112 protein-coding genes (2 of these 112 cut by a window edge) are annotated in these 110,810 nt (G+C 65.1%); 55 read left to right on the forward strand and 57 right to left on the reverse strand.

Annotation, left to right across the window (positions count from 1 at the left end; all coding sequences use genetic code 11):
* The 11 genes from ACSX1C_RS00780 to ACSX1C_RS00830 form a co-directional block, all read right to left on the reverse strand.
* Window positions 1-297: the 5' portion of a hypothetical protein gene (locus ACSX1C_RS00780; RefSeq protein WP_439887818.1), read on the reverse strand. Its footprint begins 63 nt before the window's first position; 297 of the gene's 360 nt are visible here — the first part of the coding sequence; its start codon is at window positions 295-297; the stop codon falls past the left edge of the window.
* Between the two features lie 98 nt (window positions 298-395).
* Window positions 396-824, reverse strand: a complete 429-nt coding sequence (locus tag ACSX1C_RS00785; RefSeq protein ID WP_439887819.1) for a ribonuclease E inhibitor RraB — start codon at window positions 822-824, stop codon at window positions 396-398.
* A 454-nt stretch (window positions 825-1,278) separates the two neighbouring features.
* Entirely contained in the window at window positions 1,279-1,584 is a 306-nt protein-coding gene (locus ACSX1C_RS00790; protein WP_439887820.1) for a hypothetical protein, read from the reverse strand.
* A gap of 339 nt (window positions 1,585-1,923) precedes the next feature.
* A complete protein-coding gene (locus ACSX1C_RS00795; protein WP_439887821.1) occupies window positions 1,924-2,289 on the reverse strand; it encodes a hypothetical protein in 366 nt (121 codons plus the stop codon).
* Window positions 2,290-2,390: 101 nt separating this feature from the next.
* Window positions 2,391-3,008 (reverse strand): hypothetical protein, encoded by a 618-nt coding sequence (locus ACSX1C_RS00800; protein ID WP_439887822.1) that lies wholly within the window; start codon window positions 3,006-3,008, stop codon window positions 2,391-2,393.
* Between the two features lie 86 nt (window positions 3,009-3,094).
* Window positions 3,095-3,508, reverse strand: a complete 414-nt coding sequence (locus tag ACSX1C_RS00805; RefSeq protein ID WP_439887823.1) for a hypothetical protein — start codon at window positions 3,506-3,508, stop codon at window positions 3,095-3,097.
* Window positions 3,509-4,226: 718 nt separating this feature from the next.
* A complete protein-coding gene (locus tag ACSX1C_RS00810; RefSeq protein WP_439887824.1) occupies window positions 4,227-4,772 on the reverse strand; it encodes a hypothetical protein in 546 nt (181 codons plus the stop codon).
* A gap of 456 nt (window positions 4,773-5,228) precedes the next feature.
* A complete protein-coding gene (locus tag ACSX1C_RS00815; RefSeq protein WP_439887825.1) occupies window positions 5,229-5,603 on the reverse strand; it encodes a hypothetical protein in 375 nt (124 codons plus the stop codon).
* 77 nt (window positions 5,604-5,680) lie between these two features.
* Window positions 5,681-6,130: a hypothetical protein gene (locus ACSX1C_RS00820; RefSeq protein ID WP_439887826.1), complete on the reverse strand. Its 450-nt coding sequence runs from the start codon at window positions 6,128-6,130 to the stop codon at window positions 5,681-5,683.
* Between the two features lie 101 nt (window positions 6,131-6,231).
* Window positions 6,232-6,708, reverse strand: a complete 477-nt coding sequence (locus ACSX1C_RS00825; protein ID WP_439887827.1) for a hypothetical protein — start codon at window positions 6,706-6,708, stop codon at window positions 6,232-6,234.
* 966 nt (window positions 6,709-7,674) lie between these two features.
* On the reverse strand, window positions 7,675-8,229 hold the full coding sequence (locus tag ACSX1C_RS00830) for a hypothetical protein (protein WP_439887828.1): 555 nt from the start codon (window positions 8,227-8,229) through the stop codon (window positions 7,675-7,677).
* 610 nt (window positions 8,230-8,839) lie between these two features.
* Here ACSX1C_RS00830 and ACSX1C_RS00835 point away from each other — a divergent pair.
* From ACSX1C_RS00835 to ACSX1C_RS00855, 5 genes are all read left to right on the forward strand, one after another.
* Window positions 8,840-9,802, forward strand: coding sequence for an integron integrase (locus ACSX1C_RS00835; RefSeq protein WP_439887829.1), 963 nt, complete (start codon window positions 8,840-8,842; stop codon window positions 9,800-9,802).
* A 158-nt stretch (window positions 9,803-9,960) separates the two neighbouring features.
* Window positions 9,961-10,884 carry an ABC transporter ATP-binding protein gene (locus tag ACSX1C_RS00840; protein WP_439887830.1) on the forward strand — a complete coding sequence of 308 codons (924 nt, stop codon included), beginning with the start codon at window positions 9,961-9,963 and terminating at the stop codon, window positions 10,882-10,884.
* Entirely contained in the window at window positions 10,881-11,615 is a 735-nt protein-coding gene (locus ACSX1C_RS00845) for an ABC transporter permease subunit (RefSeq protein WP_318642907.1), read from the forward strand. Before ACSX1C_RS00840 ends, ACSX1C_RS00845 begins: the two co-directional genes overlap by 4 nt.
* Before the next feature lie 12 nt (window positions 11,616-11,627).
* Entirely contained in the window at window positions 11,628-13,463 is a 1,836-nt protein-coding gene (locus ACSX1C_RS00850; protein ID WP_439887831.1) for a GldG family protein, read from the forward strand.
* A gap of 283 nt (window positions 13,464-13,746) precedes the next feature.
* Window positions 13,747-13,956, forward strand: a complete 210-nt coding sequence (locus ACSX1C_RS00855; RefSeq protein WP_318642905.1) for a cold-shock protein — start codon at window positions 13,747-13,749, stop codon at window positions 13,954-13,956.
* A 65-nt stretch (window positions 13,957-14,021) separates the two neighbouring features.
* On the opposite strand, the gene ACSX1C_RS00860 is transcribed toward ACSX1C_RS00855, so the two are convergent.
* The 3 genes from ACSX1C_RS00860 to dapE are packed head-to-tail and all read right to left on the reverse strand — an operon-like array spanning window position 14,022 to window position 16,374.
* Window positions 14,022-14,393 carry a hypothetical protein gene (locus tag ACSX1C_RS00860; protein WP_318642904.1) on the reverse strand — a complete coding sequence of 124 codons (372 nt, stop codon included), beginning with the start codon at window positions 14,391-14,393 and terminating at the stop codon, window positions 14,022-14,024.
* Between the two features lie 23 nt (window positions 14,394-14,416).
* On the reverse strand, window positions 14,417-15,220 hold the full coding sequence (locus tag ACSX1C_RS00865) for a putative RNA methyltransferase (RefSeq protein ID WP_439887832.1): 804 nt from the start codon (window positions 15,218-15,220) through the stop codon (window positions 14,417-14,419).
* Window positions 15,220-16,374 carry a succinyl-diaminopimelate desuccinylase gene (gene dapE / locus ACSX1C_RS00870; RefSeq protein WP_439887833.1) on the reverse strand — a complete coding sequence of 385 codons (1,155 nt, stop codon included), beginning with the start codon at window positions 16,372-16,374 and terminating at the stop codon, window positions 15,220-15,222. Before dapE ends, ACSX1C_RS00865 begins: the two co-directional genes overlap by 1 nt.
* A 186-nt stretch (window positions 16,375-16,560) precedes the next feature.
* Here dapE and tcdA point away from each other — a divergent pair, with 186 nt between their 5' ends.
* Window positions 16,561-17,373, forward strand: coding sequence for a tRNA cyclic N6-threonylcarbamoyladenosine(37) synthase TcdA (tcdA, locus tag ACSX1C_RS00875; protein WP_439887834.1), 813 nt, complete (start codon window positions 16,561-16,563; stop codon window positions 17,371-17,373).
* On the opposite strand, the gene ACSX1C_RS00880 is transcribed toward tcdA, so the two are convergent.
* From ACSX1C_RS00880 to map, 8 genes are all read right to left on the reverse strand, one after another.
* A complete protein-coding gene (locus ACSX1C_RS00880) occupies window positions 17,370-17,789 on the reverse strand; it encodes a SufE family protein (RefSeq protein WP_439887835.1) in 420 nt (139 codons plus the stop codon). The two genes, tcdA and ACSX1C_RS00880, sit on opposite strands and share 4 nt — an antisense overlap.
* Window positions 17,786-18,991, reverse strand: coding sequence for an aminotransferase class V-fold PLP-dependent enzyme (locus ACSX1C_RS00885; protein ID WP_439887836.1), 1,206 nt, complete (start codon window positions 18,989-18,991; stop codon window positions 17,786-17,788). Before ACSX1C_RS00885 ends, ACSX1C_RS00880 begins: the two co-directional genes overlap by 4 nt.
* Window positions 18,992-19,121: 130 nt before the next feature.
* Window positions 19,122-20,156, reverse strand: a complete 1,035-nt coding sequence (gene dapD / locus ACSX1C_RS00890; RefSeq protein ID WP_439887837.1) for a 2,3,4,5-tetrahydropyridine-2,6-dicarboxylate N-succinyltransferase — start codon at window positions 20,154-20,156, stop codon at window positions 19,122-19,124.
* Window positions 20,157-20,185: 29 nt separating this feature from the next.
* Window positions 20,186-20,809, reverse strand: a complete 624-nt coding sequence (locus ACSX1C_RS00895; RefSeq protein ID WP_439887838.1) for a LysE family translocator — start codon at window positions 20,807-20,809, stop codon at window positions 20,186-20,188.
* A gap of 16 nt (window positions 20,810-20,825) precedes the next feature.
* Entirely contained in the window at window positions 20,826-21,173 is a 348-nt protein-coding gene (locus tag ACSX1C_RS00900; protein WP_439887839.1) for an ArsC family reductase, read from the reverse strand.
* A gap of 2 nt (window positions 21,174-21,175) precedes the next feature.
* Window positions 21,176-22,372 (reverse strand): succinyldiaminopimelate transaminase, encoded by a 1,197-nt coding sequence (dapC, locus tag ACSX1C_RS00905; protein ID WP_439887840.1) that lies wholly within the window; start codon window positions 22,370-22,372, stop codon window positions 21,176-21,178.
* Between the two features lie 70 nt (window positions 22,373-22,442).
* Entirely contained in the window at window positions 22,443-25,145 is a 2,703-nt protein-coding gene (locus tag ACSX1C_RS00910; protein ID WP_439887841.1) for a [protein-PII] uridylyltransferase, read from the reverse strand.
* A gap of 25 nt (window positions 25,146-25,170) precedes the next feature.
* Window positions 25,171-25,953 carry a type I methionyl aminopeptidase gene (map, locus tag ACSX1C_RS00915; protein ID WP_439887842.1) on the reverse strand — a complete coding sequence of 261 codons (783 nt, stop codon included), beginning with the start codon at window positions 25,951-25,953 and terminating at the stop codon, window positions 25,171-25,173.
* 310 nt (window positions 25,954-26,263) lie between these two features.
* On the opposite strand from map, the gene rpsB reads away from it, so the two are divergent.
* From rpsB to ispD, 23 genes are all read left to right on the forward strand, one after another.
* Window positions 26,264-27,007, forward strand: a complete 744-nt coding sequence (rpsB, locus tag ACSX1C_RS00920; RefSeq protein ID WP_318642892.1) for a 30S ribosomal protein S2 — start codon at window positions 26,264-26,266, stop codon at window positions 27,005-27,007.
* Window positions 27,008-27,132: 125 nt separating this feature from the next.
* Entirely contained in the window at window positions 27,133-27,996 is an 864-nt protein-coding gene (tsf, locus tag ACSX1C_RS00925; RefSeq protein ID WP_439887843.1) for a translation elongation factor Ts, read from the forward strand.
* Between the two features lie 205 nt (window positions 27,997-28,201).
* Entirely contained in the window at window positions 28,202-28,945 is a 744-nt protein-coding gene (gene pyrH, locus ACSX1C_RS00930; RefSeq protein WP_318642890.1) for a UMP kinase, read from the forward strand.
* Window positions 28,942-29,499 carry a ribosome recycling factor gene (gene frr, locus ACSX1C_RS00935; RefSeq protein WP_318642889.1) on the forward strand — a complete coding sequence of 186 codons (558 nt, stop codon included), beginning with the start codon at window positions 28,942-28,944 and terminating at the stop codon, window positions 29,497-29,499. Before pyrH ends, frr begins: the two co-directional genes overlap by 4 nt.
* Before the next feature lie 16 nt (window positions 29,500-29,515).
* The gene (gene uppS / locus ACSX1C_RS00940) at window positions 29,516-30,271 is read left to right on the forward strand and encodes a polyprenyl diphosphate synthase (RefSeq protein WP_439887844.1); all 756 of its coding nucleotides are present in this window, start codon (window positions 29,516-29,518) and stop codon (window positions 30,269-30,271) included.
* On the forward strand, window positions 30,271-31,086 hold the full coding sequence (locus ACSX1C_RS00945) for a phosphatidate cytidylyltransferase (RefSeq protein WP_439887845.1): 816 nt from the start codon (window positions 30,271-30,273) through the stop codon (window positions 31,084-31,086). Before uppS ends, ACSX1C_RS00945 begins: the two co-directional genes overlap by 1 nt.
* Window positions 31,083-32,270, forward strand: coding sequence for a 1-deoxy-D-xylulose-5-phosphate reductoisomerase (gene ispC, locus ACSX1C_RS00950; protein ID WP_439887846.1), 1,188 nt, complete (start codon window positions 31,083-31,085; stop codon window positions 32,268-32,270). Before ACSX1C_RS00945 ends, ispC begins: the two co-directional genes overlap by 4 nt.
* Window positions 32,271-32,288: 18 nt before the next feature.
* On the forward strand, window positions 32,289-33,641 hold the full coding sequence (gene rseP / locus ACSX1C_RS00955; protein ID WP_439887847.1) for a sigma E protease regulator RseP: 1,353 nt from the start codon (window positions 32,289-32,291) through the stop codon (window positions 33,639-33,641).
* A gap of 73 nt (window positions 33,642-33,714) precedes the next feature.
* Window positions 33,715-36,066, forward strand: a complete 2,352-nt coding sequence (gene bamA / locus ACSX1C_RS00960; RefSeq protein ID WP_439887848.1) for an outer membrane protein assembly factor BamA — start codon at window positions 33,715-33,717, stop codon at window positions 36,064-36,066.
* Between the two features lie 44 nt (window positions 36,067-36,110).
* Window positions 36,111-36,614, forward strand: a complete 504-nt coding sequence (locus tag ACSX1C_RS00965; RefSeq protein ID WP_318642883.1) for an OmpH family outer membrane protein — start codon at window positions 36,111-36,113, stop codon at window positions 36,612-36,614.
* A 2-nt stretch (window positions 36,615-36,616) separates the two neighbouring features.
* Window positions 36,617-37,675 carry a UDP-3-O-(3-hydroxymyristoyl)glucosamine N-acyltransferase gene (lpxD, locus tag ACSX1C_RS00970; RefSeq protein WP_439887849.1) on the forward strand — a complete coding sequence of 353 codons (1,059 nt, stop codon included), beginning with the start codon at window positions 36,617-36,619 and terminating at the stop codon, window positions 37,673-37,675.
* Between the two features lie 48 nt (window positions 37,676-37,723).
* Entirely contained in the window at window positions 37,724-38,164 is a 441-nt protein-coding gene (gene fabZ, locus ACSX1C_RS00975; protein ID WP_318642881.1) for a 3-hydroxyacyl-ACP dehydratase FabZ, read from the forward strand.
* Entirely contained in the window at window positions 38,161-38,937 is a 777-nt protein-coding gene (lpxA, locus tag ACSX1C_RS00980) for an acyl-ACP--UDP-N-acetylglucosamine O-acyltransferase (RefSeq protein ID WP_369958928.1), read from the forward strand. Before fabZ ends, lpxA begins: the two co-directional genes overlap by 4 nt.
* A gap of 3 nt (window positions 38,938-38,940) precedes the next feature.
* Window positions 38,941-40,074 (forward strand): lipid-A-disaccharide synthase, encoded by a 1,134-nt coding sequence (gene lpxB, locus ACSX1C_RS00985; RefSeq protein WP_439887850.1) that lies wholly within the window; start codon window positions 38,941-38,943, stop codon window positions 40,072-40,074.
* Window positions 40,074-40,670, forward strand: coding sequence for a ribonuclease HII (rnhB, locus tag ACSX1C_RS00990; protein ID WP_439887851.1), 597 nt, complete (start codon window positions 40,074-40,076; stop codon window positions 40,668-40,670). The genes lpxB and rnhB overlap by 1 nt, the downstream gene beginning before the upstream one ends.
* Before the next feature lie 89 nt (window positions 40,671-40,759).
* Entirely contained in the window at window positions 40,760-44,278 is a 3,519-nt protein-coding gene (gene dnaE / locus ACSX1C_RS00995; protein WP_439887852.1) for a DNA polymerase III subunit alpha, read from the forward strand.
* A gap of 135 nt (window positions 44,279-44,413) precedes the next feature.
* A complete protein-coding gene (accA, locus tag ACSX1C_RS01000) occupies window positions 44,414-45,364 on the forward strand; it encodes an acetyl-CoA carboxylase carboxyl transferase subunit alpha (RefSeq protein WP_439887853.1) in 951 nt (316 codons plus the stop codon).
* On the forward strand, window positions 45,365-46,681 hold the full coding sequence (gene tilS, locus ACSX1C_RS01005) for a tRNA lysidine(34) synthetase TilS (RefSeq protein ID WP_439887854.1): 1,317 nt from the start codon (window positions 45,365-45,367) through the stop codon (window positions 46,679-46,681).
* Between the two features lie 182 nt (window positions 46,682-46,863).
* Complete coding sequence (locus ACSX1C_RS01010; RefSeq protein ID WP_439887855.1) at window positions 46,864-48,495, forward strand: CTP synthase; 1,632 nt, start codon at window positions 46,864-46,866, stop codon at window positions 48,493-48,495.
* Between the two features lie 3 nt (window positions 48,496-48,498).
* Window positions 48,499-49,344: a 3-deoxy-8-phosphooctulonate synthase gene (kdsA, locus tag ACSX1C_RS01015; protein WP_439887856.1), complete on the forward strand. Its 846-nt coding sequence runs from the start codon at window positions 48,499-48,501 to the stop codon at window positions 49,342-49,344.
* A 143-nt stretch (window positions 49,345-49,487) separates the two neighbouring features.
* Window positions 49,488-50,777: a phosphopyruvate hydratase gene (eno, locus tag ACSX1C_RS01020; protein WP_439887857.1), complete on the forward strand. Its 1,290-nt coding sequence runs from the start codon at window positions 49,488-49,490 to the stop codon at window positions 50,775-50,777.
* A gap of 65 nt (window positions 50,778-50,842) precedes the next feature.
* The gene (gene ftsB / locus ACSX1C_RS01025; protein ID WP_439887858.1) at window positions 50,843-51,121 is read left to right on the forward strand and encodes a cell division protein FtsB; all 279 of its coding nucleotides are present in this window, start codon (window positions 50,843-50,845) and stop codon (window positions 51,119-51,121) included.
* Window positions 51,118-51,828, forward strand: a complete 711-nt coding sequence (gene ispD, locus ACSX1C_RS01030) for a 2-C-methyl-D-erythritol 4-phosphate cytidylyltransferase (protein ID WP_439887859.1) — start codon at window positions 51,118-51,120, stop codon at window positions 51,826-51,828. The genes ftsB and ispD overlap by 4 nt, the downstream gene beginning before the upstream one ends.
* A gap of 97 nt (window positions 51,829-51,925) precedes the next feature.
* Here the strand turns inward: ispD and ACSX1C_RS01035 are convergent, their stop codons facing one another.
* Window positions 51,926-52,825, reverse strand: coding sequence for a LysR substrate-binding domain-containing protein (locus tag ACSX1C_RS01035; protein ID WP_439887860.1), 900 nt, complete (start codon window positions 52,823-52,825; stop codon window positions 51,926-51,928).
* A 157-nt stretch (window positions 52,826-52,982) separates the two neighbouring features.
* Between ACSX1C_RS01035 and ACSX1C_RS01040 the strand changes: the two genes are divergently transcribed.
* From ACSX1C_RS01040 to rpoS, 9 genes are all read left to right on the forward strand, one after another.
* Window positions 52,983-54,095: an S-(hydroxymethyl)glutathione dehydrogenase/class III alcohol dehydrogenase gene (locus tag ACSX1C_RS01040; protein WP_439887861.1), complete on the forward strand. Its 1,113-nt coding sequence runs from the start codon at window positions 52,983-52,985 to the stop codon at window positions 54,093-54,095.
* An 84-nt stretch (window positions 54,096-54,179) separates the two neighbouring features.
* Entirely contained in the window at window positions 54,180-55,025 is an 846-nt protein-coding gene (gene fghA, locus ACSX1C_RS01045) for an S-formylglutathione hydrolase (RefSeq protein WP_439887862.1), read from the forward strand.
* Window positions 55,026-55,088: 63 nt separating this feature from the next.
* Window positions 55,089-55,562 (forward strand): 2-C-methyl-D-erythritol 2,4-cyclodiphosphate synthase, encoded by a 474-nt coding sequence (gene ispF, locus ACSX1C_RS01050; RefSeq protein WP_439887863.1) that lies wholly within the window; start codon window positions 55,089-55,091, stop codon window positions 55,560-55,562.
* Window positions 55,559-56,617 (forward strand): tRNA pseudouridine(13) synthase TruD, encoded by a 1,059-nt coding sequence (gene truD, locus ACSX1C_RS01055; RefSeq protein ID WP_439887864.1) that lies wholly within the window; start codon window positions 55,559-55,561, stop codon window positions 56,615-56,617. Before ispF ends, truD begins: the two co-directional genes overlap by 4 nt.
* Window positions 56,605-57,354 (forward strand): 5'/3'-nucleotidase SurE, encoded by a 750-nt coding sequence (gene surE / locus ACSX1C_RS01060; RefSeq protein WP_318642864.1) that lies wholly within the window; start codon window positions 56,605-56,607, stop codon window positions 57,352-57,354. Before truD ends, surE begins: the two co-directional genes overlap by 13 nt.
* 41 nt (window positions 57,355-57,395) lie before the next feature.
* Window positions 57,396-58,031: a protein-L-isoaspartate(D-aspartate) O-methyltransferase gene (locus ACSX1C_RS01065; RefSeq protein ID WP_318646349.1), complete on the forward strand. Its 636-nt coding sequence runs from the start codon at window positions 57,396-57,398 to the stop codon at window positions 58,029-58,031.
* 24 nt (window positions 58,032-58,055) lie between these two features.
* On the forward strand, window positions 58,056-58,994 hold the full coding sequence (locus tag ACSX1C_RS01070; RefSeq protein ID WP_439887865.1) for a DUF368 domain-containing protein: 939 nt from the start codon (window positions 58,056-58,058) through the stop codon (window positions 58,992-58,994).
* A 71-nt stretch (window positions 58,995-59,065) separates the two neighbouring features.
* Window positions 59,066-59,920 (forward strand): peptidoglycan DD-metalloendopeptidase family protein, encoded by an 855-nt coding sequence (locus ACSX1C_RS01075; RefSeq protein ID WP_439889460.1) that lies wholly within the window; start codon window positions 59,066-59,068, stop codon window positions 59,918-59,920.
* A gap of 105 nt (window positions 59,921-60,025) precedes the next feature.
* Complete coding sequence (gene rpoS / locus ACSX1C_RS01080) at window positions 60,026-61,033, forward strand: RNA polymerase sigma factor RpoS (protein WP_318642862.1); 1,008 nt, start codon at window positions 60,026-60,028, stop codon at window positions 61,031-61,033.
* A 439-nt stretch (window positions 61,034-61,472) separates the two neighbouring features.
* Here the strand turns inward: rpoS and fdxA are convergent, their stop codons facing one another.
* On the reverse strand, window positions 61,473-61,796 hold the full coding sequence (gene fdxA / locus ACSX1C_RS01085) for a ferredoxin FdxA (RefSeq protein WP_021441853.1): 324 nt from the start codon (window positions 61,794-61,796) through the stop codon (window positions 61,473-61,475).
* 138 nt (window positions 61,797-61,934) lie between these two features.
* Entirely contained in the window at window positions 61,935-64,508 is a 2,574-nt protein-coding gene (mutS, locus tag ACSX1C_RS01090) for a DNA mismatch repair protein MutS (protein WP_439887866.1), read from the reverse strand.
* A 78-nt stretch (window positions 64,509-64,586) separates the two neighbouring features.
* Here mutS and ACSX1C_RS01095 point away from each other — a divergent pair, with 78 nt between their 5' ends.
* The 3 genes from ACSX1C_RS01095 to recX all read left to right on the forward strand — a co-directional run bounded on the left by ACSX1C_RS01095 (window position 64,587) and on the right by recX (window position 66,720).
* Window positions 64,587-65,099: a CinA family protein gene (locus tag ACSX1C_RS01095; protein WP_439887867.1), complete on the forward strand. Its 513-nt coding sequence runs from the start codon at window positions 64,587-64,589 to the stop codon at window positions 65,097-65,099.
* A gap of 83 nt (window positions 65,100-65,182) precedes the next feature.
* The gene (gene recA, locus ACSX1C_RS01100) at window positions 65,183-66,220 is read left to right on the forward strand and encodes a recombinase RecA (RefSeq protein WP_439887868.1); all 1,038 of its coding nucleotides are present in this window, start codon (window positions 65,183-65,185) and stop codon (window positions 66,218-66,220) included.
* Window positions 66,221-66,258: 38 nt separating this feature from the next.
* Window positions 66,259-66,720 carry a recombination regulator RecX gene (gene recX, locus ACSX1C_RS01105; RefSeq protein ID WP_439887869.1) on the forward strand — a complete coding sequence of 154 codons (462 nt, stop codon included), beginning with the start codon at window positions 66,259-66,261 and terminating at the stop codon, window positions 66,718-66,720.
* Window positions 66,721-66,883: 163 nt separating this feature from the next.
* On the opposite strand, the gene ACSX1C_RS01110 is transcribed toward recX, so the two are convergent.
* The 3 genes from ACSX1C_RS01110 to ACSX1C_RS01120 all read right to left on the reverse strand — a co-directional run bounded on the left by ACSX1C_RS01110 (window position 66,884) and on the right by ACSX1C_RS01120 (window position 70,038).
* Entirely contained in the window at window positions 66,884-67,963 is a 1,080-nt protein-coding gene (locus ACSX1C_RS01110) for an LOG family protein (RefSeq protein WP_318642854.1), read from the reverse strand.
* A gap of 155 nt (window positions 67,964-68,118) precedes the next feature.
* The gene (locus ACSX1C_RS01115; RefSeq protein WP_439887870.1) at window positions 68,119-69,522 is read right to left on the reverse strand and encodes an MBL fold metallo-hydrolase RNA specificity domain-containing protein; all 1,404 of its coding nucleotides are present in this window, start codon (window positions 69,520-69,522) and stop codon (window positions 68,119-68,121) included.
* Between the two features lie 114 nt (window positions 69,523-69,636).
* Complete coding sequence (locus ACSX1C_RS01120) at window positions 69,637-70,038, reverse strand: quorum-sensing-regulated virulence factor family protein (protein WP_439887871.1); 402 nt, start codon at window positions 70,036-70,038, stop codon at window positions 69,637-69,639.
* Between the two features lie 174 nt (window positions 70,039-70,212).
* Between ACSX1C_RS01120 and ACSX1C_RS01125 the strand changes: the two genes are divergently transcribed.
* Window positions 70,213-70,923 (forward strand): tRNA-uridine aminocarboxypropyltransferase, encoded by a 711-nt coding sequence (locus ACSX1C_RS01125; protein ID WP_439887872.1) that lies wholly within the window; start codon window positions 70,213-70,215, stop codon window positions 70,921-70,923.
* Here the strand turns inward: ACSX1C_RS01125 and ACSX1C_RS01130 are convergent.
* Window positions 70,859-71,809, reverse strand: coding sequence for a DMT family transporter (locus tag ACSX1C_RS01130; protein WP_439887873.1), 951 nt, complete (start codon window positions 71,807-71,809; stop codon window positions 70,859-70,861). The genes ACSX1C_RS01125 and ACSX1C_RS01130 overlap by 65 nt on opposite strands.
* 216 nt (window positions 71,810-72,025) lie before the next feature.
* Between ACSX1C_RS01130 and erdR the strand changes: the two genes are divergently transcribed.
* The gene (gene erdR / locus ACSX1C_RS01135; protein WP_439887874.1) at window positions 72,026-72,676 is read left to right on the forward strand and encodes a response regulator transcription factor ErdR; all 651 of its coding nucleotides are present in this window, start codon (window positions 72,026-72,028) and stop codon (window positions 72,674-72,676) included.
* A gap of 8 nt (window positions 72,677-72,684) precedes the next feature.
* On the opposite strand, the gene ACSX1C_RS01140 is transcribed toward erdR, so the two are convergent.
* Window positions 72,685-73,620 (reverse strand): LysR family transcriptional regulator, encoded by a 936-nt coding sequence (locus tag ACSX1C_RS01140; protein WP_439887875.1) that lies wholly within the window; start codon window positions 73,618-73,620, stop codon window positions 72,685-72,687.
* 114 nt (window positions 73,621-73,734) lie between these two features.
* On the opposite strand from ACSX1C_RS01140, the gene fpr reads away from it, so the two are divergent.
* On the forward strand, window positions 73,735-74,514 hold the full coding sequence (gene fpr, locus ACSX1C_RS01145) for a ferredoxin-NADP reductase (protein WP_439887876.1): 780 nt from the start codon (window positions 73,735-73,737) through the stop codon (window positions 74,512-74,514).
* Between the two features lie 70 nt (window positions 74,515-74,584).
* On the opposite strand, the gene ACSX1C_RS01150 is transcribed toward fpr, so the two are convergent.
* On the reverse strand, window positions 74,585-75,937 hold the full coding sequence (locus ACSX1C_RS01150) for a diguanylate cyclase domain-containing protein (RefSeq protein WP_439887877.1): 1,353 nt from the start codon (window positions 75,935-75,937) through the stop codon (window positions 74,585-74,587).
* Between the two features lie 226 nt (window positions 75,938-76,163).
* Window positions 76,164-76,571, reverse strand: a complete 408-nt coding sequence (locus ACSX1C_RS01155) for a VOC family protein (RefSeq protein WP_439887878.1) — start codon at window positions 76,569-76,571, stop codon at window positions 76,164-76,166.
* A 60-nt stretch (window positions 76,572-76,631) separates the two neighbouring features.
* Here ACSX1C_RS01155 and ACSX1C_RS01160 point away from each other — a divergent pair, with 60 nt between their 5' ends.
* Window positions 76,632-76,934, forward strand: a complete 303-nt coding sequence (locus tag ACSX1C_RS01160; protein WP_439887879.1) for a putative quinol monooxygenase — start codon at window positions 76,632-76,634, stop codon at window positions 76,932-76,934.
* Here the strand turns inward: ACSX1C_RS01160 and tsaA are convergent.
* The 10 genes from tsaA to ACSX1C_RS01210 all read right to left on the reverse strand — a co-directional run bounded on the left by tsaA (window position 76,931) and on the right by ACSX1C_RS01210 (window position 85,550).
* A complete protein-coding gene (gene tsaA / locus ACSX1C_RS01165; RefSeq protein ID WP_439889461.1) occupies window positions 76,931-77,635 on the reverse strand; it encodes a tRNA (N6-threonylcarbamoyladenosine(37)-N6)-methyltransferase TrmO in 705 nt (234 codons plus the stop codon). The genes ACSX1C_RS01160 and tsaA overlap by 4 nt on opposite strands.
* Window positions 77,636-77,699: 64 nt before the next feature.
* A complete protein-coding gene (locus ACSX1C_RS01170; protein ID WP_439887880.1) occupies window positions 77,700-78,461 on the reverse strand; it encodes a DUF2182 domain-containing protein in 762 nt (253 codons plus the stop codon).
* 47 nt (window positions 78,462-78,508) lie between these two features.
* Window positions 78,509-79,144, reverse strand: coding sequence for a DUF1326 domain-containing protein (locus tag ACSX1C_RS01175; protein WP_439887881.1), 636 nt, complete (start codon window positions 79,142-79,144; stop codon window positions 78,509-78,511).
* Window positions 79,145-79,312: 168 nt separating this feature from the next.
* A complete protein-coding gene (locus ACSX1C_RS01180; RefSeq protein ID WP_439887882.1) occupies window positions 79,313-79,774 on the reverse strand; it encodes a DUF1456 family protein in 462 nt (153 codons plus the stop codon).
* A 64-nt stretch (window positions 79,775-79,838) separates the two neighbouring features.
* The gene (locus ACSX1C_RS01185; protein WP_439887883.1) at window positions 79,839-80,549 is read right to left on the reverse strand and encodes an rRNA pseudouridine synthase; all 711 of its coding nucleotides are present in this window, start codon (window positions 80,547-80,549) and stop codon (window positions 79,839-79,841) included.
* A gap of 105 nt (window positions 80,550-80,654) precedes the next feature.
* On the reverse strand, window positions 80,655-81,356 hold the full coding sequence (locus ACSX1C_RS01190) for an ABC transporter ATP-binding protein (RefSeq protein WP_439887884.1): 702 nt from the start codon (window positions 81,354-81,356) through the stop codon (window positions 80,655-80,657).
* A 2-nt stretch (window positions 81,357-81,358) separates the two neighbouring features.
* Window positions 81,359-82,126: a high-affinity branched-chain amino acid ABC transporter ATP-binding protein LivG gene (gene livG, locus ACSX1C_RS01195; RefSeq protein WP_439887885.1), complete on the reverse strand. Its 768-nt coding sequence runs from the start codon at window positions 82,124-82,126 to the stop codon at window positions 81,359-81,361.
* A complete protein-coding gene (locus tag ACSX1C_RS01200; protein ID WP_369958941.1) occupies window positions 82,123-83,391 on the reverse strand; it encodes a high-affinity branched-chain amino acid ABC transporter permease LivM in 1,269 nt (422 codons plus the stop codon). The genes livG and ACSX1C_RS01200 overlap by 4 nt, the downstream gene beginning before the upstream one ends.
* Window positions 83,388-84,311, reverse strand: coding sequence for a high-affinity branched-chain amino acid ABC transporter permease LivH (gene livH / locus ACSX1C_RS01205; protein ID WP_213640805.1), 924 nt, complete (start codon window positions 84,309-84,311; stop codon window positions 83,388-83,390). The genes ACSX1C_RS01200 and livH overlap by 4 nt, the downstream gene beginning before the upstream one ends.
* Before the next feature lie 117 nt (window positions 84,312-84,428).
* Entirely contained in the window at window positions 84,429-85,550 is a 1,122-nt protein-coding gene (locus tag ACSX1C_RS01210; protein ID WP_439887886.1) for a branched-chain amino acid ABC transporter substrate-binding protein, read from the reverse strand.
* A 296-nt stretch (window positions 85,551-85,846) separates the two neighbouring features.
* On the opposite strand from ACSX1C_RS01210, the gene ACSX1C_RS01215 reads away from it, so the two are divergent.
* Both ACSX1C_RS01215 and ACSX1C_RS01220 read left to right on the forward strand, forming a co-directional pair.
* Entirely contained in the window at window positions 85,847-86,158 is a 312-nt protein-coding gene (locus ACSX1C_RS01215; RefSeq protein ID WP_439887887.1) for a DUF2288 domain-containing protein, read from the forward strand.
* Between the two features lie 81 nt (window positions 86,159-86,239).
* The gene (locus ACSX1C_RS01220; protein ID WP_439887888.1) at window positions 86,240-86,608 is read left to right on the forward strand and encodes a DUF5064 family protein; all 369 of its coding nucleotides are present in this window, start codon (window positions 86,240-86,242) and stop codon (window positions 86,606-86,608) included.
* On the opposite strand, the gene phnE is transcribed toward ACSX1C_RS01220, so the two are convergent.
* The 4 genes from phnE to ACSX1C_RS01240 are packed head-to-tail and all read right to left on the reverse strand — an operon-like array spanning window position 86,605 to window position 89,871.
* Window positions 86,605-87,363 (reverse strand): phosphonate ABC transporter, permease protein PhnE, encoded by a 759-nt coding sequence (gene phnE / locus ACSX1C_RS01225; protein ID WP_439889462.1) that lies wholly within the window; start codon window positions 87,361-87,363, stop codon window positions 86,605-86,607. The two genes, ACSX1C_RS01220 and phnE, sit on opposite strands and share 4 nt — an antisense overlap.
* 20 nt (window positions 87,364-87,383) lie before the next feature.
* Complete coding sequence (locus tag ACSX1C_RS01230; RefSeq protein WP_439887889.1) at window positions 87,384-88,211, reverse strand: PhnE/PtxC family ABC transporter permease; 828 nt, start codon at window positions 88,209-88,211, stop codon at window positions 87,384-87,386.
* On the reverse strand, window positions 88,205-89,008 hold the full coding sequence (locus tag ACSX1C_RS01235; RefSeq protein ID WP_439887890.1) for a phosphonate ABC transporter ATP-binding protein: 804 nt from the start codon (window positions 89,006-89,008) through the stop codon (window positions 88,205-88,207). The genes ACSX1C_RS01230 and ACSX1C_RS01235 overlap by 7 nt, the downstream gene beginning before the upstream one ends.
* Window positions 89,005-89,871: a putative selenate ABC transporter substrate-binding protein gene (locus ACSX1C_RS01240; protein WP_439887891.1), complete on the reverse strand. Its 867-nt coding sequence runs from the start codon at window positions 89,869-89,871 to the stop codon at window positions 89,005-89,007. Before ACSX1C_RS01240 ends, ACSX1C_RS01235 begins: the two co-directional genes overlap by 4 nt.
* Window positions 89,872-89,997: 126 nt before the next feature.
* Between ACSX1C_RS01240 and ACSX1C_RS01245 the strand changes: the two genes are divergently transcribed.
* On the forward strand, window positions 89,998-90,888 hold the full coding sequence (locus tag ACSX1C_RS01245; protein WP_439887892.1) for an NAD(P)-dependent oxidoreductase: 891 nt from the start codon (window positions 89,998-90,000) through the stop codon (window positions 90,886-90,888).
* Window positions 90,885-91,670 (forward strand): hydroxypyruvate isomerase family protein, encoded by a 786-nt coding sequence (locus tag ACSX1C_RS01250; RefSeq protein ID WP_439887893.1) that lies wholly within the window; start codon window positions 90,885-90,887, stop codon window positions 91,668-91,670. Before ACSX1C_RS01245 ends, ACSX1C_RS01250 begins: the two co-directional genes overlap by 4 nt.
* 17 nt (window positions 91,671-91,687) lie before the next feature.
* On the opposite strand, the gene ACSX1C_RS01255 is transcribed toward ACSX1C_RS01250, so the two are convergent.
* The 3 genes from ACSX1C_RS01255 to rapA all read right to left on the reverse strand — a co-directional run bounded on the left by ACSX1C_RS01255 (window position 91,688) and on the right by rapA (window position 98,721).
* Window positions 91,688-93,400: a diguanylate cyclase gene (locus ACSX1C_RS01255; RefSeq protein WP_439887894.1), complete on the reverse strand. Its 1,713-nt coding sequence runs from the start codon at window positions 93,398-93,400 to the stop codon at window positions 91,688-91,690.
* An 80-nt stretch (window positions 93,401-93,480) separates the two neighbouring features.
* Entirely contained in the window at window positions 93,481-95,658 is a 2,178-nt protein-coding gene (locus tag ACSX1C_RS01260) for a putative bifunctional diguanylate cyclase/phosphodiesterase (protein ID WP_439887895.1), read from the reverse strand.
* Between the two features lie 219 nt (window positions 95,659-95,877).
* Entirely contained in the window at window positions 95,878-98,721 is a 2,844-nt protein-coding gene (rapA, locus tag ACSX1C_RS01265) for an RNA polymerase-associated protein RapA (RefSeq protein WP_439887896.1), read from the reverse strand.
* A 175-nt stretch (window positions 98,722-98,896) separates the two neighbouring features.
* Between rapA and ACSX1C_RS01270 the strand changes: the two genes are divergently transcribed.
* The 4 genes from ACSX1C_RS01270 to ccoM all read left to right on the forward strand — a co-directional run bounded on the left by ACSX1C_RS01270 (window position 98,897) and on the right by ccoM (window position 100,266).
* Window positions 98,897-99,193: an aspartate-semialdehyde dehydrogenase gene (locus ACSX1C_RS01270; RefSeq protein WP_318642809.1), complete on the forward strand. Its 297-nt coding sequence runs from the start codon at window positions 98,897-98,899 to the stop codon at window positions 99,191-99,193.
* 42 nt (window positions 99,194-99,235) lie between these two features.
* Window positions 99,236-99,838 (forward strand): alpha-ketoglutarate-dependent dioxygenase AlkB family protein, encoded by a 603-nt coding sequence (locus tag ACSX1C_RS01275; RefSeq protein WP_439887897.1) that lies wholly within the window; start codon window positions 99,236-99,238, stop codon window positions 99,836-99,838.
* Window positions 99,835-99,996, forward strand: coding sequence for a hypothetical protein (locus tag ACSX1C_RS01280; RefSeq protein WP_439887898.1), 162 nt, complete (start codon window positions 99,835-99,837; stop codon window positions 99,994-99,996). Before ACSX1C_RS01275 ends, ACSX1C_RS01280 begins: the two co-directional genes overlap by 4 nt.
* Window positions 99,997-100,149: 153 nt before the next feature.
* A complete protein-coding gene (ccoM, locus tag ACSX1C_RS01285; RefSeq protein WP_318642805.1) occupies window positions 100,150-100,266 on the forward strand; it encodes a cytochrome c oxidase subunit CcoM in 117 nt (38 codons plus the stop codon).
* A gap of 90 nt (window positions 100,267-100,356) precedes the next feature.
* Here ccoM and ACSX1C_RS01290 read toward each other — a convergent pair whose 3' ends face one another.
* The 7 genes from ACSX1C_RS01290 to ACSX1C_RS01320 form a co-directional block, all read right to left on the reverse strand.
* Window positions 100,357-101,436, reverse strand: a complete 1,080-nt coding sequence (locus ACSX1C_RS01290) for an ABC transporter permease (protein WP_439887899.1) — start codon at window positions 101,434-101,436, stop codon at window positions 100,357-100,359.
* A complete protein-coding gene (locus ACSX1C_RS01295; protein ID WP_439887900.1) occupies window positions 101,433-102,371 on the reverse strand; it encodes an ABC transporter ATP-binding protein in 939 nt (312 codons plus the stop codon). The genes ACSX1C_RS01290 and ACSX1C_RS01295 overlap by 4 nt, the downstream gene beginning before the upstream one ends.
* Entirely contained in the window at window positions 102,364-103,317 is a 954-nt protein-coding gene (locus ACSX1C_RS01300; RefSeq protein WP_439887901.1) for an HlyD family secretion protein, read from the reverse strand. The genes ACSX1C_RS01295 and ACSX1C_RS01300 overlap by 8 nt, the downstream gene beginning before the upstream one ends.
* A gap of 1 nt (window position 103,318) precedes the next feature.
* A complete protein-coding gene (locus tag ACSX1C_RS01305) occupies window positions 103,319-103,951 on the reverse strand; it encodes a TetR/AcrR family transcriptional regulator (protein ID WP_439887902.1) in 633 nt (210 codons plus the stop codon).
* Between the two features lie 149 nt (window positions 103,952-104,100).
* Window positions 104,101-104,607, reverse strand: a complete 507-nt coding sequence (locus tag ACSX1C_RS01310; RefSeq protein ID WP_439887903.1) for a DUF1993 domain-containing protein — start codon at window positions 104,605-104,607, stop codon at window positions 104,101-104,103.
* 105 nt (window positions 104,608-104,712) lie between these two features.
* Window positions 104,713-105,183: a MaoC family dehydratase gene (locus ACSX1C_RS01315; protein WP_369958953.1), complete on the reverse strand. Its 471-nt coding sequence runs from the start codon at window positions 105,181-105,183 to the stop codon at window positions 104,713-104,715.
* Window positions 105,180-106,139 (reverse strand): alpha/beta hydrolase, encoded by a 960-nt coding sequence (locus ACSX1C_RS01320; RefSeq protein ID WP_439887904.1) that lies wholly within the window; start codon window positions 106,137-106,139, stop codon window positions 105,180-105,182. Before ACSX1C_RS01320 ends, ACSX1C_RS01315 begins: the two co-directional genes overlap by 4 nt.
* Before the next feature lie 223 nt (window positions 106,140-106,362).
* On the opposite strand from ACSX1C_RS01320, the gene fadD2 reads away from it, so the two are divergent.
* Together fadD2 and fadD1 are read left to right on the forward strand one after the other, a co-directional pair.
* Window positions 106,363-108,051: a long-chain-fatty-acid--CoA ligase FadD2 gene (fadD2, locus tag ACSX1C_RS01325; RefSeq protein WP_439887905.1), complete on the forward strand. Its 1,689-nt coding sequence runs from the start codon at window positions 106,363-106,365 to the stop codon at window positions 108,049-108,051.
* 348 nt (window positions 108,052-108,399) lie between these two features.
* Window positions 108,400-110,091 carry a long-chain-fatty-acid--CoA ligase FadD1 gene (gene fadD1, locus ACSX1C_RS01330; protein ID WP_439887906.1) on the forward strand — a complete coding sequence of 564 codons (1,692 nt, stop codon included), beginning with the start codon at window positions 108,400-108,402 and terminating at the stop codon, window positions 110,089-110,091.
* 46 nt (window positions 110,092-110,137) lie between these two features.
* Here fadD1 and ACSX1C_RS01335 read toward each other — a convergent pair whose 3' ends face one another.
* Window positions 110,138-110,810 carry the 3' portion of a LysR family transcriptional regulator gene (locus tag ACSX1C_RS01335; RefSeq protein ID WP_439887907.1) on the reverse strand. Its footprint extends 197 nt past the window's final position, so 673 of the gene's 870 nt are visible here — the last part of the coding sequence; the start codon falls outside the window, past its right edge — the gene reads right to left on this strand; the stop codon is at window positions 110,138-110,140.

Below are 110,810 nucleotides of genomic sequence, written 5' to 3' on the forward strand. Positions count from 1 at the left end.
AAGCTGGCCATTTAGTGCCGCGTGATTTGTTACTTCTGCCAAATACTCTCTAATTTCAACGTCAGCTTTTAAGGGCGAGCATATTTCTTCAGCTCTTTTTTTGACGAAGCCTACTACTTGAGGTGTCGTATTGTAGCCATTACCTTCGAATGTTACTAAGAAGGTGTTTTCAGCAATTTTCTTATCAGTGTACCCACCAGCATACATAGTTGTGCCTTTGGGCGCATAAGGCACGCCTGAGCATCCAATAAGCAAGGCTGTTACTAATGCGAGTGTGAGTTTTGAAGTGTTATTCATGTGTAGACCTAACGTTTGGTTAAGGGGCGGACAAAAGCGCAGCTTTTGGACGTCCCAGTGAGCGAAGCGAACGACTTGAACCAGTTGTTAGGCATTTGCTAATGCTTACCGCCAACAGGACCAACATCCATTCCATCATAAGAATCCAGATGGTGCTCGGAGGCAAACTGATACAGTTCTTTATTTCGGTCGAATAGCGAGTCAGGTGTGTGGGTTTCAATTTTTTCCACATGAAGCCACCACAGATCAGGCTCATCAGGGTTATCTTTACCTGAGAGGAATATCTTAACAAATCTATAACCATCGGCCTCTAAGTCAGAGGCAGATTTATGCAGGTTTTCTATTTTGGAGCTTGTAAAAAAATACCCCCATAACAATGGGCTTGATAAATCCCACTCGGTGTTATTTGAGATATTTTCAAACATTTCCACTAATGAGTCTTTTGTGATCATTTCGCTTCCTGCGCCGCTTGCAAAATATGGGGTGAGAAATATGGCGAGGATGGCTGCTTTAAAGGTTGGTCTCATGCGCATACCTCTTATAATGCCTAACGATTCGAGCTAAGCACCGCTCGCGCGCTTTTTGCGAGTGTGTGCTTCAGCGAGTTGTTATCCGACGATCTACACGAGCCCGCGCAGCGGGCAGGTAAATGCAGGTGAAACTCAGGGCGGCAAGAGAGCGAAAAAATCATGTTGTTAGCCAAGCTCTTCTGCGATGTTCGTTTTAACGCAGTTAAGCGACATCGCAGAAGAGCTTGGCTTATTAGCATGTTTTTCGTTTTATTGTCACCCTGATTCCATGTCATTTACGTATCCTTACGCCGATCTGTCTATCGTTGGGTAACGTTTGGTTAAGGGGCGGGCTTTAGCCCGTCCCGAGTGAGCGAAGCGAACGACTTGAACCACTAGTTAGGGGAGTTTAGCTTCATGCTACTGACCAGCTCTAAGTTATAATATTTCCCGATTTTTTGGATATAGGCGCTCATTTTTGGAGAAAAATAGCGACAATTGCAAAAATCGCTGTAATAACAATTGCTGCGATTGAGATTTTATTGGCGCGCTTGGCAATAGCTAAGGTTTCTAATTCCCTAGCGTCCCGTTTAGATGAGGCTTCAAGGACACGTTTGTCTTCTTGTGACTTTAGCCAGATATGCGTTAGTTCATATTTTTGGCCGACATCACCCCATTGCTTTGAGACAAACAATCGGACTCGGACTTCCTCTTCGCCAAGGTCGTTGAGCTCAGCCCAGAACTCTTCTTTGGTATATGTCGATTTCGGCTCGGACATGATGAGTTCCCTAACGATTAAGCTAACGGGCGGCCAAAAGCGCAGCTTTTGGACGTCCAGCGAACGGAGTGAGCGGCAGTTGAGCGCATTGTTAGCCGTTCTCGATGCTAAGTAGAACAATGTCTTTGCCTTTCTTCGTGAGAAAAACACGGAGATCGCCACCTATGCGCATTACATAAATTTCTTCGGTTGTACCTGCTACTCGCCGAACTGACGGGTTGCTTTCGAGATTAGATACGTTTAGAGATTCAAGTTTAGACACTAGCTGGTGTACCGAAACCTGCCCGCGGACTTCATTTTTCTGTAGTTTCTCTTGTGCTGGCTTAGAGAGGAGTATGCTCATTTTACCCCCAAATTCTTTAGGAACGTTTTGGCATCAACCAAAGATGCCTGTTCTGGGTTCTTCTGTATAAGAGCAGCAAGCCCTTCAAGTTTTGCTTTCCGAATGAGGGCAATGCAGTGCTGGTCATCTGCATATCTCATGACGTTTTCATCGTAATTTAGAAATCTTACATGAATGAAAACCCAGGCCCCGGAAAATAGTGCTAACAGCCAGAAAGAAGAGACTTTTGGTAGTAGCGACCAAGTTAATACGCCTTGCGGCATTATTTGACTTGCCATGATGCTTGATAAGACACCAATTACTACGGTCAGTATTAATGTCACTGATAACCGTAGTCGTGGCGATTTTGCTATGTATTCCACGTGGCCTCCATGCATAGCTCCTGCGGCTAACGTTTGGTTAAGGGGCGGGCTTTAGCCCGTCCCAGTGAGCGAAGCGAACGGTTTGAACCAGTTGTTAGAGGCTATTTGATAAGTGACACAATGCCAAAAATTATTGTGAAAACTAAGCCTATCACTGCCAGCGGAACCGACCATTTGTTTGAACTTTGTAGGCGATTCATAGAGTCTTGACGCACTTCAATTAGACCAGCTAGGTCTTGAAGTTTGGCGCTTGCAGACGCTTGGTCTGCGGCTTTTATGAACCGCTCAACATCCAGTAGTAAGTTGCGCTCAGCGGCTGGTAGCTCGGCAAATGGGGATTCAGATTCGATCTTTTTTATGACTATGGTTGCAAATTCTTTTAGGTCTTTTGCTTCTTGGGAGTCAATTGTTGCGTCAGAAACAATTTTTACAATGTACTCTCTAAGAACTTTTGCAAGCCCTGCTCTGTGAGAAATATCATCGGTGCCTAGCGTGTACACACCTTTGTAAACGTTAATTAAGTCCTCGACGGACTCCAGTGCACCATTTCTAATTCCTTGGGAGATTGTGTCGAATAGTTGTGTCTCCCTCGTTTTTCGGCGCTCGCGATTAGCGAGTAGAAATTTCTGTGCTGCAAAAACATAAATAACTGTAAAAATCGCTGTTACTACGCCTATAAGCGATTCTTTGGTCTGCAGTAAAAATGAGAAGGTTTCCATATTCCTCCGAGATAGCCTCTAACGTTTGGTTAAGGGGCGGGCTTTAGCCCGTCCCAGTGAGCGAAGCGAACGGTTTGAACCAATTGTTATATTTCGTTGTTGAACTTGCCAAGATACATAAGTGATGCGGTGCTTTCAGGCTCTCTAATGCGTTCTTCATTTGACGTGGTTCGTAGATCACCATATATGGAGTCTGCACCAACTATTATGTAGTGACTATAATTCGAACAAGGCAGGTTGTTAAAAATAGATTTTTCATCAGCGTTTTTTATAAGGCTACTGATATAGGCTGGGTCGGTTGCCAGCTCAACAAAGTCAGAATCCATATAAAACCCCAACTCCTGTTTTAGTCGCCAAGTAGGGTTTCTATCCTCCCAAGCTTCGTAGACACTATCGCTTGCTTCGGGTGAAGGCTCAGGCTCCCACTGCTCAAATGTAAATTCTTGAGCTTCTGATTCGTTCTTAAATGTTCCGGCAAATAGATGAAATGAATAGAACATAGAATCCAGCTTGGAAATATAACGTTTGGTTAAGGGGCGGGCTTTAGCCCGTCCCAGCGAGCGAAGCGAGCGGCTTGAACCGCTTGTTAGGCCACGCGATTGCGCGCCAGCCGCCGAGCGGTGATACGACTCATTGTTGGATGTGTGGCCTGGAGCATACGCGCACGGTTGTGCGGGAAAAAGCCCCCGGCGATGCTGAACAACGTGCGCTGATAAACCTGTTGCCGCGAAACGTATTTGAGTTTGCGAGTGCGAATGTTGCAGGCCGGAATCGTATGAGCACCGCAAACTTCCAGAACGCCAAAGCCAATTGTTATTTGAATGCATAACTTCTATGTTCTGATTTTTGCTCTTGGGCCTAACGATTCGAGCTAAGCACCGCTCGCGCGCTTTTTGCGAGTGTGTGCTTCAGCGAGTTGTTATCCGACGATCTACACGAGCCCGCGCAGCGGGCAGGTAAATGCAGGTGAAACTCAGGGCGGCAAGAGAGCGAAAAAATCATGTTGTTAGCCAAGCTCTTCTGCGATGTTCGTTTTAACGCAGTTAAGCGACATCGCAGAAGAGCTTGGCTTATTAGCATGTTTTTCGTTTTATTGTCACCCTGATTCCATGTCATTTACGTATCCTTACGCCGATCTGTCTATCGTTGGGTAACGTTTGGTTAAGGGGCGGGCTTTAGCCCGTCCCAGTGAGCGAAGCGAGCGATTTGAACCATTTGTTATGCATTGACAGAGAAGTGTTTCTCGAATTCTTCAAAGGCTTCTTTTGAAAAATAAACTTTGATATTCATATATTCGATGCCAAGAGAGTCGTGAATATTGGCGTCAATACCAAGAGCGTTATATAGCTCTTCAGCTTCTTTGCTTACGCCATTTTCGTATGCCTTTTTTCTGGATGGCATGTTGTGCATTTTTGTTAGAACACTTTCTATAAATAGCCGTGCCTCTTTTGAAAAAGCTGCCTCCGATATTGTTTTGAGCTTCTGAAGCCTTTTAAAAATTATGTCGGCAGCGGAGTCCAGTTCGCCGCTGTAGGTTTTTAGATAATACAGAATATCTAAAAGCTCTATGTGTATAGCTTGTTTCTCTGCTCTGGCTGATATGTTTCTCTGATGCTTTGCATAAGCGGCCGCTGCAAGGGCTATAAACGTTGAAAGAACTGCAAGTAATAATGTGGCGTAATCAATAATAGATGGCTGGCCTAGCTCTTGAACCGCCAGGACAAGGTCGTTCAGATTTCCAGCAGTGATCGTTGATGGCTGCAATGCGACCTCCCATAAATGCATAACGTTCAGGTTAAGGGGCAGGCTTTAGCCTGTCCCAGTGAGCGAAGCGAACGACTTGAACCGCTAGTTAGAGCTGTTCGCGGAAAATTTTTGTTTAGCAAGACGTATTAAAAACTTTAGCGTTCTTGTTGTGAATATGGCAATGATTGCCAATACCGATATATAGAATACTAGCGTGGAAACTGTTATTGGCCAAAATGCGGCGCTAGCACCTTCTTTATAGCAGTTCCCCAAGATTCTTGGGCAGCCTATATATAGGTAATACAGGCCAGCACAAAATCGCACTGACAGCGCTAGAAACGATGTAATAAGCCACGGTTTCAGATTTTTCGGATGCATGTATGGCTCTAACGTTTGGTTAAGGGGCGGGCTTTAGCCCGTCCCAGTGAGCGAAGCGAACGGTTTGAACCACTTGTTAGGCATGCGTTTTCCAATTCAAAACCGTTGCCCTTTATGTGGTTTGGCAATAACCTGCCATGAGTCGTCATGCAGGGTAGTACCTGGATCTTCCGTTCGAAGAATTTTTATATTAATTCCGTGTTGTTCAAGTATGTTTTTTAGGAGCCACATTTTCTTTATTGCTTCTTCGGCCTCTGGCTTGAACCAAGATATTGCTCTGCGGTGTTCAATGTCGTTTAAGGTTTCAGGTATCAGCAAATTCTCGTTAAACCATTTTAGAGCGATGCGCAATTCTCTGTGCTCCGAAACGGTAAGATCACCCTCATCTCTTAGTGTATGGGCTGCCACCAAGGCTCCAGCGCTGTGCCCCGAATCATTGTCAGTTTCAAACACCGCAAATCTGATGAGCACAATTGATGCCTAACGTTTGGTTAAGGGGCGGGCTTTAGCCCGTCCCAGTGAGCGAAGCGAACGATTTGAACCACTTGTTAGAGCTTCTCTGTAGCGTTGTCATTTTTCGAGATGCTTGTATGCAGTTTTGCGGCAAGACCAAAAAGATTAAGAACAGCTAGCATGCTGAAGATAAATGTTAGGGATGCAAGCTTATTAAAGCTAAAAAAGAATACAAACAATGCAACTGAATGCAGTGCGGTTTGCAATGTAAATAAAAATATAGCTACGACAAGAATATTTCCGTTTTTATTCTCTTGTTGCGCCATGGCGCCAAAAGCAGCGCCTAGAGCAATAAATATTGGGAATATAAACGTGAAGGCAGCCATAATGTGGCTTTGATTTGATGTGTCATTTATAAAAATAGCGAATGCAATCGCAGCTTGGCCGTAAGACATGCCCTTTAACGCCCCGTGAACGGACACTGGATCTTTATGCAAATGTGCAGTGAGGAATGGGGCTATAAATTTTAGTAGTTTACTGATCATGGTGCGGTCTCATATTTTGATGTGCTCTAACGTTTGGTTAAGGGGCGGGCTTTAGCCCGTCCCAGTGAGCGCAGCGAGCGATTTGAACCTATTGTTAGACGTCATGAATTTTCAGGTTCAAGCCAGTCTATTCCGATGTTAGGTGTGCGTGTACTAAATGGTTTATTAGGTAGACGCTTGCCACACCAGGGACAATGCAAGATATGACACCCTTTGGTTCCAATGCTCCATACCGGATCTTCCCCACGCCAAAGGCTAAAGCGAACCTTCTCCATGACGACGCCAGTGATTACCTCTTTTCCAGGAGCGGTTTCCTCAGCGGCCATATACATGCTCAAACAGCAATATTCGGCAGCTCTCTTCGCGCGAAGGAAAAAACGCTCCTCGACTTGTTGTCCGAGCCAGTTTAGACAAGATTTACAGGCGATTAGGTGCTCCTTCACTCCGCCGTTGTTTCTTCCTTCCTTACGGTCTCGGTAAGCCTCAAGAAGTAAAGCCTCTTTGAACCTCAGTGGGGCGATTTCTGTGCGTATATCCCTGCATTCAGGAGGTAGACCAGATATAAGGGTGAGATCCACTTAATACTCCTTGTGAAGAGTCTGATACTGGAAAAATTAATAACAATTCTGATCTTTGATCAATTATTGGGATATCGGTGTTGACGTCTAACGCCACGATGTGCGGCTGCCGTAATGGAGCGAAGCGCAATGTAGGCAGTCCGCACCATTGCCTTGTTAGGCGGCCGGCGGCACTGAACTCGAACAACGCTTTGCTCAACAGTAAACCTGACATGAGACATGACAGGAACCCTATAGAACCAGTGGCAATGCTAATGCTGCTGCAATGAACTTGCCAGTAGCACAGAACTTTGATAGCTCAACGCACTAGCCAAACCGGCAACATCAAACAGTGCGACACTTGCCCAACCGACGCACCAGCCGAGTGAAGTGATGAAATGACATGTGCATACCAGGATTTCCAGTTGGTCAGTAACTACCGGAAACTATCAAAGCCAAATGAACACGCTACTTCATGCGATTCACCTGACGCACCAATTACTGCACTAGATCGCTACTCGTGACCTGGCAACCTAACGATTAAGCTAAGGGGCGGCGGCACGCCGTCCCAGCGAACGGAGTGAGCGATTTGAGCGCCTTGTTAGCCGACCAACACAGCGCATGCTTCATTTTGTAAATACCCCCGACATCGCAGCCATCACTACGATAACTGCAATTAGGGGTGCAATGATGAGTGCTTGGCCAACACGGTTGCTTGTGCTGGATTTAAGAACGATAGCTTCCGAAGCTGGCAGTGACCTAGCGCGAATGTAAGTTCTCGAATATATAACGGCACCGCTAAGAATTAATACCAAGGCAGCAAATTGCGAAATTACAGTAGCGAAAGCACTGAGTATTACTGCAGAGGAAATAGAAATTACTTTTATCACTGAATCCAACGCTTCCCTTTAATTGGCGGCTAACGTTTGGTTAAGGGGCCGGCTTTAGCCGGTCCCAGTGAGCGCAGCGAACGATTTGAACCAATTGTTATGCATTGTAGTTACCATTTTTAATTTTTCGAGTGTCAGACATCCACCATTCACACATGTCCCAGTGGTCTAGTGACGTCGCTTCGTTCCCCATGCTTTTTCTTATTTCGAGCAAAAAAGTACCAAGAAGCTCCAGCATGTCTTTTAGAAAATTTTTGCTTGATGCTGACTGATTTTCTTCCATGCCATAGAAGTATTGCATCAAATTGTTGTACGATTTAACAACTGGATCAGAACCCATCAATGAAAGTTTGAAGCCAAGTCTTCGATATTCAAGGCTTAGCATTTTTCCGACAGCCAGATCGTTTTTGTTTATGTTCTTATTTCTCTTATCCTGCGTCCATGCTGCATCCGGCATTAGCAATATAATAAATGGTTCTAAAATTAAATTGTATATGTCAATGCGATCGTCACGGAGTTTGTTTTCAAGATCCGCTTTTCGCTCAATGCTAGATTTAAATCGCCACCCGATTGCAGATAGAGCAATAACCAATAATGGAGTCGCTACATTGCCAATGGCTGAGACGTAGTCAATGAATTCTTTTTCCGCCACAGTAATATAACTCCTCGAAGATGCATAACGTTTGGTTAAGGGGCCGGCTTTAGCCGGTCCCGAGTGAGCGTAGCGAACGGCTTGAACCAGTAGTTAGGTGTTTGTTGCATAGATTGCCAGAATACCAATTGTAAGAAACACAGGCCATGACAAGTGTTTGCCCTTGGAACCAGCGAGTGCTATTGCAAAGTGTACAAGAAAAGTAATACCTATAATTAAACCGATAATGCGTGGCTGAATAGGTGGGTGAGCAAGAAGAACTAGTACGCTGGCAAAACCAAGCCATGCAATAGAGGTTAAATGCCATGCAAAACGCAATGTGCGAGTGGTGAATTCTGCGCTTCCAAATATCTTGGGTAGGTCATTTCTGCGAAACAGGCGAACTAGTATGTAGCGCTCTCCGAGGTATGAGTGGGCCGCAGCAACACAAAGAACAAGGATGGCAGATATGTACAGTGTGATTTCCATAAACACCTAACTATAAATAGACACCAACTGGTGCATAACTTCCCGAACGGGACTGGTGGATAACCTTCCTTGTCATACCTCTGCTCCCTGTCTAGGCTGGTGCTTTCCCGGTCAGGACGACCGATTTGGGAGGTTATGCACCATGGACGGCAAGCCTCGTCTGCTCGATCAGATGCGTGAGCGAATTCGGCTCAAACACTACTCCATCCGTACCGAGCGAGTCTATTGCGAGTGGGTAAAGCGGTTTATCCGCTTTCACCAGTATCGTCACCCCCTGGATATGGGCGCTGCCGAGGTGGAGGCCTTTCTTACCGAGCTGGCGGTAAGGCGCAATGTTTCGGCATCCACGCAGAATCAAGCGTTGTCCGCTTTGCTGTTTCTTTATAAGGAGGTGCTGGCGCTCGACTTGCCCTGGCTGGCCGATGTCGTGCGGGCGAAGAAGCCGCAGCGGTTGCCCGTGGTCTTGTCGATTGAGGAGGTGCGTCGAATCCTGGCAGCGCTCGATGGCGAACTCTGGCTGGTTTGCAGCCTGCTCTACGGCACAGGCATGCGCCTAATGGAAGTGCTGCGCTTGCGGATTAAGGATGTGGATTTCTCGCGCCGTGAAATCCTCATACGCGATGGCAAGGGCATGAAGGATCGCGTCACTATGCTGCCGCAGCGTTTGCTGGAACCCCTGCGTCGGCACCTGGCTGTGGTGCGAGCAACCCATAAGGCCGAGCTGGAACAGGGTCGTGGTGATGTCTGGCTACCATTTGCACTGGCGCACAAATATCCACGAGCGCCGGTGGAGTGGGGGTGGCAGTATGTGTTCCCGGCATCCGGTCTGTCGGTCGATCCTCGCAGCGGGGCGGTGCGGCGTCATCATTTGGATGAGAAGCGCGTTCAGCGGAGCTTCAAACGCGCGGCCGGGGAAGCCGGCATCGTCAAGCAGGTCTCGCCGCATACTTTGCGCCACTGCTTTGCCACGCACCTGCTGGAAAGCGGCCAGGACATCCGCACCGTACAGGAGTTGCTGGGCCACTCGGATGTGAAGACCACCATGATCTACACCCATGTGCTCAATCGCGGCGGGTTGGCGGTGTTGAGCCCGTTGGATCGTTAAACGCCACTGTTGGCGGCGGTAACCTCCGGTAAATGTCCGAGGCCGCTGTTCGGTTGCAACCCCGGTATCTGTCTTTTTATAGTGCGGCGGCATTTTTGCAGGCCCGTCTCGCTGCCGTACGGGTAGCGGACAGGGTTTGACCGCGATGGTGAGAGACCATGATCGAGATAAACAATCTTACGAAGCGTTTTGCACAGCACACCGCGGTGGACGATCTGTCCTTCCGCGTCCAGCCGGGCGAGGTGCTGGGCTTCCTCGGCCCCAACGGTGCCGGCAAGTCCACGACCATGAAGATGCTCACCGGCTTCCTCGCGCCAACCTCCGGCAGCGCCAGCATCCTCGGCTGCGACATCCAGCAGGACTGCCGCAAGGCCCAGCGGCAGATCGGCTACCTGCCCGAGGGCGCGCCCTGCTACGGCGACATGTCGGTGCGCGGCTTCCTCGAATTTATCGCCGAGATCCGTGGCTATCGCGGACCTGAGAAGCAGCAGCGGGTGGCCAGGGCGGTGGCCCAGGTCGAGCTGGACAAGGTCCTGGAGCAGTCCATCGAGACCCTGTCCAAGGGCTTCAAGCGCCGCGTCGGCCTGGCCCAGGCGATCCTCCACGATCCCCGGGTGCTGATCCTCGACGAGCCCACCGACGGCCTCGACCCGAACCAGAAGCACCAGGTGCGCAAGCTGATCCAGAGCCTGGCTCAGGACAAGATCGTCATCATCTCCACCCACATCCTCGAGGAGGTCACGGCGGTGTGCACCCGCGCGCTGGTCATCGGCCAGGGCAAGCTGCTGGCCGACGGCACGCCGCTGGAACTGGAGAGCCGCTCGCGCTACCACCAGGCGGTGACCCTGGTCGCCGAGGAGCCGCTGGACCAGGCCGCACTGGCGGCCCTGCCGGGCGTCGCCGGGGTGGAGGAGAACGCCCGCGAGCATGGCCTGAGCGTGCTGGCCAAGCCGGGCGAAGTGATCTTCCCCCAGGTCAATGGGCTGATCGCCGAACGCGGCTGGAAGGTCAAGGAGTTGAATGTCGAGCGTGGGCGCCTGGACGAGGTGTTCCGCAGCCTGACCCGAGGGGAAATGCTATGACGCAGTTGCCGGTCATCTTCAAGCGCGAGCTGGCGAGCTATTTCGCCACGCCGCTGGCCTATGTCTTCATCCTGATCTTCCTGGTGCTGTCCGGGGTATTCACCTTCTACCTGGGCGGCTTCTTCGAGAGCGGCCAGGCCAGTCTGGCGCCGTTCTTCAACTTCCACCCCTGGCTGTACCTGTTCCTGGTGCCGGCCATCGCCATGCGTCTGTGGGCCGAGGAGCGCAAGTCCGGCTCCATCGAGCTGCTGATGACCCTGCCGATCAGCCGCTTCGAGGCGGTCGGCGGCAAGTTCCTCGCCGCCTGGGCCTTCACCGGCCTGGCCCTGCTGCTGACCTTCCCCATGGTGCTGACGGTCAACTACCTGGGCCAGCCGGACAACGGCGCCATCCTCACCGGCTATATCGGCAGCTGGCTGCTGGCCGGGGCCTACCTGGCGATCGGTTCGTGCATGTCGGCGTTGGCGAAGAACCAGGTGATCGCCTTCATCCTCGCCGTGGGCCTGTGCTTCCTGTTCATCGTCAGCGGCTTTCCCATGGTGCTCGACGCCTTCAGCGGCTGGGCGCCGCAGTGGCTGGTCGATGCCGTGGCCTCGCTGAGTTTCCTGACCCGCTTCGAGGCCATCAGCAAGGGCGTGATCGATCTGCGCGACCTGCTGTACTTCCTCACCCTGATCGCCGCCTGGCTGGCCGCGACCGCGGTGGTCATCGACCTGAAGAAAGCCGACTGAGGACCCGTGCCGATGAAAAAGCTGATGTATTCCAGCGCCGGGCTGGTGCTCATCGCCCTGGCGTTTCTCGCCTTCAACCTGGTTTCCGGCTTGAGCCTGAGCGGCGCGCGCCTGGACCTCACCGAGCAGAAGCTCTACACCCTGTCCGCCGGCACCGAGCAGATCCTCGGCGAGCTGGAGCAGCCGATCGAGCTGAGCTTCTTCTACTCCGACAGCATCGCCAAGGACCTGCCGGCGCTGCGCACCTATGCCAAGCGCGTCGAGGAGATGCTCAAGGCCTACCAGCGCGTGGCCGGCGACAAGCTGGTGCTCAGGATCATCGATCCGGCGCCCTTCTCCGAGGACGAGGACAAGGCCGCCGAGTTCGGCCTGCAGGGCATCCCGCTGCAGCAGGGCGGCGACGCCCTCTACTTCGGCCTGGCCGGCAAGAACGCCCGGGGCGACACCCAGGTCATCCCGTTCTTCGCCCTGGACCAGGAGGAGTTCCTCGAGTACGAACTCAGCCGCCTGGTGCAGAGCCTGGCCGAGCCCGAGCGGCCGGTGGTCGGCGTGCTCTCGGGGCTGCAGATCAACGGTGGCTTCGACATGCAGGCCCGGCAGCCGACGCCGCCCTGGATGGTGATGGAGGAGATCCGCCAGCTGTTCAAGATCGAGAGCCTCAGGCGCGACATCGACCAGATTCCGGAAAGCGTCTCGGTGCTGCTGCTGGTGCACCCGAAGCAGCTGCCCGAGCAGACCCTCTATGCCATCGACCAGTTCGTCCTGCGCGGCGGCAAGCTGCTGGCCTTCGTCGACCCGTTCAGCGAGGCCGACACCCAGGCCGAGCTGCCCGGGGAGATAGCCGTCGACAAGTCCTCCGACCTGGGCCCGCTGCTGCCGGCCTGGGGCCTGCGCCTGCGGCCGGACCAGGTGCTCGGCGATGGTGCCTACGCCATGTCGGTGAGCATGGGTCAGGGCCAGCGGCCGGTGCGCCATGCCGCCTGGCTGAGCCTGCCGAAGAACGCCCTGGACGCCGACGATATCGCCACCGCGGCGCTGGAGAACCTGACCCTGGCCACCGCCGGCCTGCTCGAGCCGCTGGAGGACGCCAAGACCCGCTTCGTGCCGCTGATCCAGAGCTCGCAGTACGCCATGCCCTTCGACGTCAAGCGCTTCGCCCTGCTGCGCAACCCGGAGGAGCTGATCCGCGAGCTGCAGCCGACCGGCGAGCGCTATGCCCTCGCCGCGCGCATCAGCGGCCCGGCGCAGTCGGCCTATCCGGACGGCATCGAGGGGCGCAAGGACGGCCTCAAGCAGGCGGACAACATCAACGTCATAGTGGTCGCCGACACCGATTTGCTGACAGACCGCATGTGGGTGCAGGTGCAGGACTTCTTCGGCCAGCGCATCCCCCAGCCCTGGGCCGACAACGCCGGCTTCGCGATCAACGCCCTGGACAACCTGGCCGGCTCGGATGCCTTGATCAGCGTGCGCTCGCGCGGCCGCTTCAGCCGGCCGTTCGAGGTGGTGGAGGACCTGCAGCGCGAGGCCGAGGCACGCTTCCGCGAGAAGGAGCAGGCCCTGCAGACGCGCCTGGCCGACACCGAACAGAAGCTCGCCGCCCTGCAGCGCAGCGACGACCCGAGCAAGGCCCTGGAGCTGACCCCGGAGCAGCAGGCCACGGTGCAGCAGTTCCTGGCGGAGAAGCTGAAGATCCGCAAGGAGCTGCGCGAGGTGCGTTACCAGCTCAATGCCGATATCGAGGCATTGGGGCGGACCCTGAAATTCGTCAACATCGCCCTGGTGCCGTTGCTGCTGACCCTCGGCGTGCTGGCGCTGTGGTTGTGGCGGCGTCGCCGGCAGGGGTGACGGCGCAGCGCGGCGGCACCGATTGGCTGCCGCCGCGGCCGTGTTCCCGGAGCGCAGAATAACGCTGCAAGCCTTGTCCGGTATGGCCTGCGGGCCTGGCAAAAAAGTGCTTTTCAGCTATCGGCCTTGCTTTATACTCCGGGAGCGGTCGTTGTCGGGATGCCGTCGCAAGCGCCGTTGCAGGCCAGGATCGGCCGGCGATGGCAATGCCTGGAGCAACGTTCGCGTCGAACCGTCGAAGCGCCTTTACGGGACAATAAAAACTGCGAGTTGGAGAGTGGTAATGGCTGATCGTGAGACAGGAACCGTCAAGTGGTTCAATGATTCCAAGGGATATGGCTTCATCCAGCGTGAGAGCGGCGCCGATGTGTTCGTGCACTTTCGCGCCATCCGCGGTGAAGGCCACCGCACGCTGGTCGAAGGCCAGAAGGTCGAGTTCGCGGTGACCCAGGGCCAGAAGGGCCTGCAGGCGGAAGACGTTTCCGCGCTCTGAGCCGCCTCCCCATGAAAAAGCCCGTCGTTGACGGGCTTTTTCGTTTCTGCGACCTGCTCCGGGGCTCAGCCGGTGCGCCAGGTGATCTCCTCGACACCCTCGGCGCTGATGCGCAGCCAGCGGTCGGCCTGCTCGTCGCTTTCCTCCTCCTGCCAGCCGCCGGGGGCGCAGCGCACCTCGACGCCGAGGGCGGCGCAGGCCGCCTGGGCGCAGGCCAGGTCGTCCGCCCAGGGCGTGGCGTCGCTCTCCAGGTACAGGCTGTGCCACTTGCCGACGGCCTTGGGCAGCCAGGTCACCGGTATGTCGCCGGCGCGGCACTTGAAGGTCTGGCCCTTCTGCTGCCAGGGCGTGCAGGGGCCCAGGGCCTGGCCCAGCCAGTCGGTGACGGCCTGTTGCTCGGCATCCTTCAGGTAAATCTCGATATCCGGTTGGCGCATGCTCGCTTCCATTTCGGGTCAGCCTAGAGTTTCTCGATCCAATCGTAGCGTATGGCGACCGTCACCTCGAAGGGCGCGGCGATCACCGCGGCCCGTCGCTCGGCGCTGGCGCGCCAGCCGTGGGGCGTCATGGCCAGCAGGTCGGCGCGGGCCTGCTCATCGGCCAGCTGCAACTTGAAGCTCAGGGTCTCGCTGTGGGCCAGACCCATGCCGTCCGGGATCAGTTCCAGGTGCTTCTGCTCGTCGTAGTCGCGCACCTGGTCGTAGAGTTTCTGGCGCAGCTCGATCAGGTGTTCGCGGCTGGGGCCCATGCGCAGCAGGCCGCCACCGGGGGCGAGCAGGCGCCTGGCCTCCTGCCAGTCCAGCGGGCTGAACACGCTGGCCAGCAGCTGGCAGCTGGCGTCGCCCAGGGGCACCCGGGCCATGCTCGCCACCAGCCACTCGAGTCGCGGCGCGCGCTTGCAGGCGCGCTTGACCGCCTCGCGGGAGATGTCCAGGGCATAGCCCCGGGCCTCGGGCAGGCGCTCGGCGACCTGTGCGCTGTAGTAGCCCTCGCCGCAGCCGATATCCAGCCAGGCGGCGGGGTTGCGCGCGGCGGCCAGTTCGGCCAGGCGTGCGGCCAGCGGCGCATAGTGGCCGCCGTCGAGGAAGCGTCGCCGGGCCTCGACCATGGCGGCGTTGTCGCCCGGGTCGCGGCTGTTCTTGTGCTGCACCGGCAGCAGGTTCAGGTAGCCCTGGCGGGCGCGGTCGAAGCGATGCCCGGCCGGGCAGGTCACGCCATGGTCGACCGCGCTCAGGGCGCCCTGGCAGAGGGGGCAGGTGAGCATCAGGCGAGCAGCTTGACCAGGGTCTGGTAGTAGATCTCGGTCAGCACATCCAGGTCGCTGGCCAGCACCCGCTCGTTGATCTGGTGGATGGTGGCGTTGACCGGGCCGAGTTCGACCACCTGGGTGCCCAGGGTGGCGATAAAGCGCCCGTCCGAGGTGCCGCCGGAGGTCGAGGGGGTAGTCTCGCGGCCGGTCACCGCCTTGATGCTGGCGGCCACGGCATCCAGCAGGGCGCCCGGCTCGGTGAGGAACGGCAGGCCGGACAGCGCCCACTCCACGTGGTAGTCCAGGCCGTGCTTGTCGAGGATCGCCTCGACGCGCTTCTGCAGGCCCTCGACCGTGGATTCGGTGGAGAAACGGAAGTTGAAGATCGCCCGCAGCTCGCCGGGAATCACGTTGGTGGCGCCGGTGCCGGCATTGAGGTTGGAGAGCTGGAAGCTGGTCGGCGGGAAGAAGGCATTGCCGTCGTCCCAGTGCTCGGCGGCCAGTTCCGCCAGGGCCGGCGCGGCCAGGTGGATGGGGTTCTTGGCCAGGTGCGGGTAGGCCACGTGGCCCTGCACGCCGCGCACTGTGAGGGTGGCGCCGAGGGAGCCGCGGCGGCCGTTCTTGACCACGTCGCCGACCAGCGAGGTGCTCGAGGGCTCGCCGACGATGCACCAGTCCAGACGCTCGTTGCGTGCCGCCAGGCGCTCGATCACCGCCTTGGTGCCGTGCTGGGCCGGGCCTTCCTCGTCGCTGGTGATCAGGAAGGCGATGCGCCCCTTGTGCCGCGGATGGTCGGCGACGAAGCGCTCCACCGCGATGATCATCGACGCCAGGCTGCCCTTCATGTCGGCGGCGCCGCGGCCGCAGAGCATGCCATGCTCGTCGATCAGCGCGTCGAACGGCTGGTGCTGCCAGGCCTGCAGCGGGCCGGTGGGCACCACGTCGGTATGCCCGGCGAAGCACAGCACCGGACCGTCCTGCTCGCCGTGGCTGGCCCAGAAGTTGTCCACCTCCTCGATGCGCATCGGCTCGACGGCGAAGCCGACGGCTTCGAGGCGGCGCATCATCAGTGCCTGGCAGCCTTCGTCGAGCGGGGTGACGGACGGGCGGCGGATCAGGTCGCAGGCGAGCTCCAGGGTGGCGGAGAGGGACGGGGCGGGGGCAGTCATTACGGCTCCAGGGCGGCGTCTAGCGGAAAGCCCGCCATCTTAAAGCAAAATCGCCGTCATGGGCCGCCGCTAGGCAGCAAAGGCCGGAGCGCCGCCGGATGGGGCAAGGACGTCTCGGGTGGCTGCAGGTCGGGCCCGGGTCGCTATAATGCGCGCCTGCTCGAATTCTGGCTGTTGAGGTGAGAAATGCCGTTCGACGAACAACGCTTTGCCGGAATCGCCCGTCTCTATGGGCGCGAGGGCGCCGAGCGCCTGCTGGCCGCCCATGTCGCGGTGGTCGGTATCGGCGGCGTCGGTTCCTGGGCCGCCGAGGCCCTGGCCCGCTCCGGGGTGGGCGAGATCTCCCTGTTCGACCTGGACGACGTCTGCATCACCAATACCAACCGCCAGGTGCACGCGCTGGACGGCGCGGTCGGCCAGGCCAAGGTCGAGGCCATGGCCGCGCGCATCCGCGCCATCAACCCGGCCTGCGTGGTGCACGCGGTGGCCGACTTCGTCACCCGCGAGACCATGGCCGAGTACATCACCGAGCAGCTGGATGCGGTGATCGACTGCATCGACAGCGTGGCCGCCAAGGCCGCGCTGATCGCCTGGTGCAAGCGGCGCAAGATCCAGATCGTCACCACCGGCGGTGCGGGCGGGCAGGTCGACCCGACGCAGATCCAGATCGCCGACCTCAACAAGACCTTCAACGACCCCCTGGCGGCCAAGGTGCGCTCGGTGCTGCGCCGCGAGTACAACTTCTCGCGCACCCCGGGGCGCACCTACAGCGTGCCCTGCGTGTTCTCCACCGAGCAGCTGCGCTATCCCAAGCCGGACGGCACCGTGTGCCAGGCCAAGGGCTTCGTCGGTGAGGGGGTGAAGCTCGACTGCGCCGGCGGCTTCGGCGCGGTGATGATGGTCACCGCCAGCTTCGGCATGGCCGCGGTGGCCAAGACGGTGGACAAGCTGGTGGCCGGTGCGCGGCGGCCGGCCGAGCGCGCGGCGAGAACGTCCTAGTCCTCCGAGTGCTCCGCCGCCAGCTGGCGCATGCGCTGCAGCACGGCGTTGAGGCCATTGCTGCGCGACGGCGACAGCTGGCGGGCCAGCCCCAGTCGTTCGAACCAGTCGGCCAGGTCGAGGGCGGACAGTTCCGCGGCGCCGAGGCCGTCGACCCGCGCCAGCAGCACCGCCAGCAGCCCCCTGAGCAGGCGGGCATCGCTGAAGGCGCGAAACTGCCAGCAACCGTCGCGGCATTCGGCGGTCAGCCACACCTGGCTCTCGCAGCCGTGCACGCGATTGGCCTCGCAGCGCTCAATTTCCGTCAGCGGCGCCAGGCGCTCGCCCCACTGCAGCAGCAGGCGTGCGCGCTGTTCCCAGCCGGGGCACTGCTGGAAGGCCTCGAGGGCTTGCCGGGCGCTGGGCGGCAGGCTCATCGCAGCAGTTCCAGGGAGGCGTCGAGGGCGGCGAAGAAGCGCTCCAGGTCCGCGCCGTCGTTGTACAGGCCAAGCGACACGCGCACGGCACCGGACAGGCCGAGCCGCTGCATCAGTGGCATGGCGCAGTGATGCCCGGCCCGCACGGCGATGCCCTGCTCGGTCAGCAGTTGGGCCAGATCGGCGTTATGCACGCCGTCGACGACGAAACTGGCCAGGGCCACGCGCGGGGCGCCGAGCAGCTGGATGCCGTCGCGTGCGGCCAGGCCGGCGAGCAGCTTGGCGTGCAGCGCCGCCTCATGGCCGGTCACGGCGGCGCCGTCCAACTCGGCCAGATAGTCGAGGGCGGCTCCCAGGGCGATGACCCCGGCGATCGGCGGGGTCCCGGCCTCGAAGCCCAGGGGCGCGGCGCGGAACTCGGCGCTCTGGTAGTCGGCCAGCTGCACCATCTCGCCGCCGAACTGCCAATGCCTGACACGGCGCAGGGCGTCGGCGCGGCCATAGAGCAGGCCGACGCCATCGGGGCCGTAGAGCTTGTGGCTGGAGCAGACGTAGAAGTCGCAGTCCAGCGCCTGCAGGTCGTGGCGGCCGTGGACCACACCCTGGGCGCCGTCGACCACGCAGAGCGCACCCTGGGCCTGGCCCAGGGCGATCAGTTCGCGTAGCGGCTGCCACACCCCGAGCACATTGGACAGCTGGCTGAGCGCCAGCAGGCGGGTGCGCGGGCCGATCAGCGTGGCGGCCTGCTCCAGGTCGATCAGGCCCCGGTCGTCCAGCGGCAGGACTACCAGCTCGAGGTCGCGGCGTCGGGCCAGCTGCTGCCAGGGCAGCAGATTGGCGTGGTGTTCCGCAGCGCTGACGACGATCTCGTCGCCGGCCTGGAACTCGGACTCCAGACCGTAGGCCAGCAGGTTGAAAGCCTCGGTGGCGCCGCGGGTGAAAATGACCTGGCTCGCCTCGGCGGCATTCAGCCAGTGCGCGACCTTGCCGCGGGTCGCCTCGAAGGCGCGGGTGGCGCGTTCGCCCGGCAGGTGCTGGGCACGGTGTACATTGGCCGCGCCGCCGGCGTAGTAGTCCAGCAGGGCATCCAGCACGGCCTGGGGCTTCTGGGCGGTGGCGGCGCTGTCCAGATAGGTCTGGCCCTCGGCTTCGAGGGCCAGGATGCCGGGGAAGTCGGCGCGCCAGGGGGAATTCAGGGACATGGGCGTGGGCACTGCTGGGAAATAGGCTGAGTGTAAATAGACAGGCCGGGCATAAGCCCGGCCTGTCTATTATCGCACGCGCTCGGTTCGCAGGGCGGATGACGGCGCGGCCGCATCCGTCAGGCTGAACTCAGTTGTGCGCGTGCAGGGCCTCGTTCAGCTCGATCGCCGACTTGTGGCTCTTGCACTCCACCGCGCCGCTCTGGGAGTTGCGGCGGAACAGCAGGTCCGGCTGGCCGGCCAGCTCGCGGGCCTTGAGCACCTTGACCAGCTGGCCCTGGTCGTCGAGCAGCGCGACCTTGGTGCCGGCGGTGATGTACAGGCCGGACTCCACGGTGTTGCGGTCGCCCAGGGGGATGCCGATGCCGGCGTTGGCGCCGATCAGGCAGCCCTCGCCCACGGAGATGACGATGTTGCCGCCGCCGGACAGGGTGCCCATGGTCGAGCAGCCGCCGCCCAAGTCAGAGCCCTTGCCGACGAACACCCCGGCCGAGACCCGGCCCTCGATCATGCCTGGGCCCGCGGTGCCGGCGTTGAAGTTGACGAAGCCCTCGTGCATCACCGTGGTGCCTTCGCCGATGTAGGCGCCCAGGCGTACGCGGGCGGTGTCGGCGATGCGCACGCCGGCCGGCACCACGTAGTCGGTCATCTTCGGGAACTTGTCCACCGAGAAGACCTCCAGCAGCTCGCCCTTCAGGCGTGCTTCCAGCTGGCGCTCGGCCAGTTCGCCGAGGTCCACGGCGCCCTGGTTGGTCCAGGCCACGTTGGGCAGCAGCGGAAAGATGCCGGAGAGGTTGACGCCGTGGGGCTTGACCAGGCGGTGCGAGAGCAGGTGCAGCTTGAGGTAGGCCTCGGGGGTGCTGACCGGCGCGGCATCCTCGGCGAGCAGGGTGGCGACCAGCGGCTGGTGGCTCTCGGCCAGGCGGGTCAGCAGCTTGGCCTGGACGGCGTCGACGCCTTTCAGGGCCTCGGCCAGTTCGCCGGCCTGGCTGGTGCTGAAGGCGATCGCCTGGTTGCCGCCGCTGTAGCCGAGCTTGTCGGCAACCTTGGCGACCAGCTCGGCGGCCGGGTTGAGCAGGGGCTGCGCGTAGAACACTTCCAGCCAGGCGCCCTGGCGATTCTGGGTGCCGACACCGAAGGCGACGCTGAAGACTTGGGTGGACATGGGGTTTCCTCTTGCTGAAATAGGGTGGGTCAGGCGGGCCGGCGGCTGAGCAGCAGGCCCAGGCCGGCGCCGCCCAGCAGGGCGGCGCAGCCACGGTTGAACAGGCGCCGCGCCCGGGGCGTGGCGAACAGGCGGCCGAGGTGCAGGCCGGCCAGCGCATAGAGCAGCACGGCCAGCCATTCCAGCAGCAGGAAGGCCAGGCCGAGGACGGCGAACTGCTGCGCCACCGCTTGTTGCGAATCGACGAACTGCGGCAGGAACGCGGTGAAGATCAGGATGGCCTTGGGGTTGCCGGCGGCGACCCAGAATTCCTGGCGACACAGGGACCACAGCGCCTGGCGCGGCGCGCCGGCCCGGCCGTCGAGCGCCGCCGAGGGTGCCCGCCACAGCTGCAAGGCCAGCCAGAACAGGTAGGCCGCGCCGAGCAGCTTGAGGATCAGGAACAGGCCGGCCGAGGCCTGCAGCACCAGGGCCAGGCCGGACGCCGCCAGGGCGATCATGCCGGCGAACGCCAGCAGCCGCCCGCAGGCGGCCAGACAGGCGACGCGCAGGCCCTGGCGCGCCGCGTTGTTCAGCGACAGCAGGTTGTTCGGTCCCGGCGCCAGGTTCAGGGCGAAGCAGGCGGGGATGAACAGCAGCCAGGCGATATCCATGATGCGCTTCCGGGGGTCAGGCCAGCGCCGCAGCGTAGCGCTCGGGCTTGAAGCCGACCAGGGTGCGGTCGCCCAGGTCCAGCACCGGGCGTTTGATCATCGACGGCTGGGCGAGCATCAGCTCGATGGCCTTGGCCTGGTCGAGCTCGGCTTTCAGCGCCTCGTCCAGCTTGCGGAAGGTGGTGCCGGCGCGGTTGAGAACGGTCTCCCAGCCGTGCTCGGCGCACCACTTCTCCAGGTTGCCGCGGTCGATGCCGACGGCCTTGTAGTCGTGAAAGGCATAGTCCACGCCGTGCTCGTCGAGCCAGGTGCGGGCCTTCTTCATGGTGTCGCAGGCTTTGATGCCGTACAGGGTCTTGCTCATGGTCACAGGCTCCTGACGAAATCACGGATGCGTTCGGCGGCCTCGACGCACTCGGCCAGCGGCGCCACCAGGGCCATGCGCACGCGATTGGCGCCGGGGTTGACGCCCTCAACGCTGCGCGACAGGTAGGAGCCCGGCACCACGGTGACGTGCTCGCGGGCATAGAGCTCGCGGGTGAAGCGCTCGTCGTCCACCGGGGTCTTGGCCCAGAGGTAGAAGCCGCCGTCGGGACGCTGCACCTCCAGCACGCCGTCGAGAAGCGCCAGCACCGCGTCGAACTTCTCGCGGTACAGGGCGCGGTTGGCGCGCACATGCACCTCGTCGTTCCAGGCGGCGACGCTGGCCAGCTGGGTCTGCACCGGCATGGCGCAGCCGTGGTAGGTGCGGTACAGCAGGAAGGCCTTGAGGATATCCGCATCGCCGGCGACGAAGCCGGAGCGCAGGCCCGGCAGGTTGGAGCGCTTGGACAGGCTGTGGAACACCACGCAGCGCTTGAAATCGCTGCGGCCCAGCTCGGCGCAGGCGGTCAGCAGGCCGGCCGGCGGGTGCTGCTCGTCGAAGTACAGCTCGCTGTAGCACTCGTCGGCGGCGATGACGAAGTCGTGTTCGTCGGCCAGGGCGATCAGCTTCTTCAGGGTGTCCAGCGGAATCAAGGCGCCGGTGGGGTTGCCCGGCGAGCAGAGGAAGAGGATCTGGCAGCGCCGCCAGACCTCCGCCGGTACGGCGTCGAAGTCCGGGTTGAAGCCCTGCTCTTCCAGGCAGGGCAGGTAGTGGGGCTGGGCACCGGCGAGCAGGGCCGCGCCCTCGTAGATCTGGTAGAAGGGGTTGGGGCTGACCACCAGGGCCTGCTCGTCGCGCCGGACTACGGCCTGGGTGAAGGCGAACAGCGCCTCGCGGGTGCCGTTGACCGGCAGCACGTGGCGCGCCGGGTCGAGCCAGCCCTCCGGCAGGTCGAAGCGGCGGGCGCACCAGGCGGCAATGGCTTCGCGTAGCGCCGGCAGGCCCAGGGTGGTCGGATAGACCGCCAGCTGGTCGAGGTTGGCGCTCAGCGCCTCGGCGACGAAGCTCGGCGAGCGGTGCTTGGGCTCGCCGATGGACAGGGCGATGGCCGTCTTCGCGCCGCTCGGCCGGGCGCCGGCGAGCAGGGCGCGGAGCTTCTCGAAGGGGTAGGGCTGCAACTGGTTCAACGCATCATTCATGGCTATTTCCTGGAACTGCTAACGCTCGCTGACCGGCCTGGGCGGCACCGCAGCGTGGGGCGGTGGTCGGTCAGATACTGATTCGGTTCGGCTCGCTCAACTGCAGGTTGGCCTCGGTGAGCTGGGCGACGATGGTTTCCTGCAGGCGCACGCACAGCGCCGGGTCGGACAGCGGCTGGTTGTGCGCGTCGGTGACGAAGAACACGTCTTCCACCCGCTCGCCCAGGGTGGCGATCTTGGCATTCTGCAGCGACAGGTCGAAGTCGAGGAAGATCCGTCCCAGTCGCGCCAGCAGGCCGGGGCGGTCGGGGGCGGTCAGCTCGAGCACGGTCACCGGGCGCTGGGCGTCGTTGTAGATGGTCACCCGCGGGGCGAAGGCGAAGTGCTTGAGCTGGCGCGGCACGCGGCGCTGGATGATGCTGGGGTACTCGTCCGGGTTCTTCAGGGCGTCGATCAGGCCCTGGCGGATCTGCTTGATCCGCGCCGGGTTGTCGCCGATCGAGCCGCCTTCGCCCTCCAGCACTATGTAGGTGTCGAGGGTGAACTGGCTGGTCGAGGTGAGAATCCGCGCGTCGTGGATGTTCAGGTTGAGCTGGGCCATGGCCGCCACGGTCACGGCGAAGAAGTCGTGCTGGTCCTGGGCGTAGATGAAGATCTGGGTGCCGCCCTCGAACTCGCGCTGGGTGGTCTCCTTGATCAGCACCAGGGGGTTGCCGTCGTTGGGGTGCTGGAGGATCGCCTCGGTGTGCCAGGCCACGTCGCCCGCCGTATGGCGCAGGAAGTAGTCGTCGCCGAGCTGCGACCACAGCTGCTCGGCGTCGTCCTGGTCGGTGCCGCCGCGCACCAGGATGTCGAGGGCGGCGCTCTGGGTCAGGCGGATCTGCTCCTCGCGCTCCAGGCGATTCTCCAGGCCGCGGCGCAGGGCGCGCTTGGTCTCGGTATAGAGCTGGCGCAGCAGGCTGGCGCGCCAGGAGTTCCACAGGCTCGGGTTGGTGGCATTGATGTCGGCCACGGTGAGCACGTAGAGGTAGTCCAGGCGGGTCTGGTCGCCGACGAACTGGGCGAAGTCGTGGATCACCTGGGGGTCGGAGAGGTCCTTGCGCTGGGCGGTGGTGGACATCGCCAGGTGCTGCTGCACCAGCCAGACCACCAGCTTGGCGTCCCAGTCGGGCAGGTGATGGCGGGCGCAGAAGGCCTCGGCATCCACCGCGCCGAGTTCCGAGTGATCGCCGCCGCGGCCCTTGCCGATGTCGTGGTAGAGCCCGGCCAGGTAGATCAGCTCGGGCTTGGGCAGCTTGGCGATCAGCTTGCTGGCCAGGGGGAACTTCTCCGCCAGCTCGGGCCACTTGAACTTGCGCAGGTGCTTGATCAGGTTGAGCGTGTGGGCGTCGACCGTATAGATGTGGAACAGGTCGTGCTGCATCTGCCCGACTATGTGGCCGAACTCCGGCAGGTAGCGGCCGAGGATGCCGTAGCGGTTCATTCGCCGCAGGTTGCGGTGGATGCCCTGGCCGCTCTTGAACAATTCGATGAACAGGCTGGTGTTGCGGATGTCGCTGCGGAACTCGTCGTCGATCAGGTGGCGGTGGTCGCGCAGCAGGCGGATGCTGTCGGCACGCACGCCCTTGATCTCGGTGTGCTGGGCCATCAGCACGAAGACTTCCATGATGGCGAACGGTGTGCGCTTGAACACGTTCGGGTGGGTCACCTCGATATAGCCGTCGCGCAGCTGGAAGCGGCTGTTCAATGGCGTGGCCGCGGCGTTCTCGCCGGCGCGCAGGATGACTTCCTCGAAGTGCTGGTTGATCAGCTCGCCGAGCTCGGCGATGGCCATGACCACGCGATAGTACTTCTGCATGAAGCGCTCGATGGCGCCCTTGTTGTCGCCGCCCTCGAAGCCGAGCAGGCTGGCGATCTGGCGCTGGTGGTCGAACAGCAGGCGGTCCTCGGCGCGCCCGGCGAGCATGTGCAGGGCGTAGCGCACCTTCCAGAGGAACTCCTGGCTGGAGGCGAGCAGGGCGTATTCGCTCTCCAGCAGGAAGCCCTGGCCGACCATGGCATGCAGGTTGAGGGTGCCGAAGTGGCGGCGGGCGACCCAGAGGATGGTCTGGATGTCGCGCAGGCCGCCGGGCGAGCCCTTGACGTTGGGCTCCAGGTTGTACTCGGTGTCGTTGTACTTGCGGTGGCGGCTGCGCTGTTCCTCGCGCTTGGCCAGGAAGAAGTGTTTGCTCGGCCACATCCGCTCGCTGCTGGTGACCTCCAGCATGCGCTGGCGCAGGGCCTCCGGCCCGGCGATGGTGCGGCTCTCCATCAGGTTGGTGATCACCGTCAGGTCGGCGCGGGCCTCCTCGGCGCACTCGTCGATCGAGCGCACGCTCTGGCCGACCTCCAGGCCGATGTCCCAGAGCAGGGTGAGGAAGTGCTCGATCGGCTCGCGGAAGGCTTCGTGATCGGCGCCGCCGAGCAGGATCAGCAGGTCGATGTCGGAGAAGGGGTGCAGTTCGCCGCGGCCGTAGCCGCCGACCGCCAGCAGGGCGATGTCGGCGTCCTCGGGCCAGGCCAGGCGTTTCCAGGCCTCGCCGAGGATCTGGTCGACGAACCAGGCGCGATCCTCGACCAGGCGGCGGACTTCGCGGCCGGCACGGAAGCGTGCGTCGAGCACGTCGTGGGCTCGACGAATCACCTTCTTGAAGGCGGCGATGGGGCTGGCCTTCAGGGCCAGTTCCGCTTGGAACTGGCCGCGGTCGAACAATTCCGGATCTACCTGCGGCATGCAGCGGCTTACCTCTATGGGCGTTTTAGGTCGAGGTGCGCGCGATGCTGTCGTCGCTGCGCAGGGTGAAGATCTCGTAGCCGTCGGCGGTGACCAGGATGGTGTGTTCCCACTGGGCCGAGAGCTTGCGGTCCTTGGTGATGGCGGTCCAGCCGTCGCCGAGCAGGCGGGTCTCGGGGCGGCCCTGGTTGATCATCGGCTCGATGGTGAAGGTCATGCCCTCTTTCAGTTCCATGCCGGTGCCGGCGCGACCGTAGTGCAACACCTGCGGCTCTTCGTGGAACACCTTGCCGATGCCGTGGCCGCAGTATTCGCGCACCACGGAGAAGCCGTTCTTCTCGGCGTGCTTCTGGATCACCTCGCCGATATCGCCGAGGCGGGCGCCCGGACGCACCAGCTCGATGCCTTTATACATGCACTCCTGGGTGACCTTGGCCAGGCGCTCGGCCCACTCCGGCACCTTGCCGACCATGAACATCTTGCTGGTGTCGCCGTGGTAGCCGTCCTTGATCACGGTGACGTCGATATTCAGCACGTCGCCGTCCTTGAGCGGCTTGTCGTTGGGGATGCCGTGGCAGACCACATGGTTGATCGAGGTGCAGATCGACTTGGGGAAGCCCTTGTAGTTCAGCGGCGCCGGGATCGCCTGCTGCACATTGACGATATAGTCGTGGCAGATTCGGTCCAGTTCGTCGGTGGTCACGCCGGCCCTGACGTGTTCACCGATCATTTCCAGCACCTCGGCGGCCAGGCGGCCGGCCACGCGCATTTTTTCGATTTCTTCGGGCGTCTTGATGGTGACGGTCATGCGGTCTCTCTCGGTGCGCGTCGGCGCAAGGCAAAAAAGGAAAGAGCGGAGTCTAACAGAGAAGGTGGTCCCGGGCGGTACGCCGTAAGCCGCTGGCGCGGCCGGCCGGCCTCTGTTTGCAGGGTCGCGATGCGGTGCGTGTAGCTTATGGGGTGTCGTTGTGGTATAAAACGCGCCGCTTTCCGGGCGAGCAGCCCGAAGGCTTAAACCCACACACGTATCGACACGGTTTCCTGGGTGCCTTCCGCCAAGTGCGGGGGTTGGAAATTGGGATGCGTGGAGGCCTAACCCGACTTATTAAGGAACTGTCATGTCCCAAGTCAATATGCGCGATATGCTGAAGGCCGGTGTGCACTTCGGCCACCAGACCCGTTACTGGAACCCGAAAATGGGTAAGTACATTTTCGGCGCGCGCAACAAGATTCACATCATCAACCTGGAAAAGACCCTGCCGATGTTCAACGAGGCCCTGTCCTTCGTTGAGAAGCTGGCTGCGGGCAAGAACAAGATCCTGTTCGTCGGCACCAAGCGTTCCGCCGGCAAGATCGTCCGCGAAGAAGCCGCCCGCTGCGGTTCGCCCTTCGTCGATCATCGCTGGTTGGGCGGCATGCTGACCAACTACAAGACCATCCGCGCTTCGATCAAGCGCCTGCGCGATCTGGAAACCCAGTCCCAGGACGGCACCTTCGCCAAGCTGACCAAGAAAGAAGCCCTGATGCGCACCCGTGATCTGGAGAAGCTGGATCGCAGCCTGGGTGGCATCAAGGACATGGGCGGCCTGCCGGACGCGCTGTTCGTGATCGACGTCGACCACGAGCGCATCGCCATCACCGAAGCCAACAAGTTGGGCATCCCGGTCATCGGCGTGGTCGATACCAACAGCAGCCCGGAAGGTGTGGACTACATCATCCCGGGTAACGACGACGCCATTCGTGCCATCCAGCTGTACATGGGTGCCATGGCCGACGCCGTCGTGCGTGGTCGCAGCAACGCAGGCGGCGGCACCGACGAGTTCGTCGAAGAAGCCCCGGCCTCCGAAGCGGCCCAAGGCTAAGCGGTAAGCATCTAGCGTTACTCGCTGCGCAAAAAGGGGGCTAGGCCCCCTTTTTGCCACTCACAGAATCGAGCGCCCGAGCTGACGGGTGCAATGGTTGAAGACCTACCGAGAGGATTTTCAAGATGGCAGAGATTACTGCAGCCCTGGTTAAAGAACTGCGCGAGCGTACCGGCCAAGGCATGATGGAGTGCAAGAAGGCCCTGGTTGCCGCTGGTGGCGATATCGAGAAGGCCATCGACGACATGCGCGCTTCCGGCGCCATCAAGGCCGCCAAGAAGGCCGGCAACATCGCCGCCGAAGGTTCGATCGCCGTGCGCGTCGAAGGCGGCCGTGGCCTGATCGTCGAAGTCAACTCGCAGACCGACTTCCTGGCTCTGCAGGACGACTTCAAGGCCTTCGTCAAGGAGAGCCTGGACGAGGCCTTCGAGCAGAACCTGACCGATGCCGCGCCGCTGATCGCTTCCCGTGAATCCGCTCGCGAAGCGCTGGTTGCCAAGTGTGGCGAGAACGTCAACATCCGTCGTCTGACTGCCGTGTCCGGCGACACCGTCGGTGCCTACCTGCACGGCCACCGCATCGGTGTTCTGGTGGTTCTGAAGGGCGGCAGCGACGAGCTGGCCAAGCACGTTGCCATGCACGTGGCAGCGTCCAACCCGGCCGTTGTCAGCCCGGATCAGGTTTCCGAGGAGTTGGTTGCCAAGGAGAAGGAAATCTTCCTGCAGCTCAACGCCGAAAAGATCGCCGGCAAGCCGGAAAACATCGTCGAGAACATGGTCAAGGGCCGTATCAACAAGTTCCTGGCCGAAGCCAGCCTGGTCGAGCAGGCGTTCATCATGGACCCGGAAGTCAAGGTCGGTGATCTGGTGAAGAAGGCCGGTGCCGAGATCGTTTCCTTCGTGCGTTACGAAGTGGGCGAAGGCATCGAGAAGGCCGAGACCGACTTCGCTGCCGAAGTCGCTGCTCAGGTTGCTGCCAGCAAGCAGTAAACTGGTCTAGCAGTCTACTCAGGCTGTCGCCCCGAAGAGGCTGCCCGCTCGCGCGTGCAGCCTCTTTGTCAACTAGGGTGGCAATCCGCCTTGAGGAGGCGGTCTGGGGTGCCTGGCACCAAAGGCCTCGGGTGTGGTCAAACCGCCCGAACATCGCGGGTTTATAGGCCCGCACAGCATTCAAACGCCGCAGGAGAGACGGGTAATGGCTCAGCAGGTTAGTGGTCGGCAACCGCGCTACAAGCGCATTCTGCTCAAACTGAGCGGCGAGGCATTGATGGGCTCGGAAGACTTCGGTATCGATCCCAAGGTGCTCGATCGCATGGCGCTGGAAGTCGGTCAGCTGGTCGGTATCGGCGTACAGGTCGGCCTGGTGATTGGTGGTGGTAACCTGTTCCGTGGCGCAGCCTTGAGCGCGGCGGGCATGGACAGGGTCACCGGCGACCATATGGGTATGCTGGCCACCGTGATGAACGCCCTGGCCATGCGCGACGCCCTGGAGCGTTCGAACATCCCGGCCATCGTCATGTCGGCGATTTCCATGGTCGGGGTGACCGACCATTACGATCGGCGCAAGGCCATGCGCCATCTCAAGACCGGTGAGGTGGTGATTTTCGCCGCCGGTACCGGCAATCCCTTCTTTACCACCGACTCGGCGGCCTGCCTGCGGGCCATCGAGGTCGATGCCGACGTGGTGCTGAAGGCGACCAAGGTGGACGGCGTCTACACGGCCGATCCGTTCAAGGACCCGCATGCCGAGAAGTTCGAGCGCCTGACCTACGATGAGGTGCTGGACCGCAAGCTGGGGGTGATGGATCTGACGGCCATCTGCCTGTGTCGTGACCACCAGATGCCGTTGCGCGTATTCAACATGAACAAGCCCGGCGCCCTGCTCAATGTGGTAGTGGGTGGCACCGAAGGCACTCTGATCGAGGAAGGTGAAGCATGATCAACGAGATCAAGAAAGACGCCCAAGAGCGCATGAAGAAGAGCCTGGAGTCGCTGGCTCATGCCTTTAGCCGCATCCGTACCGGCCAGGCTCACCCGAGCATTCTGGCGGGCGTGATGGTGCCCTACTACGGCACCGATACGCCGATCAACCAGGTCGCCAACGTCACGGTCAAGGATTCGCGCACCCTGCAGGTCGTGGCCTTCGAGCGCAACATGCTGGCCGCTGTGGACAAGGCGATCCAGAGTTCCGGTCTGGGCTTCAACCCGACCAACCTGGGTGAGCTGTTGCTGGTGACCATGCCGGCCCTGACCGAGGAGACCCGCAAGGGCTTCACCAAGCAGGCGCGCGATGCCGCGGAAGATGCCCGGGTGGCGGTGCGCAACATCCGCCGCGATGCCATGAGCCAGTTGAAGGATCTGGTCAAGGAGAAGGAAATCAGCGAGGACGAAGAGCGTCGCGCCGCCGATGAGGTACAGAAGCTGACGGACAAGTTCGTGGCCGAGATCGATGTCGCGATGAAGCAGAAAGAAGCGGATCTGATGGCCGTCTGACGGCCAGGATATCGTCATGGACAAGACCAGCCGCGGCGGCCAGCTAGCCGTGCCACGACACGTGGCGATCATCATGGACGGCAACAATCGCTGGGCGAAGAAGCGTTTGCTGCCGGGGGTGGCCGGGCACAAGGCGGGTGTCGATGCGGTGCGCGCGGTCATCGAGGTCTGTGCCGAGGCGGGGGTCGAGGTGTTGACCCTGTTCGCCTTCTCCAGCGAGAACTGGCAGCGCCCCGCCGACGAGGTAGGGGCGCTGATGGAGCTGTTCCTCGGTGCCCTGCGTCGCGAGGCCAAGAAGCTTAACGACAATGGCATCAGCCTGCGCATCATCGGCGACCGTTCGCGTTTCCATCCGGAGTTGCAGGCGGCCATGCGCGATGCCGAGGCGCAGACCGCCGGCGACAAGCGCTTCATCCTGCAGATCGCGGCCAACTACGGCGGCCAGTGGGATATCGCCCAGGCCGCGCAGCGTTTGGCGCGAGAGGTGCAGGGTGGGCATCTGCGCCCCGAAGACATCACCCCGCAGCTGCTCCAGGGCTGCCTGGCCACCGGCGATCTGCCCTTGCCCGACCTGTGCATCCGCACCGGCGGGGAACACCGCATCAGCAACTTCCTGCTGTGGCAGCTGGCCTACAGCGAGCTGTACTTCTCCGACCTGTTCTGGCCGGACTTCAAGCACGAGGCCATGCGCAAGGCGCTGGCCGACTTCGCCAGGCGCCAGCGGCGCTTCGGTAAAACCAGTGATCAGGTCGAGGCCGAGGCGCGCGCTTAATGCTTAAACAACGAGTCATGACCGCGTTGGTGCTGTTGCCCGTCGCGCTGGGCGGATTTTTCCTGCTCGATGGTGCGGCCTTCGCCCTGTTCATCGCCATGGTGATCGGCCTGGGGGCCTGGGAATGGGCGCGCCTGGCCGGTTTCGCCGGGCAGCTCCAGCGTGTCGCCTATGCCGCCGTGGTCGGCCTGTTGCTGCTCGGTCTCTACCATCTGCCCTGGTTGGCGCCTTGGGTGCTGGCGCTCGGCATCCTCTGGTGGGCGCTGGCGACCCTGCTGGTGCTCAACTATCCGGCCAGTAGTCGCTATTGGGCGGGGGCGCCGGCGAGGCTGTCGATCGGGCTGCTGATCCTGCTGCCGGCCTGGCAGGGGCTGGTGCTGTTCAAGCAGTGGCCGCTGGCCAATGGCCTGATCCTGGCGGTGATGGTGCTGGTCTGGGCGGCGGACATCGGCGCCTATTTCGCCGGCAAGGCCTTCGGCAAGCGCAAGCTGGCACCGCGGGTCAGTCCGGGCAAGAGTTGGGAGGGACTGCTCGGCGGCCTGCTGGCCAGCCTGCTGCTGACCCTGCTGGTCGGGCTCTATCGCGGCTGGGATGGCGGCGCGCTGCTGCTGGCCCTGGCTGGGGCGACGCTGGTGGTGTTGATTTCGGTGGTCGGCGACCTGACCGAAAGCATGTTCAAGCGCCAGTCGGGGATCAAGGACAGCAGCAACCTGCTGCCCGGCCACGGTGGCGTGCTCGACCGTATCGACAGCCTGACCGCGGCGGTTCCGGTGTTTGCCGGCCTGCTGTGGCTGGCGGGTTGGGGGGCGCTGTGAGTCGGCCCCAGCAGATCACCGTACTGGGGGCGACGGGCTCCATCGGCCTCAGTACCCTCGATGTGATTGCCCGGCATCCCGAGCGCTATCAGGTCTTCGCGCTGTCCGGTCATAGTCGTCTCGCCGAGCTGGAGGCGCTGTGCCTGATCTACCGGCCGCGCTTCGCCGTGGTGGCCGATGCCCGTTCGGCCAGTCAGCTGCAGGGTGGCTTGCATGCCGCCGGCCTGTCCACCCGGGTGCTCAGCGGGGAGGAGGGGTTGTGCGAGGTGGCCGGGCATCCGCAGGTGGACGCGGTGATGGCTGCCATTGTCGGCGCCGCCGGGCTCAAACCGACCCTGGCCGCCGTCGAGGCCGGCAAGAAGGTGCTGCTGGCCAACAAGGAAGCGCTGGTGATGTCCGGCGCCCTGTTCATCGAGGCGGTGCGCCGCAGCGGTGCGACCCTGTTGCCGATCGACAGCGAGCACAACGCCATCTTCCAATGCCTGCCCGGCGATTACGGGCGTGGCCTGCAACAGGTCGGGGTGCGGCGGATCATGCTGACCGCCTCCGGCGGCCCGTTCCGCGAGACACCGCTCGAGCAGCTGGCCGAGGTCTCCCCGGAGCAGGCCTGCGCCCACCCCAACTGGTCGATGGGGCGCAAGATCTCCGTGGATTCGGCGAGCATGATGAACAAGGGCCTGGAGCTGATCGAGGCCTGCTGGTTGTTCGATGCCAAGCCGGCGCAGGTCGAGGTGGTGATCCATCCGCAGAGCGTGATCCATTCGCTGGTCGACTATGTCGACGGTTCGGTGCTGGCGCAGCTGGGTAATCCGGATATGCGCACGCCCATCAGTCACGCGCTGGCCTGGCCGCAGCGCATCGACTCCGGGGTGGCGCCGCTGGACCTGTTCGCCGTGGCGCGTCTGGATTTCCAGGCGCCGGACGAGCAGCGTTTCCCCTGCCTGCGCCTGGCTCGTCAGGCAGCGGAGGCGGGCGGCACGGCACCGGCCATGCTCAATGCGGCCAACGAAGTGGCGGTGGCGGCCTTCCTCGAGCGGCGGGTACGCTTTCCCGAGATCGCGAGTATCATCGATCAGGTGCTGAACGCAGAGCCTGTCGTGGCGGTCGAAAGTCTGGATGCGGTGCTGGCGGCCGATCTGCAGGCGCGGGAAAGAGCCATGCACTGGCTGAATCGCCGCGATTGATCGGCGCGGAGAAAACCTATGAGTACGCTGTATATGATTGTCGGCACCCTGATTGCACTCGGGGTGCTGGTGACCTTTCACGAGTTCGGCCATTTCTGGGTGGCGCGGCGCTGTGGGGTGCGGGTGCTGCGCTTCTCGGTCGGTTTCGGCACTCCGCTGTTGCGCTGGTATGACCGTCAGGGCACGGAGTTCGTGATCGCCGCCATTCCCCTGGGCGGCTACGTCAAGATGCTCGATGAGCGCGAGGTCGAGGTGCCGCCGGAGCAGCTCGAGCAGTCGTTCAATCGCAAGAGCGTGCGTCAGCGTATCGCCATCGTTGCGGCCGGGCCGATCGCCAACTTTCTTCTCGCGCTGCTGTTCTTCTGGCTGGTAGCCATGCTCGGCAGCCTGCAGGTGCGGCCGGTCATAGGTGCCGTGGAGGATGGCAGTCTGGCGGCAGTCGCCGGGCTGAAGGTGGGGCAGGAGATCGTCGCGGTGAACGACGAGCCGACTACCGGCTGGGCGGCGGTCAACCTGCAGCTGGTGCGTCGTCTGGGCGAGAGCGGGCCGCTGCCGATCACCGTGCGCGAGCAGGGTTCCACGGTCGGCACGCCGCGGCAGATCGAGCTGGTCGACTGGTTGCAAGGGGTCGACGAGCCGGACCCCATCGCCGCCCTGGGCATTCGCCCCTGGCGCCCGGCCTTGGAGCCTGTGCTGGCGCAGCTGGACCCCGAAGGGCCGGCCAAGGCGGCCGGTCTGCGGGTCGGTGATCGCATTCTGGCTTTGAACGAGCAGTCGCTCGACGACTGGCAGCAGTTGGTCGATCGCGTGCGGGCCCTGCCGGGCCAGCGGGTCAGCCTGCTGATCGAGCGTCAGGGGCGGCAGCGAGAGCTGTCGCTGACCTTGTCTGCGCGCGGCGAGGGTGAGGCGCGCAGTGGCTATCTGGGCGCAGGCGTGGAGGGGGGCGAGTGGCCGCCCGAGATGCTTCGCGAGATCAGCTTCGGGCCCCTGGAGGCGGTGGGCGAAGCGCTGTCGCGAACCTGGGCGATGAGCCTGCTGACCCTCGATTCGCTGAAGAAAATGCTGTTCGGCGAGCTCTCGGTAAAAAACTTGAGCGGGCCGATAACCATTGCTAAAGTGGCGGGCGCTTCGGCTGAGTCGGGCCTGGGGGACTTCCTGACCTTCCTGGCCTACCTGAGCATAAGTCTGGGGGTTCTCAATCTGTTGCCAATCCCAGTGCTGGATGGGGGGCATCTGCTTTTTTATCTGGTCGAGTGGGCGCGCGGCCGTCCGCTGTCGGAACGGGTGCAGGGTTGGGGGATGCAGATCGGCATCAGTTTGGTGATAGGGGTGATGTTGCTGGCCCTGGTCAACGACCTTAGTCGTCTGTAATCGCTACTGAATTACAAATCTGTCGCCTCGAGCGACAGATTTTTTATTGTCAGTTGGAATAAGAAAGGACTTCATGAAACGTCTGCTGCTACCTGCGGTGCTTGCCGCATTGATGATCGCCGAAGTTCACGCCGAGTCCTTCACCATCTCCGATATTCGCGTCAACGGTCTCCAGCGGGTCTCCGCCGGCAGCGTGTTCGGCGCCTTGCCGCTCAATGTCGGCCAGCAGGTCGATGACCGCGGCCTGGTGGAGGCCACCCGCGAACTGTTCAAGACCGGTTTCTTCCAGGACATCCAGCTGGGTCGTGATGGCGACGTGCTGGTCATCACCCTGGTGGAGCGCCCGTCGATTTCCAGCATCGAGATCGAGGGCAACAAGGCGATCACCAGCGAAGACCTGCTCAAGGGGCTCAGTCAATCCGGCCTGGCCGAAGGCGAAATCTTCCAGCGTGCCACCCTCGAGGGCGTGCGCAACGAGCTGCAGCGTCAGTACGTGGCCCAGGGTCGCTACTCCGCCGAGATCGAGACCGAAGTGATCCCCCAGCCGCGCAACCGCGTGGCGCTGAAGATCAATATCAACGAGGGTTCGGTCGCCGCCATTCAGCACATCAACGTGGTGGGCAACAGCGTCTTCGCCGACGAGGACCTGATCGACCTGTTCGAGCTGAAGACCAGCAACTGGCTGTCCTTCTTCAAGAACGACGACAAGTACGCCCGCGAGAAGCTCTCCGGGGACTTGGAGCGCCTGCGTTCCTATTACCTGGACCGCGGCTACATCAACATGGACATCTCCTCCACCCAGGTGTCCATCACCCCGGACAAGAAGCACGTCTACATCACGGTCAACGTCGATGAAGGGCAGAAGTACAGCGTGCGCGAGGTCAAGCTGTCCGGCGACCTGAAGGTGCCGGAAGAGGACATTCGCGCGCTGCTGCTGGTCAAGGAAGGTCAGGTATTTTCGCGTAAGGTGATGACCACCACCTCGGAGCTGATCACTCGCCGCCTGGGCAACGAAGGCTATACCTTCGCCAACGTCAACGCGGTGCCGGAGGCCCATGACGAAGACGACAGCGTGTCGATCACCTTCGTCGTCGACCCGGGCAAGCGCGCCTACGTCAACCGCATCAACTTCCGTGGCAACACCAAGTCCGAAGACGAAGTGTTGCGGCGCGAGATGCGTCAGATGGAGGGGGGCTGGGCTTCGACCTACCTGATCGACCAGTCCAAGACCCGCCTGGAACGCCTCGGCTACTTCAAGGAAGTCAACGTCGAGACCCCGCCGGTACCGGGTACCGACGACCAGATCGACGTCAACTACAGCGTCGAAGAGCAGGCTTCGGGCTCCATCACCGCCAGCGTCGGCTTCGCCCAGAATGCCGGCCTGATCCTCGGTGGCTCCATCAGCCAGAGCAACTTCCTCGGTACCGGCAACAAGGTCAGCCTCGGCCTCAACCGCAGCGAGTACCAGACCAGCTACAACTTCGGCTTCGTCGACCCCTACTGGACCCCGGACGGCGTCAGCCTGGGCTACAACGCCTTCTACCGCACCACCGACTACGACGAACTGGATACCCAGGTCTCCAGCTTCGCGGTGGACAGCCTCGGTGCCGGCCTGAGCATCGGCTACCCGATCAGCGAGACCTCGCGCCTGACCTACGGCCTGACCGCCCAGCAGGACACCATCAACACCGGCGTCTTCACCGTCGACGAGATCTTCAAGTTCATCGAGCAGGAAGGCGAGCGCTACCTGAACTTCAAGGCCTCCGTGGGCTGGTCGGAGTCGACCCTCAACCGCGGTGTGCTGGCCAATCGCGGCCATTCCCAGAGCCTGGTGTTCGAGACCACCATTCCGGGCAGCGACCTGTCGTTCTACAAGCTCGACTACCGCGGCCAGATCTTCAAGCCGCTGAACGATACCTACACCCTGCGCCTGCACACCCAGTTGGGCTATGGCGACAGCTACGGTTCGACCTCCGAGCTGCCGTTCTACGAGCACTACTACGCCGGGGGCTTCAACTCGGTACGTGGTTTCGACGACAACAGCCTGGGCCCGCGCAGCACCCCGAGCAAGGGCACCAACCCGGGTACTCAGCGCGACCCCGACCAGGACCCGCTGCCGTTCGGTGGCAACGTGCTGGTCCAGGGGGGCGTGGAACTGTTGTTCCCCATGCCGTTCGTCAAGGATCAGCGCTCGCTGCGCACCGCACTGTTCTGGGACGTGGGCAACGTCTTCGATACCAGCTGCGGCAGCACCCAGACCAGTTGCAATGGCATCGACGCCGGCGAGCTGGCCAGCTCCGTGGGGGTCGGCCTGACCTGGATCACAGCCCTCGGCCCGCTGAGCTTCAGCCTGGCCATGCCGGTGGTCAAACCGGACGATGCCGATACCCAGGTCTTCCAGTTCTCCCTCGGCCAGACCTTCTAAACGGCTGGCCTTCGAACACCAACAGTTTTTTGCAGGAGTGCATCGTGCGTAAGTTGACTCAACTGGTTCTGTTAAGTGCTGCCCTGCTGGCGACCCCGGCGTTCGCCGAGATGAAGGTGGCCGTTCTCAACTATCAAATGGCCCTGCTCGAGTCCGATGCGGCCAAGCGCTATGCCGTGGATGCCGAGAAGAAGTTCGGCCCGCAGCTGAACAAGCTCAAGACCCTGGAAGGCGATGCCAAGCGCATCCAGGATCGCCTGGTCAAGGACGGCGAGAAGATGCAACAGGCCGAGCGCGAGCGTCTGGAGCTGGAATTCAAGCAGAAGGCCCGTGACTTCCAGTTCCAGTCCAAGGAACTGAACGAGGCCAAGGCCGTCGCCGATCGCGACATGCTCAAGAAGCTCAAGCCGAACCTGGACAAGGCGGTCGAGGAAGTGATCAAGAAGGGCAACTACGACCTGGTGCTCGAGCGTGGCGCGGTGATCGATGTCAAACCCCAGTTCGACATCACGCTGCAAGTCATCGAGCGCATGAACCAGCTGCGTTGATCATGGGGGCCGCCGTGTTCACCCTCGGTCAGCTGGCCGAGCGCCTGGGCGCCACCCTGCGGGGGGCCGCCGACAAGCCGATCCGCGGCCTGGCGACCCTGCAGGAAGCCGGTGCCGAGCAGCTGAGCTTTCTCGCCAATGCGCAGTACCGCAAGTACCTCGGCGACTGCCAGGCCGGTGCGGTGCTGCTCACCGCAGCCGATGCCGAGGGCTATAAGGGCGACGCGCTGATCGTCGCCAATCCCTACCTGGCCTACGCCGAGCTTTCCCACCTGTTCGACCGCAAGCCGAAGGGCGTGGCGGGGGTGCATCCGAGCGCCTGCATCGCCAGCGATGCCCTGATCGATCCCAGTGCCAGCATCGGCGCCTATGTGGTCGTCGAAAGCGGCGCGCAGATCGGCGCCGGGGTGAGCCTGGGCGCCCATTGCGTGGTCGGTGCGCGCTCGGTCATCGGCGAGGGCGGCTGGATTGCCCCGCGGGTGACCCTGTATCACGACGTGCGGATCGGCAAGCGGGTGGTGATCCAATCGGGGGCGGTGATCGGTGGCGAGGGCTTCGGTTTCGCCAACGAGAAGGGCGTCTGGCAGAAGATCGCGCAGATCGGTGGCGTGGTCATCGGCGACGATGTCGAGATCGGCGCCAACACCACCATCGATCGTGGTGCCCTGGCCGACACCCTGATCGGTAACGGCGTCAAGCTGGACAACCAGATCATGATCGCGCACAACGTGCAGATCGGCGATAACACCGCCATGGCCGGCTGCGTCGGTATCTCCGGCAGCACCAAGATCGGCCGTAACTGCATGATCGCCGGCGGCGTCGGCATGGTCGGGCATATCGAGGTGTGCGACGGGGTGTTCGTCACCGGCATGACCATGGTCACCCGCTCGATCACCGAGCCCGGTGCCTATTCGTCCGGCACGGCCATGCAGCCGGCCGGCGAGTGGAGGAAGAGTGCGGCACGCATTCGTCAGCTGGACGACATGGCGAGGCGTCTGAAAGAACTGGAAAAGCAGTTGGCCGCCGTGACCTCGGGCGACAATGCCTCATCTGATGCCTGAGCCCGGCCGCTGCCGCGTTCCCCTCTTTTTATTACAGGCTCTCTGGATATGATGGACATCAACGAAATTCGCGAATACTTGCCGCACCGCTACCCCTTCCTGCTGGTGGATCGGGTCGCCGAGCTGGATGTCGAAGGCAAGCGTATTCGTGCCTATAAGAATGTCAGCATCAATGAGCCGTTCTTCAACGGGCACTTTCCTCAGCACCCGATCATGCCTGGCGTGCTGATCATCGAGGCCATGGCTCAGGCCGCGGGTATCCTCGGTTTCAAGATGATGGGGGCCAAACCCTCCGATGGCACCCTGTACTACTTCGTCGGTTCGGACAAGCTGCGTTTTCGTCAGCCGGTGGTGCCGGGCGACCAGCTGCTGCTCGAGGCCAAGTTCCTCAGCTGCAAGCGCAGCATCTGGAAGTTCGAGTGCAAGGCCACCGTTGACGGCAAGGAAGTCTGTTCGGCCGAGATCATCTGTGCGGAACGCAAACTATGAGTTTGATTGACCCTCGCGCCATCATCGACCCCAGCGCCAAGCTGGCCGACGACGTCGTCGTCGGCCCTTGGTCGATTGTCGGGGCCGATGTGGAGATCGGCGAGGGTACGGTGGTCGGGCCCCATGTGATACTCAAGGGGCCGACCCGGATCGGTAAGCACAACCGCATCTATCAGTTTTCCTCGGTCGGCGAGGACACTCCGGATCTCAAGTACAAGGGCGAGCCCACGCGCCTGGTGATCGGCGACCATAACGTGATTCGCGAAGGGGTCACCATCCACCGTGGCACCGTGCAGGATCGCAGCGAAACCACCATCGGCGACCACAACCTGATCATGGCCTATGCCCATATCGGCCACGACAGCGTGATCGCCAACCATTGCATCCTGGTGAACAACACCGCGCTGGCCGGTCACGTCCACGTCGACGACTGGGCGATCCTCTCCGGCTACACCCTGGTGCATCAGTTCTGTCGCATCGGTGCCCACAGCTTCTCCGGCATGGGCACGGCCATCGGCAAGGATGTGCCGGCCTATGTCACCGTCTTCGGCAACCCCGCCGAGGCGCGCAGCATGAACTTCGAGGGCATGCGCCGCCGTGGCTTCAGCAACGAGGCCATCGCCGCCCTGCGCCGGGCATACAAGACGGTGTACCGTCAGGGCTTGACCGTGGAGCAGGCCCTGGCCGAGTTGGCCGAGCCGTCGGCGCAGTTTCCCGAGGTTGCGGTGTTTCGCGACTCGATCCAGGCTTCCAGCCGCGGCATCACCCGCTAACCCATGGGGCAGCCATTGCGCATCGCCCTGGTGGCCGGCGAGGCCTCCGGGGATATTCTCGGCGCCGGCCTGATGCGTGCGCTCAAGGCGCAGCATGCCCGGGTCGAGTTCGTTGGTGTCGGCGGACCGCTGATGCAGGCCGAAGGCCTGCAGTCCTATTTCCCCATGGAGCGCCTGGCGGTGATGGGCCTGGTTGAGGTGCTCGGCCGCCTGCCGGAGTTGCTGGGCCGGCGTCGGCGCCTGCTGCGCGACCTGATCCAGGCCAAGCCGGACGTGTTCATCGGCATCGATGCGCCGGACTTCAATCTCGATCTCGAACTCAAGTTGCGTCGTGCCGGGATCAAGACGGTGCATTACGTCAGCCCCTCGGTCTGGGCCTGGCGGCAGAAGCGCGTGCTGAAGATTCGTCAGGCCTGCGACCTGATGCTCTGCCTGTTCCCCTTCGAGGCGAAGTTCTACGACGCCCAGCAGGTGCCGGTGCGCTTCGTCGGCCATCCGCTGGCCGATACCATTCCCCTGCAGGCCGAGCGGCATGCCGCGCGGGCGGCCCTGGACCTGCCGCAGGAGGCTCCGGTGGTAGCCCTGCTGCCGGGCAGCCGTGGCGGCGAGGTGGCCCGCTTGGGCGCTTTGTTCCTCGATGCAGCGACGCGCCTGCGGGCCTTGCGCCCCGGCATCCGCTTCGTGCTGCCGAGCGCCAGTCCGGAGCGCCGCGCCCAGCTCGAGCAGCTGCTGGTCGACCGCGATCTGCCCCTGACCCTGGTGGACGGCCGCTCCCACGAGGTGCTGGCCGCCTGCGACGCGGTGTTGATCGCCTCCGGCACCGCCACCCTGGAGGCGCTGCTGTACAAGCGGCCGATGGTGGTGGCCTATCGGGTCGCGCCCTTGACCTACCGGATCCTCAAGCGCCTGGTGAAGAGTCCCTACATCTCCTTGCCCAATCTGTTGGCCGAGCGCCTGCTGGTGCCGGAGCTGATCCAGGACGCGGCGACGCCGGAGAGCCTGGCGCAGCATCTGGCGCCGCTGCTGGAGGATGGCGAGGTGCAGACCGAGGGCTTCGATGTGATTCATCGCGCGTTGCGCCGTGACGCCTCGGTCCAGGCGGCTCGGGCCGTGCTCGAACTGGCCGGGCGCGCCTGATGCAGCTGGGGCTGGATTTCACCCAGGTGCAGGAACTGGTGGCCGGGGTCGACGAGGTCGGTCGTGGCCCGCTGTGCGGCGCCGTGGTCACCGCGGCGGTGATCCTCGATCCGGCCCGGCCGATCCACGGCCTGAACGATTCGAAGAAGCTCAGCGAGGCCCGCCGCGAGCAGCTGTTCGAGGAGATCCGTGAGAAGGCCCTGGCCTGGTGCATCGCCCGCGCCGAGGTGGAGGAGATCGACCGTCTGAACATCCTCCAGGCCACCCTGCTGGCCATGCAGCGTGCGGTCGAGGGCCTGAGCGTGACGCCCAAACTGGCGCTGATCGACGGCAATCGCTGCCCGCGCCTGTCGGTGCCCAGCGCGGCGGTGGTCAAGGGCGACAGCCAGGTGCCGGCGATCGCCGCGGCCTCGATCCTGGCGAAGGTCAGTCGTGATCGCGAGATGCGGCAGCTCGACCTGCATTATCCCGGCTATGGTATCGCCGGGCACAAGGGCTACCCCACGCCGGTCCATCTGGAGGCCCTGCGCCGCCTGGGACCGACGCCCATTCACCGGCGCTCCTTCGCGCCGGTGCGGGCCCTGCTGGAGCCTTAGGGGCACCCTGCGGCTCGCGTCTCTGGCCTTTATCCCCGAGCCCGGTACAATCCGGGCCTTGTCGTTTTCGTGTTCTGCATAGGCTTGCCATGACCCCTTCCTTCGTCCATCTGCGTCTGCACTCCGAGTACTCCCTGGTCGACGGTCTGGTGCGGGTCAAGCCGCTGATCAAGGCGACCGCGGGCGCCGGCATGCCGGCGGTGGCGATCACCGACATGAGCAACATGTGCGCCCTGGTGAAGTTCTACAAGGCGGCCATGGGCGCCGGGGTCAAGCCGATCTGCGGCGCCGATATCTGGCTGGCCAGCCCCGAGGAAGACGGTCCGCTGAGCCGCATGACCCTGCTGGCGATGAATGCCGAGGGCTATCGCAACCTCACCGAGCTGATCTCCCGCGGCTGGATGGAGGGGCAGAGCAACGACCTGGTGATCATCCAGCGCGACTGGGTCAAGGCCGCCGCCGAAGGCCTGATCGCCCTGTCCGGGTCCAAGGAAGGGGAGGTCGGCCATGCCCTGCTCGAGGGCGACCAGGCCGGTGCCGAGGCGCTGTTGCGCGAGTGGCAGGGGGCATTCCCCGAACGCTTCTATCTGGAGGTGCAGCGCACCAACCGGGTGGGCGACGAGGAACACCTGCATGGCGCCGTGGCCCTGGCCGAGAAGCTCGGCGTTCCGTTGGTGGCGACCAACGACGTGCGCTTCATCAAGCAGGAGGATTTCGAGGCCCACGAGACCCGCGTGTGCATCGGCGAAGGCCGCTCCCTGGACGACCCGCGGCGCTCCCGTGCTTACTCGGACCAGCAGTACCTGAAGACCCCGCAAGAGATGTGGGAGCTGTTCAGCGACCTGCCCGAGGCGCTGGAGAACTCCGTGGAGATCGCCAAGCGCTGCAATATCGAGGTCCAGCTCGGCACCTACTTCCTGCCGAACTTCCCGATTCCCGACGGCATGACCATGGACGAGTACTTCCGCAAGGTCTCCTTCGAGGGGCTCGAGGAGCGTCTGGCCGTGCTGCTGCCGCCGGACACCCCGGACTATCAGGCGAAGAAGCAGGTCTATATCGACCGCCTGAACTTCGAGCTGGACATCATCATCCAGATGGGCTTTCCCGGTTACTTCCTCATCGTCATGGACTTCATCCAGTGGGCGAAGAACAACGGCGTGCCGGTCGGGCCGGGCCGGGGCTCGGGCGCCGGCTCCCTGGTGGCCTATGTGCAGAAGATCACCGACCTCGACCCGCTGGCCTACGACCTGCTGTTCGAGCGCTTCCTCAACCCCGAGCGGGTCTCCATGCCCGACTTCGACGTCGACTTCTGCATGGACGGCCGCGACCGGGTGATCGACTACGTGGCCGAGAAGTACGGACGCAACGCGGTCAGTCAGATCATCACCTTCGGCTCGATGGCGGCCAAGGCGGTGGTCCGCGACGTGGCGCGGGCTCAGGGCAAGTCCTACGGCCTGGCTGATCGCCTGTCGAAGATGATCCCCTTCGAGGTCGGCATGACCCTGGAGAAGGCCTACGAACAGGAAGAGGCGCTGCGCGACTTCCTCAAGGTCGACGAGGAGGCGGCGGAAATCTGGGAGATGTCGCTCAAGCTCGAGGGCATCACCCGCGGCACCGGCAAGCACGCCGGCGGCGTGGTGATCGCGCCGACCAAGCTCACCGACTTCGCGCCGATCGCCTGCGATGAAGAGGGCGGCGGCCTGGTGACCCAGTTCGACAAGGACGACGTGGAAGCGGCCGGCCTGGTCAAGTTCGACTTCCTCGGCCTGCGCACCCTGACCATCATCAAGTGGGCGATGGAGACCATCAATCGCGACCAGGCCAAGAAGGGTCTGGAACCGGTCAACATCGATTTCATCCCGCTGGACGACAAGCCGACCTTCGCCATGTTGCAGAAGGCCGAGACCACCGCGGTGTTCCAGCTCGAATCGCGCGGCATGAAGGAGCTGATCAAGAAGCTCAAGCCGGACTGTCTGGAGGACATGATCGCTCTGGTGGCGCTGTTCCGCCCGGGACCGCTGCAATCGGGCATGGTGGACGACTTCATCAACCGCAAGCACGGCCGCGAGCCGATCTCCTACCCGCACCAGGACTACCAGTACGCGGGCCTGGAGCCGGTGCTCAAGCCCACCTACGGCATCATCCTGTACCAGGAGCAGGTGATGCAGATTGCCCAGGTCATGGCCGGCTACACCCTCGGCGGCGCCGACATGCTGCGCCGTGCCATGGGCAAGAAGAAGCCCGAGGAGATGGCCAAGCAGCGCGGCGGTTTCATCGAGGGCTGCGCCAACAACGGCATCGACGCCGACCTGGCGGGCAACATCTTCGACCTGGTGGAAAAGTTCGCCGGCTACGGTTTCAACAAGTCCCACTCGGCCGCCTACGGCCTGGTGTCCTATCAGACCGCTTGGCTCAAGGCCCATCACCCCGCGCCGTTCATGGCGGCGGTGCTCTCGGCCGATATGCACAACACCGACAAGGTGGTGACCCTGATCGAGGAGTGCCGCAGCATGAAGCTGCGCCTCGATGCGCCGGACGTGAACACCTCGGAATTCAAGTTCACCGTCAACGACGAGGGGCGCATCGTCTACGGCCTGGGGGCGGTCAAGGGCGTCGGCGAGGGGCCGGTGGAGGCCATTGTCGAGTCGCGGCGCGACGGGCCGTTCAAGGACCTGTTCGACTTCTGCTCGCGGGTCGACCTCAAGCGCATCAACAAGCGCACCCTGGAGGCGCTGATCCGCAGTGGCGCGCTGGATCGCCTGGGACCGTACTTCCACGACGAGATCAAGGCCTACCAGGCCAATATCGACCGCAACCGCGCGGTGCTGCTGGCGGCCATGGAGGAGGCGGTGCAGGCGGCGGAGCAGACTGCCCGCAGCCACGACAGCGGCCACATGGACCTGTTCGGCGGGGTGTTCGCCGACGCCGAGACCGACGTCTACGTCAATCACCTCAAGGCCCGTGAGCTGACGCTCAAGGAGCGCCTGAAGGGCGAGAAGGACACCCTCGGCCTGTACCTCACCGGCCACCCGATCGACGAGTACGAAGGCGAGGTGCGGCGCTTCGCCCGCCAGCGCATCGTCGACCTCAAGCCGGCGCGCGACAGCCAGACGGTGGCCGGGCTGATCGTCGCCCTGCGGGTGATGAAGAACAAGAAGGGCGACAAGATGGGCTTCATCACCCTCGACGACCGCTCTGGGCGGATCGAGGCCTCGCTGTTCGCCGATGCCTTCGCCGGCGCCCAGGCGCTGCTGCAGACCGACGCCCTGGTGGTGGTCGAGGGCGAGGTGAGCAACGACGATTTCTCCGGTGGCCTGCGCCTGCGCGCCAAGCGGGTGATGAGCCTGGAAGAGGCCCGCACCGGCCTGGCCGAGAGCCTGCGCCTGAAGGTCGCCGGCGCGGCCTTGAAGGGCGACCGCCTGCGTTGGCTGGCCGAGCTGTGCAGCCGCCATCGCGGTGCCTGCCCGATCACCCTGGATTACACCGGCGACGCCGCCAAGGCCCTGCTGCAGTTCGGCGAAAACTGGCGCATCGACCCGGCCGACAGCCTGATTCAGGCATTGCGTGACCAGTTCGGCCGAGACAACGTCTTTTTGCACTACCGCTGATAGACGAGGCCAAGCCTCGCCAGTTGGCCCGACACATTATTGGGTGTCGACCTCGATGCGCCCGATCCCTTAAGGTAGGGCGCGAAACGGATACAGCTCCCCGGCCGCTTGGCCGTCGACGCAAGACGGATGACTATGAACCCGAACTTTCTCGATTTCGAACAGCCGATCGCCGACCTGCAAGCCAAGATCGAAGAGCTTCGCTTGGTGGGTAACGACAACGCGTTGAACATCAACGAAGAGATCGCCCGCCTGCAGGACAAGAGCAGCGCCCTGACCGAAAGCATTTTCGGCAACCTGACCAGCTGGCAGATCGCCCAGCTCGCCCGTCATCCGCGCCGCCCCTATACCCTCGATTACCTGCAGCACATCTTCACCGAGTTCGACGAGCTGCACGGCGACCGTCACTTCTCCGACGACGCCGCGATCGTCGGCGGCGTGGCGCGCCTGGACGGCGAGCCGGTGATGGTCATCGGCCATCAGAAGGGCCGCGACGTGCGCGAGAAGGTCCGGCGCAACTTCGGCATGCCGCGTCCGGAGGGCTACCGCAAGGCCTGCCGCCTGATGGAAATGGCCGAACGCTTCAAGATGCCGATCCTCACCTTCATCGACACCCCCGGCGCCTATCCGGGCATCGACGCCGAGGAGCGCGGGCAGAGCGAGGCGATCGCCTGGAACCTGCGGGTGATGGCGCGGCTGAAGACCCCGATCATCGCCACCGTGATCGGCGAGGGCGGTTCCGGCGGCGCCCTGGCGATCGGCGTCTGCGACCGTCTGAACATGCTGCAATATTCGACCTACTCGGTGATCTCGCCGGAAGGCTGCGCCTCGATCCTGTGGAAGACCGCCGAGAAGGCCCCGGATGCGGCCGAGGCCATGGGCATCACCGCCGAACGTCTGAAGGGCCTGGGCATCGTCGACAAGGTCATCGCCGAGCCCCTGGGCGGCGCCCACAGCGACCCGGCAGCGGCGGCCGAGTCGATCCGTCAGGAGCTGACGGCCCAGCTGGCCACCCTGAAGAAGCTCGATGCCACGGAGCTGCTGGCGCGCCGCTACGAGCGCCTGATGAGCTACGGCATCGCCTAAATGAGCCTGCACGCCAGGGTGCTGGAGCGTCTGGCGCCTTGGCGCGATGCGCCGGCCTGGCGCATCGCCTTCTCCGGCGGCCTGGACTCCACCGTGCTGCTGCACCTGCTGGCCGGCCTCGCGCAACGCGAGGCGCTGCCGCCGATTTCCGCCATCCATGTGCATCACGGCCTGCAGGCCGCGGCCGAGGCCTGGCCGGAGCATTGTCGGCGGGTGTGCGACGCGCTCGGTGTGCCCTTGCGGGTCGAGGCGGTCGTGGTGCCGCCCGGCGCCAGCCTCGAGCGTGCCGCCCGCGAGGCGCGCTACGCGGCGTTCGTCGCGGCCCTGGCGCCCGGCGAATTGCTGCTGACCGCCCAGCACCGCGACGACCAGGCCGAGACCCTGCTGTTTCGCCTGCTGCGCGGCGGCGGGGTGCGCGGTCTGGCGGGCATGCCGGCGAGCCGCGCCTTGGGGCGGGGGCATCTGCTGCGCCCGCTGCTGGACTGCTCGCGGGCCGAACTGGAGGCCTATGCCGCCGAGCACCGCCTGTCCTGGGTCGAGGACCCGAGCAATGCCGATGGCCGCTTCGCCCGCAACTATCTGCGTCAGCGGGTCATGCCGCTGCTGCGCACGCGCTGGCCGCAAGCCGAGCGCAGCCTGGCGCGCTCGGCGCGGCAGCTCGGCGAGGCGGCGCAGTTGCTCGACGAGCTGGCGCAGCTGGACCTGCAGGCGGCAGAGGCGCCCGGCCCGTTGGCCTGGTTGCCGCTGCCGAGCCTGGCCCTGCCGCCCTTGTGTGCCCTGAGCTCGGCGCGCCAGCGCAATGCCCTGCGTTACTGGTTGCGCGCGCTGACGCCTATGCCGGATGCCGAACACTGGGCCGGCTGGCAGGGCCTGCGCGAGGCGGCCGGCGATGCCGCGCCGGTGTGGCGTCTGGCGACCGGCGAGCTGCGCCGGGCCGACCAGCGGTTGTGGTGGCTGGCCGGCGACTGGCTGCTGGCGCCGGTGTGCCCGCTGCTGACGCTCGAGGCCGATAAGGCGCTGGCATTGCCGGGCAATGGCTCTGTACGTATCGAGGGCTGCTTGCCCGCCCAGGGCGACTGGCGCCTGGCCTATCGCCAGGGCGGCGAGCGCATGGCGCTGCCGGGGCGCGGCCACCGCGACCTCAAGCGCCTGCTCAACGAGCGCCGGGTGCCGGCCTTCGTGCGTGGCCGCCTGCCGTTGCTGCTGTGTGACGGCGAGGTGCGGGCGGTGGCCAATCTGCCGGGACTGGATGGTGCCGGCGACGGTGGCTGGCGGCTCGGCTGGCAGCCGCCGGTGTGCGATCCAGGTTTGAGCTGATAGGGCCTTTCCGGTAGACTACGCTCCCGTCTTATCCGAGCTTTTGCTGACTCCCTTTCCTCGCGAAAACCGGAGTCGGCGACGGCTTGCCAATTGCGGCGTATCCGTAATTGGGGGCTTCGGCCTTCCTTCGCTTTCCCCGGCGGCGCTGACCGCTTAAACGCAGACTTCTAGGGTTTTTCATGACGCGCTACATCTTCGTCACGGGTGGTGTTGTTTCTTCTTTGGGGAAAGGCATCGCCTCGGCTTCATTGGCGGCCATCCTGGAGGCGCGGGGCCTGAAGGTCACGATGCTCAAGCTGGACCCCTATATCAACGTCGATCCGGGCACCATGAGCCCGTTCCAGCACGGCGAGGTGTTCGTCACCCACGACGGCGCCGAGACCGACCTGGACCTGGGTCATTACGAGCGGTTCATCCGCACGACCATGACCCAGAACAACAACTTCACCACCGGCCGTGTCTACGAAGACGTGCTGCGCAAGGAGCGCCGTGGCGATTACCTGGGCGCCACCATTCAGGTCATTCCGCATATCACCGACGAGATCAAGCGCCGCATCATCAAGGGCGCCGGCGATGCCGACGTGGCCATGGTCGAGATCGGCGGCACGGTGGGCGACATCGAGTCGCAGCCGTTCCTCGAGGCGATCCGCCAGCTGCGCGTGGAAGTGGGCGCCAAGCGCGCCATGCTCATGCACCTGACCCTGGTGCCCTACATCGCCACCGCCGGCGAGACCAAGACCAAGCCGACCCAGCATTCGGTGAAGGAACTGCGTTCCATCGGCCTGCAGCCGGACGTGCTGATCTGCCGCTCCGACCACCCGGTGGACGTCTCCTCGCGGCGCAAGATCGCCCTGTTCACCAACGTCGAAGAGCGTGCGGTGATCAGCCTGCAGGACGTCGACACCATCTACAAGATCCCCTCGGTGCTGCATGCCCAGGGCCTGGATGACTTCGTCGTCGAGCGTTTCGGCCTGGACTGCGGCGGCGCCGACCTGTCCGAGTGGGACCGCGTGGTCGACGCCAAGCTGAACCCCGAGCACGAAGTCAACATCGCCATGGTCGGCAAGTACATGGAGCTGCTGGATGCCTACAAGTCGCTGATCGAGGCGATGAGCCACGCCGGTATCCAGAACCGCACCAAGGTCAACCTGCGCTACATCGATTCCGAAGACATCGAGAATCAGGGCACCGGCCTGCTCGAAGGCGTCGATGCCATCCTGGTGCCGGGCGGCTTCGGCCTGCGCGGCGTGGAAGGCAAGATCAAGACCGTGCAGTACGCCCGCGAGAACAAGATCCCCTACCTGGGCATCTGCCTTGGCATGCAGGTCGCGGTGATCGAGTTCGCCCGCAACGTGCTGGGCTGGTCGGACGCCAACTCCACCGAATTCGACAGCAGCGGCGGCCACCCGGTAGTCGGCCTGATCACCGAGTGGCAGGACGCCACCGGCGAAGTCGAACAGCGCAGCGAAAGCTCCGACCTCGGCGGCACCATGCGTCTGGGCGCCCAGGACTGCCAGCTGGAAAGCGGCTCCCAGGTGCGTGAGTGCTACGGCCAGGACGTCATAGTCGAGCGCCACCGTCACCGTTACGAGGTCAACAACAACCTGCTGCCGCAGCTGATCGAGGCCGGCCTCAAGGTCACCGGGCGCTCCGGCGACGGTGCCCTGGTGGAAGTGGTGGAGGCGCCGGATCATCCCTGGTTCGTCGCCTGCCAGTTCCACCCCGAGTTCACCTCGACGCCGCGCGACGGCCATCCGCTGTTCAGCGGCTTCGTCAACGCCGCGCTGGCTCAGCGCGCGAAGAAGGCCTGAGGCATGACCCAGAAGACCATCCGCGTCGGCGCAATCGAGATCGCCAACGACAAGCCCATGGTGCTGTTCGGTGGCATCAACGTCCTCGAGTCCCGCGAGCTGGCCATGCGCGCCTGCGAGGAGTACGTGCGGGTCACCGACAAGCTCGGCATCCCCTACGTGTTCAAGGCCAGCTTCGACAAGGCCAACCGTTCCTCGGTCGCTTCCTTCCGCGGCCCGGGTCTCGACGAAGGGCTGAAGATCTTCGAGGAAGTGAAGAAGACCTTCGGCGTGCCGGTCATCACCGATGTGCACGAGCCCTATCAGGCGCAGCCGGTGGCCGAGGTGTGCGACATCATCCAGCTGCCGGCGTTTCTTTCGCGGCAGACCGATCTGGTGGTGGCCATGGCCAAGACCGGCGCGGTGATCAATATCAAGAAGGCCCAGTTCCTCGCACCCCAGGAGATGAAGCACATCCTGGCCAAGTGCGAGGAGGCCGGCAACGACCAGCTGATCCTCTGCGAGCGCGGCTCCTCCTTCGGCTACAACAATCTGGTGGTGGACATGCTCGGCTTCGGCATCATGAAGCAGTTCCAGTACCCGGTATTCTTCGACGTCACCCATGCCCTGCAGATGCCGGGCGGGCGCGCCGATTCCGCCGGCGGTCGTCGGGCCCAGGTCACCGACCTGGCCAAGGCCGGCCTGAGCCAGGGCCTGGCCGGTCTGTTCCTCGAGGCCCATCCGGACCCGGACCAGGCCAAGTGCGACGGCCCCTGCGCCCTGCGTCTGGACAAGCTGGAGCCCTTCCTCGGCCAGCTCAAGCAGCTGGACGAGCTGATCAAGAGTTTCCCGCCGGTCGAGACCGCCTGACGCGGCGGTTTTCCGCTGGCGAGATTTTTGTATACAATTTTGTTTGCTTGTCGGTACATTTGCGCGCTGGTGCCTCGGCCCGTGCGCACGAGCTGTTCAGTCCGGCGCTAACCTGTTCGTCAACTTTTGGAGTGCTCAACGCAATGGCAAAGATCGTCGACATCAAAGGCCGTGAGGTTCTCGACTCCCGTGGCAACCCGACCGTGGAAGCCGATGTGATCCTCGAGGGCGGCATCATCGGCAGCGCCTGTGCGCCGTCCGGTGCATCCACCGGTTCGCGCGAGGCGCTGGAACTGCGTGATGGCGACAAGAGCCGTTACCTGGGCAAGGGCGTGCTCAAGGCCGTGGCCAACATCAACGGGCCGATTCGCGACCTGCTGCTGGGTAAGGATGCGATCGACCAGGCCGCCCTGGACCGCGCGATGATCGAGCTGGACGGCACCGAGAATAAGGCCAGCCTGGGCGCCAACGCCATCCTCGCCGTGTCCCTGGCCGCCGCCAAGGCCGCCGCCCAGGCCAAGGGCGTGCCGCTGTACGCACACATCGCCGACCTCAACGGCACCTCGGGCCAGTACTCCATGCCGGTGCCGATGATGAACATCATCAACGGCGGCGAGCACGCCGACAACAACGTCGACATCCAGGAGTTCATGGTCCAGCCGGTCGGCGCCAAGAACTTCGCCGACGCCCTGCGCATGGGCACCGAGATCTTCCATCACCTCAAGGCCGTGCTCAAGGCCCGTGGCCTGAGCACCTCGGTGGGCGACGAGGGCGGCTTCGCGCCGAACCTGGCGTCCAACGAGGACGCCCTGGCGGCCATCGCCGAGGCCGTGGCCAATGCCGGCTACAAGCTGGGCGAGGACGTCACCCTGGCCCTGGACTGCGCCTCCAGCGAGTTCTACAAGAACGGCCAGTACGACCTGGCCGGTGAAGGCAAGGTGTTCGACGCCGCCGGCTTCGCCGACTACCTGGCCGGCCTGACCCAGCGCTACCCGATCATCTCCATCGAGGACGGCATGGACGAGTCCGACTGGGCCGGCTGGAAGGTGCTGACCGACAAGATCGGCGCCAAGGTGCAGCTGGTCGGCGACGACCTGTTCGTCACCAACACCAAGATCCTGAAGCGCGGCATCGACGAGTCCATCGGCAACTCGATCCTGATCAAGTTCAACCAGATCGGCTCGCTGACCGAGACCCTGGAAGCCATCCAGATGGCCAAGGCCGCCGGCTACACCGCGGTGATCTCGCACCGCAGCGGCGAAACCGAGGACAGCACCATTGCGGATCTCGCCGTGGGCACCGCCGCCGGCCAGATCAAGACCGGCTCGCTGTGCCGTTCCGACCGCGTGTCCAAGTACAACCAGCTGCTGCGCATCGAGGAACAGCTGGCTGGCCAGGCGGCGTACCGTGGCCGCGCCGAGTTCCGTGGTTGAACTCAGTCGTGGTAAAAGAGGGGCGGCGCGAGTCGCCCCTTTTTCGTTCGGATACTCTTCTCCCTATGCGTAGCCCCTATTGGTTGTGGTTGGTCTTGGTAATGCTGCTGGCGGGTCTGCAGTACCGCCTCTGGGTGGGCGAGGGCAGCCTGGCCCAGGCCACCGAGCTGAAGCGGCAGATCGCCGAGCAGCAGGGGGAGAATCGGCGCCTGCTGGAGCGCAACCGTATCCTCGAGGCCGAGGTGCTGGAGCTGAAGAAGGGCATGGAGACCGTCGAGGAGCGCGCCCGTCACGAACTGGGCATGGTCAGGGAGGGCGAGACCCTCTACCAGTTGGTCGAATGAGCGCCGCCATGTTGCCCCCGTTCTGGGTCCTGATCCCGGCCGCCGGCGTCGGCAGCCGCATGCGCGCCGACCGACCCAAGCAGTACCTCGAACTGGCCGGCAAGACCATTCTCGAACACAGCCTGGCCTGCTTCCTCGAGCACCCGCAGCTGCGCGGCCTGGTCGTCAGCCTGGCCGGCGACGACCCCTACTGGCCGACCCTGGCCTGCGCCGTGGACCCGCGGATTGAACGAGCTGCGGGTGGCCGTGAGCGTGCCGACTCGGTGCTGGGCGGTCTGCAGCGCCTGACCGAGCTGGGCGCCGGGGAGCGGGACTGGGTGCTGGTGCACGATGCGGCGCGACCCAATCTGGCGCGGGACGACCTGGACAGGTTGCTCGCCGAGTTGGCCGGCGATCCGGTCGGCGGGCTGCTCGCCGTGCCGGCACGCGATACCCTCAAGCGCGCCGGAGCCGATGGCCGGGTGCGGGAGACCGTCGACCGGGCGCCGATCTGGCAGGCCTACACGCCGCAGATGTTCCGCCTCGGTCAACTCTATCGCGCCCTGTCCGATGCCCTGGTGGCCGGCGTGGCGGTCACCGACGAGGCCTCGGCGATCGAGTGGACGGGGCTGGCGCCGCGCCTGATCGAGGGGCGTGCCGACAACCTCAAGGTCACCCGTCCGGAAGACCTCGACTGGCTGCGCCGGCACTGGGCAAACAAGGACTGAACGGCCTGCCTCGGCTGGATGGATCGCGACAGCGGTGCAACCCGTCGGGTCGCTGGTGCCGGATATGGCTCGGTGGGCTACGGCCTCCTAGCCCACCCTACAGCGGACTCGCCCGATACTCCGCACGTTGCGCCATGCCGGCCTTGAGGAAGTCCACCAGCTGGCGCACCTTGGGTGACAGGTGGCGTTGCTGGGGATAGAGTGCCCAGACCGCGGTGTTCGGCGGCTGCTGGTTGGCCAGCAGCGAGACCAGGGCGCCGCTGTGCAGGTGCTCCAGCACGTAGTAGTCCGGCAGCTGGCACAGGCCGAGGCCGCGCAGCGCCGCGTCCAGCACCGCCTGGCCGCTGTTGCAGCGCCAGTTGCCCTGCACCCGCTGGCTCGTTTCGCGACCGTCGAGCTGGAAGGTCCAGATATCCGAGCTGCCGATCAGGCAGTTGTGCCGGGCCAGTTCCGACAGGCTGTGCGGGCGACCGTAGCGCTGCAGGTAGGCCGGCGCCGCGCACAGGTACATCTGCCGCGGCGCCAGGCGCGTGGCCACCAGGCGCGAGTCCTGCAGGCGGCCCAGGCGGATGGCCAGGTCCAGGCCCTCCTGGACCATGTCCAGGGTGCGGTTGCTCAGCTCGATCTCGACCCGTAGTTGCGGGTGGCGGCTCATGAAATCGGTCACCAGCGGCACGATGAAGCGCTCGCCATAGGCCACCGCGCAGGTCATGCGCAACAGCCCCTTGGGCTCGCTGCCCAGGTCGCCGACCGCACGCAGCGCCTCCTCGCGGGCATCCTGTAGGCGCTGGCAATGCTGCAGGAAGGTCTGCCCGGCCTCGGTCAGCGCCACCCGCCGGGTGCTGCGGTAGAACAGGCGGGTCTGCAGGCGCTCCTCCAGGCGGGCGATCTGCCGGCTGATCTGGGAGGACGACAGGCCCAGGCGTTCGGCGGCGGCGGTGAACTGGCCGCATTCGGCGACCGCGACGAATTCATCCAGGCCTTCCCAGCGGTTCATCGAGGGGCTCCTCACGGGGTGACAATGGCGCGATTCTAGGTGTTGACGGGGTTTATTGTCCCTGGTTGGCAATAATCTTTTGCTGGTTGGCCGATTATTCACTGAAAGTCGCTGATCTATACTTTCCGCCTTCGTTGTAACCCGCTGGAGAGCGATCATGATCAAGTCCCGTGCCGCCGTAGCCTTTGCCCCCAACCAACCGCTGCAAGTCGTCGAAGTGGACGTGGCGCCGCCGCAGGCCGGCGAAGTGCTGGTGCGCATCGTTGCCACCGGCGTCTGCCATACCGATGCCTACACCCTGTCGGGTCAGGATTCCGAAGGCGTGTTCCCCTGCATCCTGGGTCATGAGGGGGGCGGCATCGTCGAGGCCGTCGGCGAGGGCGTGACCTCGGTCAAGGTCGGTGATCACGTGATCCCGCTGTACACCGCCGAGTGCGGCCAGTGCAAGTTCTGCAAATCCCAGAAGACCAACCTGTGCAGCTCGGTGCGTGCCACCCAGGGCAAGGGCCTGATGCCGGACGGCACCTCGCGTTTCAGTTACCAGGGCCAGCCGGTCTACCACTACATGGGCTGCTCGACCTTCTCCGAATACACCGTGCTGCCGGAAGTCTCCGTCGCGGTGATCCCGAAGGAAGCACCGCTGGACAAGGTCTGCCTGCTCGGCTGCGGCGTCACCACCGGCATCGGTGCGGTGCTCAACACCGCCAAGGTCGAGGAGGGCGCCACCGTGGCGATCTTCGGTCTGGGCGGCATCGGCCTGGCGGCGATCATCGGCGCTAAGATGGCCAAGGCGTCGCGCATCATCGGTATCGACATCAACCCGGCCAAGGAAGCCGTGGCCCGTGAGCTGGGTATGACCGACTTCGTCAATCCCAAGGACCATGCCAAGCCGATCCAGGAGGTCATAGTCGAAATGACCGACGGTGGTGTCGACTACAGCTTCGAATGCATCGGCAACGTGCAGCTGATGCGTGCGGCGCTGGAGTGCTGCCACAAGGGTTGGGGTGAGTCGACCATCATCGGCGTGGCGCCGGCGGGTGCCGAGATCAGCACCCGTCCGTTCCAGTTGGTCACCGGCCGGGTCTGGCGTGGTAGCGCCTTCGGTGGGGTCAAGGGCCGCACCGAGCTGCCGGGTTATGTCGAGAAGTCGCAGAAGGGCGAGATCCCGCTGGACACCTTCATTACCCACAACATGCCACTGGACGAGATCAACCAGGCCTTCGACCTGATGCACGAAGGCAAGAGCATCCGTACCGTCATCCACTTCTGATTGCCTGGGGTGGATGCCAGCCGATGGCATCCACCGTCCAGTGGTGGCACAGGCGTTGCCCTCTGCCCCCCTAGGGAGATCGTCATGACCTTGGAAAACATTTCCTGCCAGAAGAGCTTCGGCGGCTGGCACAAGCGTTATCGCCACCATTCCAGCACCCTGGGCTGCGACATGGTCTTCGCCGTCTACCTGCCGCCGCAGGCCGAGCAGGGCGCCCGGCTACCGGTGCTGTACTGGTTGAGCGGCCTGACCTGCACCGACGAGAACTTCATGCAGAAGGCCGGCGCCCAGCGCCTGGCGGCCGAGCTGGGGCTGATCATAGTGGCGCCGGACACCAGCCCGCGTGGCGACGATGTACCGGGCGACCCGGACGGCGCCTGGGACTTCGGCAAGGGCGCCGGCTTCTACCTCAACGCCACCCAGGAGCCCTGGGCCCGCCACTACCGCATGCACGACTACGTGGTGCAGGAGCTGCCGGCGCTGATCGAGGCCAACTTCCCGGTCTCGGACAGGCGCGGCATCAGCGGCCACTCCATGGGCGGCCATGGCGCGCTGGTCTGCGCCCTGCGCAACCCGGGGCGCTACCAGTCGCTGTCGGCCTTCTCGCCGATCGGCAACCCGATGAACTGCCCCTGGGGCGAGAAGGCCTTTTCCCGCTTCCTCGGCGAGGAGCGTTCGCGCTGGCGCGAGTGGGATGCCTGCGCCTTGCTCGCCGAGGCCACGGAGAAGCTGCCGATCCTGGTGGACCAGGGCGACCGCGACGACTTCCTCGAGGGCCAGCTCAAGCCCGAGGCGCTGCAGAGCGCCGCCCAGGCCGCCGGGCACCCGCTGACCCTGCGCCTGCAGCCGGGCTACGACCACAGCTACTACTTCATCGCCAGCTTCATCGACGACCATCTGCGTCATCACGCCGAGGCCTTGCGCGGCTGAGGCCAGCCTGACCGCCGCGAGTCCTGTAGAATCACGCCCTGACTTTTCAGGGCGTTGTTCTTTATGCGTATTGGTCACGGTTACGACGTACACCGTTTCACCGAGGGCGAGTTCGTCACCCTCGGCGGCGTGCGGATTACCCACAGCTTCGGGCTGCTCGCCCACTCCGACGGCGACGTGCTGCTGCACGCGCTGTGCGATGCGCTGCTCGGCGCCGCGGCGCTGGGCGATATCGGCCAGCACTTCCCCGACACCGACCCGCGCTTCAAGGGCGCCGACAGTCGCGTGCTGCTGCGCCACGTGCTCGGCCTGATCCGCGCCAAGGGCTGGGCGGTCGGCAACGTCGACGCCACCATAGTCGCCCAGGCGCCGAAGATGGCCCCGCATATCCCGGCCATGCGCGCGCTGATCGCCGAGGACCTGCAGGTCGCGCCGGAACAGGTCAACGTCAAGGCCACCACCACCGAGAAGCTCGGCTTCACCGGGCGCGAGGAAGGCATCGCGGTGCATGCCGTGGCGCTGTTGGTCGCGCCATGACCGAGTTCGAACTGCTCGGGCCCCGTGCCCATGGTCCGGCCTGCGGCAGCGCCGTGCTCAAGGCCAGCGCCGAGGACTTCCAGGTCGACGAGGTGCTGGACATCCCCCTGGCGGGGGAGGGCGAGCACCTCTGGCTGTGGGTGGAGAAGCGCGGCCTGAATACCGAGGAGGCCGCCAAGCGCATCGCCCGCGCCGCCGGGGTGCCGCTGCGGCTGATCAGCTATGCCGGCCTCAAGGATCGCCAGGCCCTGACCCGGCAATGGTTCAGCCTGCACCTGCCGGGCAAGGCCGATCCGGACCTGGGGGCCGCCGAGAGCGCGGAGCTGAGGATCCTCAAGCGCGTGCGCCATGCGCGCAAGCTGCAGCGCGGCGCCCACGCGGCCAACGGCTTCATCCTGCGCCTGACCCAGCTCAGCGCCGACACCGCGGCGCTGGAGCGGCGCCTGCAGCAGATCGCCGCCCAGGGCATTCCCAACTACTACGGCTTGCAGCGCTTCGGCCACGAGGGCGGCAACCTGGCCCATGCCCGGCATCTCGCCGCGGCCAGGAGCCTGCCCGAGAAGCGCAATGTGCGCTCGCGGCTGCTCTCGGCGGTGCGCAGCTACCTGTTCAATCGCACCCTCGCCGCGCGGGTGACCGCCGGCAGCTGGAACAGGGCGCAGCCCGGCGATCTGCTGGCCTTCACCGACAGCCGCAGCTTCTTCGTGGCCGGCGCGGCGGAGTGCGCCGACCCGCGTCTGGCCCGGCTCGACCTGCACCCGACCGGGCCGTTGTGGGGCGCCGGCGCCTCGCCGGCGGTTGGCGCCGTCCAGCAACTGGAGCAGGAGCTGGTCGGCGACGAGGCCGATCTGCTCGATTGGTTGGCAGAAGCGGGCCTGCAGCACGAACGGCGCATCCTGCGCCTCCCCATCGGCGGGCTGACGTGGCATTATCCGGAGCCTGACATTCTGCAACTGGAATTCGTCCTGCCGGCTGGATGCTTCGCCACCGCACTGGTGCGCGAGCTCGTCGATCTGCTGCCGGCAGGGCAGACGGATAACCCATGCGTATTCTGATTTCTAACGACGACGGCGTGGCGGCGCCCGGCCTTGCCGCGCTGCACGCCGCGCTGCACGACTACGCCGACTGCACGGTGATCGCCCCCGATCAGGACCGCAGTGGCGCCAGCAGCTCCCTGACCCTGGACCGCCCGCTGCACCCGCACACCCTGGCCAACGGCTTCATCAGCGTCAATGGCACGCCCACCGATTGTGTGCACCTAGGGTTGAACGGGCTGTTGCCCGAGCTGGCGGATCTGGTGGTGTCGGGCATCAACCTCGGCGCCAACCTGGGCGACGACGTGCTCTATTCGGGCACCGTGGCCGCGGCGCTGGAGGGCCGTTTCCTGCTGCGGCCGGCGTTCGCCTTCTCGCTGCTGTCGCGGGCGCCGGACAACCTGCCGACCGCCGCCTATTTCGCGCGCAAGCTGGTGGCCGCCCACGAGCGCCTCGATCTGCCGCCGCGCACCGTGCTCAATGTCAACGTGCCCAACCTGCCCCTGGAGCAGATTCGCGGCATCCAGTTGACGCGCCTGGGCCACCGCGCCCGCGCGGCCGCCCCGGTCAAGGTGACCAACCCGCGCGGCAAGGAGGGCTACTGGATTTCCGCGGCCGGCGCGGCCGAGGACGGCGGGCCGGGTACGGACTTTCACGCGGTGTCGCAGGGCTATGTGTCGGTGACCCCGCTGCAGCTCGATCGCACCTTCAAGGAGGGCTTGAACGGCCTGCAACCCTGGCTGGAGAGCTTACTCTGATGAATCGCGAACAGGACGAACTGCACCGCCACGGCATCGGCATGACTTCGCAGCGCACCCGCGAGCGGCTGATCCAGCGCCTCTATGAAGAGGGGCTGTCCAATGCCCACGTGCTCGAGGCCATCCGCCGCACGCCGCGTCACCTGTTCGTCGACGAGGCCCTGGCGCACCGGGCCTATGAAGACACTGCCTTGCCGATCGGCAGCAATCAGACCATCTCCCAGCCTTATATGGTGGCGCGGATGAGCGAGCTGCTGCTGGCCGCCGGCCCCCTGGACAAGGTGCTGGAGATCGGCACCGGCTCCGGCTACCAGACCGCCATCCTCGCCCAACTGGTCGAGCGGGTGTTCACCGTCGAACGTATCCAGGGACTGCAGGAGCGCGCCAAGGAGCGCCTGAGCGAGCTGAACCTGCGCAATGTGGTGTTCCGCTGGGGCGATGGCTGGGAGGGCTGGTCGGCGCTGGCCCCCTACAACGGCATCATCGTCACCGCGGCGGCTTCCGAGGTGCCGCAGGCGCTGCTCGATCAACTGGCCCCGGGCGGGCGTCTGGTGATTCCGGTCGGTGCCGGCGATGTGCAGCAACTGCTGCTGATCGTTCGCGAGGAGCATGGCTTCTCCCGGCATGTGCTGGATGCCGTGCGCTTCGTGCCCCTGCTCAACGGGCCGCTGGCCTGATCTTTCGCGTAACCGGATGGACCCATGAACAAGTATTTCCTGCTCTATGCCAAGGGCATCGCCATGGGCGCTGCCGATGTGGTGCCCGGCGTGTCCGGCGGCACCGTGGCCTTTATCAGCGGCATCTATGACGAGTTGCTGCGCTCGATCGCCAGCGTGCCAGCTGCCGTCGGGCTGCTGCTGCGCGGGCGCATCGCTGCCGCCTGGCAGGCCGCCAACGGGACCTTCCTGCTGGTGCTGTTGGCCGGCATCCTGACCAGCGTCGTCAGCCTGGCGCGGGTGATCAGCTACCTGTTGGTGGAGCAGCCGATTCCGGTCTGGTCGTTCTTTTTCGGCTTGATCCTGGTCTCCTCCCATATAGTGGCGCGGGAAATTCAGCGCTGGAACTGGAGCCGCGGACTCAGCTTCGTCCTCGGCGCGGCCTTCGCTTACTGGATCACCGTGGCCTCGCCGATGCAGTGGGACACCGACCCCCTGAGTGTGGTCCTGGCCGGCGCCATCGCCATCTGCGCGATGATCCTGCCGGGGGTGTCCGGCAGCTTCATCCTGGTGCTGCTGGGGCTCTACCCCTTCGTGCTCGGCGCGGTCAAGAGTCTGGACATCGGCGTGCTGGCACTCTTCGCCAGCGGCTGCCTGGTCGGCCTGGTCAGTTTCGCCAGCCTGCTGCGCTGGCTGCTGGTGCGCTGGCGCGATCTCGCGCTGGCGTTTCTGACCGGTTTGATGCTCGGCTCGCTGAACAAGATCTGGCCGTGGAAGGAAACGCTCAGCTGGCAGACCAACCGTCACGGCGAGCAGGTGCCGCTGCTGCAGGCCAACCTGTCGCCCGCACGCTTCGCCGAAGTCAGCGGTCAGGACCCACAGCTGCTGCTGGCCATCCTCCTGGCGCTGGCCGGCGTGTTGCTGGTGCTCGGTCTGGAGTGGTTGGCCGGGCGGCCTCAGCAAAACGCTGGCTGCGCCAATTAATTACGGCACAATACGCGCCAACAGCCCCAGCCAGTAGCCAGATGAGGAAGACCCGGGTGAGTTCCACGGCCATGCCATCGCGAATTGTCCGCAGCAGTGTGCGCTGCCTCTTGGGTGGCCTGGTTCTGGGGGCGCTGTTGAGTGGTTGCGCCAGCCCGCCGCCGGGCGGGGTGCAGGTGGTCGACCGTAATCAGCGTGGCGCGGCCGCAGCCCAGCAGCGGCCGACCGTGACCAGCGGCCAGTATGTGGTGCGTCGTGGCGATACCCTCTACTCGATCGCGTTTCGCTTCGGTTGGGACTGGAAGGCCCTGGCCGCTCGCAACGGCATCACGGCGCCTTACCTGATCCGGGTAGGGCAGGTGATTCGCTTCGACGGCCAGCGCGCCACGCCGCCCTCGACCGTGGCGAGGACGGCGCCGGCACCTATCCCGGCGCCGGCGGTCAAGCAGCCGACGGTCGCCGTTCCGGCTCCGGCCCCGCAGGTGCGTAGCGCGCCTTCGACGCCACCTCGGGTCGTCTCGGCCAGCACGCCGGTGCAGCCGGTACAGCGTTCGGCCACGGGCTGGGCCTGGCCGTCGAATGGTGCGGTAATCGGACGTTTTTCCTCAAACGGTAGTTTGAATAAAGGCATTGATATCGCCGGGGAATTGGGCCAGCCTGTTTTAGCTGCGTCTGATGGCTCAGTGGTGTACGCCGGGAGTGGTTTGCGGGGCTACGGCGAGTTGCTGATCATCAAGCACAGCGATACCTACGTCAGTGCCTACGGACACAACCGCAGGCTGTTGGTACGGGAGGGGCAACGGGTCAAGGCGGGACAGACGATTGCCGAGATGGGATCCACGGGGACCGATCGGGTGAAGCTTCATTTTGAAATTCGCCGCCAAGGTAAGCCTGTAGATCCATTGCAATACCTGCCACGCCGCTGATCGGTCGCCAGCCCGTTCCTTTTCGTGGGCTCAACGGGCTCAAGTGTAGCCAAGGATTCAGGCGACGCTCGGGCTTGCTGTCGAACTCAGCAAGGAGCAACCACAATGGCTCTCAAAAAAAAAGAAACGCCGGAGTTTGACGTCGACGATGAAGTTCTCCTGATGGAGCCCGGCATTGTTCTGGACGGCGGGCCGAGCAGGGAGACGCCAGCGCCGGCCTCTCGCGCTAAGGCCAAAAGTTCTACCAGCAGCAAGCAGCACAAGTACATCGACTACACCCGGGCGCTCGACGCCACTCAGCTGTACCTCAACGAAATCGGCTTCTCCCCCCTGCTGACTCCCGAGGAGGAGGTGTTCTTCGCGCGCTTGGCGCAGAAGGGCGATCCCGCCGGGCGAAAGCGCATGATCGAGAGCAACCTGCGGCTGGTGGTGAAGATCGCCCGGCGCTACGTCAATCGCGGCCTGTCGCTCTTGGATCTGATCGAGGAGGGTAACCTCGGCTTGATTCGGGCCGTGGAAAAGTTCGATCCCGAGCGTGGCTTCCGTTTCTCGACCTATGCCACCTGGTGGATTCGCCAGACCATCGAGCGGGCGATCATGAACCAGACCCGCACCATTCGCCTGCCGATTCATGTGGTCAAGGAGCTCAACGTCTACCTGCGTGCCGCTCGCGAGCTGACCCAGAAGCTCGATCACGAGCCATCGGCAGAGGAGATCGCCAATCTGCTGGAGAAGCCGGTGGGCGAGGTCAAACGCATGCTGGGCCTGAATGAGCGGGTCTCCTCGGTGGATGTGTCCCTCGGCCCGGACTCGGACAAGACCCTGCTCGATACCCTGACCGACGACCGCCCGACCGACCCCTGCGAGCTGCTGCAGGACGATGATCTTTCGCAAAGCATCGACCAGTGGCTGTCAGAGCTGACCGACAAGCAGCGCGAGGTGGTGGTGCGTCGGTTCGGCCTGCGCGGTCATGAGAGCTGCACCCTGGAGGAGGTCGGCCAGGAGATCGGTCTGACCCGCGAGCGGGTACGGCAGATCCAGGTCGAGGCACTCAAGCGCCTGCGGGAAATCCTGGAGAGCAATGGCTTGTCGAGTGATGCATTGTTCCAGTAGGCAGGCGCTAATCAAGGAACCCGGCCGAGGCCGGGTTTTTTGTGTGCGCTCATGTAAGTCATTGCTTACAGCTTGTGTAAGCGATTGCGGGAAAGTGTCGCGTGCTAGTAGCTCTTGAAGCCTGGGTTAATTAGTTAAGTTATTGATATATAAGTATTTTATATTTATGTGGGGCCATGCGTCGTGGGGCCTGGCACGTTTCCACTGGCTTGTAGCTGTCCCGCAAGGCGCTAATATCACACCTGTGTCGAGGGACAGGCACGGGTCGCTAAGGATGGTGGCCAGGACAATCGCAGGATGCGATTTCATCAGGACGATGAGCTGGGAAATAAAGGGAATAGGGACAAAAGAGTGGGCGGGTTATCCCGCCCCTTTTTTTGCCCGCAGGAAAGCAAAAGACCCGCACATGGCGGGTCTTTTTATGGGCGCTGGAAAGGTTTCAGCGTTCCAGGTGCTGCAGCTTGTCCTTCACGCCGTCCCACTCCTCGGCATCGGCCAGGGCGTCCTTCTTCTCGGTAATGTTCGGCCAGACCTCGGCCAGGTCGGCGTTCAGCTCGATGAACTCTTGCATGTCCTCCGGCACCTCGTCCTCGGAGAAGATCGCCTGGGCCGGGCACTCCGGCTCGCAGAGGGCACAGTCGATGCACTCGTCCGGGTGGATCACCAGGAAGTTCGGGCCTTCGTAAAAGCAGTCGACGGGGCAGACTTCCACGCAGTCGGTGTATTTGCACTTGATGCAGTTGTCGGTAACGACGAAGGTCATGGTTCGATTCTCTCCTCGGGCGGCGGCCTGGCCCGGTCTGTGCCGGGCTTGCAGGCGTTCGTTATTGGCCGCGGCTCAGGCTTTAAACCGGGCAGTCATAAAAATGCGCGCGATTCTAACAGTTTGTACGGGTCTGCGTTAGACGCGTGTCTTCCATGTATATAACAGTTCAAGCGCCTGGCGCGGCGTCAGATCATCCGGATTGATCCTCGACAATTCCTCCAGCAGGGGGTGGGGCAGGCTGGCGAACATATCGCTTTGCAGGGGGGCAGCGGCCTGTCCCGGCGCTTGTGCCGGTAATTCGTGGGGCAGGCTGGTGGTTTCCAGGCGCGCCAGATGCTCGCGGGCGCGGCCGATCACCTCGCCGGGCACGCCGGCCAGCTGCGCCACGGCCAGGCCATAGCTCTGGCTGGCCGGGCCGGGCAGCACATGATGCAGGAACACGATGCGCTCGTTGTGCTCGGTGGCATTGAGGTGCACGTTGGCGACGATCGGCTGGCTCTCCGGCAGCACGGTCAGCTCGAAGTAATGGGTGGCGAACAGGGTATAGGCGCGCAGTTTGGCCAGCTGCTCGGCGGCCGCCCAGGCCAGCGACAGGCCGTCGAAGGTGCTGGTGCCGCGGCCCACCTCGTCCATCAGCACCAGGCTGTGCTCGCTGGCGTTGTGCAGGATGTTGGCGGTCTCGCTCATCTCCACCATGAAGGTCGAGCGGCCGCCGGCCAGGTCGTCGCTCGAGCCGATACGGGTGAAGATGCGGTCGACCGGCGACAGCTCGCAGCTGGCCGCCGGGACGAAACTGCCGATGTGGGCGAGCAACACTATCAGTGCCGTCTGGCGCATATAGGTGGACTTACCGCCCATGTTCGGCCCGGTGATGATCAGCATGCGCGTCGCATCGTCCAGGCTCAGGTCGTTGGCCACGAAGGGTGTGGTCAGCACCTGCTCGACCACCGGATGGCGGCCCTGCTCGATGCGCATGCAGGGCTCGTCGACGAAGCGCGGGCGGTTGAGGTCCAGATTCAGGGCACGCTCGGCCAGGTTGCTCAGCACGTCCAGCTCGGCCAGGGCGGCGGCGCTGTCCTGCAGCGGCGCCAGGTGTCCGATCAGCTGCTCCAGCAGGGCCTCGTAGAGCATCTTCTCGCGGGCCAGGGCACGGCTCTTGGCCGACAACGCCTTGTCCTCGAACTCCTTGAGTTCGGGGGTGATGAAGCGCTCGGCGCCCTTGAGGGTCTGGCGGCGGATGTAGTCGGCGGGAGCCGATTCGGCCTGCTTGCTCGGCAGTTCGATGTAATAGCCGTGCACGCGGTTGTAGCCGACCTTGAGGTTGGCCAGACCGGTGCGGGCCTTCTCCCGGGTTTCCAGGTCCATCAGGTACTGGCCGGCGTTCTCGCTGAGGGCCTGCAGCTCGTCCAGCTCGGCGTCGTAGCCAGTCTTCAGTACCCCGCCCTCGCGGATCACCGCCGGCGGGTTGTCGATGATCGCCCGCGCCAGCAGGTCCGCCAGCTCCGGGTAGGTGGCGACGGTGGCAGCCAGCTCGCACAGGTGCGGGGCCTCCAGCTGACTCATCGCCTGTTGCAGCTGCGGCAGCGCCGCCAGGGCATCGCGCAGGCGGGCCAGGTCGCGGGGGCGGGCGTTGCGCAGGCCGATACGGGCGAGGATGCGCTCCAGGTCGCCGATCTCCTTGAGTTGCGGCTGCAGGGTCTCGAAGCGATAGTTTTCCAGGAAACAGGCGATGGACTCCTGGCGTGCCTCCAGCACCGCGCGGTCGCGCAGCGGGCGGTTCAGCCAACGGCTGAGCAGGCGGCTGCCCATGGCGGTCTGGCAGCGGTCGACCACCGACTGCAGGGTGTTGTCGCGGCCGCCGGCGAGGTTGATGTCCAGCTCCAGATTGCGCCGGCTGGCGCCGTCGAGTATCACCGTGTCGTCGAGGCGTTCATGGCGCAAGCTGCGCAGGTGCGGCAGGGCGGTGCGCTGGGTTTCCTTGGCGTAGCCGAGCAGACAGCCGGCGGCGCCGATGGCCAGGGTCAGGTTCTCGCAGCCGAAGCCCTTGAGGTCCTGGGTGCCGAACTGCTGACACAGGCTCTTGTGCGCCGAATCGCGCTCGAAGTCCCAGGGCGCGCGGCGCCGGGCGCCGCGGCGCTTCTCGGCCGGCAGGCCCTGGGGCCAGTCGTCGGGAATCAGCAGCTCGACCGGGTTGAGCCGTTCCAGCTCGGCCAGCAGGTTTTCCCAGCCCTTGATCTCCAGCACACTGAAGCGGCCGCTGGTGATGTCCAGCACCGCCAGGCCGAACAGGCGCTCGTCGCCCAGCACGGCGGCCAGCAGGTTGTCGCGGCGCTCGTCGAGCAGGGCCTCGTCGCTCACCGTGCCGGGGGTGATGATGCGCACCACCTGGCGCTCGACCGGGCCCTTGCTGGTGGCCGGGTCGCCGACCTGTTCGCAGATCACCACCGACTCGCCGAGTTTGACCAATTTGGCCAGGTAGCCTTCGACCGAGTGGAAGGGGATGCCGCACATCGGAATGGCCTGGCCGGCGGACTGGCCGCGGGCGGTGAGGGTGATGTCGAGCAGCTTGGCGGCCTTCTTGGCGTCCTCGTAGAAGATCTCGTAGAAGTCGCCCATGCGGTAGAACATCAGCTGGTCAGGGTGCTGATTCTTCAACTTCCAGTACTGTTGCATCATCGGGGTGTGGGCGCTGAGATCGCTTTGGCTCATCGTTCTGGACTGTCCGGCTGAATCGCAAAAGCGCCTAGTGTAGGGTATCCCCCTTGCCCGTTTCACCCCGGAGTAGCGATGACTGTGGATGATCGAGAGCTGACCCGCCTGGCCGCCGAGCTGGGGGCGCGACTGCTGGCCGCCAGGGAGCAGGTGAGCACGGCCGAGTCCTGTACCGGCGGCGGCATCGCCGAGGCCATTACCCGGATTCCCGGCAGCTCGGCCTGGTTCGAGGCCGGCTACGTGACCTATTCCAACGCGCAGAAGAGCAAGCTACTGGGCGTGGCCGAGGACCTGTTCGGCACGGTGGGGGCGGTCAGTCGCGAGGTGGTCGAGGCCATGGTGCGTGGCGCCCAGGCCGCCAGTGGCGCGCGTTATGCGGTTGCGGTCAGTGGCGTGGCCGGTCCGGACGGCGGTTCGCCGGACAAGCCGGTGGGCACCGTCTGGCTGGCCTGGGGCGACGGCGGGCAGCTGTTCAGCCGGCGTCGGCAGTTCGTCGGCGACCGTGCCCAGGTGCGCCGACAAACGGTCGAGGCCGCCCTAGAGGGGCTGCTGCGCCTGTCGGCGAAAGAAAATCCGGGGGCGGGGTAGGCGGGCGACTTGCCCTATGGAATAATACTGTCTACTTATACAGTTGTTGGCCGTCAGGCCCTCTTGATCACGTGAGGACTTCAATGGACGAGAATAAGAAGCGCGCCTTGGCGGCTGCCCTGGGCCAGATCGAAAAGCAGTTCGGCAAGGGCGCGGTGATGCGCATGGGCGATCACGAGCGCCAGGCGATTCCGGCCATCTCCACCGGCTCGCTCGGCCTGGACATCGCCCTGGGTATCGGCGGCCTGCCGAAGGGCCGCATCGTCGAGATCTACGGTCCTGAGTCCTCGGGCAAGACCACCCTGACCCTGTCGGTGATCGCCGAAGCGCAGAAGCTCGGCGCCACCTGCGCCTTCGTCGACGCCGAACACGCGCTGGACCCGGACTACGCCGGAAAGCTCGGCGTGAATGTCGACGACCTGCTGGTGTCGCAGCCGGACACCGGCGAGCAGGCCCTGGAGATCACCGACATGCTGGTGCGCTCCAACGCCATCGACGTGATCATCGTCGACTCCGTGGCGGCCCTGGTGCCCAAGGCGGAAATCGAGGGCGAGATGGGCGACATGCACGTGGGCCTCCAGGCGCGCCTGATGTCCCAGGCGCTGCGCAAGATCACCGGCAACATCAAGAACGCCAACTGCCTGGTGATCTTCATCAACCAGATCCGCATGAAGATCGGCGTGATGTTCGGCAGCCCGGAGACCACCACCGGCGGCAACGCCCTGAAGTTCTACTCCTCGGTGCGCCTGGACATCCGTCGCACCGGCGCGGTCAAGGAAGGCGACGAGGTGGTCGGCAGCGAGACCCGGGTCAAGATCGTCAAGAACAAGGTGGCACCGCCCTTCCGCCAGGCCGAGTTCCAGATCCTCTATGGCAAGGGCATCTACCGCAACGGCGAGATCATCGACCTCGGCGTGCAGCTCGGCCTGCTGGAGAAGTCCGGCGCCTGGTACAGCTACCAGGGCAACAAGATCGGCCAGGGCAAGGCCAACTCGGCCAAGTACCTGGAGGACAATCCAGACGTGGCGCGCACCATCGAAGGTCTGATCCGCGAGAAGTTGCTGGTCTCCAGCACTCCGGCCAAGGCCGCCGCCGACGATCTGGCCGAAGTCGACGCCTGATCGCCCCGCTGGGCGGCCATAGCAGCAGGGCGTAGCGCATGTCCGTGATCCTCGACAATCCGTTGGCGGTACGTCGTGCCGCGATGGATCTGTTGGCGCGTCGGGAGCATGGCCGGGTCGAGCTGACGCGCAAGCTGCGCCAGCGCGGCGCCGCCGTCGAGGCGATCGAGGCGGCTCTCGATCGCCTGGCCGAGGAGGGCTTGCTGTCCGAGGCCCGCTACCTGGAGAGTTTCATCGACCATCGCGCGCGGGCCGGTTACGGCCCGCAGCGGATCCGTGAGGAGCTGACCCAGCGGGGCCTGGCTCGGGCGGAGGTCGAGCAGGCGCTACGCGACAGCGGCATCGACTGGAGCGAGCGGCTGCAGGAAACCTGGCAGCGCAAGTTCGCCGGCAAGTTACCGGGCGACGCCCGCGAACGGGCCCAGCAGGGGCGCTTTCTCGCCTATCGTGGCTTCTCCCTTGAGTCGATCGGGCGCCTGCTGCGTGGCGTGGAGGACTAAGCCGGCAAGCGCCTAGTCGCGGCGCCGGTCGAAGTTCCTCGCGTGGCGCAAGGCTGCGTCCAAGCGCTTACGAATGGCCTAGCCCGGCAGCTTGCCTGTGGCGGGGAGAGCTAGGCGCGGCTCCTGATCCCCCCGCCTCCGCTGTCGAGCGTGCCAGGCAGCGTCAGGCGTTCTTCGCCCAGCTCTGTGGCAAGTTGATGAAGTTCAGCAGCTCGCGCAGGCGGCCATGGTCGCGTCCATTGAAGGCGAAGGCCAGGCGCGTCAGATGATGCAGCTCCGGCTCGTCTTGCTCCAGCACCGAGGGTGGCTGTTGCTGGAAGCCGCCGCCCGTGCACAGGTCGGCGTAGTCGTGGTTCAGCTGCCCCAGGGCTGCCTCACTGAGCGGATGGTTGAGGCGGATGACGAAGTGTCCCTTCAGCCAGCGGCTGGAGTGGAAGTTGCGGTAGAACCGGGCGATCTCCTCGGCCGCTTCGTCGGCGCTGTGCACCAGGTGCATCAGATTCAGGTCGCTGGGCAGGATGTAGCCGTGAGCCAGCACCTGCTTCTCGATAAAGGCCAGGTGTTCCTGCCAATAGCTGCCGCCGGGCTGGTCCAGCAGCACGACCGGTACCAGCGGGCTCTTGCCGGTCTGGATCAGGGTCAGCACTTCCAGGGCCTCGTCCAGGGTGCCGAAGCCCCCCGGGCAGAGCACCAGGGCATCGGCTTCCTTGACGAAGAACAGCTTGCGCAGGAAGAAGAAGTGGAACGACAGCAGGTTGCCGCTGCCTTCCACCGTGGCATTGGCGCCTTGTTCGAAGGGCAGGGTGATGTTGAAGCCGAGGCTGTTTTCCAGGCCGGCGCCTTCGTGAGCGGCGGCCATGATGCCGCCGCCGGCGCCGGTCACCACCATCAGGTCGTAACGCGCCAGGGTCGCGCCCAGCTCCCGGGCCAGGCCGTACAGAGGGTGGTCGAGCGGGGTGCGCGCCGAGCCGAACACCGTGACCTTGCGCCGTCGCTTGAATTGTTCCAGCGTGCTGAAGGCGTGCTCCATTTCGCGCAGGGTCTGCAGCATGATCTTGGCGTCCCAGCGATTGCGGTCGGCCTGGGCCATGCGGATCACCGTGATGAGCATTTCCCGGTACAGCGGCAGGTTGGGGCTGTCCGGGGGCACGACCAGTGTGGTGAGCTCCTCCACCTTGCTGGTCAGGTCGATGCCACTGGTCTGGAAATGCCGAGACAGATAGTCGTCCGATTCGTAAGGCATAGAACGTCTCCTTTTTCTAATACGGACCGGGTCGTATCGATTCCCTGATGCGCCCGCTCCTGACCAAGAGTATGGCTGGGTCGGGGCGCTTTGGCAGGATGGCATCGAGCGGGAGGGGGCGAGCCGGCGCGTCCTGCCGGGCTGCCTGTACGGTCTCACAGGGCGACCTGTTGGCCGGGCTCGGGAATGTGGGCGGCCCATTGCAGGCGTTCGCGCAGTGCCTGCTGCAACGCCTGCATCTTCTCCAGTTCGCCGTGCACCAGGTACAGCTCCGGGCGCTGGGCGAAGTGGCTGATCCAGTCCAGCAGCTGCGACTGGCCGGCGTGGGCAGAGAAGCCACCGAGGGTATGTACCCGGGCCTTCACCGCGATGCCTTGGTGCAGCACCTTCGCCGTGGTCGCACCGTCGACTATGGCGCGGCCCAGGGTGCCTCTGGCCTGGAAGCCGGGGAACAGCAGATGGCAATCGCTGCGCCAGAGGTTGTGCTTGAAGTGGTGAACGATGCGTCCGCCGTTGCACATGCCGCTGCCGGCGATGATGATCGCGCCGCTCTTGATCCGGTTGATCGCCATGGACTCGTCGGGGGTCGGCGTGCAACGCAGGATCGGCAGCCAGTCCTCGGCGCGCCTGACGTGCCTGGCCTCGATCTCCGCCTGGTGGGCCCGGTCGAACTGTGCGTGGTAGCAGGCGTAGATGACGTTGGCGCGGATAGCCACGGGGCTGTCGAGGAATACCACCTGCTGCGGCAGGCGACCTTCCTGGTAGAAACGTCCGAGGTAGTAGAGCAGGTCCTGGGTGCGGCCGACGGCGAAGGAGGGGATCAGCACATTGCCGCCATCCTGGTGAGCCTGCTGCAGAATCGCCGCCAGTTCGTCGAGCGTTTCGCCGTTGTTGCGATGATCGCGATCGCCGTAGGTGGACTCGAGCAGCACCAGGTCGGCGCGGTCCAGCGTGGCCGGGTCGCACATCAAGGGCGAACAGCTATTGCCCAGGTCGCCGGAGAACACCAGCCGGCGGGTCAGCTGCTGGTCCTGCACTTCGAGCTCGACTATCGCGGAGCCTAGGATGTGCCCGGCATCATGGAAGCAGACCTGCATGCCCTCGGCCACTTCCCGCGTTTCACCATAGTCCAGCGGTCGGCGCAGCTTGAGGGTTCGTTCGGCATCCCGGAGGGTGTACAGCGGTTTGACCGGCGGCTTGCCCTGGCGCATCCGCCACTTGCTTTCCCATTCGGCGTCCTTTTCCTGAATATGCGCCGAGTCCAGCAGCATCAGCTCCATCAGTTCGCAGCAGGCCTGGGTGGCGAAGATGGGGCCGCGGTAGCCTGCCGCGACCAGGCGCGGCAGCAGGCCGCTGTGATCGAGGTGGGCATGGGAGATGATCACGGCGTCGAGGCCGGCGGGCTCGAAGGGGAAGGGCGCGCGGTTGCTGTCCTCTTCTTGGCGGCGGCCCTGGTGCATGCCGCATTCGAGCAGGACCCGCACGCCGTCGCGGCTTTCGATCAGGTAGCAGGAGCCGGTGACCTGTCGAATGGCACCGAGAAAGCTGAGTAGCGCCATGACCCACTCCTCGCACGTGCCGGGAAAGGATGACGACAGCTTGCCGCGCGTTTTCCTGGCACGCCTTGATCCACATCAGTCCAGGCGCCGTTCGGCTCCCCAGGACGGGGGGCGTTACGGCAGGCCGCAATCGGCCTTGGCAAAGCGCTCGCTGGTGACCGGGCGATTGCTCTGGTATTCGCTGAACTGGTAGCGCAGCACCGCACCCTGGGCCAGCAGGCGGCGGAACCCGGTATTGCGGCACACGCTGTCGGCCAGCTGCGTCCGCACCGTGTCGGGATTGCCGCGCATCTGCGCGGCATGGCGGGCGCGCACGCTGAGGTGGTTGATCAGTTCGTTGCCTTCGACCGTGTAGCCGCGATCGAGGATGTCGGTATTGATGGCGCGCGGTGTGCCCTGGCTGCTTTGCCGGGCGACCTGTTCCAGCATCTTGGTCAGCTCATGGTTGTTGAGCGAGGCGGCCTGGGTGCCGAAGGGCAGGAGCAGGGCGAGGGTCAGGGCGGTAGGGCGCAGCATCGGGGGGCTCCGGAAAGGGGACGAGGGTTGGACCGGCAGGGGCTGGCAGAGGTTCAGCCACGGCGCCTTCAGTCGTGGGATGCACGCCGATGGGCGGTGGCTTTGCTAGACTGCCGCGCCCGTCGGACCAGGATCAAGTATGGCGTCCTTTAGATGTTCCCAGGCGTTGCCGCGATGAGCCACGCCGTTGCCCGTTTGCGCGCCGCTCGGATCGCGCGCAGCGTCAAACCCTTCGTGGCACGCGGCTCCCGCGCGGTGCGCTGCGCGAGTTGCCGGCTGATTCCGAGCCACTGCATCTGCGCCTGGCGGCCGCGAGTCGAGGCGCAGTCGGCCGTGTGCCTGCTGATGCACGATGTCGAGGCGCTCAAGCCGAGCAACACCGGCTGGCTGATCGCCGATGTGCTGGCCGATACCACGGCCTTCGGCTGGTTGCGCACCGAGGTCGATCCGGCCCTGCCGGCTCTGCTGAGCGAGCCGCATTGGCAGCCCTATCTGGTCTTCCCCGGTGAGTATGCCGCGCCGCAGCGGGTGACCGGCGAGGTCGAGGTGGCGCCGGGCAAGCGGCCGTTGTTCGTGCTGCTCGATGCGACCTGGACCGAGGCGCGCAAGATGTTCCGCAAGAGCCCCTACCTCGACAGCCTGCCGGTACTGAGCTTCAAGCCGGAGCAGTTGTCGCGCTATCGCCTGCGCCGCTCCACCCGGGGCGACCACCTATGCACCGCCGAGGTAGCCGCCCTCTGTCTCGAGTTGGCCGGCGACCGGCGCGCCGGCGAGGCGCTGGGCGCCTATCTGGATGTGTTCAGCCAGCATTATCTGGCGGCTAAGAGGCAGCGCGCGATTGATGCCGATGACCCACTGCATCGGCGCTTGCGGGCGTTTCTGTGAGGGGCGGCGACTTTCTCGGCCACAGCTGCGCCAGCAGCATGCCGCCGAACATCAGGGCGCAGCCGAAATAGCCGCGTAACTCGAGCGATTCGCCGAGCATCAGGGCGCCGGCGATGGCGGCGAACACCGCCTCCAGGGAGAGGATGATTGCCGCGTGGGAGGCGATCGCGTGCTTTTGCGCCACCACCTGCAGGGTGAAGCCGATCGCCACGCCGAACAGGCCGCCGTAGAGGATCGCCGGCCCGGCGGCGATGATGCCGTCCAGGTGAATTTCCTCGAACAGCACCGCCAGCAGCAGGCTGATCAGCGCGCAGGTGACGAACTGCACGACGGCCAGGCGCAGCGGGTCGTGCCGTCCGGCAAAGAAACCGACCAGCAGCACATGGACCCCCCAGACGCAGGCGCCGGCCAGTTGCAGCCAGTCGCCGGAGGCGACCTGGAAGCCCTCGCCGACGCTCAGCAGGAACATGCCGGCCACCGCCAGGCAGGCGCCCAGCCAGATGCCCAGGCCGGTCTTGTGGCCGACCAGCAGGCCGAGCAGCGGTACTATGATCACGTACAGGCCAGTGATGAAGCCGGAGTTGGTCACGCTGGTGAACAGCAGGCCGACCTGCTGCAGGTTGATGCCCAGGGCCAGCGCCAGGCCCATCAGCCCGCCGCCGAGCAGTAGCTGGCGATTCACGGGGGGCAACGGAGCGCTGCGCGAAAGTCGTTGCAGCACCGGCAGCAGGGGTAAGAGGACCAGGGCGGCCAGGGCGAAACGCAGGCCGCTGTAGAGGAAGGGGCCTACTGCGTCCATGCCCAGGCGTTGCGCGACGAAGGCCGAGCCCCAGATCATGGCGGTCAGCAGCATCAACAGGTCGGCGCGCAGGGCGTGGCTTCGCATGGCAGGGTTCTCGCTGGGCAAAGCCCCAGACTGTGCCGCAAAGCGTCGCGCTTGACCACCCCGGCATCGCTCGGCATGCTGGGCGCCGCCTCAGGCGCCGGAGCGACCTTGGCCACTGCCGTGTGGCACTGACCCAGGCTTGTCTCCTGAGCGTCGCGTGTGCGTCTGTGACAGACGCCGCCGTGGGGACTCACATAACAAGAACAGGATCTGCCGATGGCCACCTATGAAATCCTGATAGCCGACGATCATCCGTTGTTCCGCAGCGCCCTGCAGCAGGCGCTGACCCTGGGTCTGGGACCGGAGGTGCGGCTGGTGGAGGCCGCCAGCATCGCCGAACTGGAAGCGTGCCTGACGACCAAGGCCGACTGGGACCTGGTACTGCTCGATCTGAATATGCCCGGCGCCTACGGCTTCTCCGGCCTGGTGTTGCTGCGCGGACAGTACCCGCAGGTCCCCGTGGTGATGATCTCGGCCCAGGAGGACGCCGCCGTGGTGGCGCGTTCGCGGGAGTTCGGCGCCAGCGGCTTTATCCCCAAGTCCAGTCCCCTGGAAACCATCCAGCAGGCCGTGCGTCAAGTGCTCGACGGCGATGTCTGGTGGCCACCGCAGTCCGAGGAGGCGGCGGCCGTTTCGGCCGAGGCCAAGGCCGCCAGCGAGGGGCTGGCCAGCCTGACGCCCCAGCAGTTCCGGGTGTTGACCATGGTCTGCGAGGGGCTGCTGAACAAACAGATCGCCTACGAGTTGAGCGTCTCCGAGGCCACCGTGAAGGCCCATGTCACGGCGATCTTCCGCAAGCTGGGGGTGCGCACCCGTACCCAGGCGGCGTTGCTGCTGCAGCAGCTGGAGTCCATTCCCAGCGGCTGAGCCGCACCTCAACCCGGCTCGACCAGATTCGGCAGCACGATCTCGTGGCTGCGCCTGACCCCGGCGGTCAGCGCCCGGCACTGGACGAGGAACTCGCGCATGGCGGCGGTCTGATACTTCTGTTTGTGCCAGATGAAGTAGAACTGCCGGCGCAGATCCAGGGTCGGCGTTTCCACCGCCACCAGGCTGCCGCGGCGGAAGGCGTCGCGCAGGGCCAGGCGCGAGATGCAGCCGATACCCAGGCCCGACTCCACGGCGCGCTTGATCGCCTCGGTATGTTCCAGCTCCAGGCGGACATTCAGCGAGGCCGGGTGGTGGCGCATGGCCTGGTCGAAGGTCAGGCGCGTGCCGGAGCCCTGCTCGCGGAGAATCCAGGCCTCCCGGGTCAACTCCTCCAGGCCCGCCTCACGGCGTAGCGCCAGCGGATGCTGGGGGGCGCAGAACACCACCAGCTCGTCCTCCACCCAGGGCTGCACCTCGATATCCGGATGCTGGCAGTCGCCCTCGATCAGCCCCAGGTCCAGTTCGTAATGGGCGATCTGCTGGACCACGTGGGCAGTGTTGTGCACCTGCAGCCTCACCCGGCACTCGGGGTGACGCTGCATGAAGGTGCCGATCAGCAGGGTCGCCAGGTAATTGCCCACGGTCAGGGTGGCGCCGACATCCAGCGAACCGAAGCCACTCTTGCCGGCCAGCAGGCGTTCGATCTCCTTGGCCTGGTCGAGCAGGGCCACCGCCTCGGGGAGCAGCTGGCGACCCAGGGCATTGAGGCGCAGGCGCTTGCCGGAGCGGTCGAACAGTTGGCAGCCCGATTGCCGTTCCAGCTCGCTCAGCGAGGTGCTGGTGGCCGATTGCGACAGGGCCAGTGCCTCGGCCGCGCGTGACACGCTTTCCTGTTGGGCGGCGATGACGAACACATGAAGCTGTCTAAGCGTAAATCGCATATCTATATAACCGATAAGCCATATCAGAATTATCCACTTAACAGATATTCTGCGCCCGCCTAGAATGCCGCGCAATCACCCGCATCGGGTATCTGAGCCTTCGAGGAAGCCAGCATGAGCAATCTGAACGTCGAGCGCGTGCTCAGCGTCCACCACTGGAACGACACCCTGTTCAGTTTCAAGACCACCCGCAGTGCGGGCCTGCGATTCGAGAACGGTCAGTTCGTGATGATCGGCCTGCAGCAGGACAACGGTCGCCCGCTGATGCGCGCCTACTCGATCGCCAGCCCGAACTACGAGGATCACCTGGAGTTCTTCAGCATCAAGGTGCCGGACGGCCCGCTGACCTCCAAGCTGCAGCACCTCAAGCCAGGCGACGAGCTGATGGTCAGCCGCAAGCCCACCGGGACCCTGCTGCTGGACGACCTGCTGCCGGGCAAGCACCTCTACCTGCTCAGCACCGGCACCGGCCTGGCCCCCTTCATGAGCGTGATCCAGGACCCGGAGACCTACGAGCGCTACGAGAAGGTGGTGCTGGTGCACGGCGTGCGCTACGTCAACGAGGTGGCTTATCGCGAGTTCATTACCGAGCATCTGCCGCAGAACGAGTACTTCGGCGACGCCCTGAAGAGCAAGCTGATCTACTACCCGACCGTGACCCGCGAGGAGTTCGAGAACCAGGGCCGGCTGACCGACCTGATGCGCAGCGGCAAACTGTTCCGCGATATCGGCCTGCCGCCGATCAACCCGCAGGACGACCGCGCGATGATCTGCGGCAGCCCGAGCATGCTCGACGAGACCAGCGCCGTGCTGGACGGCTTCGGCCTGAAGATCTCGCCACGGCTGGGCGAGCCGGGCGACTACCTGATCGAGCGCGCCTTCGTCGAGAAGTAAGGCCGACGCGTTCTACCCACTATAAGGCTCGCTTCGGCGAGCTTTTTAGTGGGTGCTGTATTCGTTCGACCTATGACCCGCTCAGGGCCGTAGCGGCCTCTGGAGCGATCTGCACGGCGTTGCCGCCGCGCTTTTTCGCCAGGTACATGGCGTTGTCGGCGTATTGCAGCAGTTGCTGCGTGTCGCCCGCGTGGTGCGGATAGAGCGCCACGCCGATGCTGGGGGGGACGTACAGGCTATGCTCGTCCAGCTCGAAGGGGGGGGTGAGGGCCAGGCGAATCTTCTCGGCCACCGCCATGACCTGCTCCGGCGAGTGGATTTCCTCGAGCAGCACCACGAACTCATCACCGCCCAGGCGGGCGGCCGTATCCGTTTGCCGAATGCACGACTGCAGGCGCAGGGCGACCTGTTGCAGCAGTCGGTCGCCGACGGCGTGACCGTGGTTGTCGTTGACCTGCTTGAACCTGTCCAGATCGAGGAACAGCAGGGCCAGTTGCGCCTGGTCGCGACGCGCCCGGGCCAGAGCGAGATGCACGCGGTCGTACAGCAGGGTGCGGTTGGGCAGCCGCGTGAGCGGATCGTATTGCGCCATGAACTGCAGGCGGCCGAGCATCTTCTGGTGCTCGATGGCGGCCGCCACCTGGGTCGAGACGTACTGCAGCAGCTCCTGATCCCGTTCGCCGTAGCGCATGCCCGGGTCACGGCTCTGCACGATCAGGGCACCGATGATGCCCTTGCGCGCGTTCAGCGGCACGCCCAGCCAGTGGCCTGCGTCGCCGGCGTTTTCCGGCGTCGGCGAATGCCGCAGCGTCTGCCCGTTGCGGATGATGGGGGCGCTGAGACTGAGCGGGTCCGGTTGCGGCGATGCGCTGGCCCGTGGGCGTTCGCCCGCCTGGTAGGCGACGCTCAGCCGCTCATCTTGCTCGTCGCGCAGCACCACGGTGAAGTTGCTGGCCGGCAGCAGCTCGCCGATGATCCGCTGCACCCGCTGGAAAAGGCCGAGCAGATCCTCGGCGGAGTGCGCCGCCTCGGAGATGGCATAGGTGGCTGCCAGCATCGACTCGCCGCGTTTGCGCTCGGTGATGTCGCGGGCGACGGCGATGCGTACCTGCTCCTCCTCCGACCAGCGTGCCGACCACATGATGTGGGCAATCTGGCCGTCCTTGCGTACATAGCGGTTCTCGAAGTGCGGCTTGCTGTGGCCCGCCATGATCTCCCGGGCCGCCTGCAGCGTCATGGCGCGATCCTCGGGGAACACCAGGTCGATCACGGCCCGGCCGAGCAGTTCCTCGGGGGCATAGCCGAAGATGCGTTCGCAAGCGGCACTGACGAACACGAAGTGCCCTTCTCGATCGACGACGCAGATGGCATCGAGCAGGAGGTCGATGACGTTGCTGCTCGGCAAGTAAGGCGGTTTCTTCATTGCGCAACCATCGCGTTCTGACTGCTGGACATCGGCACGGGGCCTGCGCACAGGCGCATGATGTTTAGAGCAACCTTAGACGCCGGCCGCTGGCTGTGGAAGCAATACTTCTCGCGAGGCGTGCGCAGAGCAAACTGGGCCCCCGGCAGTGCTCTGCAATCCGTCACATGGGGCTGGTGCCGGGCGGCAACGGCCCGAGGGCAGATGCCGTCGCGTAAACGGGGGCCTATGAGCTGAAATGCTGGCCGGAAACTGCCGGGTGGTAGATCGGCTGCACCTTGTTGCCGGCCGGGTCGAGCAGGTGGAAGCTGCGCGCGCCGTCGCCATGGTCGAAGGGACGGTCCAGCAGGGGCACGCCCCGGTCCTTGAGGTACAGGTACCAGGCCTCCAGCTCCTCGACGCTGTCGACGATGAAGCCGAAGTGGTCCATCGCCTGGGGGCCCTGGCTGTCGCCACGGGCGCGGCCGAGGGAGAGGTTGTCGTTGCCGCAGGTCAGGTAGACCAGATCGGGACTGGCGCGATGCAGCACCTGCATGCCGAGGATATCGACGTAGAAACGTTCGCAGGCTTCCAGGTCGCGCACCTGCAGGGCCAGATGGCGCAGGCCGTTGAGGCGTCCGGGGCGTTCGAGCATTTATCTGTACTCCAATTTGTATACAATAAATAGTCAATATAAGACAAAAAGGATGCGACAGTGTACTGCCTATTGCTCAAGACCCGACTCAAGCCCGGCTGCTTCGATGCCTTCATGGCGGCCATGGGCGTCAACGCGGCGGCCTCGGTGCGTGACGAGCCGGGCTGCCTGGCCTTCGACCTGCTGCGTGACCGCAGCGATCCCCACCTGGTCTGGCTCTATGAGGTCTACCTCGACGAGGCGGCGTTCGAGGCGCATATGCAGAGCGCGCACTTCCTCGCCAGCCGGCCGCTGGTCGAGCCGCTGATCCTCAGCCAGGAGGCCATCGAGGCGGATGTGCTGGCGCTCAACCCGAGGCGCTAGGCGCCGGCGCTCGTCGCCACCACTTCCAGGACGCGGATGCGGCCGGGCTCGGGGTAGTGCCAGCGCACGTCGACATCCCAGAAGGCGGCGCCGTAACGCCGCTGCGCGGGCGGCACCTGATAGGCGGGGCGGGGGTCCTGGGCCAGGCACTGCTCGATCAGCTCGACCAGCGGCTCGCCCAGGCGTTGGCCGTGCGCACGGGCCTGGAGCAGCGCCGCTTCCTGCCAGTCCACGGCGATGGGCTGTGGCGCGCTGTCGGCGATGGCGTTGACCGCGTCGCCGACGCAGTCGGCATAGGGCACGTAGGGCTTGATATCCAATATCGGCGTGCCGTCCAGCAGATCGATGCCCGAGAGCCAGAGGCGGCCCGGCTCGACCCGATCCAGCTTGACCACCGACTGACCGATACCGTTGGGCCTGTGGGTGGCGCGGCTGGCGAACACGCCGAGCGACTGATTGCCGCCCAGGCGCGGTGGGCGCACCTTCAGCCGCGGCTTGTCTTCCAGTGCCTGGTGGAACAGGAACAGCAGCCAGACATGGCTGACCCGCTCCAGGCCTTGCACCGCCTCGCCCTGGTCGAAGGGCGGCAGCAGTTCCAGAACCCCGCGGGCGGCCGGCGCCAGCTGCGGCTGGCGCGGGATGGCGAACTTCTCCTTGAAGCAGGAACGCAGGAAACCTATGGGCGATACGGCGTAGGACATGGGCGGGTGGTCGAAGGCGGGGGTGCCCATCTTACCTGCTGCGCGCCGTGACCTTAAGCACCGGCTAAGCGAGCAGTAGCGCCGCGCCGGCGGCGAGCATCAGCAGCCCGGCGCATCGCCCCAGCCAGAGGCCCTGGGGCAGGGTCTTCTCCAGCAGCACATAGACGCCGATCGCCGCCACCCACAGCAGGTTCATCACCCCCACCACGAACAACAGGCCCATCAGCGCCCAGCAACAGCCCAGGCAGTAGGCGGCATGCTCCAGGCCCATGCGCCAGCCGCCGGCGATGCCGGGACGCCAATGAGCCATGAGAAACAGCACCGGGCCGCGGCAGTGGGCCAGGCAGGCGGCCTTGCTCGGCAACCACTGGTAGGTGCCGGCAGTCAGCAGCAGCGCGGCGCCGAGCCAGCGGCTGTTGCTGCGCAGCTGCGGGTCGAGCAGGGCGAGCTGCTCCAGGCTCCATTGCAGGGCGGTGGCGAGCAGGCCGAAGGCGCCCCACAGCAGCAGATAGGCCAGGCCGAACAGCAGCAGGGCCAGCTGGCGCGCCGGCGGGTCCAGGTACTTGCGCAGCATCTGCTGGTACAGCAGGAACATCGGCAGGGCGCTGGGCAGCATCATGCCGACCATCATCACCGCCCACATGGCCAACATCAGCAGGGCATCGTCGGGGCCCCAGGGCGTCGGAGTCACGGTCATGGCGGCCATGCCCGCCATCGAGGCCATGTCTGCGGCCATGCGCAGCAGTATCGCCCAGGCCAGGGCCGTCAGCGCCAGCAGGCACAGCAGGCTGAGCCACTGTTCGCGCTGCAGTGGCCAATGGGGCAAGCGCCGTCGCAGCGCTTCGCCGGGCGCCTCGGGCCGTCCGCATGCGTTCAGCGCACCACTCCCTGCCCGGTGAAGTGCAGGCGGGCGAAGTGGCCGTGACCCTGCTGCGACCGGATCTCGATCGCGCCCTGGGTGCGGTAGCTGCCGCTGGCCATCTGCGCCTCGGTGAACTCGAAACCGTTGGGCAGTACCAGGCGCGCCTCCTGGGGCTGGCCGCTGACCGGGTTGCGGATGGGTTCGCCCCAGGCCTCCAGCACCCCGGGAATGCGGGTGCGCGCCTCGCGCTTGTCGACGTCGACGCTGAATTCGATGGGCACGAACTGCGGTTCGTACAGCTCGCCGAGGGTGCTGGCGAATACCGAGAACACCGTGGCGCCGGGCTCGGTGTCCTCGCCGGCGAGAATCCGCAGCAACGCCTGGCGTTGCTCGGCTGTGGCCCGTTCCTCGATAAACAGCTGGCAGCGGCCATTGCCCTCGTGAATGGCCTTGGGCCAGGCGAAGGTGCCGACCCAGCACAGACCGTCGAGCTTGACGTCTTCGTAGTGCCCCTGGTCGATACGCATCGACACCACGGCCTCGCAGTTGCCGTGGCTGGGCAATGCGCTGAATTGGCAGGGGCAGCCCCAATTGCAGTTGCAGGTAGCAAATTCGACGCCCTGCATGCGCCAGTCAGCCATGCTCATGGCTGTCCTCCTTGCCGTATCGAACGGCTCGAGGTGCGATGAACCCCATCTAGAAGGTTAGCAACGGCGCAGCGTCCGGCGGGCGCGGCGGACTAGCGGCTGCCGCGGGGAGCGGGGCCGAGCAGGGATCGGCCTCGACGGCCTGCGGAGAGGGCCCGGGCCTGCGATTCAGCCGCGCAGGCGCAGGGTCAGGCCCCGGAGGAAGTTGCGCAGGAACTGGTCGCCGCAGGGGCGGTAGTTGCTGTGACCGGCCTTGCGGAACAGCGCGCTCATCTCCGGCTTGGACACCGGACAGTCGACGCTCTGCATGATCGCGTGCATGTCGTCTTCCTTCAGCTCGAAGGCCACCCGCAGCTTCTTCAGCACCATGTTGTTGGTCACCGGCAGCTCGAAGGGCTGCGGCGGGCGGCTGTCGTCCTTGCCGCGCTTGAAGTACACCAGGCCGTCGAGGAAATGCGCCATCAGTTCGTCGTCGCAGGCCTGAAAGCCTTCCTCGTCGTCCTTCTTCAGCACGGCGCTGACCTGGTTCGCGGCGACCTGCAGGCCGCCGAGTCGAATGATATCGGCCATCTGCGCGTCGCCGAGGTCGAGGCTGTAGCGCAGGCTGCGCAGTACATCGTTGTTGAGCATGGGAAGATCCTGGGAAATAAGAGGGGCCGCCGCGCTCTGCGCAGCGGCGGCGAAAGCGCGGTGTCTAGAAGCGTTCCTTGGCGGCCAGGTAGCGCCACTGGCCGGCGGGCACCTTGGCCATCGGCACGCCGCCGATGCGGATGCGTTTGAGCCCCAGCACCTTGAGGCCGAGGCTGTTGCACATGAACACGATCTGCCCGGGCTGGGGGTTCTTCAGGGCGAAGCGCAGGCGGGTCTCGCTTTGCCAGCTGACCTTGCAGGGCGGCAGCGGCGCGCCGTTGAGGCTCAGGCCGTGATTGAGGCGCTTGAGCTCGGCGGCGCTGAGCTGGCCACTGACCTCGACCACGTACTCCTGCTCCAGCTTGCTCAGGTCTTCCCGCAGCTTGCGCTCGACGCGCCAGTCCTGGGTCAGCACGTGCAGGCCGTCGGCGCCGGCCTGCAGCGGGATGCAGGGGGTCAGGCGGGCGAAATGGCCCTTCAGCGGGCGCAGGCCGGAGGCATCGTCCGGCCAGTGATTGGCCACGCCGAGCGTCTCGACAGCACTCGCCGGGGCGTGGCCGCTGGGCACATGCAGCAGCAGGGTGGCCGGCTCCAGCGGCGCGGCGACGGCATCCGGGAGCAGTTCGATTTGCTGATCCAGCACCTTGAACTGCGGCTCGTCCACCACTTCGCCGTCGACCCGCACCCAGCCGCCCTGGATATACAGCTCGGCCTCGCGGCGCGAGCAGCCGACCAGTTCGATCAGGCGCTTGGACAGGCGAATGGGGTCGGTCATGGCAGGCTCGGCGGCAAGGGGAGGGCGGCCATTGTAACCGCCCGGGGCGGCGGCACGCGGATAAAAAAACCGCTCCGAGGAGCGGTTTTCTGACTGCCGGCCGGTTCAGCCGCCGAGGTAGGCGTCGCGTACCTTGGGGTTGGTCAACAGCTCCTGGCCGCTGCCCTGCATGACGATCCGCCCGTTCTCCAGCACATAACCGCGATCGGCCAGCTTGAGCGCCTGGTTGGCGTTCTGTTCGACCAGGAAGATGGTCACGCCGTCCTTGCGCAGCTGCTCGATGATGTCGAAGATCTGCTGGATGATGATCGGTGCCAGGCCCAGGGAGGGCTCGTCGAGCAGCAGCAGCTTGGGCGTGCTCATCAGCGCGCGGCCGATGGCGAGCATCTGCTGCTCGCCGCCGGACATGGTGCCGGCACGCTGGGTGAGGCGCTCCTTCAGGCGCGGGAACAGGTGCAGGACCTTGTCCATCTGCTCGCGGAACTCGTCCTTGGCGGTGAAGAAACCGCCCATCACCAGATTCTCCTCGACGGTCAGGCGGGCGAACACCCGGCGGCCCTCGGGGACGATGGCGATGCTCTTGCGCATGATGTCGGGGGTGTCCTGGCCGACCAGCTCCTCGCCCTGGTAGCGGATGCTGCCGCTGGTGGCCTGGGGGTTGCCGCACAGGGTCATCAGCAGGGTCGACTTGCCGGCGCCGTTGGCGCCGATCAGGGTGACGATCTCGCCCTGGCGCACCTCGACGCTGACGTCGTGCAGGGCCTGGATCTTGCCGTAGAAGGTGGAAACCTTGTCGAAAGTCAGCATGCTTACGCCTCCCCCAGATAGGCTTTGATCACGTCGGGGTTGTCGCGGATCTGCTCCGGCGTACCGTCGGCCAGGGGCGTGCCCTGGTTGATCACATAGATATGGTCGGAAATGCTCATGACCAGCTTCATGTCGTGCTCGATCAGCAGCACGGTGACGTTGTGCTGGTTGCGCAGCAGGCCGATCAGCGCCTTGAGGTCGTCGGTCTCCTTGGGGTTGAGGCCGGCCGCCGGCTCGTCGAGCATGAGGATGCGCGGGCGCGTCATCATGCAACGGGCGATCTCCAGGCGGCGCTGCTGACCGTAGGCCAGGGTGCCGGCCGGACGGTTGGCGAACTCGGTCAGGTTGACCCGTTCCAGCCAGTGCGCGGCGTATTCCATGGCCTGGCGCTCGCTCCTGCGGAAGCTCGGGGTCTTCAGTAGGCCGGCGAGGAAGTTGGTGTTGAGGTGGCGGTGCTGGGCCACCAGCAGGTTCTCCACCGCGGTCATTTCCTTGAACAGGCGCACGTTCTGGAAGGTACGCACCACGCCCTTGTGGGCGATCTTGTGGCCCGGCAGGCCCTCGATCTGCTCGCCGTTCAGGCGGATGCTGCCGCTGGTGGGTTGGTAGAAACCGGTCAGGCAGTTGAATACGGTGGTCTTGCCGGCGCCGTTCGGACCGATCATCGACACCACCTGCTTCTCGTCGACTTTCAGGCCCACCCCGTTGACGGCCAGCAGGCCGCCGAAGCGCATGGACAGGCCGCTTACTTCTAGGATCGGGCGGCTCATGGTTTCAGCTCCAGGTGCGGGCGCTGCATGGGCAACAGCCCCTGCGGACGCCAGATCATCATCAGTACCATCAGCGCGCCGAACATCAGCATGCGGTACTCGTTGAACTCGCGGGCCAGTTCCGGCAACAGGATCATCACCACCGCGGCGAGGATGATCCCCAGCTGCGAGCCCATGCCGCCCAAAACGACGATGGCGAGGATGATCGCCGACTCGATGAAGGTGAAGGACTCCGGGGTCACCAGGCCCTGGCGCGCGGCGAAGAAGCTGCCGGCGAAACCGGCGAAGCAGGCGCCCAGGGTGAAGGCCGAGAGTTTGATCACGGTGGGGTTCATGCCCAGCGCGCGGCAGGCGATCTCGTCTTCGCGCAGGGCCTCCCAGGCCCGGCCGATCGGCATGCGCAGCAGGCGGTTGATCACGAACAGGGTGAGCAGCACCAGCAGCAGGGCGATCAGGTAGAGGAAGATCACCTTGTTGATCGACTGGTAGGCAACCCCGAAGAACTCATGGAAGGTCTGCAGGCCCTCTTCGGCGCGGCGCTCGAAGGACAGGCCGAACAGGGTCGGCTTGTCGATGTTGCTGATGCCGTTGGGGCCGCCGGTCAGCTCGGTCATGTTGCGCAGCAGGATGCGGATGATCTCGCCGAAGCCGAGGGTGACGATGGCCAGGTAGTCGCCGCGTAGGCGTAGCACCGGGAAGCCGAGGATGAAGCCGAAGAACGCCGCCATCAGGCCGGCGATCGGCAGGCACACCCAGAAGCCCAGGCCGTAGTAGTGCGACAGCAGCGCATAGCTGTAGGCACCCACCGCGTAGAAGCCGACGTAGCCCAGGTCGAGCAGGCCGGCCAGGCCGACCACGATGTTCAGGCCGAGGCCGAGCATCACGTAGATCAGGATCAGCGTGGCGATGTCCACCGCGCCGCGGCTGCCGAAGAACGGCCAGGCCAGGGCGACCAGGACCAGGGCGAGCACCGCCCAGCGTTGCGTAGCCGGTTGGGTGAGGAAGTCGCTGGCCTGGCTAGGGACCTTCGGCAGGCTGGGTGCGCTGGACCAGGCGGTGCCGATCCGGTCGCGCAGCAGCTGCCAGAAGAACATGGCGATGGCGCAGGCGGCGATGGTCCAGAGCACGGCCGGACTGGCGCCCTGCACCTGCAGGCTGATGCCCACGGTGGTCAGCTTCAGGCCGATCACCGGATAGGCCACGGCGACTACCAGCAGGGCACTGAAGAACGCGGTCTTGAGGTTACTGCGAATAGACGGGTTCATACCTTTTCAACCTCCGGACGGCCGAGGATACCGGTCGGGCGGAACAGCAGGACCAGCACCAGCAGGCTGAAGGCCACCACGTCCTTGTACTGGTCGCCGAAGATATCGGCGCCGAAGGCCTCGGCCACGCCCAGCACCAGGCCGCCGAGCATGGCGCCAGGGATGCTGCCGATGCCGCCGAGTACCGCGGCGGTGAAGGCCTTGATGCCGGCGAGGAAGCCCAGGTGCGGGTTGATCACGCCGTATTGCATGCCCAGCAGCACCGCGGCCACGGCGGCCAGGGCGGCGCCGATGACGAAGGTCAGGGCGATGATGTTGTTGGTGTTGATGCCCAGCAGGTTGGCCATCTTCAGGTCTTCGGCACTGGCGCGGCAGGCGCGGCCGAGGCGCGAGCGGGCGATGAACAGGGTCAGGCCGACCATCGCCAGGAAGGTGACGACGAAGATCAGTACCTGGGTATAGGAGATCACCACGCCGTTCATGGTGCTTTCACCGAACACGAAGTTGCCCGGCAGCGGGTTGGGGATGGCCTTGTCCTTGGAGTCCTGGGCCAGCAATACCTCGTTCTGCAGGAAGATCGACATGCCGATCGCCGAGATCAGCGGGATCAGGCGGTTGCCGCCGCGCAGCGGACGGTAGGCGACCCGTTCGATGCTGTAGCCGTAGGCGCTGCAGACGATGATGCTGGCGGCGAAGCCGGCGATCATGACCAGTGGCAGGCTGTCCAGGCCGAACATGGCGAGGGCGGTGATGGCGATGAAGGCTACGTACGAGCCGATCATGTAAACCTCGCCGTGGGCGAAGTTGATCATGCCGATGATGCCGTAGACCATGGTGTAGCCGATGGCGATCAGGGCATAGGTGCTGCCAACGGTCAGGCCGTTAACCAGCTGTTGCAGGTAGTGATAAAGATCAGGCATTGCCTAACTCCTGGGTCAGCACGCACGGCGGCGCTTGTGGCGCAGCATGAGACCGGAATTCTTCTAATAAACAAAACCCACTGCGGTTGCAGTGGGCTTTGGGTTCAGGCGGGACGCTTACTTGGCTTCGGACTTGGTGCCGTCCTGGTGCCATTCGTAGACCACGAAGCTGAAGTCCTTCAGGTCACCCTTCTCGTCGAAGGCCAGGGTACCGGTCGGGGTGTCGAAGCTGTTGGCGCGCAGGGCTGCGGCGACCTTGGCGGTGTCGGTGGCGCCGGCCTTCGCGATGCCTTCGGCGATGACCTGCACGGCGGCATAGGCCGGGAACACGAACGGACCGGTCGGGTCCTGGTTCTTGGCCTTGAAGGCCTCGACCAGCGCCTGGTTCTTCGGATCCTGGTCGAAGGACTTCGGCAGGGTCACCAGCAGGCCCTCGGAGGCCGGGCCGGCGATGGCGGAGATTTCCTTGTTACCCACGCCTTCCGGACCCATGAACTTGGCCTTCAGGCCCTTCTCGGACGACTGGCGCAGCAGCAGGCCCAGCTCGGGGTGGTAGCCGCCGTAGTAGACGAAGTCCACGTTGGCCTGCTTGAGCTTGGAGATCATCGCCGAGAAGTCCTTGTCGCCGGCGTTGATGCCTTCGAACAGGGCGACCTTCACGCCCTTGCCTTCCAGGGTCTGCTTGACCGCGGTGGCAATGCCTTCGCCGTATTGCTGCTTGTCGTGGATGACCGCGACGCTTTGCGGCTTGATGTGGTCGGCGATGAAGTTGCCGGCGGTCGGGCCCTGCAGGCTGTCCAGGCCGATGGTGCGGAACACCAGCTCGTAGCCGCGGGAGGTGATGTCCGGGCTGGTGGAGGCCGGGGTGATCATCAGGATGCCTTCGTCTTCGTAGATGTCGGACGCCGGCTGAGTGGAGCTGGAGCACAGGTGGCCAATGACGAAGCTGACCTCGTCGTTGACGATCTTGTTGGCCACGGCCACGGCCTGCTTCGGATCGCAGGCGTCGTCGTACTTGATGCCTTCGAGCATCGCGCCGTTCACCCCGCCGGCCTTGTTGATCTGCTCGATGGCCATCTCGGCGCCGATGAATTGCATCTCGCCGTACTGGGCGACGGCGCCGGTAACCGGACCGGCCATGCCGATCTTGATGGTGTCGGCCGCGACCGAGTAGCTGGCGACGCCGGCCATGGCCATGGCGGCAAACAGTTTGGAAATCTGCTTAGTAGCCTTGTTCATAGTGCTCCACTCTTATGGTTCTTCATTGTTGTAGTTCTGGCGGCCAAAGCTGCAGAACCGGGTTGTTTCCCCGGCTGTACCCCCGGCAACTGTACCGGTGCAGTGTAGAGCGCCGGTTCGCGCCTTGAAAAGCTGGCTGCTGGGGGCAAAACAGCAGGGTGTCGCTTAAGTGCAAGGAATGTATAGAAAAGCGGCGTGCCTCGACAGCCTCGGCCAACGTCCGGCGCGCTTGCCTGAGCGGTGACCGGCGCTATCATGGCCGCCGACTGAAATCCGGCATCCACGACAGGCACACCATGACTGAACAACCTAGCACCCTATATGCCAAGCTGCTTGGAGAAACGGCCCCTATTCGTTGGCAGGAGCTGCAGCCTTTCTTCGCCCGGGGCGCGCTGCTGTGGGTCGAAGGGGCCCAGGACCTGGTCGCAGTGGCCGAGGCCGTGGCCGAGAATGACCAGGCCCGAGTCGCCGGCTGGTTGCAGGGCGGCCTGCTGCGCAAGGTCGACGATGGTCTCGCCGCGGATCTGCTGGCACGGGACCCGCAGCTCTGGGCCGTGGTCGTGGCCCCCTGGGTACTGGTGCAGGAGCGCGCCGAACGCCCGACCTGAGTCCGCGTAGCGGACGGACTGGGCGGCAGGCTGAGCGGCGAGCGACTATGCTCGATGCTGATTCGCAGGAGGAGCGTCGCCATGTTCGAGCCGGGCCATCTGCACCGCGTCAACCCGGTCGCCACCGCCGACCAGCCCAAGTTCAGCATCGACCTGCACTACGAGGTACGCCAGGACCCGGTGGAGGGGCCGATGCTGCACATGCGCCTGCACGGCGAGGTGGCGGGCAAGGCCTTCGAGGAAGAATTCGAACTGCACCGCGACACGGCCTTCAATTTCGCCAGCGTGGCCAGCCGCATCGCCCGCAAACATGGCCTGCCGGCCGGCACCAGCCTGTTGCTGCGCGATCACCAGGAATACGACCACATGTTCGCCGACATCCGGGCCAAGCTCGGTAGTCATACCGGCGACCCGGTAGACCTCGACCATCTGGAAAAGGACGGGCTCTAGGCGCTGACCCAGCGCTGGCGCGCCCAGTTGCTCAAGGCGTCGACGCCCAGCACCAGAATCAGCATGGCCAGAATCACGCTCGCCGCCCGGGCTTCCTGAAACAGGCTGAGGTGGACATAGAGCATCTGGCCCAGGCCGCCGGCGCCGACGAAGCCCAGCACGCTGGCCATGCGGATGTTGTTTTCCCAGCGATACAGCGAATAGGCCACCAGTTGCGGCCAGAGGCTGGGCAGGGTGCCGTAGCAGAAGGCCACGAGCGACCCGCCGCCGCCCAGGCGAATGGCCTCGGCCGGTGCGTTCGGGGTGTTCTCCAGGGCCTCGGCGAACAACCGGCCGAGCACGCCGGCGGTGTGCAGGGCCAGGGCCAGGGTGCCGGCATTCGGCCCCAGGCCGGCTGCCAGCACTACCAGGGCCGCCCAGACCAGCTCCGGGACCGCGCGCAGGGCATTGAGCAGCAGGCGCGCAACGCTGTGCGCCAACCAGCCCAGGCGCCCGGCGGCCGGCAAGGCGAGCAGCAGGCCGAGCGCTACCGCCAGCAGGGTGCCGACGGCCGACATGGCCAGGGTCTCGATGGCGCCGCGGCCGATGGCCCGTAGGTGCTCGGCGGAGAAGTCGGGGTGAAGGAAGGCGCCGGCGTATCCGCCCATCTGGTTCAGGCTGTCGCCGGCAAACAGGCTCGAGAGATCGATGTTCAGGTAGAGGAACGAGGCCGGCACCGCCGCCGCCAAAGCCAGCAGCAGCGCGATATTGACCAGTCGCCGGGATGCCGAGCCTCTCACAGCAGCCTCCCGCGCAGCAGGCGACTGAGCTGGTCGGCCAGCAGCACCAGGACCAGGAAGCACAGCAGCATGCTCGCCACCTCGGCGCCGGCGAACATGCGCAGCGACAGGTCGATTTGCTGGCCCAGGCCGCCGGCCCCGACGAAGCCCATCACCACCGAGGCGCGGATCGCGCACTCCCAGCGATAGACCGTGTAGGACAGCATCTCCGCCGCCGCCGCGGGCAGTACGCCATAGGCGAAGGCGGCCAGGCGCGGGCTGCCGGCGACCAGCAGGGCGCGGCCGGGGCGCGGGTCGACCGACTCGAAGATCTCCGCGTAGACCTTGCCGAGCATGCCGCTGTAGGTGATGGCGATGGCCAGCACCCCGGCGGTGGGGCCCAGGCCGACGGCGCGCACGAACAGCAGCGCCCAGACGATCTCCGGCACGCTGCGCAGCAGGATCAGCGCCGCGCGCACCGGCCAGCGCAGGGCCTGCGCCCACCAGGCCGGGCGACCGCTACGGTGCAGCGCCGACAGCGACAGGGCGCGGCTGGCCAGCAGCGCGCCGGGCACCGCCAGCAGCAGGGCCAGGGCCATGCCGGCCGTGGCAATGGCCAGGGTTTCCAGGGTGGCGCGGCCGAGCAGACGGAGGAACTCGCCGTCATGGGCCGGTGGCCAGAAGTCGCCGAGGAAGCGGCCCATGTTCGCGGCATTATCGTCGTCGAACAGCACCCCCAGGTCCAGCTCGCTGATGCTCAAGCCGGGCCACAGCAGCGTCAGGGCGAGCAGGGCCAATGCCAGGTGCGGCAGGGCGGCCGGGTCGCGGGGACTCGGGTTCAGCATCGCGGAATCTGCACGCTCGGCTGCGGCGGCGTTGGCGAGGCGGGCGTGGCCTGCAGCTGTTCGTTGGCGTACAGGGCGTCCAGCTGGGCCGGCTGGATCGCCGCCGGCGGCAGGTCGAAGACGATCCGACCGTCGCGCAGGCCGATGATCCGCGGGAAGTGCGCCAGGGCCAGGTCCACCGCGTGCAGGCTGGCCAGCAGGGTCATGCCGCGACTGGCCGCCTCGTGGTTGAGTACGCTCAGGGTATGCCCGGCGAGCAGGGGGTCCATGGCCGACACCGGCTCGTCGGCGAGGATCAGTTCGGGTGCCTGGTACAGCACCCGGGCGATGCCGACGCGCTGCAGCTGGCCACCGGACAGCTGGTCGCAGCGTTCGAAGAGTTTGTCGCCCAGGTCGAGGCGCGCCAGGGCGGTCTGGGCGCCCTGGATGTCGACCGGGTGCAGCAGGCTGAGCAGGCTCCTGCCCAACGACCACTGGCCCAGCCGACCGGCCAGCACCGCGGTGACCACGCGCTGGCGCGGCGGCAGGGGAGGCGCCTGATGGATCAGGCCGATGCGCGCGCGCAGGCGTTGGCGCTGGCGGGCACCGAGCTGCCAGGGCTGCTGCTCGAGCAGGCTGAGCCGGCCGCCGCTGGGGCGCAGGCTGGTGGCGAGCAGGCGCAGCAGGCTGGTCTTGCCCGCCCCGGAGGGGCCGATGATGGCCAGGCGTTCACCGGCGCGGACCTGCAGGTCGATATGGCTGAGGGCGACCCGGCCGTTGGCGTGGGCCAGGCCCACGCCTTCGAGGCTCAGGCTCACTGCAACAGGCCGGCCGCGCGGGCTGCTTCCTCGATGCCTTGGTAGTTCTCCGCCTGGGTTTCGATGAAGCGGCTGGCCGCCTGCAGGTCGAGGATGGCCTTGTGCTCCGGGTTGGCCGGGTCGAGGGCGAGGAAGGCGGCCTTGAGCTTGTCGCGCAGGGCCGGGTCGAGGTTGCCGCGCACCGTCCAGTTGTAGTCGTAGTAGGGCGGGGTGGTGGCGATCACCCGGACCTTGTCGGTGTCGACCTTGCCGGCGGCGACCAGCTTGTCCCACACCGAGGCGTTGAGCACGCCGCCGTCGGCCTTGCCGGCCTGGACCCAGGCGGCGGTGGCGTCGTGGGCGCCGGAATAGGCGATGCGGCTGAAGAAGTCTTCCGGCTTGATGCCGTCCTTGAGCATGAAGTAACGCGGCATCAGGCTGCCGGAGGTGGAGGACACCGAGCCGAAGGCGAAGGTCTTGCCCTTGAGGTCCTGCAGCGAGTGCACGGCCGGGTCGGCGCTGATGATCTTGCTGGTGAACTTCTCGTCCTCGGCGCGCTGCACCAGGGGGATGGCGGCGTGCGCAGCGTCGCCGCTCTTCAGGCGCGCCTGGACGAAGGTGAAGCCGCCCAGCCAGGCCAGGTCGATGCGATCGGCGGCGAGGGCCTCGACCACCGCGGCGTAGTCGGTCACCGGGACGAACTCGACCGGCATGCCCAGCTGTTGCTCGAGGTAGGCACCCAGGGGTTGGAATTTGCGCAGCAGTTCGGTGGGGGCCTCGTCGGGGATGGCCGAGACCTTGAGGACCTCGGCGGCCTGGGCGCAGAGGGCGGAAACGGACAGGGCGAGGCCGGCGACCAGCGCCAGGGAGTGCTTGAGCTTCATGGGTTCTCCGGTTCAATAGCGGGGAAAGCGGGCGGATTATAGGGACAAGTGCGATTCTGCGCAGCTTCCAAGAACTGACTTCGCGGTTAACATGGAGCTTTCCCGGGACTTCCAAGGAGCTTCTGCATGACCGCCTCGCTGCCTGCCATCGCCTTCGCCGGCATCGGCCTGATGGGCTTGCCCATGACCCGCCGGCTGCTCGCCGCCGGCTACCCGCTGCGGGTGTGGAACCGCTCGCCGGACAAGTGCGCGCCGCTGCTGGAGCAGGGCGCACGCCTGGCGGCGAGCCCCGCCGAGCTGTGCGACGGTACCGAAGTGGTGCTGCTGTGCCTGGCCGATACCGCGGTGGTGCGCGAGGTGGTGTTCGGCCCCGGCGGCATAGTCGAGGGCGCCAGGCCGGGGCAGCTGCTGCTGGATCTGTCCAGCCTGGAGCCGGCGGCGACCCGCGAGATGGCGGCCGAGCTGGAGGCACGCACGGGCATGCGCTGGGTGGATGCGCCGGTCTCCGGCGGCACCGCGGGGGCCGAGGCCGGCAGTCTGGCGATCATGGCCGGCGGCCGCGAGGCGGATGTCGAGCGGGTGCGGCCGATTCTCGGCCACCTGGGGCAGCGCACCACGCGCATGGGCGAGGTGGGCGCCGGCCAGGTGACCAAGGCGTGCAACCAGATGCTGGTCGCCTGCAATGCCCTGGTGATCGCCGAGGCGGTGGCCCTGGCCGAGCGGGCCGGGGTCGATGCCGGCCTGATCGCCCAGGCCCTGGCCGGTGGCTTCGCCGATTCCAAGCCGCTGCAGATTCTCGCCCCGCAGATGGCCGCCAGCCAGTTCGAGCCGGTCAAGTGGCACGTGCGCACTCTGCTCAAGGATCTGGACACGGCGGTCAGGCTGAGCGGCGAGACCGGCTCGGCGGCGCCGCTCAGCGGCCTGGCCGCGCAGCTGATGCGCCTGCACGGCAGTCAGGGCAACCTGGAGCGCGACCCGGCGACCCTGGTCGAGCTGTATCGGGCGGGCCGGGCATGAAGATCGCCGCCAACCTGTCGCTGCTGTTCGCCGAACTGCCGCTGCGCGAGCGTATCGTCGCCGCCGGCGCGGCCGGTTTCGACGGCGTGGAGATCCAGTTTCCCTACGAGCTGCCGGCCATCGCCCTGAAGGAGGCGCTGGAGCGCGCCGGCCTGCCCCTGGTGCTGATCAACCTGCCGGCCGGCGACCTGATGGGCGGTGGCGTCGGCCTGGCCGCGGTACCGGCGCGCCAGGGCGAGTTCGCCGCGGCGCTGCAGCAGGCGCTGAGCTACGCGGCCATGACCCGGCCGAGCTGGGTCAACGTGCTGCCGGGGCGGTTGGCCGAAGGGGTCGGTCGAGAGCAGGCGCTCCAGACCCTGGTCGGCAATCTGCGGCGGGCCGCCGAGGCCTTCCAGCTGCTGGGCATCGGGGTGTTGGTGGAGGCGATCAATCCCCTGGACATGCCGGGTTTCCTGATCAACACGCCGCAGCAGCTGGACGAGCTGCTGGGGGCAGTCGATCACCCCAACTGCCTGGCCCAGTACGACCTTTACCACATGGCCCGCCAGGGCATCGACCCGGTCGCGGGGATCGAGCGGCTGGCCGGGCGCATCGGTCATGTGCAGTTCGCCGACTGCCCGGGGCGCGGCGCGCCGGGCAGCGGGCAGCTGGACTTCGCCCCGGCGCTGGCGGCCCTGCGGGCCACCGGCTATCGCGGCTGGCTGGGGGCGGAGTACCGGCCGGGGGAAGAGGGGACGCGGGCGGGGTTGGGCTGGTTGGCCGGGTGGCGTGCCAGTGCCTGAGTCCGCGGCGTCCTGCGCTACGGCAGGGGTTGTGCTATCGGCGGGGCATAGCATTCGATGCGGTTGCGGCCGCTCTGCTTGGCCAGGTAGAGCGCCTGGTCGGCGCATTGCACCCATTCACGCAGGTTCTGCCCTGATTGCCATTGGGCCACGCCGAAGCTTGCGGTGACGCCGATCTGCCCGGTCACCGGGGCGTCTGCCACCGGACTGCCGGCCACAGGGTTGCCTGCCACCAGGATGCGCAGTTTCTCCGCCATCACCACCGCGTGTTCGAGGTCGGCATGGGGCATGAGGATGATGAACTCCTCGCCGCCCCAGCGGCACAGGCAGTCCGAATCCCTCAGTTGCGCCTTGATCCTGTGGGCGACCTCGCGGAGCACCTGATCGCCGACCTCGTGGCCGTGCTGGTCGTTGATGGCCTTGAAACGATCGATGTCGAAGAAGATCAGGCACAGTGGCAGGGCGTAGCGTTCGGCGCGCTTGATCTCGTTCTGCGCGACTTCCTCGAGTCTCAGGCGCGTCCAGAGGCCGGTCAGGCGGTCGGTGCTGGCCAGGTGTTCCAGTTTCAGGTTGCTGTTGCGCAGCTCCTGTTCGGCCTGCCGCCTGGCCGCGATTTCCAGGCGCAGGCGTTTGGTCAGGTGGGCGAAGCGCAGGGCCACGGCGCCGAGCAGCAGCAGCGCCAGGGTGGCGCCGCCGACCACCTGGTAAAGCAGGCGGTGATCGGTTTGCGCCTGGCCCAGGTAGACGAAGCCGCCCAGGTTGCTGGTGTCCTTGGCCATGCCCAGTTCGACGTAGCTGTCGGCGATGGTTTGCCAGCGCCCGGGGTTCATATGCCCGAGCTGAACCAGCTCGGGCATGATCAGTTTCTTCAGTTCCTGTGCCTCGAAGCGCAGATGCTCCAGGGTCTTGCCGGGGGCATAACGGCGATGGATCAGCTGCACGCTTTCCTCGAGGTTGTCCAGGGCATACTGCCAGCCCCTGAGGCTGGCCCGGACGAAGGCCTCCACCTGTTCCGGGCGCTCGTCCAGCAGGGCTTCGCGCGTGGCCAGGACATCGTTGTAGAAATTGACGCCGTATTCGTGCGGATTGATCAGGCGATAGTCGATCTGCCGCTGCTGCAGCCAGAACGGCTCGTTGGAGGTGTAGCCGTTGTAGGCGTCGGTGCGACCGTCGACCAGGTCTTGGGGGTCGAAACTGGGAGGGCTGACTTGCAGGCGCTCGAGGTCGAGGCCTTCGCGCAGCAGGGTGAGGCGCAACTCGGCGCTTTCCGGCGGGTCGAGCAGCATCACCCGCTTGTCGGCCAGGTCCTGGGGGGCGTAGATGTCCGAGTCGGCGCGGACTATCCACACCACCGGCGAGCGCTGCATGATCGCCGCCAGCGCCACCACCGGCTGGCCCTGCATGCGTGCGATGACCAGGCCGCTATTGGCGATGGCGAAATCGACCTCGCCGGCGAGCAGGGCCTCTATGGGCTTGGCGGCCTGGGGGCCGCCCGGGAGGATGTCCACGTCCAGCCCCGCCTGGCGATAGAAACCCTTCTCCAGGGCCATGTAGTAGCCGGCGAACTGGAACTGATGCAGCCAGCGCAGTTGCAGGCGCACCTTGTCCGCCGCCAGGGCCTCGGCCGGCCACAGCAGTTGTGCGACGAACAGGCCCAACCCCATCCATAGCGAGCCACGGGCCGGATTGACAGGAGGGCAGGTAGGCTGGCTGACAAAGGGTACTGACATGAAGGCCCGTCGCCGAAGTGGCTCTTTGATATCTGTTATGAACATGGACAGCGAACGTCATCGCGTCAACAGGCAATCGATCAGCGACAGTTCGACAGTAGGGGGAGCGGTTCGCCGCTGGTCGGCTGCTGGTGCAGGAACTCCAGGAGCTGCAGCAGCGGCAGCGGTTGGCTGAGCAGGTAGCCTTGCAGGTAGTCGCAGCCGTGCTCGCGCAGGAACGCCAATTGCTGAGGGGTCTCGACGCCCTCGGCGACCACCTTGAGATGCAGGGTGTGGGCCATGCCGATGACGGCCTGGATGATCTCCATGTCCTGGCGCGAAGTGGGCACGTCCTGGATGAAGGATCGGTCGATCTTCAGCGTATCGAGGGGCAGACGCTTGAGGTAGGCCAGGGACGAGTAGCCGGTGCCGAAGTCGTCGATGGACAGGCTGACGCCCAGTTCGCGCATCTGCTGCAGCAGGTCGGCGGCCAGGTTGATGTTGCCCATCAGGGCGTTCTCGGTCACCTCCAGCTCCAGGCGCTGCGCGGCTACCCCGGAGCTGGCGAGGGCGTCACGCACTTCCTGCGGCAGGTTCGTGCGGCCCAGGTTGAGCGCCGAGCAGTTCACCGCGACCCGCAGTTGCGGATAGCCGGTCTCGGCCAGCAGGCACAGGTCGCGACAGGCGCGATGCAGTACCCAGGCGTCGAGCTCGGCGATAAAGCCATTGGCTTCGGCGATGCCGATGAAGCGCTCCGGCGAGAGCAGGCCGTGTTGCGGATGCTGCCAGCGGACCAGTGCCTCGAGCTTGCTCACCTGGCCGGAGTCGAGGTCGAGAATCGGTTGGTAATGGAGCAGCAGGCCACGGTCCTGTTGCAGGGCGTTGCGCAGTTCCTCCTCCAGCTGCAGTTCGAAGCTGGCCTTGGTCTTGAGCGGCGTGCTGAAGAACTGGGCGTTGTTGCGGCCGCTGCCCTTGGATTGGTACAGCGCCAGGTCGGCATGCTTGATCAGCTCCTCGCAGCTTTCCCCGTCCTTGGGGAACAGGCTGATGCCGATGCTGGACGTCATCACGATGCTGCGCCCATCGAGGACGATGGGCTCCTTGATGCGCAGCAGCAGGCGTTGCGCCAGGTGCCGGGCTTCTTCGTTGTCGATCAGGCTGGCGACTACGCAGAACTCGTCGCCGCCGAAGCGGGCAATCACGTCCTTGTCCCGCAGGACGCCGTTGATCCGCTCGGCCAGCACCCTGAGCATCTCGTCGCCGGCGGCGTGGCCGAGGCTGTCGTTGATGCGCTTGAAGTGATCGATGTCGAGAAACATGACCGCCAGCGGCGTGCCCTGTTGCCGGTGCGCCTGGATCTTCTCGCCGAGGGCCTCGTCCAGGCCCTGGCGATTGAGCAGCTCGGTCAGCGAGTCGAACTGGGCGACCTGCTGCAGCGAGGCGCGGGCCAGGTCGAGCTGGCTGATCAGGGTGCTGACCTGCAGTTGCTCGCGGACCTTGTGTTCCTGCGCCCTGTCCCCCCAGGCCGCCCAGAGGCCGATGCCCAGGCTGAGCAGGGTGACGCAGCCGACGATCAGCGCCAATTGCCCGCCGTCGGCTGCGCTCTGCGTGAGCAGGGCGCTGCCCATGGGGACCGTGAGGGTCAGCGCCGCCAATCCGGCGACGTGCGCCAGGGTGATGGCCAGGCCCAGCAGCAGCGCGACGGCGCCCTGGCGCTGCGCGTGGCGTTCGGCGCTGCGCAGCTCGAGCAGGAAGGCGGCGAAGCCGCAGGCGACGGGCAGGGCGATGGACAGCATCAGCAGCCAGGGTTGCCAGTAGCTGCTGGCGCCGGAGCGCATCGCACTCATGCCGCCGTAGCGCATGGCCACGATGGCCAGGCCGAAGCACAGCGCCACCTGTGCGCACAGTCGGGGGCTCCGTGGCTTGCGCACCAGCAGGTGCAGCGTCAGCAGGGCGGGCACGAAGCCGCACAGCAGCGCGGCCAGGGTCGTCGGCAGGTCGTGGCGAATGGCGACCTGGGTCTGGTAGGCCAGCATGACGATGAAGTACGCCGACCAGATGCCGCCGGCCAGGCTCAGGGCCCCCATCCAGCACCAGAGGTTACGGGTGCCGGGGCGCTGGCAGCGGCGGGCCCGTTCGGCCATCTCCAGGCCGGAATAGGCGGCGGCGCAGGCGATCACGCAGGCCAGCAGGATAAGCCAGGGGGAGTAGGAGGGCTCGAGGAGCAACTGCCCGCTTGATGGCAGCGCGGAGGTGAAGCGAAGGTATAGCCAATCCATAGCCGGCACTCTCCCTTGTCCAATCGACGAGGTGATCGCGATATGCCGTCAGTATAGTGAGGGAGTCTGTCCGACGAGCGGTAATGGCGTCGTGGTGGTGAGTTTTTGGCAATGACCCTTATTGCCATTTGCTCCAAGCGCGGCCCGCGACCCCTGTCGGTCTCGGTTAAGCACAAGGCCCGCGTATGCGGGCCTTGTGGTCTGTAGCCGTTGCCGTGCTTATCCGGCCACCAGTACGCGGATCGCCTCCAGGCGCAGGGCGGCCTTGTCGAGCATGGCCAGGCCCTGCTCGCGTTGCTGGCGCAGGGCCTGCAGCTCGCTGTCGCGCACGCTCGGATTGACCGCCTGCAGGGCGGTCAGTCGGGCCAGTTCCTCGTCGACCTCGGCGGCCAGGCGACGCTTGGCTTCGGCGACCCGCTCGGCGTGACGCGGGGCGATCTTGTCATCGCCGCCGTTGATCAGCGGGGTTAAGGCATCGCGCTGGGCCTGGACGAACTTGTTGGCGCTGGCCCGCGGCACGCTTTCCAGTTGGTCGTTGAGGGTCTCGAAGGCGACCTTGCCGGCCAGGTCGTTGCCGTTGGCGTCGAGCAGGCAGCGCAGTGCCGCCGGCGGCAGGTAGCGGCCCAGCTGCAGGTTGCGCGGCGCCACTACTTCGCTGACGTAGAGCAACTCCAGCAGCACGGTGCCGGGCTTGAGCGCCTTGTTCTTGATCAGCGCCACCCCGGTGTTGCCCATGGAACCGGAACGCACCAGGTCCATGCCGCCCTGCACCATGGGGTGTTCCCAGGTGAGGAACTGCATGTCCTCGCGCGCCAGCGCCTGGTTGCGGTCGTAGGTGATGGTCACCCCCTCGTCGCTGCCCAGGGGGAAGCTGGCGTCCAGCATCTTCTCGCTGGGGCGCAGGATCAGGGCGTTCTCCGAGTGGTCCTCGCTGTCGATGCCGAAGGCGTCGAACAGCGCTTCCATATAGATCGGCAGGGCGAACTGGTCGTCCTGCTCGTGGATCGCCTCGACCAGGGCCTCGCCCTCGCCGGCACCGCCGGAGTTGAGCTCCAGCAGACGGTCGCGGCCGGCGTGCAGCTCGCCCTCCAGGCGCTCGCGCTCGGCGCGGGCCTCGTCCACCAGCTGTTGCCACTGGCCGTCGTCGCCGCCTTCGAGCAGCGGCAGCAGGCGCGTGCCGAACTGGTGCTGCAGGGCGTTGCCGGTGGGGCAGGTGGCGAGGAAGGCGTTGAGCCCCTGGTGGTACCACTGGAACAGGCGTTCCTGGGGGCTGTTCTCCAGGTAGGGCACGTGCAGCTGGATGCGGTGCTTCTGGCCGATGCGGTCGAGGCGGCCGATGCGCTGCTCGAGCAGGTCCGGGTGGGCCGGCAGGTCGAACAGCACCAGGTGGTGGGCGAACTGGAAGTTGCGGCCTTCGCTGCCGATTTCCGAGCAGATCAGCACCTGGGCGCCGAATTCCTCGTCGGCGAAATAGGCCGCGGCGCGGTCGCGCTCGAGGATGCTCATGCCCTCGTGGAACACCGTGGCGGGGATGCCCTTGCGCACGCGCAGGGCGTCCTCCAGGTCCATGGCGGTCTCGGCGTGGGCGCAGATCACCAGGACCTTGAACTTCTTGAGCATCTTCAGGGTGTCGATCAGCCACTCGACCCGCGGGTCGAAGCGCCACCAGCGCTGCTCGTCGTCGAGCTCGCTCTGGGCCTGGTAGCTGACCTCCGGGTAGAGGTCCGGATGCTCGCCGATCGGCAGCTCCATGTACTCGTCCGGACTGGGCAGCGGGTAGGGGTGCAGTTCGCGCTCCGGGAAGCCCTGCACCGCGGCGCGGGTGTTGCGGAACAGCAGGCGGCCGGTGCCATGGCGGTCGAGCAGCTCGCGCACCAGCCGCGCGGCGGCGTCCTGGTCGCCGGCATTGACCGCGGCCAGCAGGCCTTCGCCCTCCTGGCCGAGGAAATCGTGGATGGTGCGGTGGGCGCGGGTCGACAGCTGCCCCTGGTCCAGCAGCTCCTGTACCGCTTCGGCGACCGGGCGGTAGTGGGCGCTCTCGGCGCGGAAGGCCTCGAGGTCATGGAAGCGGTGCGGGTCGAGCAGGCGCAGGCGGGCGAAGTGGCTGTCCTGGCCGAGCTGCTCCGGGGTGGCGGTGAGCAGCAGTACGCCGGGGATGACGCCGGCCAGTTGTTCGACCAGGACGTATTCCGCGCTGGCCTTCTCCGGATGCCAGACCAGATGGTGGGCCTCGTCGACCACCAGCAGGTCCCAGCCGGCGGCGAACAGGGCATCCTGGGCGCGTTCGTCCTCGCGCAGCCATTCCAGGGCCACCAGGGCCAGCTGGGCGTCCTCGAAGGGGTTGCTGGCGTCGCTCTCGATGAAACGCTCGGCGTCGAACAGCGCCACCTCGAGGTTGAAGCGCCGGCGCATCTCCACCAGCCACTGGTGCTGGAGGTTCTCCGGTACCAGGATCAGCACCCGGCTGGCGCGGCCGGTGAGCAGCTGGCGATGGATCACCAGGCCGGCCTCGATGGTCTTGCCCAGGCCCACCTCGTCGGCCAGCAGCACCCGCGGGGCGATGCGATCGGCCACTTCGCGGGCGATGTGCAGCTGGTGGGCGATGGGTTGCGCGCGGGCGCCGCCCAGGCCCCAGAGCGGCGACTGCAGCTGCTTGCTGGTGAACTCCAGGGTGCGGTAGCGCAGGGCGAACCAGGGCAGCGGATCGATCTGCCCGGCGAACAGGCGGTCGCTGGCCAGGCGGAACTGGATGAAGTTCGACAGCTGGGTTTCCGGCAGGCTGATGCTCTCGTGCGAGCCGTTGAGGCCGTGGTAGACCAGCAGGCCGTCGATGTCCTCGACCTCCTGCACGGTCAGCTTCCAGCCCTCGAAATGGGTGATCTCGTCGCCCGGGGCGAAGCGCACGCGGGTCAGCGGGGCATTGCGCGCAGCATACTGGCGGGTCTCGCCGGTGGCCGGGTAGAGCACGGTGAGCATGCGGCCGTCCTGCATGAGGATGGTGCCCAAGCCCAATTCCGCTTCGCTGTCACTGATCCAGCGTTGCCCCGGTTCGTATTGCGCCATGCCTGTCTCCCGCGTGAAAAAGCCGGCTATGGTAACGGAACGTCGGGCCCAGGCCAAAGGCGCAATGCGGTGTCCCGGGCACTTAACGCGGTTACCCGAGTCGAAAGTGTAGTTAGGCTGCTCTCAAGTCGGCGTTGCGGCGGCCGACAGCCTGACCAAAGGAGGGCGTCATAACGTGCTACCCCCCATCCCCCACAGCCTGGCGCCGGTCACGGTGCAGCAGGACGCGATCAAGCCCAGGCCCGAGGTGCCGCCGGTGACTCCGGCGCAGGAGAGCGCCAAGGAGAGCGCCCTGAGCCTGGACAAGCGCCACCCGCAGGAGGCCGAGGAGCTGCTGCGCGAGGAGCAGCGCCGGCGTCAGCGCCGCGGCTATACCCCCGAGCAGCTGGCCGAGGGGGAGCTGGACGAGCCCGCCGACGAGTCCGGCGAAGAGCTGCCGCGCCAGGGCCTATGGGTGGATGTGCAAGTCTGAACGGCGGACAATCGAGTCGAACCCCGCTGCGTCGAGTTATCCGTGGACCTATTCCCCGACAGCCTCCCGCAACTGCCCGATGCCCGGCTGGACTACCGGGCCGGTTGGCTCGAGCCGGCCGCGGCCGACCGCTGGCTGAGCCAGTTGCTGGCCGAGACGCCCTGGCAGCAACCCCGGGTACGCCTGTACGGCCGCGAGTGGCCGGTGCCGCGGCTGGTGGCCTGGTACGGCGACGAGGAGGCCGCCTACCGCTACTCCGGCCTGACCCATCGACCGTTGCCCTGGACACCGCTGCTGGCGCAGATCCGCCAACGCCTGGAGGCCGCGGTGGGGCAGCGGCTCAATGGCGCGTTGCTCAACTACTACCGCGACGGCAGCGACGCCATGGGCTGGCACAGCGACGACGAGGTCGAGCTGGGCGCCGATCCGCTGATCGCCTCGCTCAACCTGGGCGGCACCCGGCGCTTCGACCTGCGCCGCAAGGGGCGGAGCCGTATCGAGCACTCGCTGCTGCTCGAGCATGGTTCGCTGCTGGTCATGGCCGGCCCGACGCAGCATTATTGGCAACATCAAGTGGCGAAGACGCGCCGCCCCTGTGCGCCGCGCCTGAACCTGACCTTTCGCTTAATCCGGTCGACCCCATGAGCAATGACGAAAAACTGATCGATTTCGGCGCCGAGCGCGACAAACGCATCCACGACCTCAACGACAAGCGGCTCAACGAGATGCGCCAGAAGTTCGAGCAGGTGCTGCCCCTGACCAAAGGCAAGAAGAAGAGCAAGGGCAAGTCGAAGAAGCGTTGAGTCGCCCCGCCAGCGCCGGATTCCATTGATCCGGGTCAGTATCTCGCCGCGCCCGCCGGCTTCCTGCGCCTGGCCTTGATCTGGGTCAATAAGTGCGCCGCCGCCCCTGCTACCTTGCAGCCATCCCCGCCAAGGTCAACGCAGGAGGCCAGCATGTTCATCGATGTGGTAGTTCTCGCCGGAGTCGGCACCGTCGGCCTGATGCTGGCCTTCTTCGCGGGCGTCGGATATTTCATCTGGAAGGATTCGCACAAGCGCAAGCAAGGCTAGCGTTTGGGCTCTACAGGCACGCAAGGCAATTCGGGCGACCATCAGTCGCCCTTTTTTTGTGCCTGAAAAAGTCCCTGCATGGGCCAGGCGCTAATCCAGGCGCTTGTTCACCCGCAGCACCGCCACGCTCAGCATCAGCAGGGTGAACAGCAGCAGCGCCAGCATCTCCGTCCACAACTCCAGGAGCCCGGCGCTGCGCAGCATGATGCCGCGGGCCAGGCGCAGGAAGTGGGTCAGCGGCAGCAGCTCGGCGAACCACTGTGCCGCCCTGGGCATGCCGGCGAAGGGGAACATGAAGCCCGACAGCAGGATCTGCGGCAGGAAGGTGAAGAAGGCCATCTGCATGGCCTGGAACTGGGTGCGCGCCAGGGTCGAGAGAAACACCCCGAGGGCCAGGCTGGCGACGATGAACAGCAGCGCCGCGCCATACAGCTCCAGCAGCGCGCCACGCACCGGCACCGCGAACAGCAGGCCGCCGACCAGCAGGATCACCGTCACCTGGATCAGGCCGATGCCGACGAAGGGCAGCACCTTGCCCAGGGTCAGTTCCCAGGGCGACAACGGCGTGGCGATCAGCATCTCCAGGTTGCCGCGCTCGCGCTCGCGCACCAGGGCGATGGCGGTGAACATCACCAGGGTCATGGTCAGGATCACCCCGATCAGGCCCGGCACGGTGTTCAGCGCGGCGCGGCGCTCGGGGTTGTAGAGGTTGACCAGCTCCACCGCCGGGCGGTTGTCCCAGCCCGGTGGCGCGTACATCGCCAGCTGCCGGGCCGAGGCCTGCACGCTCTGGTCCGAGCCGTCCACCACCAGTTGCAGCGGCGGTCGGTCCTGGCGCTGCAGGCGCGCCTCGAAATCCGCCGGCAGCACCAGGGCGGCGCTGATCCGCCCCTGGCGCAGCAGCGCGTCCAGCTGCTGCGGGCTGTTCAGCCGGTAGCGCAGGTCGAGCACCTGGCTGGCGCCGATTTCCGCCACCACTTCCCGCGCGCGGGCGCTGCCCGCCTGGTCCAGCACGGCGGCGTCGATGCCGCGCACGTCCATGTTGATGGCGTAGCCGAACAGCACCAGCTGCAGCAGCGGGATGCCGACGATCATGGCGAAGGTCAGGCGGTCGCGACGCAGCTGGCGCAGCTCCTTGCTGACGATCGCGTTCAGGCGGCGCAGGTTCATGGCCGGGCCTGCAGGGGCTGGCGGGTGACGGTGACGAACACGTCCTCCAGGTTGCCCGGAGAGTCCTGCAGCTGGGCCTCGATCCGGGCGGCGCGCAGGCGCCGGGCGATGGCGGCGCGGGCATCGGCGCTGGCCACCAGCACCCGCAGGGCGGCGCCGATCTGCGCCATGGCCAGCACCTCCTGGCAGCCCTGCAGGGCGCGCTGGGCCTGGCGCGGCTGGGCGCACTGGATCAGCAGCGGGTGGCCGGGCAGGGCCTCGAGCAGCTGGCGCGGGCTGCCATCGGCGACCAGGCGACCGGCGTCGAGAATCCCCAGGCGGGTGCAGCGCTCGGCCTCGTCCATGTAGTGGGTGGACACCAGCAAGGTGGTGCCGGCCTCGGCCAGCTCGAACAGCGACTCCCAGAACTCGCGGCGCGACTGCGGGTCGACGGCGCTGGTGGGCTCGTCCAGCAACAGCAGGTCGGGCTTGTGCAGCACGGCGCCGGCCAGGGCCAGGCGCTGTTTCTGCCCGCCGCTCAGGGTGCCGGCCAGCTGCCGGCGGCGGTCGGTCAGCCAGTAGCGCTCGAGCAGCTCCTCGATGCGCGCGCCGGCCGCGGCTCTGCTCAGGCCGTGCACCGAGGCGAGGAACTGCAGGTTCTCCAGCACGCTGAGGTCCTCGTACAGCGAGAACTTCTGGGTCATGTAGCCGATGCGTCGCTTCAGCGCCTCGGCATCGCGGGGCATGCGGCAACCGAGCACCTCGATCTCCCCGGCGCTGGGCAGCAGCAGGCCGCAGAGCATGCGGATGGTGGTGGACTTGCCCGAGCCGTTGGGGCCGAGGAAACCGAACACCTCGGCGCGGCGCACCTGCAGGTCGAGGCCGTCGACCGCCAGCAGGTCGCCGAAGCGCTTGCTCAGGCCGCGGCAGCGGATCACCGGCTCGGCGCTAGTCATGGCGGCGCTCGGCACGCAGGGGCAGGCCGGCCGGCAGGCGGCGGGCGGCGGCGCCCTGCAGGCGCAGTTCGGCGCGGTACATCAGGCGGCTGGCATCGTCGCCGCCGAGGGCGAAGTAGGGGGTGAAGCTGGCCTCGCTGCGGATGCTGCTGACGGTGGCGGCGAAGGCCTGCTCGACGCCTTCGACCCGCACCCGCATGGCGTCCCCCGGGGCGATGGCCGCACGTTGGCTGGCGGGCACGTAGACCCGCGCGTAGGGCTGTTCGCCGACCAGCAAGCTGACCAGCTCGGCGCCGCGCGGCGGCTGGTCGCCGGGCTTGAAGGGCAGGGCGTCGACCCGCCCGGCACTGGGCGCACGCAGGCTCAGGCGCTCGCGGTCGAGGCGCAGCCGGGCGAGTCGGGCGCGGGCCGCCTGCAGAACGGCGCTGGCCTGTTCCAGCTGCTCGGGGCGGGTGCCGTTGCTCAGCTCGCGCAGCCGGGCCTCGGCGTTACGGCTGGCGGCGCGGGCCTGGTCGCGGTCGGCGCGGGCAGCGTCCAGTTCGGCGAGGGCGACCAGGCCGCGTCGGTGCAGGGTGGCGATGCGCTGGAAGCCGCGCTCGGCCTCGAACTGCGTGGCGCGCTCGCGCGCCAGGGTCGCCTGGGCCGCCTCCAGGGTCTCCACCCGCGTGCCATTGCTCAGCTCGCGCAGTCGCGCTTCGGCCAGGGTCACCTCGGCACGGGCCTGGTCGATGTCGGCGTCCTGGCGCCGCGGGTCGAGTTCGAGCAGCAACTGGCCGGCCTCGACCCGCTCGCCCTCGACGACGTGCCAGCGCAGGATGGGTTCCGAGGCCTCGGCGGGCAGGCCGATGCGGTCCCATTCCAGGGTGCCGAGCAGGGGCGTATCCCCTGGGGGCTCGCAGCCGGCGAGGCCGACAAGCAGCAACAGGCAAGGCAGTATCCGGCGCATCTCAGACCTCCATGCCCCGTTCGAGCAGGGCCAGGGTGTGGGCGACCAGCGTCTCGTCGCCGATCTGCGGGTTGGCGAAGATGCCCCGCCACAGCGGCGCGGCGGCGTAGGGCAGCATGGTCAGGCCGATCAGCGAGACCACCAGCAGGCGTGGGTCCAGGTCCGGGTTGAGGGCGCCGCGGGCCTGGGCGGCGGCGAAACGCTGGGCCAGCAGCAGGGGGATCAGCGGGGCGATGCGGCCGATCAGCAGGGCGCGCAGCTGGCCGCCTTCACAGAGGATCTCGCGCACCCACAGCGGTGGAATCCAGGGGTGCTCGACCACTATCGCGCTCAGGCCGCGGACGAAGCGTTCGACCAGCTCGCGGGGTTCGTCGCCGGCCTGTTGCAGCTCCTCGGCGACTCCACGGATGAGCGGCAGGAAGCGCTCCTCGACCATGGCCTCGACCAGGCGCTGCTTGGTGCCGAAGTAGTAGTTGATCAGCGCGGGGGTGACCCCGGCCTGCGCGGCGATGCCGCGCAGGCTGCTGGCCTCGATGCCGGCGTGGGCGAAGGCCTGTACCGCGGCGTCGAGCAGGCGTTCGCGCTGCAGGGCCGAGTCGCCGCTGGGGCGGCCGGGTGGGCGGGGACGGGGCATGGCGGGCTCCGGGTTGTCGCGATAATTAATTATTAGATTAATTAATTATCGGCGCAAGCGCGAAGCGCTCGCCGAGCGGCGCTCGTGCGCTCGGGCAATCGGGGCATGGGAGGCGGCGACCGGCCGGGGCCGGTCGCCGCCCGTGCGGCTCAGCGGGTGCCGAGGAAGTCGCGCTTGCCGACGGCGACGCCGTTGTGGCGCAGGATGGCGTAGGCGGTGGTGTAGTGGAAATAGAAGTTGGGCAGCACATGGTCGAGGAGGAAGGCCTGGCCCTGGAACCGGGTTTCCTTGTCGCGGCGCTTGAGGGTCACGGTGCGCGCCTCGCTGCCGTCGAGTTGCTCGGGGCTCACGGCCTGGATGAACGCCAGGGTCTTGTCGATGCGTGCCTGCAGTTCGGCGAAGCTGGTCTCGTCGTCGGCATGGCTGGGGGCCTCGACCCCGGCCAGCAGGGCGACGCCGGCCTTGGCGCCGTCGCAGGCGATTTGCACCTGGCGTACCAGGGGGAACATGTCGGGTGCCAGGCGTGCGTTGAGCAGCACGCTCGGCTCGATCTTGCGCGCCTCGGCGTCGGTGGCGGCGAGGCCGAGGATGGTCGACAGGTTGTTCAGCTGGCGGACGAAGACCGGAATGGAGGCGTGGTACATGGACAGGGACATGGGGGTTCTCCAGGGAGAGAGGGGCGGTTCGGGAAGGGTAAAGCGCCGGTTTGACGCGCCGGCGGCGCGGCCCGGTGCGCTCGATCGGCGTCCGGGCCGCGGTGCTCAGCCGATGCTGATCGGCGGCAGTTCGGTCAGTTGCACGGTCTGCTGCTTGCGCGGGGCGAGGATCTCGGCCTCGCCGTCGACCACCAGCTCGTCGTTCTGGTTGAACACCCGGGTGGCGATGCGCACGCGGAACTTCGGCAGCTTCTCGAGGATTTCCAGGCGCACGGTGAGGGTATCGCCGAGCTTCACCGGGGCGGTGAAACGCATCTGCTGGCCCAGGTAGATGGTGCCGGGGCCGGGCAGTTCGCAGGCCACCGCGGCGCTGATCAGGGCGCCGCTGAACATGCCGTGGGCGATGCGTTCCTTGAACATGGTGGCGGCGGCGTACTCGGCATCCAGGTGCACCGGGTTGCGGTCGCCGGACATCGCCGCGAACAGCTGGATGTCACGCTCCTCGACGGTCTTGCTGTAGCTGGCGGTCTGGCCGACTTCGAGGGCTTCGTAGGGAGTGTTGCTGGTCTGGCTCATAGGGGCTCCTTGGCGGTCCGGGGGCGTTGGCGGCTGCGGGCCAGGGCCTCGTCCAGCCAGCCGATCAGGTAGGCGGTCACCTCGTCGCGATTGCTCTCGTTGAGCAGCTCGTGGCGGGCGTCCGGGTAGATTTTCAGGTGCACCTGCTCGAGGCCGGCCCGGCGCAGGGCGTCGGCCAGGTGCTGCAGGCGCTTGCCGGCGCTGACCGGGTCGCGGGCACCGCCGATCACCAGCAGCGGCAGCTGGCCGTCGATCTGGGTCAGCTGCCGCGGCGGGGTGATCTGTTGCAGGCCGGCGAGCAGGTCGAGCCACAGTTGGTTGGTGCAGAGGAAGCCGCACAGCGGGTCGTCGATATAGCGGTCGACCTCCTGCGGGTCGCGGCTGAGCCAGTCGAAAGGGGTGCGGTTGGGCTTGAAGGCCTGGTTGAACGAGCCGAAGGACAGCAGGTCGATCAGCTTGCTGTGGCCGTGGGGGCCCTGGCGCCAGCGTTCGAGGCGGGCGACCAGGCGGGCCGCGCGGTAGAGCCAGACCGGTTGGTAATTGGAGCCGGAGAGGATCGCCCCGTGCAGGCTGCTGCTGTGGCGCATCAGGTAGGCCTGGCCGATGTAGCTGCCCATGCTGTGGCCGAGCAGGAAGATCGGTGCGTGGGGGTGGTGCTGGCGGATATGGTGGTTGAGGCAGGCCAGGTCGCCGACCGCCAGGTTCCAGCCGTCCTCGTCGGCATAGTGGCCGAGCCGTCCGTGGCGGGCGGTCTGGCCGTGGCCGCGCTGGTCGTGGGCGAACAGCTCGTAGCCGGCGGCGGCCAGCGCAGCGCCCAGGCGGGCGTAGCGGCCGCTGTGCTCGGCCATGCCGTGGGCCAGCATGACCACTGCCTTGGCCGGCTGTGCGCAGAACCAGCGGTTCACGTACAGCGGGGTCGCATCGCTGCTGTTGAGCCAGAATGCTTCGTGGTGCATGGCGAGTCCTTGAGCCGGCGGGAGTCGGGCATTGTAGAGGCAGGGGGCGGGCTTTCCCAGTCGATCCGCGGATGGAAGATTCACGCGGTCAATGACGCCCGTGCAAGTGTTTGCGCCCCGAACCATAGCTGCTAACGTCGGCTGAGTGCCTGGCACGCCGTGGCCGGCCTCCGGCCATGGCCCGCTCGGCGGGGAATCCATCTGGGGAAGGGGAATAACAACAATGCAGCCTGATTTCTGGAGCGACAAGCGCCCTGCCGGCGTGCCCAACGGCATCGACCTGGACGCCTACAAGTCGGTGGTGGAGGTGTTCGAGCGCTCGTGCAAGAAATTCGCCGACCGTCCGGCTTTCAGCAATCTGGGCGTGACCCTGAGCTACGCCGAGCTGGATCGGTTGTCCGCCGCCTTCGCCGGTTACCTGCAGAAGCACACCGACCTGCAGCCGGGCGAGCGCATCGCCGTGCAGATGCCCAACGTCCTGCAGTACCCGATCGCCGTGTTCGGCGCCATGCGTGCCGGGCTGATCGTGGTCAATACCAATCCGCTGTACACCGCCCGGGAGATGCGCCACCAGTTCAAGGACGCCGGCGTGCGCGCCCTGGTCTACCTCAACATGTTCGGCAAGCTGGTGCAGGAGGTACTGCCCGACACCCAGATCGACTACCTGATCGAGGCGAAGATGGGCGATCTGCTGTCGGGCCCCAAGGGCTGGCTGGTCAACACAATGGTGAAGCGGGTCAAGAAGCTGGTGCCCGACTACCAGCTGCCCCAGGCGGTGCCGTTCAAGCAGGCGCTCAAGCAGGGTCACGGCTACGAGCTCAAGCCGGTCAAGGTCGGCCATGACGACATCGCCGTGCTGCAGTACACCGGCGGCACCACCGGGGTGGCCAAGGGCGCCATGCTGACCCACGGCAATCTGGTGGCCAACATGCTGCAGATCGATGCCTGCCTGTCCCAGCTGGATGAAGACGGCACGCCGCTGATGAAACAGGCCCAGGAGATCATGATCGCGCCGCTGCCGCTCTACCACATCTATGCCTTCACCGCGAACTGCATGTGCATGATGGTCAACGGCAACCACAATGTGCTGATCACCAATCCGCGGGACATCTCCGGCTTTATCAAGGAGCTGGGCAAGTGGAAATTCTCCGCGCTGCTGGGACTCAACACCCTGTTCGTCGCGTTGATGGACCACCCCGAGTTCAAGAACCTCGACTTCTCCCGCCTCAAGGTCACCAACTCCGGTGGCACCGCCCTGGTCAAGGCCACCGCCGAGCGCTGGCAGGCCATCACCGGCTGTCCGGTGGTGGAGGGGTACGGCCTCACCGAGACCTCGCCGGTGGCCAGCACCAATGCCTACGGCAAGCTGGCACGCCTGGGCTCGGTGGGCGTGCCGCTGCCGGGGACGGCGTTCAAGGTGATCGACGATGCGGGCAACGAGCTGGGGCTGGGCGAGCGCGGCGAGCTGTGCATCCAGGGGCCGCAGGTGATGAAGGGCTACTGGCAGCGGCCGGAGGCCACCGCCGAGGTGCTCGACGCCGAGGGCTGGTTCAAGACCGGCGACATCGCGGTGATCGACCCGGACGGCCATGTGCGCATCGTCGACCGCAAGAAGGACATGATCATCGTCTCCGGCTTCAACGTGTACCCCAACGAGATCGAGGATGTGGTCATGGCCCACCCCAAGGTGGCCAACTGCGCCGCCATCGGCGTGCCGGACGAGAAGTCCGGCGAGGTGGTCAAGCTGTTCGTGGTGCCGCGAGATGGCGGCCTCAGCGTCGAGGAGCTCGAGGCCTACTGCAAGGAGAACTTCACCGGCTACAAGGTGCCCAAGCACATCGTCTTCAAGGAGACCTTGCCGATGACCCCGGTCGGCAAGATCCTCCGTCGCGAGCTGCGCGACATCGCCTGACTCCCTGCCGGGGGCGCTGTCGCCCCCATCCGGCGCGCCCGTGTCACGGGGCTGCGCGTTCGTCCGTCTATCTTCAATTGCCGTTCCGGGCGGCCGGTCCGTCCGTTTGCTCGGGTGATCGAGCGGCTGCCGGGCTGTCCGACAATCGGGCCGGAATATGACCGTATTTGCCTGTACGGTTTCACTGGTGACCGTTTAGCCCTTGTTTAGTGCTAGGCGGCCTCCGGCAAAGCTGCTACTCTCGGCCCGCTTTTGGCCGCTCGGACAGGGTCTAAAGTAGGCAAACACACACAACAAACCACCGTCCTCGCGCGGTGAAGATCAGCTGTTGCTTAGGAGTGGGCTTCCATGACCGATAACTTCTGGAAGGACAAGTATCCCGTTGGGATTGCTGCCGAGATCGATCCGGATCAGTACCCGAATATTCAGGCGGTACTGAAACAGTCCTGCCAACGCTTCGCCGACAAGCCCGCCTTCAGCAATCTCGGCAAGACCCTCAGCTACGGCGAGCTGTACCAGCTATCGGGTGCCTTCGCCGCCTACCTGCAGCAGCACACCGACCTCAAGCCGGGCGATCGCATCGCCGTGCAGCTGCCCAACCTGCTGCAGTATCCGGTGGTGGTGTTCGGCGCCATGCGCGCCGGCCTGGTGGTGGTCAACACCAACCCGCTGTACACCGCCCGGGAGATGGAACACCAGTTCAACGACTCCGGCGCCAAGGCGCTGGTGTGCCTGGCCAACATGGCCCACCTGGCCGAGCAGGTGGTGCCCAAGACCGGGGTGAAGACGGTCATCGTCACCGAGGTCGGCGACATGCTGGCACCGCTCAAGCGCCTGCTGGTCAATAGCGTGGTCAAGTACGTGAAGAAGATGGTGCCGGCCTACAAGCTGCCGCACGCCGTCAAGCTCACCGACGCCCTGGCCCAGGGCCGCGGCCGACCGGTCGCGGAGGCCAGTCCGGGCAGTGGCGAGCTCGCCGTGCTGCAGTACACCGGCGGCACCACGGGCGTGGCCAAGGGCGCGATGCTGACCCACCGCAACCTGGTGGCCAACATGCTGCAGGCCCGCGCCATGATGGCCGCGAACCTGGACGAGGGCCGCGAGATCATCGTCGCGCCGCTGCCGCTGTATCACATCTACGCCTTCACCTTCCATTGCATGGCGATGATGCTGATCGGCAATCACAACGTGCTGATCACCAACCCGCGGGACCTGCCGGCCATGGTCAAGGACCTGTCCAAGTACCGCTTCAGCGGCTTCGTCGGTCTCAACACCCTGTTCGTCGCCCTGTGCAACAACGAAGAGTTCCAGAAGCTGGATTTCTCCTCGCTGAAGATCACCCTGTCCGGCGGCATGGCCTTGCAACTGGCCACCGCCGAGCGCTGGACCCAGGTCACCGGCAGCCCGGTGTGCGAGGGCTTCGGCATGACCGAGACCAGCCCGGTGGCCTCGGTCAATCCGATCGCCAACATCCAGATGGGCACCATCGGCATTCCGGTGCCCTCGACCCTGTGCAAGGTCATCGACGAGGCCGGCAACGAGCTGCCGCTGGGCTCGGTGGGCGAGCTGTGCGTCAAGGGCCCGCAGGTGATGAAGGGCTACTGGCAGCGCCAGGAGGCCACCGACGAGATCCTCGATGCCGAGGGCTGGCTGAAGACCGGCGACATCGCGCTGATCCAGGAAGACGGCTATATGCGCATCGTCGACCGCAAGAAGGACATGATTCTGGTGTCCGGTTTCAACGTCTACCCCAACGAGCTGGAGGATGTGCTGGCGACCCTGCCGGGCGTGCTGCAGTGCGCGGCCATCGGCGTGCCGGACGAGAAGTCCGGCGAGGCGATCAAGCTGTTCGTGGTGGCCAAGCCCGGCGTGACCCTGACCAAGGAGCAGGTCATGGAGCACATGCGCGCCAACGTCACCGGCTACAAGGTGCCCAAGGCCGTGGAGTTCCGCGACGTGCTGCCGACCACCAACGTCGGCAAGATCCTGCGCCGCGAGCTGCGCGACGAGGAGCTGCAGAAGCTGAAGAAGGCCAGCTGACTCGCCATGTCGCCGGCTGCAGAACGCCACCCTCGGGTGGCGTTTTTTATGCGCCGGTGTTTTCCCCCAGGGCGCCGCGCAGCCAGGCGCAGAAGCCGCGGGTCAGCGGGCTGCTCTCGCTGTCGCGGTGGATCAGCCAGGCCCAGCTGGGGCCGCGCACGCGCTGCTCGGCCAAGGGCTGCAGCAGGCCGCCGGCTTGGGCCTGCGCGGCCAGCAACTGGCTGACCAGGGCGATGCCCAGGCCCTGGCAGGCGGCGTCCAGCAGCAGGCCGGGGTCGGAGAAGTTCAAACCGTGGCCCTGCTGGCCGACATCGATGCCGGCCTCCACCGCCCAGTGGCTCCAGTCCATCTCCCGCTCGCCGTGCAGGGTGTTGCGCGCGGCGGCCGGCATCTCCAGCAGCCTGGGGTGGCAGGCCGGGTAGAGGCGATCGCGCAGCAGCACCTGGAAGCTGCACTCGGCCTGGGCGGCGATGTCGTCGCGCACGGCGATGTCGATGGTCTGGCTGGCCATGTCCGGCGGCTCGTCGGTGGTGAACAGCCACAGATCGATCTCGGGGTGGCGGCGCTGGAAATCGCCCAGGCGCGGCAGCAGCCAGTGGCGGGCGAAGGCCGGCGTGGTGTTGACCACCAGCTGGTTGGGCTTGCGGTACTGCTCCAGACGGCGAATGCCCACGGCCAGTTGTTGCAGCAGCGACTGGGTGGTGCTGAGCAGGTCGTAG

It is taken from the genome of Pseudomonas sp. MBLB4123 (assembly GCF_051904775.1).
In the GTDB taxonomy this organism is placed as follows: Bacteria; Pseudomonadota; Gammaproteobacteria; order Pseudomonadales; family Pseudomonadaceae; genus Aquipseudomonas; species Aquipseudomonas benzenivorans_B.

Bases quoted from the DNA above. Each gene is read 5' to 3' on its own strand.
- ACSX1C_RS01150 (WP_439887877.1), bottom strand. From the start codon at position 75,937: ATGAAGAAACCGCCTTACTTGCCGAGCAGCAACGTCATCGACCTCCTG.
- rpoS (WP_318642862.1), top strand. From the start codon at position 60,026: ATGGCTCTCAAAAAAAAAGAAACGCCGGAGTTTGACGTCGACGATGAA.
- ACSX1C_RS01250 (WP_439887893.1), top strand. From the start codon at position 90,885: ATGAAGATCGCCGCCAACCTGTCGCTGCTGTTCGCCGAACTGCCGCTG.
- ACSX1C_RS01070 (WP_439887865.1), top strand. From the start codon at position 58,056: ATGAACAAGTATTTCCTGCTCTATGCCAAGGGCATCGCCATGGGCGCT.
- ACSX1C_RS01290 (WP_439887899.1), bottom strand. From the start codon at position 101,436: ATGAACCTGCGCCGCCTGAACGCGATCGTCAGCAAGGAGCTGCGCCAG.
- fabZ (WP_318642881.1), top strand. From the start codon at position 37,724: ATGATGGACATCAACGAAATTCGCGAATACTTGCCGCACCGCTACCCC.
- ACSX1C_RS00885 (WP_439887836.1), bottom strand. From the start codon at position 18,991: ATGTCCCTGAATTCCCCCTGGCGCGCCGACTTCCCCGGCATCCTGGCC.
- ispF (WP_439887863.1), top strand. From the start codon at position 55,089: ATGCGTATTGGTCACGGTTACGACGTACACCGTTTCACCGAGGGCGAG.
- ACSX1C_RS01215 (WP_439887887.1), top strand. From the start codon at position 85,847: ATGACTGAACAACCTAGCACCCTATATGCCAAGCTGCTTGGAGAAACG.
- map (WP_439887842.1), bottom strand. From the start codon at position 25,953: ATGACCGTCACCATCAAGACGCCCGAAGAAATCGAAAAAATGCGCGTG.
- ACSX1C_RS01040 (WP_439887861.1), top strand. From the start codon at position 52,983: ATGATCAAGTCCCGTGCCGCCGTAGCCTTTGCCCCCAACCAACCGCTG.
- ACSX1C_RS01280 (WP_439887898.1), top strand. From the start codon at position 99,835: ATGAGCAATGACGAAAAACTGATCGATTTCGGCGCCGAGCGCGACAAA.
- fdxA (WP_021441853.1), bottom strand. From the start codon at position 61,796: ATGACCTTCGTCGTTACCGACAACTGCATCAAGTGCAAATACACCGAC.
- ACSX1C_RS01140 (WP_439887875.1), bottom strand. From the start codon at position 73,620: ATGCGATTTACGCTTAGACAGCTTCATGTGTTCGTCATCGCCGCCCAA.
- ACSX1C_RS01260 (WP_439887895.1), bottom strand. From the start codon at position 95,658: ATGGATTGGCTATACCTTCGCTTCACCTCCGCGCTGCCATCAAGCGGG.
- tilS (WP_439887854.1), top strand. From the start codon at position 45,365: ATGAGCCTGCACGCCAGGGTGCTGGAGCGTCTGGCGCCTTGGCGCGAT.
- ACSX1C_RS01200 (WP_369958941.1), bottom strand. From the start codon at position 83,391: ATGAACCCGTCTATTCGCAGTAACCTCAAGACCGCGTTCTTCAGTGCC.
- lpxB (WP_439887850.1), top strand. From the start codon at position 38,941: ATGGGGCAGCCATTGCGCATCGCCCTGGTGGCCGGCGAGGCCTCCGGG.
- livG (WP_439887885.1), bottom strand. From the start codon at position 82,126: ATGAGCCGCCCGATCCTAGAAGTAAGCGGCCTGTCCATGCGCTTCGGC.
- ACSX1C_RS00785 (WP_439887819.1), bottom strand. From the start codon at position 824: ATGAGACCAACCTTTAAAGCAGCCATCCTCGCCATATTTCTCACCCCA.
- ACSX1C_RS01095 (WP_439887867.1), top strand. From the start codon at position 64,587: ATGACTGTGGATGATCGAGAGCTGACCCGCCTGGCCGCCGAGCTGGGG.
- ACSX1C_RS01190 (WP_439887884.1), bottom strand. From the start codon at position 81,356: ATGCTGACTTTCGACAAGGTTTCCACCTTCTACGGCAAGATCCAGGCC.
- ftsB (WP_439887858.1), top strand. From the start codon at position 50,843: ATGCGTAGCCCCTATTGGTTGTGGTTGGTCTTGGTAATGCTGCTGGCG.
- lpxD (WP_439887849.1), top strand. From the start codon at position 36,617: ATGGGGGCCGCCGTGTTCACCCTCGGTCAGCTGGCCGAGCGCCTGGGC.
- rseP (WP_439887847.1), top strand. From the start codon at position 32,289: ATGAGTACGCTGTATATGATTGTCGGCACCCTGATTGCACTCGGGGTG.
- ACSX1C_RS01175 (WP_439887881.1), bottom strand. From the start codon at position 79,144: ATGAGCATGGCTGACTGGCGCATGCAGGGCGTCGAATTTGCTACCTGC.
- ACSX1C_RS01035 (WP_439887860.1), bottom strand. From the start codon at position 52,825: ATGAACCGCTGGGAAGGCCTGGATGAATTCGTCGCGGTCGCCGAATGC.
- rpsB (WP_318642892.1), top strand. From the start codon at position 26,264: ATGTCCCAAGTCAATATGCGCGATATGCTGAAGGCCGGTGTGCACTTC.
- mutS (WP_439887866.1), bottom strand. From the start codon at position 64,508: ATGAGCCAAAGCGATCTCAGCGCCCACACCCCGATGATGCAACAGTAC.
- tsaA (WP_439889461.1), bottom strand. From the start codon at position 77,635: ATGTCCTACGCCGTATCGCCCATAGGTTTCCTGCGTTCCTGCTTCAAG.
- dnaE (WP_439887852.1), top strand. From the start codon at position 40,760: ATGACCCCTTCCTTCGTCCATCTGCGTCTGCACTCCGAGTACTCCCTG.
- ispD (WP_439887859.1), top strand. From the start codon at position 51,118: ATGAGCGCCGCCATGTTGCCCCCGTTCTGGGTCCTGATCCCGGCCGCC.
- erdR (WP_439887874.1), top strand. From the start codon at position 72,026: ATGGCCACCTATGAAATCCTGATAGCCGACGATCATCCGTTGTTCCGC.
- tsf (WP_439887843.1), top strand. From the start codon at position 27,133: ATGGCAGAGATTACTGCAGCCCTGGTTAAAGAACTGCGCGAGCGTACC.
- ACSX1C_RS00850 (WP_439887831.1), top strand. From the start codon at position 11,628: ATGAAAAAGCTGATGTATTCCAGCGCCGGGCTGGTGCTCATCGCCCTG.
- truD (WP_439887864.1), top strand. From the start codon at position 55,559: ATGACCGAGTTCGAACTGCTCGGGCCCCGTGCCCATGGTCCGGCCTGC.
- bamA (WP_439887848.1), top strand. From the start codon at position 33,715: ATGAAACGTCTGCTGCTACCTGCGGTGCTTGCCGCATTGATGATCGCC.
- ACSX1C_RS00820 (WP_439887826.1), bottom strand. From the start codon at position 6,130: ATGATCAGTAAACTACTAAAATTTATAGCCCCATTCCTCACTGCACAT.
- ACSX1C_RS00805 (WP_439887823.1), bottom strand. From the start codon at position 3,508: ATGTTCTATTCATTTCATCTATTTGCCGGAACATTTAAGAACGAATCA.
- ACSX1C_RS00910 (WP_439887841.1), bottom strand. From the start codon at position 25,145: ATGCCGCAGGTAGATCCGGAATTGTTCGACCGCGGCCAGTTCCAAGCG.
- rnhB (WP_439887851.1), top strand. From the start codon at position 40,074: ATGCAGCTGGGGCTGGATTTCACCCAGGTGCAGGAACTGGTGGCCGGG.
- uppS (WP_439887844.1), top strand. From the start codon at position 29,516: ATGGACAAGACCAGCCGCGGCGGCCAGCTAGCCGTGCCACGACACGTG.
- recX (WP_439887869.1), top strand. From the start codon at position 66,259: ATGTCCGTGATCCTCGACAATCCGTTGGCGGTACGTCGTGCCGCGATG.
- tcdA (WP_439887834.1), top strand. From the start codon at position 16,561: ATGCCGTTCGACGAACAACGCTTTGCCGGAATCGCCCGTCTCTATGGG.
- ACSX1C_RS01075 (WP_439889460.1), top strand. From the start codon at position 59,066: ATGCCATCGCGAATTGTCCGCAGCAGTGTGCGCTGCCTCTTGGGTGGC.
- recA (WP_439887868.1), top strand. From the start codon at position 65,183: ATGGACGAGAATAAGAAGCGCGCCTTGGCGGCTGCCCTGGGCCAGATC.
- ACSX1C_RS00945 (WP_439887845.1), top strand. From the start codon at position 30,271: ATGCTTAAACAACGAGTCATGACCGCGTTGGTGCTGTTGCCCGTCGCG.
- ACSX1C_RS01130 (WP_439887873.1), bottom strand. From the start codon at position 71,809: ATGCGAAGCCACGCCCTGCGCGCCGACCTGTTGATGCTGCTGACCGCC.
- ACSX1C_RS01120 (WP_439887871.1), bottom strand. From the start codon at position 70,038: ATGCTGCGCCCTACCGCCCTGACCCTCGCCCTGCTCCTGCCCTTCGGC.
- frr (WP_318642889.1), top strand. From the start codon at position 28,942: ATGATCAACGAGATCAAGAAAGACGCCCAAGAGCGCATGAAGAAGAGC.
- fadD1 (WP_439887906.1), top strand. From the start codon at position 108,400: ATGACCGATAACTTCTGGAAGGACAAGTATCCCGTTGGGATTGCTGCC.
- fadD2 (WP_439887905.1), top strand. From the start codon at position 106,363: ATGCAGCCTGATTTCTGGAGCGACAAGCGCCCTGCCGGCGTGCCCAAC.
- ACSX1C_RS00900 (WP_439887839.1), bottom strand. From the start codon at position 21,173: ATGAGCAAGACCCTGTACGGCATCAAAGCCTGCGACACCATGAAGAAG.
- ACSX1C_RS01315 (WP_369958953.1), bottom strand. From the start codon at position 105,183: ATGAGCCAGACCAGCAACACTCCCTACGAAGCCCTCGAAGTCGGCCAG.
- ACSX1C_RS01230 (WP_439887889.1), bottom strand. From the start codon at position 88,211: ATGCTGAACCCGAGTCCCCGCGACCCGGCCGCCCTGCCGCACCTGGCA.
- ACSX1C_RS00860 (WP_318642904.1), bottom strand. From the start codon at position 14,393: ATGCGCCAACCGGATATCGAGATTTACCTGAAGGATGCCGAGCAACAG.
- dapE (WP_439887833.1), bottom strand. From the start codon at position 16,374: ATGACTGCCCCCGCCCCGTCCCTCTCCGCCACCCTGGAGCTCGCCTGC.
- livH (WP_213640805.1), bottom strand. From the start codon at position 84,311: ATGCCTGATCTTTATCACTACCTGCAACAGCTGGTTAACGGCCTGACC.
- kdsA (WP_439887856.1), top strand. From the start codon at position 48,499: ATGACCCAGAAGACCATCCGCGTCGGCGCAATCGAGATCGCCAACGAC.
- ACSX1C_RS00895 (WP_439887838.1), bottom strand. From the start codon at position 20,809: ATGGATATCGCCTGGCTGCTGTTCATCCCCGCCTGCTTCGCCCTGAAC.
- lpxA (WP_369958928.1), top strand. From the start codon at position 38,161: ATGAGTTTGATTGACCCTCGCGCCATCATCGACCCCAGCGCCAAGCTG.
- eno (WP_439887857.1), top strand. From the start codon at position 49,488: ATGGCAAAGATCGTCGACATCAAAGGCCGTGAGGTTCTCGACTCCCGT.
- ACSX1C_RS01115 (WP_439887870.1), bottom strand. From the start codon at position 69,522: ATGGCGCTACTCAGCTTTCTCGGTGCCATTCGACAGGTCACCGGCTCC.
- ACSX1C_RS01125 (WP_439887872.1), top strand. From the start codon at position 70,213: ATGAGCCACGCCGTTGCCCGTTTGCGCGCCGCTCGGATCGCGCGCAGC.
- ACSX1C_RS00790 (WP_439887820.1), bottom strand. From the start codon at position 1,584: ATGTCCGAGCCGAAATCGACATATACCAAAGAAGAGTTCTGGGCTGAG.
- ACSX1C_RS00865 (WP_439887832.1), bottom strand. From the start codon at position 15,220: ATGCTCACCTGCCCCCTCTGCCAGGGCGCCCTGAGCGCGGTCGACCAT.
- ACSX1C_RS01210 (WP_439887886.1), bottom strand. From the start codon at position 85,550: ATGAACAAGGCTACTAAGCAGATTTCCAAACTGTTTGCCGCCATGGCC.
- dapC (WP_439887840.1), bottom strand. From the start codon at position 22,372: ATGAATGATGCGTTGAACCAGTTGCAGCCCTACCCCTTCGAGAAGCTC.
- ACSX1C_RS01180 (WP_439887882.1), bottom strand. From the start codon at position 79,774: ATGCTCAACAACGATGTACTGCGCAGCCTGCGCTACAGCCTCGACCTC.
- ACSX1C_RS00835 (WP_439887829.1), top strand. From the start codon at position 8,840: ATGGACGGCAAGCCTCGTCTGCTCGATCAGATGCGTGAGCGAATTCGG.
- fghA (WP_439887862.1), top strand. From the start codon at position 54,180: ATGACCTTGGAAAACATTTCCTGCCAGAAGAGCTTCGGCGGCTGGCAC.
- ccoM (WP_318642805.1), top strand. From the start codon at position 100,150: ATGTTCATCGATGTGGTAGTTCTCGCCGGAGTCGGCACCGTCGGCCTG.
- ACSX1C_RS01065 (WP_318646349.1), top strand. From the start codon at position 57,396: ATGACTTCGCAGCGCACCCGCGAGCGGCTGATCCAGCGCCTCTATGAA.
- ACSX1C_RS00840 (WP_439887830.1), top strand. From the start codon at position 9,961: ATGATCGAGATAAACAATCTTACGAAGCGTTTTGCACAGCACACCGCG.
- dapD (WP_439887837.1), bottom strand. From the start codon at position 20,156: ATGTCCACCCAAGTCTTCAGCGTCGCCTTCGGTGTCGGCACCCAGAAT.
- ACSX1C_RS01155 (WP_439887878.1), bottom strand. From the start codon at position 76,571: ATGCTCGAACGCCCCGGACGCCTCAACGGCCTGCGCCATCTGGCCCTG.
- ACSX1C_RS01245 (WP_439887892.1), top strand. From the start codon at position 89,998: ATGACCGCCTCGCTGCCTGCCATCGCCTTCGCCGGCATCGGCCTGATG.
- accA (WP_439887853.1), top strand. From the start codon at position 44,414: ATGAACCCGAACTTTCTCGATTTCGAACAGCCGATCGCCGACCTGCAA.
- ACSX1C_RS01310 (WP_439887903.1), bottom strand. From the start codon at position 104,607: ATGTCCCTGTCCATGTACCACGCCTCCATTCCGGTCTTCGTCCGCCAG.
- ACSX1C_RS01295 (WP_439887900.1), bottom strand. From the start codon at position 102,371: ATGACTAGCGCCGAGCCGGTGATCCGCTGCCGCGGCCTGAGCAAGCGC.
- ACSX1C_RS01010 (WP_439887855.1), top strand. From the start codon at position 46,864: ATGACGCGCTACATCTTCGTCACGGGTGGTGTTGTTTCTTCTTTGGGG.
- rapA (WP_439887896.1), bottom strand. From the start codon at position 98,721: ATGGCGCAATACGAACCGGGGCAACGCTGGATCAGTGACAGCGAAGCG.
- ACSX1C_RS00880 (WP_439887835.1), bottom strand. From the start codon at position 17,789: ATGAGCCTGCCGCCCAGCGCCCGGCAAGCCCTCGAGGCCTTCCAGCAG.
- ACSX1C_RS01240 (WP_439887891.1), bottom strand. From the start codon at position 89,871: ATGAAGCTCAAGCACTCCCTGGCGCTGGTCGCCGGCCTCGCCCTGTCC.
- fpr (WP_439887876.1), top strand. From the start codon at position 73,735: ATGAGCAATCTGAACGTCGAGCGCGTGCTCAGCGTCCACCACTGGAAC.
- ACSX1C_RS01320 (WP_439887904.1), bottom strand. From the start codon at position 106,139: ATGCACCACGAAGCATTCTGGCTCAACAGCAGCGATGCGACCCCGCTG.
- ACSX1C_RS01185 (WP_439887883.1), bottom strand. From the start codon at position 80,549: ATGACCGACCCCATTCGCCTGTCCAAGCGCCTGATCGAACTGGTCGGC.
- ACSX1C_RS01305 (WP_439887902.1), bottom strand. From the start codon at position 103,951: ATGCCCCGTCCCCGCCCACCCGGCCGCCCCAGCGGCGACTCGGCCCTG.
- ACSX1C_RS01110 (WP_318642854.1), bottom strand. From the start codon at position 67,963: ATGCCTTACGAATCGGACGACTATCTGTCTCGGCATTTCCAGACCAGT.
- ACSX1C_RS00800 (WP_439887822.1), bottom strand. From the start codon at position 3,008: ATGGAAACCTTCTCATTTTTACTGCAGACCAAAGAATCGCTTATAGGC.
- pyrH (WP_318642890.1), top strand. From the start codon at position 28,202: ATGGCTCAGCAGGTTAGTGGTCGGCAACCGCGCTACAAGCGCATTCTG.
- ACSX1C_RS00845 (WP_318642907.1), top strand. From the start codon at position 10,881: ATGACGCAGTTGCCGGTCATCTTCAAGCGCGAGCTGGCGAGCTATTTC.
- ACSX1C_RS01300 (WP_439887901.1), bottom strand. From the start codon at position 103,317: ATGCGCCGGATACTGCCTTGCCTGTTGCTGCTTGTCGGCCTCGCCGGC.
- surE (WP_318642864.1), top strand. From the start codon at position 56,605: ATGCGTATTCTGATTTCTAACGACGACGGCGTGGCGGCGCCCGGCCTT.
- ACSX1C_RS00855 (WP_318642905.1), top strand. From the start codon at position 13,747: ATGGCTGATCGTGAGACAGGAACCGTCAAGTGGTTCAATGATTCCAAG.
- ACSX1C_RS01255 (WP_439887894.1), bottom strand. From the start codon at position 93,400: ATGTCAGTACCCTTTGTCAGCCAGCCTACCTGCCCTCCTGTCAATCCG.
- ACSX1C_RS01220 (WP_439887888.1), top strand. From the start codon at position 86,240: ATGTTCGAGCCGGGCCATCTGCACCGCGTCAACCCGGTCGCCACCGCC.